Annotated in this window: 110 protein-coding genes, 1 tRNA gene and 2 pseudogenes (2 of these 113 running past the window's edge); 39 read left to right on the top strand and 74 right to left on the bottom strand. The window is 63.7% G+C overall.

Annotated features, from left to right (window positions below; all coding sequences use genetic code 11):
- The 3 genes in view from NP503_RS10830 to def are tightly spaced (at most 4 nt apart) and all read right to left on the bottom strand, a layout consistent with a single transcriptional unit that may run on beyond the window.
- A protein-coding gene (locus tag NP503_RS10830) for a GNAT family N-acetyltransferase (RefSeq protein WP_127271002.1) crosses the window boundary here: on the bottom strand, positions 1-385 show its 5' portion. 122 nt of this gene lie to the left of the window's left edge; 385 of the gene's 507 nt are visible here — the first part of the coding sequence; the start codon lies at positions 383-385; its stop codon lies beyond the left edge, outside the window.
- On the bottom strand, positions 382-1335 hold the full coding sequence (gene fmt, locus NP503_RS10825; protein WP_127271004.1) for a methionyl-tRNA formyltransferase: 954 nt from the start codon (positions 1333-1335) through the stop codon (positions 382-384). The genes NP503_RS10830 and fmt overlap by 4 nt, the downstream gene beginning before the upstream one ends.
- A gap of 4 nt (positions 1336-1339) precedes the next feature.
- Entirely contained in the window at positions 1340-1870 is a 531-nt protein-coding gene (gene def / locus NP503_RS10820) for a peptide deformylase (RefSeq protein ID WP_127269359.1), read from the bottom strand.
- Positions 1871-1973: 103 nt separating this feature from the next.
- Here def and NP503_RS10815 point away from each other — a divergent pair, with 103 nt between their 5' ends.
- Complete coding sequence (locus tag NP503_RS10815) at positions 1974-3245, top strand: DNA recombination protein RmuC (protein WP_127269360.1); 1272 nt, start codon at positions 1974-1976, stop codon at positions 3243-3245.
- Between the two features lie 20 nt (positions 3246-3265).
- On the opposite strand, the gene NP503_RS10810 is transcribed toward NP503_RS10815, so the two are convergent.
- From NP503_RS10810 to NP503_RS10800, 3 genes are all read right to left on the bottom strand, one after another.
- Positions 3266-3670, bottom strand: a complete 405-nt coding sequence (locus NP503_RS10810; RefSeq protein WP_127269361.1) for a GFA family protein — start codon at positions 3668-3670, stop codon at positions 3266-3268.
- Positions 3671-3731: 61 nt separating this feature from the next.
- The gene (locus NP503_RS10805; RefSeq protein WP_127269362.1) at positions 3732-4697 is read right to left on the bottom strand and encodes a cation diffusion facilitator family transporter; all 966 of its coding nucleotides are present in this window, start codon (positions 4695-4697) and stop codon (positions 3732-3734) included.
- 127 nt (positions 4698-4824) lie between these two features.
- Positions 4825-5634 carry a transglutaminase family protein gene (locus NP503_RS10800; protein WP_027040094.1) on the bottom strand — a complete coding sequence of 270 codons (810 nt, stop codon included), beginning with the start codon at positions 5632-5634 and terminating at the stop codon, positions 4825-4827.
- Positions 5635-5844: 210 nt separating this feature from the next.
- Between NP503_RS10800 and NP503_RS10795 the strand changes: the two genes are divergently transcribed.
- Positions 5845-5970, top strand: a complete 126-nt coding sequence (locus NP503_RS10795) for a hypothetical protein (protein WP_013528464.1) — start codon at positions 5845-5847, stop codon at positions 5968-5970.
- A gap of 206 nt (positions 5971-6176) precedes the next feature.
- Positions 6177-6491 carry a quaternary ammonium compound efflux SMR transporter SugE gene (gene sugE, locus NP503_RS10790; protein ID WP_013528463.1) on the top strand — a complete coding sequence of 105 codons (315 nt, stop codon included), beginning with the start codon at positions 6177-6179 and terminating at the stop codon, positions 6489-6491.
- A gap of 131 nt (positions 6492-6622) precedes the next feature.
- Here sugE and NP503_RS10785 read toward each other — a convergent pair whose 3' ends face one another.
- The gene (locus NP503_RS10785) at positions 6623-7051 is read right to left on the bottom strand and encodes a DUF6481 family protein (protein ID WP_023761392.1); all 429 of its coding nucleotides are present in this window, start codon (positions 7049-7051) and stop codon (positions 6623-6625) included.
- Between the two features lie 300 nt (positions 7052-7351).
- Here NP503_RS10785 and NP503_RS10780 point away from each other — a divergent pair, with 300 nt between their 5' ends.
- The 3 genes from NP503_RS10780 (at position 7352) to NP503_RS10770 (ending at position 10905) form a co-directional block, all read left to right on the top strand.
- Positions 7352-8413, top strand: coding sequence for an LLM class flavin-dependent oxidoreductase (locus NP503_RS10780; RefSeq protein WP_127267667.1), 1062 nt, complete (start codon positions 7352-7354; stop codon positions 8411-8413).
- 252 nt (positions 8414-8665) lie between these two features.
- Positions 8666-9835: an AI-2E family transporter gene (locus tag NP503_RS10775; protein ID WP_127267668.1), complete on the top strand. Its 1170-nt coding sequence runs from the start codon at positions 8666-8668 to the stop codon at positions 9833-9835.
- A gap of 68 nt (positions 9836-9903) precedes the next feature.
- Positions 9904-10905 carry an LLM class flavin-dependent oxidoreductase gene (locus NP503_RS10770; protein WP_127267669.1) on the top strand — a complete coding sequence of 334 codons (1002 nt, stop codon included), beginning with the start codon at positions 9904-9906 and terminating at the stop codon, positions 10903-10905.
- A 32-nt stretch (positions 10906-10937) separates the two neighbouring features.
- Here NP503_RS10770 and NP503_RS10765 read toward each other — a convergent pair whose 3' ends face one another.
- Positions 10938-11957 carry a LacI family DNA-binding transcriptional regulator gene (locus NP503_RS10765; protein WP_127267670.1) on the bottom strand — a complete coding sequence of 340 codons (1020 nt, stop codon included), beginning with the start codon at positions 11955-11957 and terminating at the stop codon, positions 10938-10940.
- Positions 11958-12177: 220 nt separating this feature from the next.
- Here NP503_RS10765 and NP503_RS10760 point away from each other — a divergent pair, with 220 nt between their 5' ends.
- From NP503_RS10760 to NP503_RS10750, 3 genes are read left to right on the top strand one after another with little or no spacing between them, the layout of a single operon-like run.
- The gene (locus NP503_RS10760; RefSeq protein ID WP_127267671.1) at positions 12178-13761 is read left to right on the top strand and encodes a sugar ABC transporter ATP-binding protein; all 1584 of its coding nucleotides are present in this window, start codon (positions 12178-12180) and stop codon (positions 13759-13761) included.
- Positions 13758-15074 carry an ABC transporter permease gene (locus tag NP503_RS10755; RefSeq protein WP_127267672.1) on the top strand — a complete coding sequence of 439 codons (1317 nt, stop codon included), beginning with the start codon at positions 13758-13760 and terminating at the stop codon, positions 15072-15074. Before NP503_RS10760 ends, NP503_RS10755 begins: the two co-directional genes overlap by 4 nt.
- Complete coding sequence (locus tag NP503_RS10750) at positions 15071-16039, top strand: substrate-binding domain-containing protein (RefSeq protein ID WP_127267673.1); 969 nt, start codon at positions 15071-15073, stop codon at positions 16037-16039. The genes NP503_RS10755 and NP503_RS10750 overlap by 4 nt, the downstream gene beginning before the upstream one ends.
- 40 nt (positions 16040-16079) lie before the next feature.
- Here the strand turns inward: NP503_RS10750 and NP503_RS10745 are convergent, their stop codons facing one another.
- Genes NP503_RS10745 through NP503_RS10720 form a run of 6 tightly spaced genes read right to left on the bottom strand, consistent with a single transcriptional unit; the run spans position 16080 to position 23222 of the window.
- Complete coding sequence (locus NP503_RS10745) at positions 16080-16541, bottom strand: MarR family winged helix-turn-helix transcriptional regulator (RefSeq protein WP_127271007.1); 462 nt, start codon at positions 16539-16541, stop codon at positions 16080-16082.
- Complete coding sequence (locus tag NP503_RS10740; RefSeq protein ID WP_127271009.1) at positions 16538-17122, bottom strand: amino acid synthesis family protein; 585 nt, start codon at positions 17120-17122, stop codon at positions 16538-16540. The genes NP503_RS10745 and NP503_RS10740 overlap by 4 nt, the downstream gene beginning before the upstream one ends.
- On the bottom strand, positions 17115-17999 hold the full coding sequence (locus tag NP503_RS10735; protein WP_127271011.1) for a UPF0280 family protein: 885 nt from the start codon (positions 17997-17999) through the stop codon (positions 17115-17117). Before NP503_RS10735 ends, NP503_RS10740 begins: the two co-directional genes overlap by 8 nt.
- The gene (locus NP503_RS10730) at positions 17999-19540 is read right to left on the bottom strand and encodes a 6-hydroxynicotinate reductase (RefSeq protein WP_127271013.1); all 1542 of its coding nucleotides are present in this window, start codon (positions 19538-19540) and stop codon (positions 17999-18001) included. The genes NP503_RS10735 and NP503_RS10730 overlap by 1 nt, the downstream gene beginning before the upstream one ends.
- Positions 19537-22371, bottom strand: coding sequence for a molybdopterin-dependent oxidoreductase (locus tag NP503_RS10725; protein ID WP_127267039.1), 2835 nt, complete (start codon positions 22369-22371; stop codon positions 19537-19539). Before NP503_RS10725 ends, NP503_RS10730 begins: the two co-directional genes overlap by 4 nt.
- On the bottom strand, positions 22368-23222 hold the full coding sequence (locus NP503_RS10720; RefSeq protein ID WP_127267040.1) for a xanthine dehydrogenase family protein subunit M: 855 nt from the start codon (positions 23220-23222) through the stop codon (positions 22368-22370). Before NP503_RS10720 ends, NP503_RS10725 begins: the two co-directional genes overlap by 4 nt.
- Before the next feature lie 244 nt (positions 23223-23466).
- Here NP503_RS10720 and pncA point away from each other — a divergent pair, with 244 nt between their 5' ends.
- Together pncA and NP503_RS10710 are read left to right on the top strand one after the other, a co-directional pair.
- Entirely contained in the window at positions 23467-24081 is a 615-nt protein-coding gene (gene pncA / locus NP503_RS10715) for a bifunctional nicotinamidase/pyrazinamidase (RefSeq protein ID WP_127267041.1), read from the top strand.
- 157 nt (positions 24082-24238) lie between these two features.
- Positions 24239-25684, top strand: a complete 1446-nt coding sequence (locus NP503_RS10710) for a sodium:proton antiporter (RefSeq protein WP_127267042.1) — start codon at positions 24239-24241, stop codon at positions 25682-25684.
- On the opposite strand, the gene NP503_RS10705 is transcribed toward NP503_RS10710, so the two are convergent.
- The 8 genes and pseudogenes from NP503_RS10705 to gcvA (NP503_RS10670) form a co-directional block, all read right to left on the bottom strand.
- The gene (locus NP503_RS10705) at positions 25685-26404 is read right to left on the bottom strand and encodes an ABC transporter ATP-binding protein (protein ID WP_127267043.1); all 720 of its coding nucleotides are present in this window, start codon (positions 26402-26404) and stop codon (positions 25685-25687) included. It abuts the gene before it with no gap.
- The gene (locus NP503_RS10700) at positions 26401-27129 is read right to left on the bottom strand and encodes an ABC transporter ATP-binding protein (protein ID WP_127267044.1); all 729 of its coding nucleotides are present in this window, start codon (positions 27127-27129) and stop codon (positions 26401-26403) included. The genes NP503_RS10705 and NP503_RS10700 overlap by 4 nt, the downstream gene beginning before the upstream one ends.
- A pseudogene (locus tag NP503_RS10695) lies at positions 27126-28090 on the bottom strand (branched-chain amino acid ABC transporter permease). The gene NP503_RS10700 and the pseudogene NP503_RS10695 overlap by 4 nt, the downstream one beginning before the upstream one ends.
- The gene (locus tag NP503_RS10690) at positions 28087-28968 is read right to left on the bottom strand and encodes a branched-chain amino acid ABC transporter permease (protein ID WP_127267045.1); all 882 of its coding nucleotides are present in this window, start codon (positions 28966-28968) and stop codon (positions 28087-28089) included. Before NP503_RS10690 ends, NP503_RS10695 begins: the two are co-directional and overlap by 4 nt.
- Before the next feature lie 38 nt (positions 28969-29006).
- The gene (locus tag NP503_RS10685) at positions 29007-30311 is read right to left on the bottom strand and encodes an ABC transporter substrate-binding protein (RefSeq protein WP_127267046.1); all 1305 of its coding nucleotides are present in this window, start codon (positions 30309-30311) and stop codon (positions 29007-29009) included.
- A 128-nt stretch (positions 30312-30439) separates the two neighbouring features.
- Complete coding sequence (locus NP503_RS10680; RefSeq protein ID WP_236383083.1) at positions 30440-31882, bottom strand: hypothetical protein; 1443 nt, start codon at positions 31880-31882, stop codon at positions 30440-30442.
- A 168-nt stretch (positions 31883-32050) separates the two neighbouring features.
- Positions 32051-33355, bottom strand: coding sequence for a nicotinate phosphoribosyltransferase (gene pncB, locus NP503_RS10675; protein WP_127267048.1), 1305 nt, complete (start codon positions 33353-33355; stop codon positions 32051-32053).
- Positions 33356-33491: 136 nt separating this feature from the next.
- Positions 33492-34466 carry a transcriptional regulator GcvA gene (gcvA, locus tag NP503_RS10670; protein ID WP_127272585.1) on the bottom strand — a complete coding sequence of 325 codons (975 nt, stop codon included), beginning with the start codon at positions 34464-34466 and terminating at the stop codon, positions 33492-33494.
- A gap of 207 nt (positions 34467-34673) precedes the next feature.
- On the opposite strand from gcvA (NP503_RS10670), the gene speB reads away from it, so the two are divergent.
- The 4 genes from speB (at position 34674) to NP503_RS10650 (ending at position 37934) form a co-directional block, all read left to right on the top strand.
- Positions 34674-35735 carry an agmatinase gene (gene speB / locus NP503_RS10665; RefSeq protein ID WP_127269240.1) on the top strand — a complete coding sequence of 354 codons (1062 nt, stop codon included), beginning with the start codon at positions 34674-34676 and terminating at the stop codon, positions 35733-35735.
- A gap of 85 nt (positions 35736-35820) precedes the next feature.
- Complete coding sequence (locus NP503_RS10660) at positions 35821-36627, top strand: transporter substrate-binding domain-containing protein (protein ID WP_127269241.1); 807 nt, start codon at positions 35821-35823, stop codon at positions 36625-36627.
- Positions 36628-36633: 6 nt separating this feature from the next.
- Positions 36634-37290 (top strand): amino acid ABC transporter permease, encoded by a 657-nt coding sequence (locus NP503_RS10655; RefSeq protein WP_127269242.1) that lies wholly within the window; start codon positions 36634-36636, stop codon positions 37288-37290.
- Entirely contained in the window at positions 37287-37934 is a 648-nt protein-coding gene (locus NP503_RS10650; protein WP_127269243.1) for an amino acid ABC transporter permease, read from the top strand. The genes NP503_RS10655 and NP503_RS10650 overlap by 4 nt, the downstream gene beginning before the upstream one ends.
- A gap of 22 nt (positions 37935-37956) precedes the next feature.
- On the opposite strand, the gene NP503_RS10645 is transcribed toward NP503_RS10650, so the two are convergent.
- From NP503_RS10645 to NP503_RS10635, 3 genes are all read right to left on the bottom strand, one after another.
- Positions 37957-38772 carry an oxidoreductase gene (locus NP503_RS10645; RefSeq protein WP_127269244.1) on the bottom strand — a complete coding sequence of 272 codons (816 nt, stop codon included), beginning with the start codon at positions 38770-38772 and terminating at the stop codon, positions 37957-37959.
- Positions 38773-38865: 93 nt separating this feature from the next.
- Positions 38866-40131, bottom strand: coding sequence for a beta-ketoacyl-ACP synthase II (gene fabF, locus NP503_RS10640; protein WP_127272586.1), 1266 nt, complete (start codon positions 40129-40131; stop codon positions 38866-38868).
- A gap of 44 nt (positions 40132-40175) precedes the next feature.
- Complete coding sequence (locus tag NP503_RS10635) at positions 40176-40754, bottom strand: TetR/AcrR family transcriptional regulator (RefSeq protein WP_127268435.1); 579 nt, start codon at positions 40752-40754, stop codon at positions 40176-40178.
- 79 nt (positions 40755-40833) lie between these two features.
- Here NP503_RS10635 and NP503_RS10630 point away from each other — a divergent pair, with 79 nt between their 5' ends.
- From NP503_RS10630 to NP503_RS10620, 3 genes are all read left to right on the top strand, one after another.
- Positions 40834-41193 carry a hypothetical protein gene (locus NP503_RS10630; protein WP_127268436.1) on the top strand — a complete coding sequence of 120 codons (360 nt, stop codon included), beginning with the start codon at positions 40834-40836 and terminating at the stop codon, positions 41191-41193.
- A gap of 88 nt (positions 41194-41281) precedes the next feature.
- A complete protein-coding gene (locus NP503_RS10625; RefSeq protein WP_127268437.1) occupies positions 41282-41740 on the top strand; it encodes a nuclear transport factor 2 family protein in 459 nt (152 codons plus the stop codon).
- A gap of 222 nt (positions 41741-41962) precedes the next feature.
- The gene (locus tag NP503_RS10620; RefSeq protein WP_127268438.1) at positions 41963-42250 is read left to right on the top strand and encodes a hypothetical protein; all 288 of its coding nucleotides are present in this window, start codon (positions 41963-41965) and stop codon (positions 42248-42250) included.
- A gap of 131 nt (positions 42251-42381) precedes the next feature.
- On the opposite strand, the gene NP503_RS10615 is transcribed toward NP503_RS10620, so the two are convergent.
- From NP503_RS10615 to gcvA (NP503_RS10570), 10 genes and pseudogenes are all read right to left on the bottom strand, one after another.
- Positions 42382-43785 carry an MATE family efflux transporter gene (locus NP503_RS10615; RefSeq protein ID WP_127268439.1) on the bottom strand — a complete coding sequence of 468 codons (1404 nt, stop codon included), beginning with the start codon at positions 43783-43785 and terminating at the stop codon, positions 42382-42384.
- Between the two features lie 167 nt (positions 43786-43952).
- Positions 43953-45539 carry an FGGY-family carbohydrate kinase gene (locus NP503_RS10610; protein WP_127268440.1) on the bottom strand — a complete coding sequence of 529 codons (1587 nt, stop codon included), beginning with the start codon at positions 45537-45539 and terminating at the stop codon, positions 43953-43955.
- Positions 45536-46219 (bottom strand): HAD family hydrolase, encoded by a 684-nt coding sequence (locus NP503_RS10605; RefSeq protein WP_127268441.1) that lies wholly within the window; start codon positions 46217-46219, stop codon positions 45536-45538. Before NP503_RS10605 ends, NP503_RS10610 begins: the two co-directional genes overlap by 4 nt.
- A 15-nt stretch (positions 46220-46234) precedes the next feature.
- Positions 46235-47713 carry a mannitol dehydrogenase family protein gene (locus tag NP503_RS10600; protein ID WP_127272483.1) on the bottom strand — a complete coding sequence of 493 codons (1479 nt, stop codon included), beginning with the start codon at positions 47711-47713 and terminating at the stop codon, positions 46235-46237.
- 146 nt (positions 47714-47859) lie between these two features.
- A complete protein-coding gene (locus NP503_RS10595) occupies positions 47860-48630 on the bottom strand; it encodes an L-iditol 2-dehydrogenase (RefSeq protein ID WP_127268861.1) in 771 nt (256 codons plus the stop codon).
- 2 nt (positions 48631-48632) lie between these two features.
- On the bottom strand, positions 48633-49631 hold the full coding sequence (locus NP503_RS10590) for an ABC transporter ATP-binding protein (RefSeq protein WP_127272484.1): 999 nt from the start codon (positions 49629-49631) through the stop codon (positions 48633-48635).
- 69 nt (positions 49632-49700) lie between these two features.
- Positions 49701-50525: pseudogene (locus NP503_RS10585) on the bottom strand (carbohydrate ABC transporter permease).
- An 11-nt stretch (positions 50526-50536) separates the two neighbouring features.
- Entirely contained in the window at positions 50537-51409 is an 873-nt protein-coding gene (locus tag NP503_RS10580; RefSeq protein ID WP_013528414.1) for a carbohydrate ABC transporter permease, read from the bottom strand.
- 123 nt (positions 51410-51532) lie between these two features.
- Complete coding sequence (locus NP503_RS10575) at positions 51533-52843, bottom strand: sugar ABC transporter substrate-binding protein (RefSeq protein WP_127268865.1); 1311 nt, start codon at positions 52841-52843, stop codon at positions 51533-51535.
- Positions 52844-53068: 225 nt separating this feature from the next.
- Positions 53069-53974: a transcriptional regulator GcvA gene (gcvA, locus tag NP503_RS10570; RefSeq protein WP_127272481.1), complete on the bottom strand. Its 906-nt coding sequence runs from the start codon at positions 53972-53974 to the stop codon at positions 53069-53071.
- A gap of 110 nt (positions 53975-54084) precedes the next feature.
- On the opposite strand from gcvA (NP503_RS10570), the gene NP503_RS10565 reads away from it, so the two are divergent.
- A complete protein-coding gene (locus NP503_RS10565; protein WP_127268414.1) occupies positions 54085-54270 on the top strand; it encodes a hypothetical protein in 186 nt (61 codons plus the stop codon).
- Between the two features lie 37 nt (positions 54271-54307).
- Here the strand turns inward: NP503_RS10565 and NP503_RS10560 are convergent, their stop codons facing one another.
- Entirely contained in the window at positions 54308-55267 is a 960-nt protein-coding gene (locus NP503_RS10560; RefSeq protein WP_127268413.1) for a sugar-binding transcriptional regulator, read from the bottom strand.
- A 246-nt stretch (positions 55268-55513) separates the two neighbouring features.
- On the opposite strand from NP503_RS10560, the gene NP503_RS10555 reads away from it, so the two are divergent.
- Complete coding sequence (locus tag NP503_RS10555; protein WP_127268412.1) at positions 55514-56146, top strand: HAD family phosphatase; 633 nt, start codon at positions 55514-55516, stop codon at positions 56144-56146.
- A 269-nt stretch (positions 56147-56415) separates the two neighbouring features.
- Here NP503_RS10555 and NP503_RS10550 read toward each other — a convergent pair whose 3' ends face one another.
- From NP503_RS10550 to ureC, 9 genes are all read right to left on the bottom strand, one after another.
- The gene (locus NP503_RS10550) at positions 56416-57183 is read right to left on the bottom strand and encodes a class II aldolase and adducin N-terminal domain-containing protein (RefSeq protein WP_127268410.1); all 768 of its coding nucleotides are present in this window, start codon (positions 57181-57183) and stop codon (positions 56416-56418) included.
- An 82-nt stretch (positions 57184-57265) separates the two neighbouring features.
- On the bottom strand, positions 57266-57910 hold the full coding sequence (ureG, locus tag NP503_RS10545) for an urease accessory protein UreG (RefSeq protein ID WP_127268409.1): 645 nt from the start codon (positions 57908-57910) through the stop codon (positions 57266-57268).
- The gene (locus NP503_RS10540) at positions 57907-58347 is read right to left on the bottom strand and encodes a DUF3995 domain-containing protein (protein WP_127268408.1); all 441 of its coding nucleotides are present in this window, start codon (positions 58345-58347) and stop codon (positions 57907-57909) included. The genes ureG and NP503_RS10540 overlap by 4 nt, the downstream gene beginning before the upstream one ends.
- Complete coding sequence (locus tag NP503_RS10535) at positions 58344-59015, bottom strand: urease accessory protein UreF (protein ID WP_164748834.1); 672 nt, start codon at positions 59013-59015, stop codon at positions 58344-58346. The genes NP503_RS10540 and NP503_RS10535 overlap by 4 nt, the downstream gene beginning before the upstream one ends.
- Positions 59008-59601, bottom strand: coding sequence for an urease accessory protein UreE (gene ureE / locus NP503_RS10530; protein ID WP_127268407.1), 594 nt, complete (start codon positions 59599-59601; stop codon positions 59008-59010). The genes NP503_RS10535 and ureE overlap by 8 nt, the downstream gene beginning before the upstream one ends.
- Positions 59598-60203, bottom strand: coding sequence for a glutathione S-transferase family protein (locus NP503_RS10525; protein ID WP_127268406.1), 606 nt, complete (start codon positions 60201-60203; stop codon positions 59598-59600). The genes ureE and NP503_RS10525 overlap by 4 nt, the downstream gene beginning before the upstream one ends.
- A 44-nt stretch (positions 60204-60247) precedes the next feature.
- The gene (locus tag NP503_RS10520) at positions 60248-60841 is read right to left on the bottom strand and encodes a hypothetical protein (RefSeq protein WP_127268405.1); all 594 of its coding nucleotides are present in this window, start codon (positions 60839-60841) and stop codon (positions 60248-60250) included.
- A 34-nt stretch (positions 60842-60875) separates the two neighbouring features.
- Positions 60876-61310: a hypothetical protein gene (locus tag NP503_RS10515; protein ID WP_127272482.1), complete on the bottom strand. Its 435-nt coding sequence runs from the start codon at positions 61308-61310 to the stop codon at positions 60876-60878.
- A gap of 32 nt (positions 61311-61342) precedes the next feature.
- Positions 61343-63055: an urease subunit alpha gene (gene ureC / locus NP503_RS10510; protein WP_127271601.1), complete on the bottom strand. Its 1713-nt coding sequence runs from the start codon at positions 63053-63055 to the stop codon at positions 61343-61345.
- A gap of 182 nt (positions 63056-63237) precedes the next feature.
- Between ureC and NP503_RS10505 the strand changes: the two genes are divergently transcribed.
- Together NP503_RS10505 and NP503_RS10500 are read left to right on the top strand one after the other, a co-directional pair.
- Positions 63238-63621 carry a hypothetical protein gene (locus tag NP503_RS10505; RefSeq protein WP_127269523.1) on the top strand — a complete coding sequence of 128 codons (384 nt, stop codon included), beginning with the start codon at positions 63238-63240 and terminating at the stop codon, positions 63619-63621.
- Positions 63622-63750: 129 nt separating this feature from the next.
- Positions 63751-64236: a hypothetical protein gene (locus tag NP503_RS10500; protein WP_127269524.1), complete on the top strand. Its 486-nt coding sequence runs from the start codon at positions 63751-63753 to the stop codon at positions 64234-64236.
- A 35-nt stretch (positions 64237-64271) separates the two neighbouring features.
- Here the strand turns inward: NP503_RS10500 and NP503_RS10495 are convergent, their stop codons facing one another.
- The 5 genes from NP503_RS10495 to NP503_RS10475 are packed head-to-tail and all read right to left on the bottom strand — an operon-like array spanning position 64272 to position 66641.
- A complete protein-coding gene (locus NP503_RS10495; RefSeq protein WP_127269525.1) occupies positions 64272-64577 on the bottom strand; it encodes an urease subunit beta in 306 nt (101 codons plus the stop codon).
- 8 nt (positions 64578-64585) lie between these two features.
- The gene (locus NP503_RS10490) at positions 64586-65173 is read right to left on the bottom strand and encodes a HupE/UreJ family protein (protein ID WP_127269526.1); all 588 of its coding nucleotides are present in this window, start codon (positions 65171-65173) and stop codon (positions 64586-64588) included.
- A 32-nt stretch (positions 65174-65205) separates the two neighbouring features.
- On the bottom strand, positions 65206-65460 hold the full coding sequence (locus tag NP503_RS10485; RefSeq protein WP_127269527.1) for a DUF1272 domain-containing protein: 255 nt from the start codon (positions 65458-65460) through the stop codon (positions 65206-65208).
- Positions 65461-65470: 10 nt separating this feature from the next.
- Complete coding sequence (locus tag NP503_RS10480; protein WP_127269528.1) at positions 65471-65773, bottom strand: urease subunit gamma; 303 nt, start codon at positions 65771-65773, stop codon at positions 65471-65473.
- Between the two features lie 28 nt (positions 65774-65801).
- Positions 65802-66641 carry an urease accessory protein UreD gene (locus NP503_RS10475; RefSeq protein ID WP_127269529.1) on the bottom strand — a complete coding sequence of 280 codons (840 nt, stop codon included), beginning with the start codon at positions 66639-66641 and terminating at the stop codon, positions 65802-65804.
- A 222-nt stretch (positions 66642-66863) separates the two neighbouring features.
- On the opposite strand from NP503_RS10475, the gene NP503_RS10470 reads away from it, so the two are divergent.
- The 3 genes from NP503_RS10470 (at position 66864) to NP503_RS10460 (ending at position 69197) form a co-directional block, all read left to right on the top strand.
- A complete protein-coding gene (locus tag NP503_RS10470; RefSeq protein WP_013528393.1) occupies positions 66864-67118 on the top strand; it encodes an acyl carrier protein in 255 nt (84 codons plus the stop codon).
- A gap of 5 nt (positions 67119-67123) precedes the next feature.
- The gene (locus tag NP503_RS10465) at positions 67124-68332 is read left to right on the top strand and encodes a beta-ketoacyl synthase (RefSeq protein WP_127273593.1); all 1209 of its coding nucleotides are present in this window, start codon (positions 67124-67126) and stop codon (positions 68330-68332) included.
- 160 nt (positions 68333-68492) lie between these two features.
- Positions 68493-69197, top strand: coding sequence for a glutathione S-transferase N-terminal domain-containing protein (locus tag NP503_RS10460; RefSeq protein ID WP_127267259.1), 705 nt, complete (start codon positions 68493-68495; stop codon positions 69195-69197).
- Between the two features lie 18 nt (positions 69198-69215).
- Here NP503_RS10460 and NP503_RS10455 read toward each other — a convergent pair whose 3' ends face one another.
- The 4 genes from NP503_RS10455 to NP503_RS10440 form a co-directional block, all read right to left on the bottom strand.
- Positions 69216-69563: a hypothetical protein gene (locus NP503_RS10455; protein WP_127267260.1), complete on the bottom strand. Its 348-nt coding sequence runs from the start codon at positions 69561-69563 to the stop codon at positions 69216-69218.
- Between the two features lie 85 nt (positions 69564-69648).
- The gene (locus tag NP503_RS10450) at positions 69649-70269 is read right to left on the bottom strand and encodes a nucleoside triphosphate hydrolase (RefSeq protein ID WP_127267261.1); all 621 of its coding nucleotides are present in this window, start codon (positions 70267-70269) and stop codon (positions 69649-69651) included.
- A gap of 353 nt (positions 70270-70622) precedes the next feature.
- Complete coding sequence (locus NP503_RS10445) at positions 70623-71723, bottom strand: hypothetical protein (protein ID WP_127267262.1); 1101 nt, start codon at positions 71721-71723, stop codon at positions 70623-70625.
- 306 nt (positions 71724-72029) lie between these two features.
- A complete protein-coding gene (locus NP503_RS10440; protein ID WP_236383084.1) occupies positions 72030-73772 on the bottom strand; it encodes a methyl-accepting chemotaxis protein in 1743 nt (580 codons plus the stop codon).
- A gap of 419 nt (positions 73773-74191) precedes the next feature.
- On the opposite strand from NP503_RS10440, the gene NP503_RS10435 reads away from it, so the two are divergent.
- The 5 genes from NP503_RS10435 to NP503_RS10415 all read left to right on the top strand — a co-directional run bounded on the left by NP503_RS10435 (position 74192) and on the right by NP503_RS10415 (position 78275).
- Entirely contained in the window at positions 74192-75073 is an 882-nt protein-coding gene (locus NP503_RS10435) for a D-alanyl-D-alanine carboxypeptidase family protein (RefSeq protein WP_236383085.1), read from the top strand.
- A gap of 384 nt (positions 75074-75457) precedes the next feature.
- Positions 75458-76384, top strand: coding sequence for a DUF1003 domain-containing protein (locus tag NP503_RS10430; RefSeq protein WP_127267264.1), 927 nt, complete (start codon positions 75458-75460; stop codon positions 76382-76384).
- Positions 76385-76515: 131 nt separating this feature from the next.
- Positions 76516-76592, top strand: a tRNA-Arg gene (locus tag NP503_RS10425).
- Positions 76593-76845: 253 nt separating this feature from the next.
- Positions 76846-77169: a hypothetical protein gene (locus NP503_RS10420; RefSeq protein ID WP_127267265.1), complete on the top strand. Its 324-nt coding sequence runs from the start codon at positions 76846-76848 to the stop codon at positions 77167-77169.
- Positions 77170-77216: 47 nt separating this feature from the next.
- Entirely contained in the window at positions 77217-78275 is a 1059-nt protein-coding gene (locus NP503_RS10415) for an ImmA/IrrE family metallo-endopeptidase (RefSeq protein ID WP_164749084.1), read from the top strand.
- On the opposite strand, the gene NP503_RS10410 is transcribed toward NP503_RS10415, so the two are convergent.
- From NP503_RS10410 to NP503_RS10400, 3 genes are all read right to left on the bottom strand, one after another.
- Positions 78272-79210 (bottom strand): hypothetical protein, encoded by a 939-nt coding sequence (locus NP503_RS10410; protein ID WP_127267267.1) that lies wholly within the window; start codon positions 79208-79210, stop codon positions 78272-78274. The two genes, NP503_RS10415 and NP503_RS10410, sit on opposite strands and share 4 nt — an antisense overlap.
- Positions 79191-80270: a thymidylate synthase gene (locus NP503_RS10405; RefSeq protein ID WP_127267268.1), complete on the bottom strand. Its 1080-nt coding sequence runs from the start codon at positions 80268-80270 to the stop codon at positions 79191-79193. The genes NP503_RS10410 and NP503_RS10405 overlap by 20 nt, the downstream gene beginning before the upstream one ends.
- Before the next feature lie 181 nt (positions 80271-80451).
- Positions 80452-81570 (bottom strand): LacI family DNA-binding transcriptional regulator, encoded by a 1119-nt coding sequence (locus NP503_RS10400; protein ID WP_206518854.1) that lies wholly within the window; start codon positions 81568-81570, stop codon positions 80452-80454.
- Between the two features lie 575 nt (positions 81571-82145).
- Here NP503_RS10400 and NP503_RS10395 point away from each other — a divergent pair.
- The 4 genes from NP503_RS10395 (at position 82146) to NP503_RS10380 (ending at position 86880) form a co-directional block, all read left to right on the top strand.
- Entirely contained in the window at positions 82146-83108 is a 963-nt protein-coding gene (locus NP503_RS10395) for a sugar-binding protein (protein ID WP_127269276.1), read from the top strand.
- Positions 83109-83363: 255 nt separating this feature from the next.
- The gene (locus tag NP503_RS10390) at positions 83364-84908 is read left to right on the top strand and encodes a sugar ABC transporter ATP-binding protein (protein WP_127269277.1); all 1545 of its coding nucleotides are present in this window, start codon (positions 83364-83366) and stop codon (positions 84906-84908) included.
- Between the two features lie 53 nt (positions 84909-84961).
- Positions 84962-85957: an ABC transporter permease gene (locus NP503_RS10385; protein WP_027040007.1), complete on the top strand. Its 996-nt coding sequence runs from the start codon at positions 84962-84964 to the stop codon at positions 85955-85957.
- Between the two features lie 23 nt (positions 85958-85980).
- Positions 85981-86880, top strand: a complete 900-nt coding sequence (locus NP503_RS10380) for an aldose 1-epimerase (RefSeq protein WP_127271236.1) — start codon at positions 85981-85983, stop codon at positions 86878-86880.
- Positions 86881-86919: 39 nt separating this feature from the next.
- On the opposite strand, the gene phnN is transcribed toward NP503_RS10380, so the two are convergent.
- The 9 genes from phnN to NP503_RS10335 form a co-directional block, all read right to left on the bottom strand.
- A complete protein-coding gene (gene phnN / locus NP503_RS10375; RefSeq protein WP_164748922.1) occupies positions 86920-87549 on the bottom strand; it encodes a phosphonate metabolism protein/1,5-bisphosphokinase (PRPP-forming) PhnN in 630 nt (209 codons plus the stop codon).
- Positions 87546-88685 carry an alpha-D-ribose 1-methylphosphonate 5-triphosphate diphosphatase gene (locus tag NP503_RS10370; RefSeq protein WP_127269078.1) on the bottom strand — a complete coding sequence of 380 codons (1140 nt, stop codon included), beginning with the start codon at positions 88683-88685 and terminating at the stop codon, positions 87546-87548. The genes phnN and NP503_RS10370 overlap by 4 nt, the downstream gene beginning before the upstream one ends.
- Positions 88686-88698: 13 nt before the next feature.
- Positions 88699-89406 carry a DUF1045 domain-containing protein gene (locus tag NP503_RS10365; protein WP_127269079.1) on the bottom strand — a complete coding sequence of 236 codons (708 nt, stop codon included), beginning with the start codon at positions 89404-89406 and terminating at the stop codon, positions 88699-88701.
- A 153-nt stretch (positions 89407-89559) separates the two neighbouring features.
- Entirely contained in the window at positions 89560-90372 is an 813-nt protein-coding gene (gene iolB / locus NP503_RS10360) for a 5-deoxy-glucuronate isomerase (RefSeq protein WP_127269080.1), read from the bottom strand.
- 322 nt (positions 90373-90694) lie between these two features.
- Positions 90695-90913 carry a DUF3329 domain-containing protein gene (locus tag NP503_RS10355; protein WP_127269081.1) on the bottom strand — a complete coding sequence of 73 codons (219 nt, stop codon included), beginning with the start codon at positions 90911-90913 and terminating at the stop codon, positions 90695-90697.
- Between the two features lie 58 nt (positions 90914-90971).
- Positions 90972-91889: a myo-inosose-2 dehydratase gene (iolE, locus tag NP503_RS10350; RefSeq protein ID WP_127269082.1), complete on the bottom strand. Its 918-nt coding sequence runs from the start codon at positions 91887-91889 to the stop codon at positions 90972-90974.
- Positions 91890-92112: 223 nt separating this feature from the next.
- Entirely contained in the window at positions 92113-93963 is a 1851-nt protein-coding gene (iolD, locus tag NP503_RS10345) for a 3D-(3,5/4)-trihydroxycyclohexane-1,2-dione acylhydrolase (decyclizing) (protein ID WP_127271234.1), read from the bottom strand.
- A 34-nt stretch (positions 93964-93997) separates the two neighbouring features.
- Positions 93998-95932 (bottom strand): 5-dehydro-2-deoxygluconokinase, encoded by a 1935-nt coding sequence (gene iolC / locus NP503_RS10340; protein WP_127271232.1) that lies wholly within the window; start codon positions 95930-95932, stop codon positions 93998-94000.
- Positions 95933-96073: 141 nt separating this feature from the next.
- A complete protein-coding gene (locus NP503_RS10335; RefSeq protein ID WP_164748924.1) occupies positions 96074-96919 on the bottom strand; it encodes a MurR/RpiR family transcriptional regulator in 846 nt (281 codons plus the stop codon).
- A 155-nt stretch (positions 96920-97074) separates the two neighbouring features.
- On the opposite strand from NP503_RS10335, the gene NP503_RS10330 reads away from it, so the two are divergent.
- Positions 97075-98184, top strand: coding sequence for a Gfo/Idh/MocA family protein (locus NP503_RS10330; RefSeq protein WP_127269053.1), 1110 nt, complete (start codon positions 97075-97077; stop codon positions 98182-98184).
- A 171-nt stretch (positions 98185-98355) separates the two neighbouring features.
- On the opposite strand, the gene NP503_RS10325 is transcribed toward NP503_RS10330, so the two are convergent.
- The gene (locus NP503_RS10325; protein WP_127269054.1) at positions 98356-99054 is read right to left on the bottom strand and encodes a YafY family protein; all 699 of its coding nucleotides are present in this window, start codon (positions 99052-99054) and stop codon (positions 98356-98358) included.
- Positions 99055-99182: 128 nt separating this feature from the next.
- Between NP503_RS10325 and NP503_RS10320 the strand changes: the two genes are divergently transcribed.
- Positions 99183-99818: a LysE family translocator gene (locus NP503_RS10320; protein WP_127269055.1), complete on the top strand. Its 636-nt coding sequence runs from the start codon at positions 99183-99185 to the stop codon at positions 99816-99818.
- 195 nt (positions 99819-100013) lie between these two features.
- On the opposite strand, the gene NP503_RS10315 is transcribed toward NP503_RS10320, so the two are convergent.
- From NP503_RS10315 to NP503_RS10285, 7 genes are all read right to left on the bottom strand, one after another.
- A complete protein-coding gene (locus NP503_RS10315) occupies positions 100014-101105 on the bottom strand; it encodes a 3-deoxy-7-phosphoheptulonate synthase (protein WP_127270608.1) in 1092 nt (363 codons plus the stop codon).
- 498 nt (positions 101106-101603) lie between these two features.
- On the bottom strand, positions 101604-102398 hold the full coding sequence (locus NP503_RS10310) for an SDR family oxidoreductase (RefSeq protein WP_127270616.1): 795 nt from the start codon (positions 102396-102398) through the stop codon (positions 101604-101606).
- 32 nt (positions 102399-102430) lie between these two features.
- On the bottom strand, positions 102431-103426 hold the full coding sequence (gene iolG / locus NP503_RS10305) for an inositol 2-dehydrogenase (RefSeq protein ID WP_027039991.1): 996 nt from the start codon (positions 103424-103426) through the stop codon (positions 102431-102433).
- Between the two features lie 111 nt (positions 103427-103537).
- Complete coding sequence (locus tag NP503_RS10300; RefSeq protein ID WP_023810655.1) at positions 103538-104305, bottom strand: ATP-binding cassette domain-containing protein; 768 nt, start codon at positions 104303-104305, stop codon at positions 103538-103540.
- Between the two features lie 2 nt (positions 104306-104307).
- Positions 104308-105384 carry an ABC transporter permease gene (locus NP503_RS10295; protein WP_027039989.1) on the bottom strand — a complete coding sequence of 359 codons (1077 nt, stop codon included), beginning with the start codon at positions 105382-105384 and terminating at the stop codon, positions 104308-104310.
- Between the two features lie 112 nt (positions 105385-105496).
- On the bottom strand, positions 105497-106438 hold the full coding sequence (locus NP503_RS10290) for a sugar ABC transporter substrate-binding protein (RefSeq protein WP_127270618.1): 942 nt from the start codon (positions 106436-106438) through the stop codon (positions 105497-105499).
- A 302-nt stretch (positions 106439-106740) separates the two neighbouring features.
- Entirely contained in the window at positions 106741-107772 is a 1032-nt protein-coding gene (locus tag NP503_RS10285; RefSeq protein WP_127270620.1) for a LacI family DNA-binding transcriptional regulator, read from the bottom strand.
- A 169-nt stretch (positions 107773-107941) separates the two neighbouring features.
- Here NP503_RS10285 and NP503_RS10280 point away from each other — a divergent pair, with 169 nt between their 5' ends.
- The 3 genes from NP503_RS10280 to NP503_RS10270 all read left to right on the top strand — a co-directional run.
- Positions 107942-109033, top strand: a complete 1092-nt coding sequence (locus NP503_RS10280) for a fatty acid desaturase family protein (RefSeq protein ID WP_127270622.1) — start codon at positions 107942-107944, stop codon at positions 109031-109033.
- A 97-nt stretch (positions 109034-109130) separates the two neighbouring features.
- Positions 109131-109445 (top strand): MocE family 2Fe-2S type ferredoxin, encoded by a 315-nt coding sequence (locus tag NP503_RS10275; protein WP_027161041.1) that lies wholly within the window; start codon positions 109131-109133, stop codon positions 109443-109445.
- A protein-coding gene (locus NP503_RS10270) for an NAD(P)/FAD-dependent oxidoreductase (RefSeq protein WP_164748902.1) crosses the window boundary here: on the top strand, positions 109442-110626 show its 5' portion. It continues 54 nt past the right edge of the window; 1185 of the gene's 1239 nt are visible here — the first part of the coding sequence; it begins with the start codon at positions 109442-109444; its stop codon lies off the right edge, out of view. The genes NP503_RS10275 and NP503_RS10270 overlap by 4 nt, the downstream gene beginning before the upstream one ends.

Raw genomic sequence — 110626 nt, 5'->3', positions numbered from 1 at the left:
TGTGGCTATATCCGAAACGCCCGTAATAGATGGGGTCGCCGAGCACCACGGCCAGCGTTTCGCCGGCATCCCTGAGGCGGATATGCGCCTCGCGGATCAGCGCGCCGCCGATGCCGCTGCCATGGAACGAGGGCTCCACCGCCAGCGGTGCCAGCGCCACGGCCGCGAAAGTCTTGCCGCCATTCTGGACGAACAGCCGCGAAAACAGGATGTGGCCGACCACCTGGCCGTCCTCTTCCGCCACCAGTTCGGCAACAGCGTCGCCGCCGGTCACCAGCGCGTCGACCAGACCGGCCTCCGCCTGCTGGCCGAAAGCGTGTTCCTCGACGAGGCGGATGGCCTCGCGATCCCGCGGCGTTGCCGCGCGTATCGACATCATGCTCATGAGAATTTCAGTCCTTTTTCGATCTTGGCCCCGCGCAGGAACTCCGACGCGGCAGCGGGCTTTCCGCCCGCGCGTTGAACTTCGACCAGCCTGATCGCGCCTGCCCCGCAGGCGACCGTCAGCCGGTCATCGAGAATTCCTCCCGACTCGCCCAACTCTTCCCAAAGCGACAGGCCTTGCGACAGCGTCGAGCGAAGCAGTTTCAGCCGCTCCTGGCGGCCGCCAATTCCTATCTCCGACCACGCGCCGGGAAAGGGTGACAGGCCGCGAATATGATTGTGGACCTCACTTGCTGAGCGAGTCCAGTCCACGCGAGTCTCGGATTTATCGATTTTCTTGGCGTAGGTCACCCCATCCACAGCTTGTGTGGTGAATGTCAGGGTATTCCTTTCCAGTCGCGCCAGCGCTTCCACCATCAAGGCAGCACCGACACTCATCAACCGATCATGCAGATCGCCGGCTGTCATATCGGGTTCGATGGCGCATTTTTCAACCAGCCCGACCGGGCCGGTGTCCAGCCCCTCTTCCATGCGCATCACCATCATGCCGCTTTCCAGGTCGCCGGCCATGATGGCGCGCTGGATCGGCGCGGCACCGCGCCAGCGCGGCAGAAGCGACGCATGGCCGTTGATGCAGCCGAGCCGGGTCGCCTCGAGAACCGCCTTCGGCAGCAGCAAGCCATAGGCGACGACCACGGCGACATCGGCCTGCAAGGCACGGAAAGCGGCCTGCTCGGCCTCGCCCTTGAGCGAAACCGGCGCCCGGACTTCAATGCCCAGCCGCTCCGCCTCGCGCTGCACCGGCGATGGCGTCAACTCCAGCCCGCGCCGCCCTGCGGCGCGCGGCGGCTGGGTATAGACGGCTGATATCTCATGGCCAGCCTCGGCGATCGCGCGCAAAGTCGGCACCGAAAACTCCGGCGTACCCATGAAGATGACGCGAAGGGGCATGGCCCTATCCCGCCAGCTTGCCCGGCGCCTTGTCCCTGGCAAGCTTCTTGAATTTCTTCACCACCATGTCGCGCTTCAGCTTCGAGATGTGGTCGATGAACAGGACGCCATTGAGGTGGTCGATCTCATGCTGCAGGCAGGTGGCCATCAGGCCCTCGGCCTCCATATCCTGCAATTTGCCGTCGCGGTCGACATATTTGACCCGCACGGAGGCCGGGCGTTCGACCTCGGCGTAATAATCCGGGATCGACAGGCAGCCTTCCTCATAGACCGAGCGCGCGTCGGCGCTCTCCAGGATTTCCGGGTTGATGAAGACATGCGGCGCCGGCGTCTCGTCTTCCTTGGCCAGATCGATCACCAGCAAGCGCAGCGGCTCGCCGATCTGGATTGCCGCCAATCCGATGCCCGGCGCGTCATACATGGTCGCCAGCATGTCGTCGGCTAATTTGCGCAAAGGTGCGTCGACACGCTCCACCGGCTTGGAAACCTGGCGCAGGATGGGGTCGGGAAGGATGATGAGCGGCTTGATCGACATGGCGTTCCACCTAAGACCTCCAGAGAAAAGCGTCAACCGGTAGGCTGGAGGCTCGTTCACGTTTTGATCTGTGCCGGCAGCGCGAATCGTTTATGCTGTCCACATGAATGATTTGAGCACCATCCTTTCCGAACCTGTCGCCCGGCTTGGCGCCACAACCGTCACGCTCGGCCATGCGCTGGCCTTCGGCGCTTTGCTGTTTCTGGCCCTGTTCGTGGCGCTGGTCATTGCGCTGTGGCGGTCGGCGAAGGCGCGCGCCGTCGCGGCTGCGGAAGCCGCCGATCATGCCCGCGATGCGGAAGTGCGGATGGCCGGCATTCTGCAAAGCCAGGCCGAAATGCAGGGTCGTATGGGCGCCATCGCCGAAGTGTTCGGCGCACGGCAGGCGGAGCTGACGCAGTCGATCGGCCAGCGCCTCGACGCCATGACCGGCCGGCTCGGCCAGACCATGACCGAGCAGACCAAATCCACGCATGAGAGCCTGGCCAAATTGCAGGAGCGGCTGGCCATCATCGATGTCGCGCAGGGCAACATCCAGTCGCTCGCCGGCCAGGTCGTGCAGCTGCAGGCGATCCTCTCCAATAAGCAGACGCGCGGTGCTTTCGGCCAGTCTCGCATGGAGGCGATCGTCGCCGACGGCCTGCCGCACGGCGCCTATGAATTCCAGGCGACGCTGTCGAACGGCAGCCGTCCTGACTGCCTGGTGAAGATGCCGAACGGCGCGCCGTCGCTGGCCATCGACGCCAAGTTTCCGCTCGAGGCCTGGAATGCCATCCGCGCCGCCGATGGCGCCGACCTGCAGAAGGCCGCCTCGCAGGCCTTCCGCCGCGACATCGAGATCCATGTCCGCGATATCTCGGAAAAATACCTGATCCAGGGCGAGACGCAGGACACCGCCTTCATGTTCGTGCCGTCGGAATCAGTGTTCGCCGAGATCCACGAGAATTTCGAGGCGATCGTCCACAAGGCGCACCGCGCCCGAATCGTCATCGTCTCGCCGTCATTGCTGATGCTGTCGATCCAGGTCATCCAGGCGATCCTCAAGGATGCCCGCATGCGCGAACAGGCGCACCTGATTCAGGGCGAAGTCATCCGGCTGATGGAGGATGTCGCGCGCGTCGACGAGCGGGTGCGCAAGCTGCAGGTGCATTTCGGTCAGTCGGCCAAGGACATCGACGACATCCTGGTTTCGACGTCGAAGGTCACCAAGCGCGGCCAGAAGATCGAGGCACTGGAATTCGGCGCGCAGCCCGACGGCGATGCCGCCGCGGACGCAGCGTCACGGGCTCCCGCCGCGAAGGTCGATACTGGCGCGCGCGTTGCCGATTCGAAAACCGGGCAGCTCAGGCTGAGGGTCGTTGAAGGCGACGATTGAGGCGCGGTGCCGGACCGGCGCTACTGCTCCTCCAACGTGGTCATGCCCTGAAATTCAGGCAGCCAGTGCAGCGCCGAGCGGTGCCATTTCTGCTGTGTTGGAATCAAATCCTGGCGCTGCCGCGCGGTCCCCACGCGAATCCCATAGACCTTGGGGCCATCGCCGACAGACGTGGCGTAAAGATGCGAGCCGCAGTCAGCGCAAAAGGCCTGGGTGCGCTTGGCGCCGCTCGCCACGATCTTGATGTAGATTTTCGGCGTGCCCTTGGTGATGCGGTAGTTGCTTTCCGGCGCCGGAACCGTCAGGCGAAAAGCCGTGCCGGTCAGTTGCTGGCAATCCGTGCAGTGGCAGATCGTGGTCTTTTCCGGGTCTACCTCCGCCTCATAGGTTATCGCGCCGCAGTGGCAGCCGCCGTCGATCTTCATCTTTGTTCCTCCTGAATCCCGGTAATCTAGCGGGTCAAGGCAGCCAGGCAATGGCGCGGCGCTAGTCCAGAGCCGGATCGGATGCGGTGTCGATCAGCTTGCGCCGCTTCTCCCAGGTGCCTGTCGTCTGTGGCTTGACGAACAGCCGCGTGATCTCCGGCATTTCCTTCTTCAGCTGCGCCTCCAGGCGCTCGACGCAAGCTTCGATCTCGGGCGCCGTCAAATGGTCCTCGAACTCGATGCTCAGGCCGGCGACGATCTCTGCCGGCCCCATATGGACGGTCAGGACGCCGTTCGCCCGCTGCACCGCCGGATCCTGCTGGGCGATCGCCAGCACCTTCATTTGCACTTCGGGCGATGCCGGCTCACCGATCAGCAGGCCCTTGCTTTCGCGGGCCAGGAAGATCGCTGTCGCCCCCAGGATCAGCCCAATGCCGATAGAGGCGGCGCCGTCGAGTTCCGGCATCTCCAGAACTTCCGCCGCCAGGATGCCGACGAACGCGACGATCAGGCCGAGAAGTGCTGCACTGTCCTCGAACAGTACGGTGTAGACGCTCGGATCCTTGCTCGACTGCACCGCCCGCAGCCAGCCCTGCTTGCCCTTCTGCTGGCGGAACTCCTTCAGCGCCACCCACCACGAACTGCCTTCGAACAGGAAGGAAAGGCCAAGCACGATGTAGGTCACCTCGGCGTTGGCGACCGGCTCCGGCGCCATCATATGGATCACGCCTTCGTAGAACGACACGCCGGCGCCCAGCGCGAAGACGAGGAGCGCGACGATGAAGCTCCAGAAGTAGAGTTCGCGGCCGTGACCGAGCGGATGAGTCCGGTCGGCCGGGCGGGCGGCGCGGTGCATGCCGTAGAGCAGCAGGCCGCCATTGCCGGTATCGACCAGCGAATGCACGCCCTCCGACAGCATCGCCGAACTGCCGGTGAAGGCGGCGGCGGCGAACTTGGTCAGCGCGATGGCGAAATTGCCGGCGAGCGCCGCGTAGATCACCTTTTTTGAGCCGCCGTGCCCGGCCATGGCATTTGTTCCCATTCAAGGCGCAGTCTAGCGGCCAGGCCGCTAAAGCTCCACAGGCATCACACCGCGCGAATGTCGGGTCGTCCAAGCCAGCGGTCATGAGAGATCGGCCTATGGAAAACGGCGACTACTCGACGATCTCGCTGGTCCACACCTTGAAGCCGGCAAGCGTTCCCGGGCCGAATATATGGGTCAGCGGCACGTCGGCGGCGTCGCGGCCGGAGGCGATCAGGATGCGGCCGATGCGCGGTGCATTGTTGCGCGGGTCGAAGACATGCCAGCGGCCGCCGAGATAGACTTCCATCCAGGCGCAGAAATCCATGCTCGCCCATGGTTTCGGCATACCGATGTCGCTGATGTAGCCGGTGCAGTAGCGCGTTGGGATGTTGAGCGCCCGGCAGAAGGTGACGGCGAGATGCGCGTAGTCTCGGCACACGCCGCTCTGTTCGCGATACGCTTCCGCGGCGGTGCGTGTCGGCCGAGCATTGCCGTAGTTGAAGACGATGTGGTTGTGGACGAAGTCGCAGACCGCCTGCACGCGCGGAATGCCCAGCGGCGTGTTGCCGAACAGCCGCCACGCTTCATCAGCCAGAAGGTCGCTTTCGCAAAAACGGCTGGGCAGCAGGAACAGCAGCGTGTCCGCCGGCAGGTCGCGAACCTCGTGCTGCCAGGCCATCAGATCGCCCATCTCGAAAGTGCCGGGATCGCGGATCACCGCGTCGGTGCCGAAGGTGAAACGCCCGGGCGGCGCGACGAACCGGTTGCACCAATTGCCGAAACTGTCGCGATAGCTTTCGATCGGCACCGGCGGGTTGGAAATCAGGAAATCCGGCCGCTCGAGATCGGAGGCACGCGAATAATGCACATTCAGCATCGCGATGAGCGGCGTTTCCTGCGGAAAGTCGAAGCTCATCTCGCAGCCGATGTGGATTCGCATTGTCGTCCTGACGGCCTGCCTGACGATCACCCGGCGAAGCTCGGGTCGATGCTGCAGTGCGAAAATGACCATCGCACGGACCGTCATGGTTTACGAGCAAATTAGAAACCGGTTGAAAGCGATCCGGCGACGCCGGCAACGGTCGCTAACCCCTTGCGGTCGGGCGGTTCTCTTGTTTCACTTGGCGTCCCACATCAGGAGGTACGAATCATGGCTAAAGGTGCGATGAAGGCAGGCAAGGAAGCCCGCAAGCCGAAGAAGGACGCCAAGAAGCCCGCTCCGGCTCCCGCGCTGAAGGCGCCGCCGGTCAAGGCGATGAAGCTCAAGGACAAGTAGGTCCGGCGATCCACTTCGCAATAAGGGTTACGGCCGGCGACACTGTTGCCGGCCGCTGTTGATCGAGCGCTCGAAATTCCTATATTGGCATGGCGGGGACGACCTCGCGCTTCCCCAAAATCCGGACGGGACGACCCGCCATTGTTTGACTGATCGTCGGACGCCGAAATCACCTTTCGGTCCGATGCTCTGATGGAGCGTTGTCGATGTCGTGGATTCTTCTCTTTTTCGCCGGCCTGTTCGAGATCGGCTGGGCAATCGGCCTCAAATACACAGATGGCTTCTCGAAACTGGTGCCGACCGTGCTGACCGTTGCCTCTATGGTCGTCAGCCTCACTCTGCTCGGCCTGGCGCTGAAGGCGCTGCCCGTTGGCACCGCCTATGCGGTGTGGACCGGCATCGGCACCGTCGGTACGGCACTGCTCGGCATCTGGCTGCTCGGCGAACCAGCCACCGCGATCAGGCTGGCCTGCATCGCGCTCATCGTCTGCGGCATCATGGGGCTGAAGTTCGCCGCCTGACGGTCTTTTGGTTTGCGCATGTCATCCTCCCAGAACCGGGACCAATATTTGGGCGACATGGGACAAACACCTTCAGGGCCGCTGTGAGGCGACCCTGATTGTCGAAGCTGGCTGCTTCGGTAATCCTGAGGCTAGCGGGCGGAGAAGCCCGGCGGCGTCCTGCCGGTGCGCTGCTTGCGTGCCGCATAACGCGCGTCACGCTTGGCCTTGCGTTCGGCTTCGTCGGCCAGAAAACGGGCGATGCGCTCGTTCTCTTCGGATTCCCGAATCTTGGCCTCAGCCTGTGCAGCTTCCTCGGCGGCGATACGTGCCGCTTCGGCTGCTGCCTCGCGCTCGGCCTTCTCGACCGCTTCGCGTGCCAGCTTCTCCTGCTTCAGCCGAGCCTTTTCAGCTTCGCGGATTTCGCGGGCCGCGAGGATCGCCTTGCGTTCAGCCTGCCGCGCCAGCACAGCGGGATCATCCGCCGCCGGCTTTGCCTTGAAGCGCTCGAGGAGCGCCTTCTTTGCCTCGTTTGCGGCATTGCGCCGCTCGAAAACGTCTTTTTCCCTGTAGATAGCCAAGTCCACTTCCCTGAAGTCAATTCGCGACGCTTACATACGCGCGAAAACCGAGAGTTCAAGCGCCAAAACGGCATGGCAGCCATGAAATTGTCGGCTGTTGCACTCGGGAGACGCCTTTGGAGCAATTTCAGGGAAGTGTGAAACGGTTTTCCCGGGAAAAGCGCGCAGCGCTTTCCCTTGGGAATTGCGACGAAGAGATTGAACCGAAAACGACATGCACTGTTCACCGTCGCGCCTCTGGCGGCGAGGTTGGCGGATGGCTACGTCTAGCGGCAAATTCCAACACCAGGATGACATTAGATGGAACTCGGTCTCTACACCTTCGCCGACGTCAGCCCGCAGCCGGGCCCCGGCGCCATCGGCCCGCATGAGCGGCTGCGCAACCTGATCGAGGAGGTCGAGCTGGCCGATCAGGTCGGCCTCGACGTCTTCGGCCTCGGCGAGCATCACCGGCCCGACTATGCCGCCTCCGCACCGGTCGTGGCCCTGGCCGCGGCCGCCGAGCGCTCGAAGCGCATCAAGCTGACCAGTGCCGTCACCGTTCTGTCTTCTGATGACCCGGTGCGCGTGTTCCAGCAGTTCGCAACGCTCGACCTTCTGTCGGGCGGCCGCGCCGAGATCATGGCCGGACGCGGCTCGTTCATCGAATCCTTCCCGCTGTTCGGTTACAACCTCGAGGACTATGACGAGCTGTTCGCCGAAAAGCTCGATCTGCTACTTGCCATCCGCAACGGCGTGAAGGTCACCTGGTCCGGCAATCTGCGCGCGCCGATCAACGATCGCGGCGTTTATCCCCGGCCCTTCCAGGACAGGCTACCGGTCTGGATCGCCATTGGCGGCACGCCGCAGTCTGCCGCCCGCGCGGGTGCGCTCGGCCTGCCGCTGGCGCTCGCCATCATCGGCGGCGAGCCGGCGCGCTTCGCGCCGCTGTTCGATCTCTATCGCGAAGCCGCCAAGCGCGCCGGCAGCGACCCGAGGGGCCTTGCCACCAGCATCAACGTGCACGGCTTCATCGCCGAGACGACCGAGCAGGCGGCCGACGATTTTTACGGCCCGCAGGCGGAGGTGATGAACCGCATCGGCCGCGAGCGCGGCTGGGGTCCGACATCCCAAGCGCATTTCGACCAGTCGCGCGGCCCGAACGGCGCGTTGTTCGTCGGCGGTCCCGAGCAAGTGGCTGAGAAGATCGTCGCCCAGCACAAGATCTTCGGCAATGACCGCTTCCTGCTGCAAATGGCGATCGGCACCATGCCGCATGCCAAGATCATGAAGGCGATCGAACTCTACGGCACCAGGGTGGCGCCGATCGTGCGCAAGGAAACAGCCAGGGCTGGCACAGCCGTCACCACGCCGGCAGCCTGACGGAAATGTCGGCTGCTGGCTGCTGCCTTTGAGAAGGCCGGATTTTTCGTCCTCGTCGCCACGACATTGGGAAGAAAGCCAAATCTCTCTTCCAACGCCGTGAGTGCAGGCCTGGATGCTGCGGCGCGCTCTGATTTCCGGACCCGTGCAAACGGGCCTCATTCCGGAAGCCGGCTCATGGAACCTGCGCCCATAACTCTGCGTTCATGCAAGCAATAGCCGATCGCCGAGGGCGCCGGCTCGAGGGTGAGCATGAAAACCGAACCCGCTGCCTTGGGCCGCGCCATCGCCGACGAGTCGGATTCGCGCGTTGCGGCCCGCGCCGACACGCATCTGATGCGCTCGCTGCTCGTCGGCATTTTCCTGTTCATGGCCATCTATGCGCTCTACTTCGCTCGCGCTTTCTTCATGCCGGTCATTCTGGCTTTCCTGCTGGCGCTGACGCTGACGCCGATCGTTAGGCTCCTGCGCAGGCACGGCATCTCCGAAGTGGTTTCGGCGACCCTTCTGGTGCTGTTGTCGATCTGCATCTTTGCCAGCGTAGGCTACCTGCTCAGCGGACCGATCATCGACCTCATCAACAACACCTCTTCGATAGGCCAGCAACTTGCCGAACGGCTGGCGCAATTGCGCCGCCCACTCGAGAAGATCATGCAGATTTCGCATCAGATCGAACAGCTGACCCAGACGTCGCAGGAGCCGGGCATCCAGAGGGTGGCGATGGCGCAGTCCGGCATCCTGTCGGCGGCCGCCAGCAACATCCTGTCGGCCGGAACAGGCCTGACTATCATTTTCGTGCTGTCGCTGTTCCTGCTCGCCTCCGGCACGATGTTCTATGAAAAGATCATCCAGTCCTTCGCCAGCCTCAGCGAAAAGAAACGGGCGCTGCGCGTCGTCTATGACGTCGAGCGCGAAATCTCGCACTATCTGCTCACCGTCACCATCATCAATGCCGGCCTCGGCACGGTCATCGCTCTTGGTCTGTGGGCGCTCGGCATGCCCAATCCGCTGGTCTGGGGAGCCGCCGCGGCGTTGCTCAACTTCTTGCCCTATGTCGGAGCGCTGATCACCATCGTGCTTGTCACGGTCATGGCGTTGATCAGCTTCGATACCATCTTCTACGCGCTTCTGGCGCCGGCCTTCGTGATCTTGTGCGACATCGTCGAAGGCCAGTTCGTGACGCCGATGGTGGTCGGCCGGCGTCTGGAGATCAACGCCGTGGCAATCTTGATCGCCATCGCCTTCTGGTCATGGTTGTGGGGCTTCGTCGGCGCCCTGATGGCGGTGCCGCTGCTGGTCGTCATCAAGGTATTCTGCGATCATTTCGACGGGCTCAGCCATGTCGGCAATTTTCTCGCCGCGCAGCACGCGGTTGTCGTCGAGGAGGACGACATCGCCGACCCCGAAGCTATCAAAGGCTGATCAATATTTTTGAATTTGCGGCGCCGCCGGATGCTTCCTACATGCGGTCCTGACACAGGATCCCATCCATGACCGCTCTTTCCGTTCTCGACCTGTCGCCGATCGTCGAAGGCAGCGATGCCTCGCAGTCGCTGGCCAACTCGCTCGATCTTGCCCGCCATGCCGAGCGCCTGGGCTACAAGCGTTTCTGGCTGGCCGAGCATCACAACATGCCGGGTATCGCCAGCGCGGCCACAGCCGTCGTCATTGCCCATGTCGCCGGCGGTACCAAGACCATTCGCGTCGGCGCCGGCGGCATCATGCTGCCCAACCATTCGCCGCTGGTGATTGCCGAGCAGTTCGGCACGCTGGCCGCCTTGCATCCGGGCCGCATCGATCTCGGCATCGGCCGGGCGCCCGGCACCGACATGGGCACCGCCCGTGCCTTGCGCCGCAATCTCGAGGCCGGGGTCGACAATTTCCCTCAGGATGTCGTCGAGCTGATGGGCTATTTCCAGCCGGCCGAGGAAGGCCAGCGAATTCGCGCCGTGCCCGGCGAAGGCCAGGACGTGCCGGTCTGGATCCTCGGCTCCAGCCTCTACGGCGCGCAGCTCGCCGCCATGCTCGGCCTGCCCTACGCCTTCGCTTCGCATTTCGCGCCGGCGGAGCTGGATCACGCGCTGGATGTCTACCGCTCGCGCTTCCAGCCGTCCGAGCAGCTCGACAAGCCGCATGTCATGCTTGGCCTCAATGTCTTCGCCGCGCCCACCGATGCGGAGGCCCGTTTGTTGTTCACCTCGCTGCAACAGGCTTTCGTCAATCTGCGCACCGGTCGGGCCGGCCGGCTGCCGCCACCTGTCGAGAACTATGACCGCGATCTCGATCCGATGGCAAAGACAATGCTCGGCCAGGCATTGTCCTGCGCCGTCGTCGGCTCCCCGGAAACGGTGCGGCAAGGCCTCGATGCCTTCGTGCGCCGCACCGGTGCCGACGAACTGATGGTCACTGCGCAGATGTTTGATCATGCGGCGCGGGTGCGGTCGTTCGAAATCCTGGCCGAGGCGCACAAATCCCTTTCGCAGGCGGCCTGACAGGCCCTGCTACGACTTACGCCGGGGGAAGGCTACGCGCTCACGCTCTGCGCAATCGCGCCGAGCGGACGGCATGAATTGCGGATCATCAGCCTGCCCTTGAGCAAAAGCTTGCGCGGCGGCGCGTCCCTGTTGCCGGCGAGACGATCGAGAAGCAGATTGGCCGCCTGTTCGCCGATCGCCTGCACGGGCTGGGCCACCGTGGTCAACTGCGGCTGGAACACGTCGGACCATGGAAAGTCGTCGAAGCAGGCGACCGAAATATCTTCCGGGCAGGACAGGCCGATGTCGCGGATCGCCTTCATGGTGCCGATCACCATCGGATTGTTGGCCGAGAAGATCGCGCTTGGCCGATCATGCGAGGAAAGCATCTGCATGGTTTCGTTATAGCCGTCGATCTCGTGGAAATTGCCGAAGCGGATCAACTCCTCGGCGATCGGCAGGCCGGCGGCGTGAAGCGCCTCGCGATATCCCGCCATGCGGTCATGCATCGGCGAGATGTCCGAGGTGCCGGTGATGTAACCGATGCGCCGGTGGCCGAGATTGATCAGATAGGTGATGGCGTCGAACACCGCGCGCTGGTTGTCCAGCACCACGGCATCGGTGTCGATGCCTTTGCAGATACGATCGAGCAGCACGACCGGCACGTTGGCGTCGTCGACGATCCGCTTGAGGATCGCGCCGTCGCCGACGCGCGCCACGATCAGCCCGTCGACCATGCGGTCGAGCAGCAACCTGATCTGGTCGTCCTGGGTGTTCAAATCCTCGTCCGTGCAGCACAGCATGACGGCATAGCCGGCCCGGTCGAAGGCCTGCTGGATGACCGAGACGACATCGGTGAAGAACGGGTTGGTGATGTGCGGCACGGTCAGTCCGATGGTGCGGGTCGTGCCCATCTTCAGGCTGCGGGCGATCGCGTTGCGCTTGTAGCCGATATCGCGGATTGCCTGCTCGATGCGCTGGCTAAGCTCCGGGCTGACCGTCGCCGTGCCATTGATCAGCGCCGAAACGGTGGCGACAGAAACACGCGCCGCTTCAGCCACATGAAGCATGGTGGGCGCGGTGGATTTGCGGTGTCTTTTTTGCCCTGACGCTGTCATTTTCGAAACGTTTCGCCACTCTTGCTGGCCAATACGTACGGAATCCTGTCCTTTTTAGCAAGAATCGAATTGCACCAAACGTCCGGCACCTTATATCGGCTTGACATGATCGAAACGTTTAGATTAGCGTTTGCGGGAAGTTGACGACGACGGAAGGGAGGCCGCCATTGTCATGCAAGAGAGCAATTGCCTGTCCCCGGAGCACGGTGCGGCCGATCGGTCGCACATCGTTCTGAGTGCCGAGCGCATTTCCAAGAGCTTCGGCGGCATCGCCGCGCTTGTCGATGTCGGCTTTGAGCTGCGTCGCGGCGAGGTTCATGCCTTGATGGGCGAGAACGGCGCCGGCAAGTCGACGCTGATGAAAATCCTCTCCGGCGTCTATACCGGTTATGACGGCACGGTGAGCGTCGATGGCCGCCCCACCAGCTTCGCCGGCGTGCGCGACGCCGAGGATGCCGGCATCGCCATCATTCATCAGGAGCTCAACCTGGTGCCCGAGCTCAGCGTCGCCGACAACATCTTCCTCGGCCGCGAGAAGCTGATCGCCGGGCTGATCGTCGACCGCAAGGCGAGCAGCCGCGCGGCAGGTGCTTTGTTGCAGCGGCTCGGCATCGAACTCGATCCGCAAGCCCGCGTCGGCGCCCTGCGTGTCGGCGAGCAGCAACTGGTCGAGATCGCCAAGGCTCTGTCGATGTCGGCACGCATCCTGATCATGGACGAGCCGACCTCGGCGCTTTCGCCGGCCGAATGCCAGCGGCTGTTCCGCATCATCCGCCAGCTTGCCGACAGCGGCGTCGCCATCGTCTACATCTCGCACCGCATCGACGAGGTCATGCATCTGGCCGGCCGCGTCACCGTGTTTCGCGACGGCCGCCATGTGCTGACCGAGCCGATGGCCAGGCTCGACGAAGATACGATCATTTCGGCGATGGTCGGCCGCAACCTGCTCGCTTCCTCCGAGGAAGAGCGCAACACCAGCGGCATGACCGTGCTTTCGGTCGAAAACCTGTCGCTGTCGAAGCCCGATGCGCATGGTTGGCGCACGGTGATCGACGGCGTCGGCTTCGATCTTGCCGCCGGAGAAATCCTCGGCATTGGCGGGCTGCTGGGTTCGGGCCGCACCGAGATCCTGGAAGCGATCTTCGGCTCGAGCAATGGCCGCACCGGCGGCGAAATCCGTATTGACGGCCATCCCGTGGACATCCGTTCGCCGCGCGATGCGAGGCGGCTGGGCATTGCGCTGGTGACCGAGGACCGCAAGACGCAAGGGCTGCATCTGCAGGCTTCGATCGCGGACAATGTCGCCCTGCCGCTGGTCGGCTCGCTGGCCCGCTTCGGCATCCGCTCGCTGGCCGGCGAGCAGGGGCTGGCGCGGCAGGCGGTCAAGGCCCTCGGCATCCGCTGCCGGGACATCGACCAGCCCGCCGGTACGCTGTCGGGCGGCAACCAGCAGAAGGTTGTCATCGGCAAATGGCTGGCGACGAAGCCGAGGGTGCTGTTGCTCGACGAGCCGACGCGCGGCATCGATGTCGGCGCCAAACGCGAGATCTACGACCTGATCTTCAAGCTGGCGCGCGACGGTCTCGCCATCGCCGTCATCAGCTCCGAACTGCCGGAGCTGCTGCACCTCTCCGACCGCATCCTGGTGATGGCCGATGGCCGCCAGACAGGCATTCTTTCCCGCGACGCGGCCAGTGAGGAGGCCATCATGCGCCTCGCCGCCCCGCGCCGGACCATATCGAGACCAGCCGCATGACCGTTTTGAAACTCCTGTCCCGGACCAAGCTCTATTGGGGCCTGATCGCCATCTTCCTGATCGGTGTCCTGGGCTCGCCGATGAGCTCGAAGGGCAACAACATCTTCCTCTCCTACGGCAATCTGCTCGATGTGCTGCGCCAGGTGTCGACCACCGGCCTGATCGCCACTGGCATGACGGCTGTCATCATCACCGGCGGCATCGATCTCTCCGTCGGCTCGCTAATGGCCATCTGCTCGGTGGTCTGCGCCATGCTGCTGACGGTTCCAGGCGTGACGCCGGGCGTCGTGCTGGGCGTGCCAACCGTCGCCCTGGTGGCGCTTTGCCTCGGTTTCGTCGTCACCCGTTTCATTTTCCAGAACCTGGCAAAATCCCGTGCCGGCGCCGACCTCCTCCGTGAGATCAAGCTGGACGGGATTCGCGGCCTGGTCACGCCCGCCGTCGTCGGCGTGGTCCTGTGCTGCCTGTCGCTGTGGTTTCTGCTGCCGCAGATCGAGCCGAAATTCGGTGTGCTCGGCGTGCTGCTGGTGGCGCCGTGCGTTGGTTTGCTGTTCGGCGCGCTCAACGGCTTCATCATCGTTGCCGGGCGCCTGCAGCCCTTCATCGTCACCCTGGCGATGATGGTGACGGCGCTCGGCATCGCACGGCTGACCGCCGGCCAGAACAATGCGGTGCTGCCGGTCTATACCGGCTCCAACGCGACCGCCGATTTCGAGATCCTGCGCTCGCTGGTGTTCGGCATCATCCCGATGCCGGGCCTGTTCTTCCTCAGCGCCATCCTGATCTATGGCGCGGTGCTGCGCTTCACGCCGTTCGGCCGCTATGTCTATGCCATCGGCGGCAACGAGGAGGCGGCGCGCCTCTCCGGCATCGCCGCCGGCCGCGTCAAGATCGCAACCTATGCCGTCTCGGGGCTGCTCGCCGGCATCGCCGCCGTGCTCTATGTCGCACAGTACCGGCAAGGCAAGCCGGATGCCGGCGCCGGGCTGGAGCTCGACGCCATCGCCGCCGTGGTCATCGGCGGCACCAGCCTGATGGGCGGGCGCGGCAGCCTCACCGGCACGTTCTGCGGCGTGCTGATCTTCGGTCTGCTCTCCAACATCCTGCAGCTCCACAACATCAATTCGAACCTTCAGCTGGTGCTGAAGGGGATGATCATCATCGGCACCGTGCTCGTGCAGGAGCGCAATGCCGGTGATCTCCTGGCCTATCTGCGCCTGCCCGGCGGGCAATCGGCGCACAAGGAAACGGCCGCGGCAAAGCGGCCGTCGCAAGAGACACCGTCTCTCAATCTCGGAGGAAACAAAAAATGAAACGACGTGACATGCTGAAGCTTGCTGCAGTGACCGCGGCACTGCTGACCACCACCGCGCTTCTGACCACCGGCAATGCCTTCGCCCAGGACAAGAAGTGGAAGATCGGCTTCTCGCAGGTGACGACCATCGAGCCCTGGCGCGCGCAGTTCAACAAGGACATTCTGGCCGAAGCCGCCAAGCATCCCGAGGTCGAACTGATCATCACCGACGGCGAGGACAAGACCGAAAAGCAGGTCGCCGATGTCGAGAACCTGATCCGCCAGGAAGTCGATGCGCTGTTGGTGTCACCGAAGGAATCGGCCGGCCTGACCGGCGTCGTGCAGCAGGCGATCGATGCCAAGATCCCGGTCTTCGTGCTCGACCGCAATGTCGAGACCAAGGACTACACGCAGTTCGTCGGTGGCGACAACGCGCTGATCGGCCGCGCGGCCGGCGAATATGCCGTCGAACTGCTTGGCGGCAAGGGCAAGGCTGCAGGCAACGTCGTCGAGATCTGGGGCGGCATGGGCACCCAGCCGGCGCATGACCGCCACGACGGCTTCCACGAATTCACCGACAAGGAGCCGGGCATCAAATATCTGCTCGACCAGCAATCGGGCGACTGGAAGCAGGATCAGGCCTACAATCTGATGGCCAACGCGCTGAAGAGCAACGAGAAGATCGATCTCGTTTACGGACACAACGATCCGATGGCCTACGGCGCCTATCTCGCCGCCAAGGATGTCGGCCGCGAGAAGGACATCAAGTTCATTGGTATCGACGGCCTGCCCAACGAAGGCGTGCAGATGGTCAACAAGGGCGAGCTGACGGCAACCTTCACCTATGTCACTCCCGGTGCCGAAGGCCTGCGCCAGGCGATCAAGTTCCTCAACGGCGAGAAGGTCGAAAAGACCATCACTCTGCCGACCGAGAAGATCACCAAGGAAAACGCCGCCCAGGTGCTGAAGGACAACGGCCTCTGAGCCAAGCTTCCTGCCGGGTGCCTTTTTGGCGCCCGGCGGTCTAAGCCAGCTTCACCAGCAGCTTCATGAAGGTGGCGATCTCCTTGGCGGAGAGCGGTGCCAGCGTCTCCTGGGTGATCTCGCGCGCCAGCGGGATCAGGCGGTCGATGGCATCACGGCCTGCCGCGGTCAGATTGACCAGCAGCCGTCTCTTGTCGACCTCGTGCCTGGAAAGCTCGACCAGGCCGCGCGCCTTCAGCCGGTCGATGACGCCCTTCACCGTCGCCGCATCCATCGCGATCAGCGTGCCGAGCTGGTTCTGCGAGGTCTCGCCGACGTCACGCAGCTTGGCCAACGCCGCGAATTGCGGCGGCGTCAGATCGCCGATATGCGCGGCAAATATCGCCACATGGCGCTGATGCGCCTTGCGCAGGATGAAGCCGACCTGCTCCTGCAGCAGGTAATCCTGGTCGTCCGGCGCCTCGACCTCGACCAGCTTGAGCAGATTGTCCTCGCCGCTCACCGCAAGCCATCCCAGGCTTTGATGTCATCGGCCGCGAGACCACCCATGCGATTGTGGATGCGCGGGCCACAGGTCATGGCGAGGCAGAACAGGATTTCGTCTGGGCGCGGACCATCGCTGATGCCGACTTCCATGGCGTCGAAATGGCTGCGCACATAGGCGGCGTTGATGTGGCCGAGCGGTACATCGAGCTTTGAACCGAACGCGCCGACCTTCTTGGCCGACGGCACGATCGCCTTGGCGTCGCCGAGCCGTTCGCGCATGGCGTAGCCGCCGGGCACATGCCACAGCGCACCGTGCTCCAACTCGCCCGCCGTGCCGACAATGGCGCCCTTGCCGTAGCCGTCGATCTGCTTGACGTCGCCGCCGAGCGCCGCGATCAGCCGGTCGGCGAGCAACAGGCCGAGCGGCTTCAGATCGTCCATGGCGCTCTGCAAGTCTTCGACATAGCGCCCGGCGAACGGGTTTTTCACCAGGGCCATCGCGGCGGCGCGGCGGCGCGGCACCTGGGCCACCGGCCCGCCCTCGTGAAAAATCTCTTCGGTCAGCACCGCGATTTTGCGGATCGAAAACTCAGGCATGGGCAACTTCCTCCCTCGAACTTTTGTTGGGCGCGGCAAGCGCAACCGAGCCACTGATGCGGGCCTCACCGCCAAGAAACAGCGCCGATCCGGCAATCAGGCCGCGCCGGCGAAAATCTTCGGCGACGGCAAGGCCATTGTCCAGCGCCCGCGCCACTTCGCCAAGGGCAAGCGTGCCGACACCATGTGTCACCAGGCGCGCGCCGAGATCGCTGTCGGGCGACAATTCATGTGCGGGAATGCGCTTGATGGCGGGATTGCCGGGCAGGTCCACCGCGTTGGCAATGAGGGTCGCCGCCGCATCTGCCTCGGCGCCGGTCCGCGCGAGCACGGTGACGGCGTCGGCAATGCCAAGCGAGAAGGAGCGGCCGCGCCAGCCGCTGGTGGCAACGCCGCGAACGCCATCTTCCGCGCGGATCGTGATCCGGTCGGCCATGCCGTTACCGGTGCCGGCGACCGCCAATCCCATCGACTGTCCCCTGCCGATATGGATTGCGCAGTCGCCACCATTGTTGACATAGGCGCGATCGAGCTTGCGGCCGGCAAGCAATGCGGCGAGCGTTTCGTCGGCTACCGATCCCGCGACGGCGGCCATCGGTGTTATGAAGCATTCCGCCAGGGGCATGACGGCTGCTTCCATGCGGCGCGCCGTCGGGCCGGCGAAGCTGCGCGGCGCCAGGAAAAACGCCGGTAGTCGCAATTCGGGGAGCTCCTCGACCAGCTCCATCAGGATCGTCTGGAACCGCGCTACCGCCTGTTCATAGGCTCGGCGGCATTCATCCGCCTCACCAAAAACCTCGACGATCAGGTCGATCGGCCCGTGGTTGAGATGGAGCCGCTTGCCGTCCTGCAGCCAGTTGGCTTGCGGGCCTTGCATCACCCGGCCCCGTTCGAGCCGGCACGGCGTAGCTGCGCGAGTGGCGGCCATGGATTGGTGGCTTCGGCGCCTGTGCCGCGGCGCGGATTGAGGTACTCACCGCCTTTTGCGACAATATCCTCGACGCTGCGGATCTCGGCCTCGTACCCGCCGAGCCTGACATAGTCGTCGCGGCGCAGCGTGAACTCGATAGGCGCCACCAGCGCCGGCGTCGGCACATAGCCGAAGGCACCCTCAGGCACTCTGGTGACATCGACCATCAGCGTGATGCCGCCGCCCGGCCAGACATAGACCGGCGCGCCGCCGACCGTGACATAGGTGGTCAGGCCCTGAACCGAGCGGGTGAGATTGACCGGGTTTTCGGTGACGCCGGCCCGCAGCGAGCCGCCGGCGCCGCCGATGAACAGCACTGTGCACAAAGCTGGCTCGCAATTGTCCTCGATCAGCCCGACCGACTTCTGCAGCCGTTCGGGGAAAGGTTTTTGCACCGGTTTCAGTTCGTCGTCGAGTTCGTAATAGGCGAACTGTTCGCCGGTGGTCGACACCATCAGCAGCGACAGCCCCGGCCGCGCGCCTTTCTTGGCGTTCCACTCTCCGAGGATCGACAGCGGGTCTGAAATGCTGGTGCCGCCCCAGCCCAGCCCGGGTTCGGACACCTTGAAATAGCGGCCCGGCGTCGAACGGCGGCCGATTATTTTTATCCCTGTATCCTGCCAGCCCAGCACCTTGCCGGCCTGATGCTCGGAAACGACGCCGGTGATGTGGTCGTCGACCACCACCACCTCGTCGACAAGGCCGCGCCATTGCGTGGCGAACATGCCGATGGTGGCCGAGCCGCAGCCGACGCGCATTCGGTGTTCCTGCTTGCCGTCGATGACAGGTGCTTTGCCGGCTTCGACTATGATGGTGGCGCCGCCGTCGATGGCCAGTTCCACCGGCTTGCGGTTGCACAGATTGAGCAGCGCGTCACAGGTGGCGCGTCCCTCGGCCTTGGAGCCGCCGGTCAGATGGTGCACACCGCCCAGCGACAGCATCTGCGAGCCATACTCGCCCGTCGTGACATGGCCGATCGCTTCGCCGGCTGCGCGGACTATTGCCGTCTCGGGACCGAGGTGACGGTCGGTATCGATCTTCACCTTGACGCCGCAATAGGAGAAGATGCCCTCGGTGACGACGGTGACGAGATCGACGCCTTCGACCTCCTGGCTGACGATGAAGGGGGCCGGCTTGTAGTCGGGATAGGTGGTGCCGGCGCCGATTGCGGTGACGAAGCGGCGGCCGGTGTTGACCAGTTCGCCGTCCCAGGCCTCGCCCACGGCGACGAACGGCACGATCGCCGCGCCGGTCTCGGCCGCATGATCGAGGATGGTCAGCGGGTCCGTCCGCACGATCCTGCCGCCGACATTGCCGTAGCGGTCGCATGCTCCGGTGCGCCCGTCAGCGATGTAGCACATCACCGGACAGGCATCGCAGCGGATCTTCTCCGCCACCAGCTTCTCGCCGGGATCATGGGTCTCGAAGCGTTCGGCAAGCTCGCTCATCGGCGTGCCTCCTTTTCGCGGATGCCATCTTTTTCGCGGATGCCAGCGCGGATACGCGTCGGCGTCGCCGGAATCTTGGTGACCAGCACGCCGGTGGCGTGGCGGATGGCATTGAGGATCGCCGGTGCCGTCGGGATCAGCACATGCTCGCCCAAACCCTTGGCGCCAAAGGGTCCTTCCGGATCCGGAACTTCAATCAGAATGGTCTCGATCGGCGGCACGTCGCCAATGGTCGGGATGAGATAATCGTGCAAATTCTCGGTGCGGCCGGGGATATACTCTTCCATCAGCGCCATGCCGATGCCTTGCGCAATGCCGCCTTCGATCTGGCCCTCGGCCAGCAGCGGGTTGATCGCCTTGCCGACATCATGCGCGGCGGTGATTTTCAGCAGCTTCACCGTGCCGAGCTTAAGGTCGACCTCCAATTCGGCGATCTGCGCGCCATAGCCGTAAACGGCGTAGGGTTTGCCCTGGCCCCTGGCGTCGAGGGGCAGCGTCGGCGGGTCGTAGGTCTCCTCGGCGCGAAAGACGAAGCCTTCGGTGTCTACATCCAATGTCGCGAGATCGACGCGGCGCGTGGCTTCACCTTCGCGGATGACGATCACGGGGCCGTCGAGCTGCAGGGCTGCGTTTTCGGAAACATTGGCGAAGCGCAGGATCGTTTCGCGCAAGGCGCGGCCGGCCTTTTCGGCCGCCTTGCCGGTTACAAAAGTCTGGCGCGAGGCCGAGGTCTTGCCGGCGTCGGGGGTGATGGCCGTATCGGCGCTCTTCAACTGGAATTTCTCAAGCGGCAGGCCGAGCGCGTCGGCGCATATCTGGGCGATGACCGTGTTGGATCCCTGGCCGATATCGACGGCGCCCTGGTGCAGGATGACCGTGCCGTCAGCCGCGATGCCGACCCGGATTGTCGACGGGTTGGGCAGCGAGGTGTTGCCGCAGCCATACCAGCAGGACGCGACGCCAACGCCGCGCTTTCTATCCCTGCTGGCACGGTTGAACGCATCCGCATCAGCCGTCGCGCGCACCCAATGCGGCTGCAGCGATTCGAGGCATTCGGCAATGCCGACGCCGGACTCCAGAAGCTGCCCGGTAACCGTTTCGGATCCGTTACGAAGGCAGTTCTTCAAGCGAAAATCGAGCCGGTCCATGCCGAGCTTGCCGGCTAGCTCGTCATACAGCGTCTCCTGCATGATCGTCGCTTGCGGCACGCCGAAGCCGCGGAATGCGCCGGAGATCGGCCCATGCGTGTGGATGGCGCGGCCTTCGGCGCGGTAATTCGGCGTCGCATAGGGTCCGGAGGCGTGCACCGGCACGCGGTTGGCCACGGTAGGGCCCCAGCTTGCATAGGCGCCGGTGTTGAAGTCACCTTCGAAGATCATGCCGGTGACAATGCCGTCGGCATCGGCGCCGATGGTCGCTCTCATCTCGGCCGGATGGCGCTTGGTGGTCGAAATCATCGATTCGGTGCGGGTGTAGGCAAGTGCCGCCGGCCGCCCCGTCTTCATCGCCACCAGGCCGATCAGCGGCTGCAGCGAAACGTCGAGCTTGGACCCGAAACCGCCGCCGGTCGCGGTCGGCACGATGCGCACCTTGTCGACGGCTAGGCCGAGCACCTTCGCCGTCTCGTCGCGGTCCATATAGGGCGCCTGGGTGCAGGCGACGACGACCAGCGTGTCGCCGTCCAGATAGGCATAGCCGGCTTCCGGTTCGATATAGGCGTGCTCGACATAGGAGGTGTCGATGGCGCCAGAGACGGTGAAAGCCGCGCCGGCAAGCGCTGCTTCCGGATCGCCGCGTTCGACGAAGCCGGAGGTCAGCAAGTTTGCCGCCCTGTTTTCATGAATGAGCTTGGCACCGCCGGCGCGCGCTTCGCAGGATTGGAGAACATGCGGCAATTCGGTCCAGCGGATCGGAAAATCCGAGAGGTCGAGATCGAGCATCGCCTCACGCTCGCCGGCAACCAGCGCCACCGCCTCACCGCGGAGGCGGGCAAACCCCTCAGCCAGCGCCGGCTGGTCGGCGAACGGGCCGATGACGCCGAAACAGTTTTTTCCCGGAATGTCGGCTGCTGTGAAGACACCGGCTATGCCGGGATGCGCCTTCGTCCAGCCGTCGAGGTCGCCGAAGGCGAAGCTGGCGTGATAATGCGGCGAGCGGACCACCAGCACGGCCAGCGCATCGGCGGGGAAGGAATCGCCGCCGAATTTCTCAGCCCCGGTGACCTTCGGCACGCCATCGAGCCGGACGGGCGAGGAGCCGATCGCATGGCCTGATCGAGGCAAGCGGAAATCGAGGCTTGCGCCCTGCAGGGACGCATCCATCACCGCCGCGATGATCTTCCGGTAGCCGGTGCAGCGGCAGAGAATACCGCCCAGCGCATCCTGCACCTCGGCCTCGGTCGGGCTTGGCTGTTTGTCCAGCAACGCCGTTGCCGCGACCAGCAGCGCCGGCGTGCAGATGCCGCACTGCGCCGCGCCATGGGCAAGGAACGAGGCCTGCAGCGCCGACAGCCGGCCATTGGCGAGGCCTTCGACGGATGTTACCGCCGTCCCGGCGGCGGAAGCCGCCGACATCAGGCAGGCGCAGACCGGATCGCCGTCGACCAGCACCGTACAGGCGCCGCAGTCGCCGGCGTCGCAGCCGATCTTGGTGCCGGTCAACAGCAATTCATCGCGCAACACCAGGGACAGGCGGCGCAGGGGCGGCACATTGACCGAGACGGCGGTGCCATTGACCTCGAAGGCGATATCGGCGCGCGCAGCGCCGAAGCCTGGCTGGGCACTGCCCGGATCGGGCAGGGCTTCACGCGCGTCAGGCCAATTTTGGCTCATGCCGCCACCTCTTCGCCAGTCGTACGCCCCATAGCCGCGAGCACCGTGCGGGCAACAATCTCGCGCACCGCATCGAGCCGGTATTCGGCGCTGCCGCGCACATCGGCGATCGGCGACAGTTCTGCCATCGGCGCGGCCAGGACCGCGTCGGCGAGTCCGCCGTCCACCGGCAGACCGTGCAGCGCGGCTTCGACGCCGGCCAGCCGCTTGGCCACCACCGAACAGGAGCCGGCGGCGACCGCCGCTTGCCGGACAAGGCCATCCTGGACGACCAGACGCGCCGCCACCATGGCGATGGAAATGACGAGATAACGGCGCGCGCCGAGCTTGACGAAAGCCGACGTGCCGCTGGGCTTCGGCACGCGGATGGCCGTGACCATCTCACCGGGCAGCAGAGCGGTTCGGCGGTTGCCGAGAATGAAGTCCTGCAACGGCAGATGCCGCGTCGCGGCCACCGAGCGCAGCTCGACCTCGGCATCGAGGATGAGCAGGGCCGGCACGCCGTCTGCGGCAGGCGATGCGTTGCAGAGATTGCCGGCGACCGAGGCGACGTTCTGGATCTGCACCGAGCCAACCTCACGCGCCGCCTGTTTCAGCGCATCGAAGGCCGGCGGCAAGGGATGGCGGACGATGTCGGTCCAGGTCGTGCGCGCGCCGATGACGAAATGGTCGTGCGTCTCGGCAATGCCGCGCAGCGCCGCCAGGCCGTTAATGTCGAGAACATTGTCGCGGAACGGTTTGCTGCCCTGTGCCGGATAGAAATCGGTGCCGCCGGCAAGGATGCGCCAGGCGCCCTCGCCAAGCAAAGCGAGCGCTTCGTCGACCGAGGTGGGTTTCGCGTAACGGATCACGCTTTGCCTTCCAGAAGGAACTTTCCGAATCCGGTATTTCCGGCGTTCGAGCCGAGAAACTCATTCGTATGCAAATGATATCAAGCCCGCTGGATTTGTCAAAGCCCGAGTTTGCGGCGGCCCGGCCGGCACGCATTTGTTATGTCGCGAGAGGTTGACGCCGCCGGCCATCTGGTCAAGTTTCTGCGTCCGGTCGCGTCAGCGGCATTTTCCACTGGAGCCTGCATACGGAAGAGGAAAGCCCATGGCCGACGAGGCGCTTGTTGTCATCGACCTGCAGAACGACTTTTGTCCCGGCGGCGCGCTGGCGGTTGCCGGCGGCGATGAGATCGTGCCACTGGTCAACGACCTGATCCGGCGAACCGACCATGTCGTGCTGACGCAGGACTGGCATCCCGCCGGTCATTCCAGCTTTGCCTCCAGCCATCCGGGCGCGCAGCCTTTCACGATGATCGAAATGCCCTATGGTCAGCAGACGCTGTGGCCGGACCACTGCATCCAGGGCAGCCTGGGCTCGGATTTCCATTCCGGCCTGGCCTGGACCAAGGCCGAGCTCGTCATTCGCAAGGGATTTCGGTCTGATATCGACAGCTATTCGGCCTTCTTCGAGAACGACCGCACGACGCAGACCGGCCTTGCCGGCTACCTCCGGGAGCGCGGCATCGACACGCTGACCCTGGTCGGGCTGGCGACCGATTTCTGCGTCGGCTTTTCGGCGCTGGACGCCGTCAGCCAGGGCTTCAAAACCACAGTGCGGCTCGATGCCTGCCGCGGCATCGATCTCAACGGTTCGCTCGATGCCATGCTGCAGCGCCTGCGCGACGCCGGCGTGACGCTCGAAGACCCTTTGTCGGATTGAACGGCCGTTGGGCAAGCACCCCCTCACCCGGATTGCCAGCCGAATTGCGAAGGGCAATTCGGGGCAATCCGACCTCTCCCCGAGGGGAGAGGAGAAGGCGAGCGTCGGCGCCGAGTCTCTTCTCCCCTCGGGGAGAAGGTGGCCGCGTAGCGGCCGGATGAGGGGGCCTTTTTCATATCCGATCTCCCTGTTGGCTGCATGCGCTGCGATAATTGCCGCCGTGCTGTTCCCGGCACAGGCTTTCGCGGCGGAGGAACACGGCCTGCCCGGCGCTTCGATGCCGCTGTGGTGGGCGCTGCCCTTTGCCGGGCTGCTGTTGTCGATCGCCACCGGTCCGCTGCTGTTTCCTCATGTTTGGGAACATCACTACGGCAAGATATCGGCCCTTTGGGCCGCACTGGTGATCGTGCCGCTGGCGGCTGCCTTCGGTGTTCCCACAGCGACCGAAGCGGTGCTGCATGCGTTGCTCACGGAATACATGTCGTTCATCATCCTGCTGTTTGCGCTGTTCACCATTTCGGGCGGCATTCTCCTTGCCGGCAACATTCACGGCACGCCGCTGGTGAATGCAGGCCTGCTGCTGGTCGGCGCGCTGCTGGCCTCGGTGATAGGCACGACCGGTGCCTCGATGATCCTGATCCGGCCGATCATCCGCGCCAACGATAACAGGCCGTTCAACGCCCATGTCGTCATCTTCTTCATCTTCCTGGTGTCCAACATCGGCGGCTCGCTGACGCCGCTTGGCGATCCGCCGCTGTTCGTCGGCTTCCTCAGAGGTGTCGACTTCTTCTGGACGACCGCCAATCTCTGGCGCGAGACCCTGTTCGTCGGCGGTGCCGTGCTGGCCGTCTTCCTGGGCATCGACATCATCCTGCATCGGCGCGAGGCTGGCGCGCCGAAGATCAAGGATCCGACGCCGGATACCAAGGTGCGTCTGCGCGGCCTGGCCAACCTTCCGCTGCTGGCGGGCGTGATCGGCGCCATCCTGGTGTCGGCGGCCTGGAAGCCCGGCGTCAGCTTCTCGGTGTTCGGCGTCAGTCTCGAACTGCAGAATCTGGTGCGCGACGCCATCATCCTGGCGCTCGCCCTGCTGTCGCTTCCGCTCTCCTACAAGAGCCACCGGGAGGCGAACGGCTTCAATTGGGGCCCGATAGCAGAGGTGGCAAAATTGTTTGCCGGCATCTTCATCTGCATCGTGCCGGTCATCGCCATCCTAAGGGCAAGCCATGACGGCGCGCTGGCACCGCTGGTGTCGCTTGTCAGTTCACCCTCGGGTACGCCCAACGATCTCGCCTATTTCTGGCTGACAGGGGCATTGTCGTCCTTCCTCGACAATGCGCCGACCTATCTGGTGTTCTTCGAGCTTGCCGGCGGCGACCCCCGGCACCTGATGACGGAGTTCGCTTCGACGCTTGCCGCGATCTCGGCCGGCGCGGTGTTCATGGGCGCCAACACCTATATCGGCAATGCGCCGAACTTCATGGTCTACGCCATCGCCCGCCATCGCGGCGTGAAGATGCCGGGCTTCTTCGGCTACATGCTGTGGTCTGGGCTGGTGCTGATCCCGACATTTTTGGTCGCGGGCTTTCTGTTCTTCGGCTGATCACCCGACGCCGACATAGCGGCGGACCGCCGACGGGTCGGCGCGCAACTCCTCGACGTCGACCGTCTCGCGGTTGCGGCCGTTTTCGATGAAGGCAACGTGGTCGGCGACCGAAAGCACCGCATCGACACGCTGCTCGACCAGGATGGTCGAGACGCCCATGTCGCGCAGCTTCGACACCGTCTCGCGGATCTTGGCGATCATCGACGGCATCAGCCCTTCGGTTGGCTCGTCGAGCAGCAGCACTTGCGGTTCGAGACAGAGCGCGCGCGCCATGGCCAGCATCTGCTGTTCGCCGCCGGACAATGTGCCGGAACGCTGCCGCAGCCGCTGGCGCAGCAGCGGGAACAGGTCGAGGACATTTTCCCGCACGGCCTTGCCCTTGCCGCGCGCCATCAGGCCGATCTCGATGTTTTCCGCCACCGTCATTTCGGCGAACAGCCGTCTTCCCTGCGGCACATAGGCGACGCCGGCCTTGGGCACTTCATGCGCCGGCAGACCAGTCAACTCTTGGCCATCGAGCCTGATCGAGCCGGCGCTTGAGGGAACCAGTCCCATGATGGCTTTCAGCGTCGTCGTCTTGCCGGCGCCATTGCGGCCGAACAGGCACAGCACCTCGCCCTTGTTCAGCACCAGGTCGAGGCCATAGAGCACCTGGACCTCGCCATAGTAGCAGTCCAGTCCAGAGATGGTCAGCGCCTCGGACTTTGCCTCGGTCATGGGGCGGTCCCCAGATAGGCTTCCTGCACCGCCGCGTTCTCGCGGATCGCTTCGGGGGTGCCTTCGGCCAGGATCTTGCCGGCATTGAAGACGGTGATGCGGTCGGCGAGTTGCATGACGACAGGCATGTTGTGCTCGATCAGAAGCACGGTGGCGTTCTTGGCGATCTCGCGCACCAGGGTGATGAAATTGTCGATCTCGCTGTCGGCCAGCCCTTGCGTCGGCTCGTCGAGGATCAGCAGGCGCGGCTTCAGTGCGAGGCCCATCGCCACTTCCAACAGGCGCTGATGGCCGTAGGACAATTGGCCCGCCGGCATGTGGGCACGATCGGCCAGGCCGGTGCGTTCCAGTGCGGTCATGACAGCGGCCTGTATCGCGCTCTTGGAATGACTGCCATGCCGCTGCGTCAGTTGCGCGGGCAGCGCGACGTTGGCGTAAACGGACAGGTTGGCATAGACGCTGGTGAGCTGGAAGGTGTAGGCGATGCCCCTGCGCACCCTGACATAGGCAGGCAGATTGGTGATGTCGGCGCCGTCGAAGACGATCATGCCGGCAGACAGCTGGATGCGGCCGCTGACCAGGCTGACGAAGGTGGTCTTCCCCGCCCCGTTGGGGCCGATCACGGCACGGATCTCGCCCGGCATCAGCGCGAAATCGACATTGTCGACGGCGCGCAGACCACCGAAATTGCGCGACAGGCCCTTGGTGGTCAAAAGCGGCATCATGGCAGCCACCCGAGCCAGCGCTGGCGGATGCTGCCCAGAATGCCTTTCGGGAAAAACAGCACCAGCAGGATCAGCGCGATGCCGACGATCAGCAGATAGGCGGAGGTGTAGCCGCTGGTGATATCAATGACATAGTACATGAACAGCGTGCCGATCAGCGGTCCGAGCGTCGTCGCGGCACCCCCCAGCAGCACCCACAGCAGCGGCAGGATCGAATACTGCACCGACGCGAAGCTCGATCCGACACATAGCCGAACAGCAGCGCATAGGCGGCCCCCGAGGCCGCGCAGATGATGCCGGAGATGACGACGGCGGCGAGCTTGTTCGAAAACGTATCGTAGCCGAGCATCTTCGTGCGCTCCTCATTCTCGCGGATGGCGACCAGCACGCGGCCATAGCGGGAGCGGACGATGGCCAATGTGACGAGCAGCACGATGGAAAACAGCGCCAGCGCTGTCATGTAGCGCACCGTCGGATTGGTGAGTTCGAGCGATGTAGCGCCAAAGCTGAGCACCCGCGCCGGCTGCGGCACGACCATGCCTTGGTCGCCGCCGGTCCAAGTCGCGAAGTAGAGGATGAGGAGGTAGAACACTTGAGCGAACATCATGGTGACGATCATGAAGGCGACGCCCGTGGTGCGCAACGCCAGCAGGCCGATCACGAGTGAAACAACAACACCACAGCCGAGGCCCGAGGCGAATGCCGCTGGTACGCTCCAGCCGAGCTGGATGACGGCAAGGCCGGCGCCATAGAGCCCGGCGGCGAAGAACATCGCATGGCCGAGGCTGAGCAGGCCGACATAGCCGAACAGCATGTTGTAGCCCATGGCAAAGACCGCCAGCACCATGATGCGGGCAAGCAGGCCGTGATAGTAGTCCGGCAGCAGGAAGCTCAGCACGAAGAGCAGGGCGATGACGCCGAGATGCAGGGCATAGGCTTTTGCCGGCGAAGCTTCGCTCATCGCGATGCCGTCCCGAACAGGCCTTGCGGGCGGAACACCAGCACCATGGCGACGAGCAGCGTGGCAATGATCTTGGCCAGCGTCGGCGAGAAGAACATCGAGATGATGCCGTCGGAGAGGCCGATCAGCACGGCGGCGACGACCGTGCCGCGCAGCGAGCCGAGGCCGCCGATGATGACGACGATGAAGGAGAGCAGCAGCGGATCCTGTCCCATCAGATAATGCGCCTGGCTGATCGGCACGATCAGCACCGCGGCAATGGCCGCCAGCATGGCACCGAGCGCGAAGACGCCGCCATAGACACGGCCGACAGGGATGCCGAAGGCCTGTGCGGTTTCGCTGTCATACTGCGTGGCGCGCATGACGAGGCCGATCCTGGTGCGCGTCAGCACCAGCCATGTCGCGGTGAGCAGCAGCGCGGAAGCGGCGATAACAGACAGTTTGTAGCCGGAATAGCCGAACCACGGCAAAAGGATGCGGTAGCTGAACGGCGGCTCGACCGGCCGAGCCTCCGGGCCATAGAAAGTCAGCGCCAGCTGCTGGATGATGTAGAGCATGCCGATGGTGGCGACGATGGTGGCTTCCGGATTGTAATTGAGCCGGCGCAGCACCAGCCGTTCGGCGACCAGCGCAATGGCGCCGACGATCAGCGGGGCAATCACCAGCGCCGCCAGGAAGCCGAGCGCAGGGTGACCGCCGATGGCCGTGGTGATCGCCCAGGCGAGCACCGCGCCCAGCATGAAGAACTCGCCATGCGCGACATTGACCACCCGCATGACGCCGAACACCAGCGACAGGCCGAGCGCCGTCAGGGCTAGCACTGACGAGGTGACGAGGCCTTCGAGAGCGGCGAGGAGGAGGTGGGGACCAAAGTGCATCGGTTACACGCTGGCAGGCGCTTGCTGGAATGCCAAACTCACAGCGCCTGCGTCGTATAATCTCCCTCGGCCTCGTAAAGCCCGTCCTCGATCTTGGTCTTGTGCACGACCTTGAGCTTGCCGCCCTCGACCTTGGAGATGTTCTGGATACCAAAGCACTGGTGGATCTTGCCGTTGAAGGTTTTTGGCCCCTGCGGATGCTGCGGGCCTTCGGCGAACTCGGTCAGTGCCTCGGTCGCCTCGACCAGCTTGGCGCGGTCTTCCGGACCCTTGTAGCCGGCGTCTTCCATTGCCTTCTTGACGACATAGAGCGTCTCCCAGCAGCCGAACATGTGGGCTGCGGTGGAGACATCCTTGGGATCGCCGACGGCAGCGCCATTGTCATCGATGCCGACAGCGGTGCGGTAGGCCTTCTGCGCTTCGGAATCGTTGGCCTGCGCATAACGCGGCGAGCCTTCCCAGAAATGGCTGCCGTCGAGGAATTCGAGGCCGGGGCTGTTGATGTCGGTGGCCTCGAGCGAATCGATGAAGCCGAACAGTTGCGGTCGGTTGGAGCCGTAGAATTCGCCGAGCTCCTTGACGAAAGTGAGCACGGCCGGGCCGACCATGACGTGGTAGATCACCTCGGTCTCGGCCGGGATCTGCGGGAAGTATTTGGTGAAGGACGATTCCGTCGGCGGGATGGCGATCTGCGCGATGACCTCGCCGCCTTGCGCCTTCAGTGCCGGCGGCAGGTAGTCGCGATGGTCGTAGCCGAAAGCGAAATCGGGGAAGATCTGCGTCACCTTCTTGCCGGCATTGGCCGCGATCCACGGCGCCATCGACTGGATCTGGCTCTTCACGTCGGTGATGCCGGGCTGGAAGACATAGCGGTTCAGCTTTGTCGAGGCGACGTGATGGCCTTCGCTGACGACGAAATAGGGCATCTTGTTTTCGCCGGCGGCGGGCGCAGAGCCAATGACGACATGCGAGAACAGCGTGCCGAAGACGATGTCGGTCTTGTGCTGGGTGGCGAACTTGCCGACCACCTCGGCGCCACGGCCGGGATCGGTGCCGTCATCCTCGATGATCACCTCGACCTGACGGCCGTTGATGCCGCCGGCGGCGTTGATCGCCTTGACCGCGGCAGCCGTGGTCTTCTCGTACCAGCGGCCATAGGCGGCGCCGATGCCGGTGCGGTGCGACTGGAAGCCGATCTTGATCGGCGCCGAACTCTGCGCCTGGGAATAGCGGACGTAGCCGGGGGCCAGGCCCAGGCCGGCGCCGGCGGCCAGACCCTTCAGCGCCGTGCGGCGGGTGAGCGTGGATCTGGAGAGATCGAAAAACCCATTCTTGTCAGTCACGGCAGTTCCCCTGTTTTTGAGTTTTGACTGGCTGTAACGAGGCAAAAAATCGCATGTGTACAAACTAAATCACCAAAGCCCCGACGTGGCAAGCGGGCTTTCCCCGAAGGCATGCTGGTCGCCTTTTCTCATCCGACAGTCGGCGTGGCAAGCAACCAGAGGCCGAAGACGGTGTAGGCGATCATCAGCAAGGTGAGCGGGAACTGGCTGAGTGCCGCGCGGGAGGGCTGTGGGTGCAGGCGCCAGGCGAAGCCGTGAGCGACGAGGACGGCGAGCACATGGCCCAGGATGATGGCGCCGGCCTGGATATTCCACAGCCACCACGCAGAGTCCGCCCCCGCAACGATGCCGGCCTCGATCTGCATGTCGGCGGTGCCGAACAGGTTCCAGCCCAGCGCGAACGGATCGGACAGTGCCGCAAGCGCATACTGGCCGTCGACGAGCAGCGCCGTCAGATAATGCGCAACGTGATAGGCAAGCGCAATTGGCACGATCGACCACACCAGCAGGCCTGCGGCCTGGCCGAGCGTGTGATCGCTGCCGGCAAGACGCTGGCCGAGCCGGACGGCAAGCAGGAACACCGCCGCCAGCAGCGCGAATGTCAGGATCAGCCCGCAAGTGCCGCTGCCGATCAGCGCGGTGCGGCCGGGAAATTCGAGCGGGTTGATGCCGAACAGGCCGAGCCAGAAGAAGGTCTTCGACAGGCCGTCGAAGGACACCGACGACAGGGCCAGCAGCAGGAAGGCGATGCCGCTGGCCGGCAGGGGCTGCGCCGTCAGCAGCTTGGCGCCGGGCCAGCACAGGCCAAGCCGGCCGTCTTGGTTGCGTTCGGCCACGGCGAAGCGCGCCACCATCGAGAAGAAAACCGTCAGGAATTCACCGCTGCGGCTCCAGCCGCGATAGCCGAACGCCAGCATGGCGAGGAAAGAGAACAGCCAGTAGAGGCCGGCGGCCAAGGCCAGCCGCCCCGGATCGTCGGGCGCCGGATCGATGAGTTCGAACCAGGCGAAGGCGAAGAACAGGATGACAGCCGGCCAGCAGCCGACCCATCCGGGCAGGCGCCATGCTCCGTGATCCCTGGTCCCGAACAGGCGCGAGGCGAGACGCCATGCTCCATACCAGGGGTTGAGCCATGACCAGAGGTCGCCGAAGACACCCTGCAGCAGCGTGACGCCGGCCCACAACAGTGTCCAGATCACCAGTGGCAGAGGATTGGAAAGTGGGTCGCGGCTGCCGAAAAAGCCGGCGGCGATAAGAATTGCAAAGCCGGCGAAGGATAGCAGGCTGATGGCGGCGCGGGTGGCGTCGCTGAGGGCAAACAACGGCAGGCGCCGGCGCCAGAAACGATCGAGAAAATCCGCTGGCAGCAGCGCCAGGACGAGGAAACTGACGGCAACGGCGAAGGCGCCGCCGATCAGATAGTAGCCGGTCGGCAGCAGCAGGACATGGCCACGGTCGGAGGCGTGGGCGAAGGCGGGGGTGGGGAGGAGGGCCAACGAAGCGGAGAAGCAAATGGGCGGAATTTGCGAAGGGAAGCACCCTACGGCGCCCCCCTCTGTCCTGCCGGACATCTCCCCCACAGGTGGGGAGATTGGCAGTTTCGCCGCCGGCTCTTCCCTGGCAATGTTGTTGATTGGCGAAAGCAGAGATGAGGGAGCAATCTCCCCCCTTGAGGGGGAGATGTCCGGCAGGACAGAGGGGGGCGCCAGGGAACTCGTACTATCCAGGAACCCCACCCCTCACACCTTGACCAATTGCTCCACGCGGTCCTTCTCGCCGAAAATTCTGAGATACCGCTCGATCTCTTTCACATCGCCGGTCGCCTTGGCCGGATTGTCGGAAAGCTTGACCGCTGGCCTGCCATTGGCCTCGGTGACCTTGCAGACCAGCGATATGGCGTCGAGGCTGTTGGTTTCCGTCGGCGCGCAGCCTTCGAAATCATTGGTCAGATTGGTGCCCCAGCCGAAGGACATGCGCACCTTGCCCTTGAAGTGGCGATAGGTCTCCTCGATCGTCTCGACTTCGAGCCCGTCGGAGAAGATCAACAGCTTCTGCTTGGGATCCTTGCCCTTGTCGCGCCACCAGGACAGGATCTTTTCGCCGCCTTCGATCGGCGGCGCGCTGTCCGGGCGAAAGCCCGTCCAGTCGGCCACCCAGTCCGGCGCATCGCGCAGGAACGATGCCGTGCCGAAGGCGTCGGGCAGCACGATCAAGAGATTGCCGCCATAGTAACGCTGCCAGTCCTGCAGCACCTTGTAGGGCGACTGCCTCAGCTCTTTTTCCGAGTCGGCGAGGGCGGCGAACACCATCGGCAGCTCATGTGCGTTGGTGCCGAGCGCTTCGAGGTCGTTGTCCATGGCCAGAAGCACGTTGGAGGTGCCGGTGAACGCTTCGCCGATGCCTTCCTTCAGCGCCTCGACGCACCAGCGCTGCCATAGGAAGGAATGGCGCCGGCGCGTGCCGAAGTCCGAGATGCGGATGCCGGGCAGCGCCTTCAGCCGCTCGGTCTTGGCCCACATCTTGGACTTGGCGCGGGCATAGAGCACGTCGAGCGCGAAAGGCCCGAACGCCCGCATCGCCGCGCGCGATCGAAGTTCATTGATGATGGCGAGCGCCGGGATTTCCCACAGTGTGGTGTACATCCACGGCCCGCTGAAGGTCAGCTCATACTGCCCGTCGCGCTTCGACAGCTCGTATTCGGGCAGCCGGAAGCCTTCCAGCCAGGCGAGGAATTCCGGTTCGAAGATCTGCTTGCGGCCGTAGAAATTGTTACCGCCGAGCCAGATCATCTCCTTCTTGGAGAAGCGCAAGGTGCGGGCATGGTCGAGCTGTTCGCGCAATTCGGCCTCGTCGATCTCGTCGGCAAGGCGCACCGAAGTCGTGCGGTTGATCAGCGAGAAGGTTGCGTCGACCTTGGGATACATGCCCCAGATCATCTGCAGCATCAAAAGCTTGTAGAAATCTGTGTCGAGCAGGCTGCGCACGATCGGGTCGAGCTTCCAGGTGTGGTTGTAGACGCGCCGCGCAATATCGGTCTTAGCCATGTCTCAACACCGCCTTCGCTGCCTGCCATCCACAATCGCGACAGGCCTCATAGCATCGAATCGGCCAGAACGCTGCCCGCTTTCAGGCTGGCCCGACAAAAAGAGCTGCCTGCATGCGGTGGCGCAGAGCTTGGCATCAACTTGCGGATTTTCCGCCCATCACCCTGAGCGCCGGACGCTTGCGGCGGCTGACGATGCGGCCGGCCACAGGGGCGTCGGCGCGCCCGTCATCCCCGGCCTTCTCGGCGAACAGCCAGTCGATGAACACCTGCACGATCGGTGTCGCCCGCATCTCGTTGCGGCAGACGACATAGAAATCGTCGACCGCCGGCACCGACAGGCTGAACGGCGCGACCAGCATGCCCCTGGCCAGCAGCGCGCTTGCCGTCACGGAGTCGCCCAGCGCCACGCCATGGCCATGCACCGCCGCCTCGGTCGCCATGCGCGCATCGCCGAGGTGATGGCGGCGACCCCGCTCCAGGTCCAGCGCATCGGCGGCCGCCAGCCAGGTGTGCCATTCGCGGCCGTCATCGCCATGCAGGAAGACATGGTCGGCGAGATCCCTGACGCTGCGGATCGGCCGGTTGTTGATCAGTGTCGGGCTGACCACGGGAAACAGTTCGAGGCCCGACCATTTGCGCATCCAGCAATCGGTCCAGCTGCCGTCGCCATAATGCACGCAGACATCGATGGTGGGTGCCCGCAAATCCTTGGGATCGTTGGAAGGGATAAGCGTCAGCCTTATGTCGGGATATTGCGCCATGAAACTGCCGAGCCGCGGTGTCATCCACAACAACAGAAGCGCCGGCACGCAGGAGACCGAAAGTGTGCCGCTGCTCGCCGGCCTTGTCATGCGCTGGGTGGCGGCGGCGATGCCGTCGAAGGCTGTCGACACCGCGGGCAGAAGCTCCGCGCCATGCGGTGTCAGTTTGACCCGCTGGCCGGCCCGCTCGAACAGCTTGACACTGAGCGACTGCTCGAGCGCCTTGATCTGATGGCTGACGGCGCCATGGGTGACATTCAGCTCAATGGCCGCCTTGGTCAGCGAGCCATGCCGGGCCGTTGCCTCGAAGGCGCGCAGCGGATTAAGCGGTGGCAGGCGCTTGGTCATGGGTATCAACTTTATTGTGAGATTTTCTCACAGAAAACACCCTAACAATATCAATTGATTTTTCAATGCCGCTGCCGGACACTGAACCTGGAACAGCATCAAGACGTGAAATCTGCAGGCAGCCAGCGGGACAGCGGCCCGGCCGGATGACGGTCGGTTCGCAGGCGTCATCCGCGGCGGCACTGCATCAGCCCAGGAGGAGCGGATATGGGATACGATCGCGGCAAGCTCGACGCGTTGCGTCGCAAATATGGTGAAAGCCATGGCGGCGAGATGTTCGACCCGAAATTCCGCAAGGTGGCCGACAAGATCTTCTCCAAAAGTGGCACGCGGCTGGCGCCCTATTCAGGCATCCCGACCTTCCTCGCCGCGCCCTACCGCGAAATATCGGCCGACAATCCGGATTTCGGTGATTTGCAGGTGGCGATGATCGGCGTGCCGATGGATCTCGGCGTCACCAACCGGCCAGGCTCGCGCTTCGGGCCGCGAGCGCTGCGTGCCATCGAGCGCATCGGCCCCTACAATCACGTGCTGGAATGCGCGCCCACACATGAGCTCCGGGTCGCCGACATCGGCGACACGCCGTTCCGCAGCCGCTACCGGCTTGAGACAAGCCATGAGGATATCGAGCGGCGCACCAACCAGATCGTCGATGCCGGCGTCATCCCGCTTTCGATCGGCGGCGACCATTCGATCAGCCACCCGATCCTGAAGGCCGTTGGCAAGAAAGCTCCGGTCGGGTTGATCCATATCGACGCCCACTGCGACACCAGTGGCCTGTTCGACATGACCAAGTTCCACCATGGCGGCCCGTTCCGCAACGCGGTGCTTGACGGCGTGCTCGACCCGACGCGCACGATCCAGATCGGCATCCGCGGCTCGGCCGAATATCTGTGGGAGTTCACCTACGAGTCCGGCATGACCGTGGTGCATGCCGAGGAGGTGACCGGTCTCGGCATTCCGGCCATCATCGAGAAGGCGCGCAGAATAGTCGGCGACGGCCCGACCTATGTGTCCTTCGATATCGACAGCGTCGACCCGGCCTTCGCGCCGGGCACCGGCACGCCGGAAGTTGGCGGGCTGACGACGCGCGAAGTGCTCGAACTGCTGCGCGGCCTCAAGGGTCTCAACATCGTCGGCGGCGACGTCGTCGAGGTGGCGCCGCAATATGACGCGACCACCAACACGGCGCACGCCGCCGCACAGGTGCTGTTCGAGATATTGAGCCTGATGGTGTTCAGCCCGGCTGTCACCGGCAAGGGATCCTGACCTCTACCAATCCGAACGAAGGCGGCCGCCGCGCTGGAGCCGGCGGCCGTATCCAACAAACAAGCGTCCAGACAGGGGAATAACAATGACAATCCGCAAGACATTTGCCTCCATCGCCGCCGTGCTGATGCTTGGCACCGCCGGTTTCGGCTTCGCCACACAAGCCGCAAGCGCCGATGCGCTGGCGGACATCACCAAGGCCGGCACCATCAATGTCGGCGTCTTCGCCGATTTCCCGCCCTTCTCCTCGGCCAGCGCCGACATGAGCCTCAAGGGCTATGACATGGATGTCGCGCAATACATTGCCGATACGCTCAAGGTGAAGCTCAACCCCATCGCCGTCACCGGCCAGAACCGCATCCCGTATCTGAACGACAAGCGCGTCGACATCCTGATGAGCGTCGGCTACTCGAAGGAACGCGAACAGGTCATCGACTTCGCCGCCGCGTACGCGCCCTACTACATCGCCGTGATCGGTCCGGCGGCTCTGACGGTCAAGGGCAAGGAAGACCTCGCCGACAAGTCGATCGCCGTCAATCGTGGCACGCTGGAAGATACCTCGCTCACCGAGGCAGCACCGGCGTCGGCCGACATCAAGCGCTTCGACAACTACAATTCGGTGATCCAGGCCTTCATCTCCGGCCAGACGCAGCTGATGGTCGTCGGCAACGATGTCGGCGCGCAGGTGCTGGCCAAGCAGGACGCACTGAAGCCGGAGCAGAAGTTCCAGCTTCTGACCTCGCCCTCGCATATCGGCCTCAACAAGAATGAGGACGGCCTGAAGAAGGCGGTCAACGATGCCATCGCCAAGATGCTGGCCGACGGCAAGCTGGATGAAAGCTCGAAAACCTGGCTGAAGACGCCGCTCAATCCCGAAAACCTCAAGGATTGAGTTTCCGTGGCCTTTGCCTGGCTCCCGGGTGCTCTGGGCGACATCGCGCACGGCGCGGCCACGACGATCCTGCTGATCGCCGTGACCACGCTGGCCGGAACGCTGCTCAGCATCCTGGGTGCCGCGGGGCGACGAAACGGCCCGGTTCTGCTCAAGCGGGCAATCGCCTGTTACGTCGAGGTGATGCGCAACACGCCGTTCCTGGTGCAGCTGTTCTTCATCTTTTTCGGGCTGCCCAGCCTCGGCATCCGGCTCGACCCGCTCCTGGCCGCCATGCTGGCGATGACGCTCAACATGGCGGCCTACACGATCGAGATCGTCGGCGCCGGGCTTGACGCCGTGCCCGGCGGACAGACAGAAGCAGCGCTCGCGCTTGGGCTGCGGCCCCGCCAGGTGTTCATCAAGATCGTGCTGCCGCAGGCGCTCAAGGTGATCTTTCCGGCGCTGACCAGCCAGATCGTCATCATGATGCTGGAGTCGGCCGTGGTGTCGCAGATCGCCGTGCGTGAACTGACCTACGAGGCCGACATGCTGCAGGCGCGCACCTTCCGCTCCTTCGAGACCTATTTCGTCGTGACGCTGGTCTATCTCGCTCTGTCGATGGCCTTGCGCCGGCTGCTGGTGTCAGGCGGGCGCCGTGCGCTCGGAGCCGGCGTATCATGATCGAGTTCACCTCCTGGGACATCGTGCGCAACCTGCTGCTCGCCGCCCGCTGGACGGTGCTGCTATCGCTGGCCGCCTTCATCGGCGGCGGCATCGTCGGCCTGGTCGTGCTATTCTTCAGGATCGCCAAAAACAAGTGGAGCAGGCGCATAGCCTCGGGCTACATCGCCCTGTTCCAGGGAACGCCGCTCTTGATGCAGCTGTTCCTGATGTTCTTCGGGCTGCCGATGCTCGGCCTGCGCATCGAACCGTGGACGGCGGCGGCGCTCGGCCTCACCTTCTTCGCCAGCGCCTATCTCGCCGAAATCTGGCGCTCCGGCGTCGCGGCGCTACCCCTGGGGCAATGGGACGCCGGCGCAAGCCTTGGCCTGCACTATCTGCAGGAGCTGAGGCTGATCATCCTGCCGCAGGCCTTTTCGATCACCCGCGCACCCACCGTCGGCTTCCTGGTTCAGCTGATCAAATCGACCGCGCTCACTTCGATCATCGGCTTCGAGGAGCTGGTGCGGACCTCCAACGCCATCAACAATGCGACCTTCGAACCGTTCAAGGTCTACGGGCTGGTGGCTCTGATCTTCTTCGTCATGTGCTTTCCGCTGACGCAATACGCCCGCAGGCTCGAGAAACAGGCGGCTGCTCGCTGACGCGCCAAGGCAGCGCTCGATTTCAGGCCGGCAGCCCAAGCTGCTTGCGCAGGCTCTTGTCGAATGCGGACGCGGGGACGAAACGACGCAGGAAACTGACCTGGCGCGCCATTTTTCCCGCCGCATAGCGTTTCTTCGGCGCAGGATCGGTCGCCGCGGCCAAAACGGTGCTGGCGACCACTTCGGGCGCATCGCCTTTTTCCATCGATTTCCGCACGGATACAGTCATCCCGGCACGCGCGGAGTCGTAGATTTCGAGCGACCGGTCGGGGGCGGCAAGATTGTCCTCGAATGCCGTGCGGGTATAGGCGGGCTCCACCAGCGAAACGCGGATGCCGAACGGGCGCAATTCGTGATCGAGCGACTCCGAATAACCCTCGATGGCATGTTTGGTCGCCGAGTAGAGTGCGAAATAGGGAGCGGGGATGAGCCCCTGCACCGAACTCAAATTCACGATTCTGCCCTTCCCTTGGCGCCGCATTGCCGGCAGCACCGCGTTGGTCACACGCAAGACGCCGAAGACGTTCACGTCGAACAGCACCTTAGCCTGGGCGGTCGAGGACTCCTCTGCGCCGCCAAACAGGCCCATGCCGGCATTGTTGACAAGCAGGTCGATGCGTCCGGCCTTGGCCAGAACGTCATCGACCATTGTCGCAACGGACGCGTCGTCGGTCACGTCGCAGGTCAGCATGGTAACGCCGGCGGATGGCCGGGAGGCCGCGCGACGGCTGGTTCCGAAGACGCGAAAGCCGGCGCCTAGCAAGGCATCGGCGGTAGCGCGCCCGATGCCGGAAGATGCCCCTGTGACCAGGGCGACGCCAGGGTTGGTCTTGTTCATGGAAATCATATCCTTCTTTGCGTTGGATCGGATTGGGAAAAGCATGAGAGGCCGGGGCAAAGGGCGTTGGTCATGACTGCGTCTGGCCACCGGTTAGTTCCAGCGTCTGAACAGGGCGCTGGCATTCACGCCGCCAAAGCCGAAGCCATTGGAGATCGCGTACTCCATCTCCATGGGCCGGGGCGCGTTTGCGACGAAGTCGATTCCGTCGCCGGCCGGATCGGCCTCGCCAAGGTTGAGGGTTGGCGGGGCGACCTGATCCCTGAGCGCCAGGATTGCGAAGATCGCACCAAGCCCGCCGGCCGCTCCGAGCAAATGTCCGGTCGCCGATTTCGTGGCGCTGACAGCTATCGCGAAATCGCGCCCGAACACGCTCTTGATCGCTTCGATCTCACCCAGGTCGCCGACTGACGTTGATGTCGCATGCGCATTGAGATGACGAACCTCGCGTGGCGAAATCCCTGCATGGGCAATCGCGATCTGCATGGCCCGGCGCGCGCCGTCGCCGTCCTCTGGTCCGGAGGTGACGTGGTGGGCATCGGCGGTTGTGCCGTAGCCGACGAGCTCAGCCAACGGCTTTGCGCCGCGCGCCAACGCGTGGTCCAATGCCTCGATGACCAGCACGCCGGCTCCTTCGCCCATGACGAAGCCGTCCCGCGATGTGTCGAAAGGGCGCGAGGCTTGAGCCGGCGCCCAATTGAAGCCGGTTGAAAGAGAGCGCGCCGCGACGAAACCGCCGAGACTGACGGTGTTGATGCACGCTTCCGTTCCGCCGCATACGGCGATGTCGGCTTCGTTGGCGCGGATCAGGCGGGCGGCGTCGCCGATCGCTTGGATGCCCGCCGCGCATGCCGTCACCGGTGCGCCGAGTGGACCTTTGAAACCATGACGGATCGAGATGTGGCCCGCCGCGAGGTTTACCAGGAAGGACGGCACCGTAAAGGGAGACAGGCGGCGGGCGCCACGCAGGTCCACCGTGCGCACCGCCTCGGTGATGGCGGGGAACCCGCCGACCCCTGAAGCGATGATCGTGGCCGTGCGCAGGCGATCGGTTTCCAGGGCAGGCTTCCATTGCGCCTGCGCCAGCGCCTCTTCCGCCGCGGCCAGCGCGAAGAGAATGAACCGGTCCACCTTGCGTTGATCCTTCGCCGACAGGACGGCATCGGCATCGAAACCAGCCTCCGGATCTTCGCCCAGGGAGGGAACCACGCCGCCAATCTTAGCCGGCAGATCTCCCACCACATCGTCAGGAAGCCTGCGAACGCCCGACCGGCCGGCAAGCAGGCGTGACCAGGACGCTTCGACATTGGCGGCAAGGGGCGTGACCGCTCCCATGCCCGTGACGACAATCCGTTGCATCTGCTCTCCTGTCCTTGGTGTGCCGGCGGCGCTGCTCGCGCCGTTCAAGCGGCGACTGCTTCGCGAACCTGATCGGCCGCCGCATCCAGAAAAGCCTGTGCAAGGTCGGGGTCGTTGACGACCCGCGAGAGCACGACCGCGCCGACCATCGTCGAGAGAACGGCCATTGCCTTGTTGCCGGTCTTTTCGCTGTCGCCCTCGCCAACCCAACCGCCGAGCATCTCAAGGTACGCCTTGATGCCGACTTCGAATGATGCCTTCACCTCGGCACCTTGCCTGGCCGCATCCGAGCCGAGCGCAACGACCGGGCAGCCGTCCATCTTTTCCCCGCGATGGTCCATGCTGAGGTAGAATGAGATCACCCCGTCGAGCGGGCTCCCAGGATGTGCGGCGGTCGCGGCCGACCATTTGTGGGTGGCGCTTTCCATCGCGCGCCTGGACGCCAGCGCCGCCAGATCGTCCTTCGACTCGAATTGCTTGTAAAAGGCGCCCTGGGTCAGCCCGGCACCCTTCATCAGATCCTTGAGGCCGATGCCGTCAAAGCCGCGCTCCCGAAAAAGCCGGCTTGCCACATTGATCACGGTCTCGCGGTTTTCCGCGGCCTGAGTGCGACTCACACGCATCGTCATCTCCTTTTTAGATTGCATTCGTAATCTATACCCTATATAGAGGGTGAACGCAATCTAAAAAAGGACAAATGAGATGATCCCCAAAACCCTGAGCGCCTCGCTGCTGGCAGCGCTGTTTCTTGCAACCCCGGCTCTTGCCGAGGAAGCCACCATCGGACGCCCGATCGAAGGCGGCAGCCTGCACCAGGGACACCTGGACATGGTGGCCTACTACGTTCCGCGCGGCGACCTGCTTGAGGTCACCGCCACTTTCGCACCGAAGGCCGGGGGTGATCCGCTGCGGGTTGTCATGGGCCTCGCCAACAGTGACGCTGTGTCGTTTTCCATACCGGGCTACCCGGGCTCGCTCTACGCGTTCTCAAGGTCCGGTAAGGAAGTGACGGTCTCGACCGAGACTGACACATCCCTGCGAGCCGACGCGACAATGCCCTGACCTGACGCGCAGGCCCGCGGCCGCGCGATGCTGGCCGGGGCTCTCGCGTCGGAACGGCGCGCCACCAATAAGTTCGGAGAGAGGTCACATGCTTTACAGCTATTTTGTCGAGAAATCGATCCGGCAGAGCTTCGACGACGTCAACAACCATCGCTGGGACGCGGCGGTGAAGGCCATCGCGCCGCATGTCCATCACCGGGTTGGTGGCGCCCACGCGCTTGGTGGGGAGCGCCACGACAAGCAAGCCCTGCGCCGCTGGTTCGAGCGCCTCGGCCGTGTTCTGCCCACTCTCCATCTCACGGTCAACCACGTCTGGGTGAAGGGTTGGCCGTGGCATACCACCGTGTTTGCCCAGTGGGATGGCACCGCAACCCTGCTCAACGGCGATACGTCCTACATCAACCGTGGTCTCCACGTGTTCACGCTGCGGTGGGGCACGGTTCATGCGCTCGAGGAGTTTTACGATTCACAGGCGGCGGCGCGCGGTCTCGCCGCTCAAGCCGCAGCCGGCCTCGAAGAGGCTGTCGCCGAACAGATAACAAGCTGAAGCGCGGTTCGAGGACGGCCGGGTTGCCCATGCGCCGACCGGCTCGGGTCCCGAGCCATCTCCGCTGCCGCGCTCCAACTTGTTGCAAGACGTTCAAATTTGAGCTTCCGCACTCATGCTTTGTCGAGAGTATCTCCCGTATTCACTTAAACGGTCTGCGCCGTAGTTTTTAGCCGTTCTGAATCGCCGTCGGCGACGATGACGACGAAATAGGAGAACGCAATGACTCGCAATCACGTTGAACGTCTTGGAGAGTTCCGGGAAATCCTGGTCGCAACCCGACGCGAAGGAGTCCGCAACGTGCACCATACCCGCGATGCAATGCGGGCAAGTGGCTTTCAGATAGGGGACAGCGATGGCTCCAGCTACGGAGCCGAGCTGAAGGCGCTCCAGGAAGAAATTGAGGCAGTCGATCGCGCCATCGAAGACGAGAAGCGGTTGGCCCAGGCCCTCGAGAGCGCAGCTCAATCCCGCCGGCCGAGCAAGCCGAGAATCGTGAAGGGAACATAGTTCCGCTCTCGGCCGAGACGTTCATTGCCTCGGTGCCAAGCGCCGGCTCACGGCACGAACGTTTCTGCAGGCGCCGCTTAATCAGCTACAATATTGGGACATAGCGGCCGCCAAACCGGCACTGTCCTGTTTCAATGCCCAAACTCCAGCGGCGGCGCCAACCGGTCGCGCCGCAGCCAGCGCGCCAGAAGCAGCGCGGCCACCACGGCCAGCCCCGTCGACAGGCCGATCCAGATGCCGACGCCATGCAGGCCGAAATGGAAGGCGAGCAGCACGCCGAGCGGCAGGCCGACGCCCCAATAGCCGATCGCGGCATAGATCATCGGCACCTTGGTGTCGTGCAGGCCGCGCAGCATGCCGGCGGCCACCGCCTGGGCGCCGTCGAAGACCTGGAACAGCGCCGCGAAGACGAGGAACGACACGGCAAGTTCGATCACCCTGGCATTGGCCGGATTGCCCAGATCGATGAAGGCGCTGATCAGCGGATGCGGCCACAGGATCATCACCAGCCCCATCAGCGCCATGAACGAGACACCGATGACGAAAGCGGTCCAGCCGGCGCGCGAAACGCCTTCCGGATTACCGGCGCCGTGCGCAAGGCCGACGCGCACCGTCACCGCCTGGTTGAGGCCGAGCGGCACCATGAAGGAGATCGAGGCGATCTGGATGGCGATCGCGTGCGCGGCCAGCGAATCCGCGTCGATCAGGCCCATCAGCAGGGCCGCCGCATTGAAGATCGTCACCTCGAAGGCGAGAATGCCGGCGATCGGCAGGCCGAGCCGCAGCAGACCCTTGAAGCGCGGCCAGTCGGACCGCCAGAAGCGCCCGAACAGACGGTAGCGGCGGAACTTCTTCTCCAGCATCACCACGGCAGCCATGCCGATGAACATCAGCGCTGAGGACAGCGAGGTGGCAAGGCCCGACCCGGCAATGCCCATTGCCGGCACGCCGAGATTGCCGAACATGAACACCCAGTTGAAGAAGACGTTGCAGGCGACGGCGACGAAGACGATGACCAGCGCCCAGCCCGGCCGTTCCAGCGCCGAGATGAACGAGCGCAGCACGATATAGCCGTAGAACGGCAGCACCGCCCATTCGAGCCAGCGCAGATAGATGCCGGCCTGACGGGCGAGCGCCGGGTCCTGGCCCATCGCCAGCAGAATGCCTTCGCCGTGCCAAAGCACGAGCCAGATCGGAATCGAGATCAGGATCGCCAGCCACAGGCCCTGGCGCACGGTGCGGCGCAGGTCGCGCACCGAATAGCGGCGGCGGCCGAGCTCGGTGGCGATCATCGGCGAGGTCGCCAGCATCAGGCCGAGGCCGAAGATCAGCGGCATGAAATAAAGGTTGGCGCCAAGCGCGCCGCTGGCCAGCGTATCCGGCCCCAGACGACCCATCATCATGACGTCGGTGGCCGTCATCGCGGTCTGGCCGAGATTGGTCAGCACCATCGGCCAGGCAAGCGCCAGCGTCGCCCTGATTTCCTGACGCCAAAGACTTTCCGGCGCGCGAGCGCCGGCTTCGATCGCAGACATTGTTCCGCTCTTTCCAGCTACGGCACGTCGGCCAGAGCCGGAAGCCGCATGTCAAACGGCAAAACCTTCGGTTTCGCGGCGTTTGCGTCAGCTTCTGGACGAAACGCGACATGAAGGCAAGAGAGGAGGGACAGGAACGGATTGAGCCAGCGACCGGCCCCGATGCTCTAGCGGATCGCGTCCAGCATCCGCCGCTGGCGGTGCATCTCGAGGAAAACCTTGTAGTCGCGCTCGAAACGCCCTGATGATTTCGGGTTCGACGGGCGCGTCCGGCCGCCTTGCTGCATGGCAAGACAGGCGGCGTTGAGGTCGGGAAACAGCCCGGCTGCGGTGGCGGCGATCATGCCGGTGCCGAGCAGCACCGCCTCGTCGGCCAGCGGCTCGATCACCGTGCAGCCGGTGGCGTCGGCATAGAGCTCCATCAGCAGCGGGTTCTTGGTGTGGCCGCCGGTGACGTGCAGCGTGTCGATCAGATAGCCATTTTCGTTCAGTGCCTCCAGCACGTGGCGCACGCCGAGCGCGATGCCGACGGCGGTGCGCCAGTAGAGCTTGCACAGGCTGTCGAAGGAGGAGTCCAGCGTCAGCCCGCTGACGACGCCGACCGCATGCGGATCGGCGAGCGGTGAGCGGTTGCCATGAAAGTCGGGCAGCACATGCAGCCTTGCGGCGAGGTTGTCGCCCTCGGTGGCGCGCAGCTCGGCGACACGCCCGGCGATCTTCGCATGCATGGCGGCATCCGGCTCGCCGCCGGCGCCGTGCCAGCGGATGATGTGGTCGAGCAGGGCGCCGGTCGCCGACTGGCCGCCTTCCGACAGCCACAGTCTCGGCAGCGCCGCGCCGTAGTATGGCCCCCAGACGCCGGCGAAAGGCTGCGGATCGGGCGACATCGCCATCACGCAGCTCGATGTGCCGGCGATCAGCGCCAAATGCCGGCCGATGTCCTGTTCGTCGCCGGCAAAGCCGCCGAGCACGCCAAGCGCGCCGGCATAGGCATCGATGACCCCGGCGCCGACCCGGCATTTCTCGCTCAGCCCAAGCTCGGCCGCCGCTTGCGCCGTCAATCGACCGATATCGGCGCCGACCGGGCTGGCTTTTTCCGGCAGGCTGCCGTGCTCGAAAAGATCGTCGAGGCCGACGAGTTCGAAGAAATCGCGCCGCCAGCCTGTCTCCTCATGCGCCAGATAGGTCCATTTGGCGGTCAGCGTGCATTGCGAGCGGGCCAGCGAGCCCGTCGCTTGCCAGGTCAGGAAATCGGTCAGGTCGAATAAATAGCCGGCTTCATTCCACGTCCGCGGCAAATTGCGCTTCAGCCACATCAGCTTCGGCGTCGCCATTTCCGGCGACATGACGCCGCCGATGTAATTCAGCACGGCGTGGCCGCTTGCCGTGCATTCGTCGGCCTCGGCGATGGCGCGGTGGTCGAGCCAGACGACGGTGTCCCAGCGCTTGTCGCCGGTGACCGAGACGCTGAGCTGGCCGCCTTGCCGGTCGCGCACCACCAGCGAACAGGTGGCATCGAAGGAGATGCCGACAATGTCCTCAGGCTCGACACCGGCTTTTTCGCGGGCAGCGCGCACGGCGGTGCAGACGGCCGACCAGATATCGCGCGAATCATGCTCGGCGTGATCGGGCTTCGGCTGGTTCATGGCGATCGGCCGCTCGGCGCGGCCGAGCAAGGTGCCTGTGGTGTCGAGAATGCCCGCGCGAGCGCTCCCGGTGCCGACATCGACCGCGCAAACGAACTGTTTCGTCAAGATGCTCTGTCTCTCGCTCCCAGGCCTGCAATCAGATCGGGCAATTGCAGCATGTCAGCGAATATAAAGTCCGGCTCACTCGACGCAAGCCGCGCTTTCAAGGTCGGGTTGCCGGCATGCGAGCCGCCGGTGAAGGCAAACACGCGCATCCCCGCCGCGCGCGCAGCAATGATGCCGGCCGGGCTGTCCTCGACGACGAGGCATTTGCGCGGATGAGCCCGCATGCTGGCGGCGGCATGCAGGAACAGATCCGGCGCCGGCTTTCCCTTGGCCACCATGGTGGCACTGAACAGGTGCGGCTCCATCAGCCCAAGCAATCCGGTGACGTCGAGCGCGTAGCGGATGCGGTCGAGCGTGCCCGAGGACGCGACACAGAACGGCAGCCCAAGCTTCGGCAGTATCTTCTTGACGCCGGCGATCGGCTTCAGCTCCTCGCGGAATTTGCGCATCAGTTCGACGCGCATCTCGGTCAGGTGCAGGTCTGTGATATCGAGCCCGAAGTCGCGGCCGAGGATCTCGCGCACGCTTTTCATGCTCCTGCCGAGGAAATGCTCGTAGGCGGCATCCTCACTGACGCTGCCGCCGGCGACTTTGACCATGCCGAGCAGCGCCGAGACGGAGAGCGCCTCGCTGTCGACCAGCACGCCATCGCAGTCGAAGATGACCAGTTCAGGCGTCATGGCCGAGAATGGCTCTCAGAGCTTGCCGGCGAGGTAGCGCGTCAGCGTCGCGCGCGCGCCATTCGCCCACAGCACGTTGAGCGCATGGGCGAAGGCCTCGACAAACGCCGTCGCGCGGCCGACATCGCCATAGATGTCCTCCATGGCAAGCCAGGCGGCGGGAGCATCCTTTGCCGCTTTTGCCGTTGCCTGCAGCCGGCCCCAGCTCGGATCGTTGGGCTCGATGACGGCGCCGCTATCCGTCGTGCCGAAGCAGTAGCGGCACCATAGCGCCGATTCCAGCGCCAGGCCCGCGACGCTCTTTCCGGCCTTCAGCCGGTCGGCGATGGTCGGGATGATGAATTTCGGCTGGCGGTTGGAGCCGTCGAGGCAGAGCCGGCGCACCGTGTCGCCGATCTTGGGATTGGAAAAGCGGCTCTCGATGAGCTGGTAATAATCTTCCAGGACCGTGTCCGGCACCGGCGGCACGGTCGGAATGATTTCCTCCCGTTCGAGCTTGGCCAGAAACCCGCTCACCAGCGGCTCCTGCATCGCCTCATGGACGAAATGGATGTCCATCAGGCCGGCCGGATAGGCAATCGTCGCGTGGCCGCCATTGAGGATGCGGATCTTCATCAATTCGTAGGGCGCAACGTCTTTGACGAACTGCACGCCGACCTTTTCCAGCGGCGGCCGGCCGCCGGTGAAATGGTCCTCCAGCACCCATTGCCGGAACGGCTCGCAGAACACCGGCCAGTTGTCCTCAAGGCCAAAGTCCTTGGCGAGGATGCCGCGTTCGCGGTCGGTGGTCGCCGGCGTGATGCGATCGACCATACCATTCGGGAAGGCGACATGCTCGCTGACCCAGTTCGCCAGATCCTCGTCGATCAAACGGGCCAGGCCGATGACGCCGTCCGAGGTGACATGGCCGTTGTGGGGAATGTTGTCGCACGACATGACCGTGAACGGCACGGTGCCTTCATCGCGCCGCCGCACCAGCCCGGCAAGGATGATGCCGAACACCGTCTTCGGTGTCGCGCCGGGCTGCGCATCGGCGAGGATGTCGGGGTGGGTCGGGTTGAACACGCCGGATGCCGGATCGATGAAATAACCGCCCTCGGTGATGGTCAGCGAAACGATCTTGATCGCCGGGTCGGCCAGCCGTTCGATGATGCCGGCCGCATCGCCGGGCATCAGGAAGTCGATCATGGCGCCGGTGACCCGGGCGCTCATATGGCCGCTGTCCTGCTCGACCACCGTGGTCAGCCAGTCCTGCTCTTCCAGTTTGCCGCGGCCGATCTTTTCACCGTCGAACACGCCGGCGCCGATCAGTGCCCAGTCATGGCCGACGCCCGAATTGAACAGATCGTCGAGATAGACGGCCTGATGCGAGCGATGGAAATTGCCGACTCCGAAATGCACGATGCCGGCCTTCAATGTCGCGCGGTCATACTTCGGGCCGGCGACCTCAGCGGGCAGTTTGGAGAGGTTTGAGGACGAGAGTTTCACGGTCATCTGTTTTACCCTTTGGCCGAATCTAGGCCTTCGTTACGCTCCTCTCCCGGTTGGGGAGAGGATAAGGGGTGGCACTGGCTACGCGCCCGCTGATGTCGGCCTCTGCTCCCCGCGGAGGGACGAGGAGCAGAGGCCGTCCCCCGCCCTCAACTCATCCACTGGCCGCCATCGACATTGTAGGTCTGGGCGACGATGTATTCGGCGTCGCTGCTGGCGAGAAAAACCGCCATGCCGGTGAGGTCCTGCGCCGTGCCCATGCGGCCATACGGCACTGCCTCGCCGACCAGCTTCTTCTTCTCGCCCTTCGGCCGGTTCTCATATTTGGCGAACAGCGAATCGACGTGATCCCAGTGCTCGCCGTCGACGACGCCAGGGGCAATCGCGTTGACGTTGATGCGGTGCTTGATCAGGTCGAGCCCCGCTGACTGTGTCAGCGAAATGACGGCGGCTTTGGTGGCGCAATAGACGCCGACCAGCGCCTCGCCGCGTCGTCCGGCCTGGCTCGCCATGTTGATGATCCTGCCGCCCCGGCCAGCGGCGATCATCGAGCGGGCGGCTGCCTGCAGCATGAACAGCGTGCCGGCGACATTGACGGAAAACAATTTATCGTAGCTTGCCTTGGTGATCTCGACGATCGGTGCCAGATCGAAAAGAGCGGCGTTGTTGATCAGGATATCGAGGCCACCGGTCTTCGTCTCGACGGCTTTCACCGCCGCCTCGATGGAGGCGAGGTCGGTGACGTCGAGCTTGACCGCATAGGCCTTGCCGCCGATCTCGGCGGCCGTCTTCTCCGCCGCCTCGAGATTGATGTCGGCTATGGCGACGGTGGCGCCTTCGCCGGCATAGGCTTCGGCGAAGGCTCTGCCGATGCCGCGGGCCGAACCTGTGATCAGCGCGGATTTGCCGGCCAGCCGCATGTTCAGATTGCCTTCCCGTCGGCGCCGAAGCGATGCAGCTTGGCCTTGTCGGGCGTCAGATAGATGGTGTCGCCATGATGGACGCCGAGTTCGCCGTCGGCGCGCACCGTCAGCGGGCCGACGCCATCGGCCTGGACATGCAGGAAGGTGTCGGAGCCGAGATGCTCGGCGACGCCGACGACCGCCTTCCATTCGCCCGCTGTGGTCGAGATCTCCAGGTGTTCGGGACGGATGCCGATGGTCTTGGCGCCGTTTTTGGCAGCCGGCGTGCCTTCGATCAGGTTCATCTTCGGCGAGCCGATGAAGCCGGCGACGAACAGGTTCTTCGGCGTCTTGTAGAGCTCCATCGGCGAGCCGACCTGCTCGATGTTGCCGGCGTTCAGCACGACGATCTTGTCGGCCATGGTCATGGCTTCGACCTGGTCGTGGGTGACGTAGATCATGGTCGTCTTGAGCTGATGGTGCAGCTCGCTGATCTCCAGCCGCATGGTGCCGCGCAGTGCCGCATCGAGATTGGACAGCGGTTCGTCGAACAGGAAGGCGGTCGGCTGACGCACGATGGCGCGGCCGATGGCGACGCGCTGGCGCTGGCCGCCGGAAAGCTGGCCGGGCCTGCGTTCGAGATAGTTGGTCAGGTTGAGCACGCGCGCGGCGTCTCCCACCTTCTTGTCGATGGTCGCCTTGTCCTCGCCGGCCATCTTCAGCGGGAAACCGATGTTCTTGGCCACCGTCATGTGCGGATAGAGCGCATAGGACTGGAACACCATGGCGAGCTTGCGCTTGGCCGGTGCCTCGCCGGTGACGTCGCGGCCGTCGATGTTGATGGAGCCGCCGCTGGTGTCCTCGAGCCCGGCGATCAGCCGCAGCAGCGTTGACTTGCCGCAACCCGACGGGCCGACGAAGACGACGAACTCGCCATTCTCGATCACCAGGTCGAGACCGGGGATGATGGACGTCGCTCCGAAGGATTTGGAGACGTTCTTGAGCGTGATGTTTCCCATGATTTCCTCCCCGAGGGGTTATTTCTGCCGATTGCTTCGGGCAATTCCGTTACTTCACCGCGCCATCAATTATTTGACCGCACCAAATGTCAGGCCGCGCACCAGCTGCTTCTGGCTGAACCAGCCCATGATCAGGATCGGCGCGATGGCCAGTGTCGAGGCGGCCGAGAGCTTGGCCCAGAACAGGCCTTGCGGGCTGGAGAACGAGCTGATGAAGGCGGTCAGCGGTGCTGCTTCCGTCGTCGTCAGCCGGATCGTCCAGAACGCCTCGTTCCAGGCTAGGATGATGTTGAGCAGCATCGTCGAGGCGATGCCCGGCACCGCCATCGGCGTCAGCACATAGACGATCTCGTTCCACAGCGACGCGCCGTCCATGCGTGCCGCTTCCAGGATCTCGCCCGGTATTTCGCGGAAGTAGGTCTAGAGCATCCACACCACGATCGGCAGATTGATCAGCATCAGCATGATCATCAGGCCGATCCGGCTGTCGAGCAGTCCTGTGTCGCGGAAGATCAGGTAGATCGGGAACAGCACCGCGACCGCGGGCATCATCTTGGTGGACAGCATCCACATCAAGATGTCCTTGGTCCGCTTGGTCGGCGAGAAGGCCATCGACCATGCCGCCGGTATGGCGACGAGCAGGGCCAGGATGGTCGAGCCGACCGAGAGCAGCACCGAGTTGAAAAAGAATTTGAAGTAGCCGCTCTGCGCCTGAACCTCGGCATAGCTCTCGAACGTTCCCGACGGGATGATGCTGAAGCCCTGGATGGCTTCCTGCTCCGACTTGAACGAGGTGATGATCGTGTAGAGGATCGGGAAGAAGATCAGCAGGGCGACGATCCAGGCGGCAACTGTCGCAATCGTCTTGTGCTGGGTGGTGACTGAGCGTGCCATCGTAGCCTCCCTTACTTGTCCAGGTTCTTGCCGACGGCGCGCATGGCGAAGAAGGCAACGATGTTGGCGAGAATGACGGCGATCACACCGCCGGCGGATGCCTGGCCGATTTTGAACTCCAGCAACGCCTTCTGGTAGACGAGGAAGGGCAGGTTGGTGGAGGCGTATCCCGGGCCGCCATTGGTGGTGACGAGGATCTCGGCATAGACGGAGAGAAGGAAGATCGTCTGGATCAGGATGACGACCGTGATGGCGCGCGACATGTGCGGCAGCGTCAGATAGATGAAGCGGCTGATGAAGCCGGCGCCGTCCATCTCGGCGGCTTCCTTCTGCTCGCCGTCGAGCGACTGCAGCGCGGTCAAGAGAATGAGCGTGGCGAAAGGCAGCCATTGCCAGGCGACGATGATGATGATCGCCAGCATCGGATGCTGCCCGAACCAGTCGATCGGCTGGGCCCCGAAGAAGCGCGCTATGTCGGCGAACACCCCATATTGCGGGTGCATGATCATGTTCTTCCACACCAATGCGGCCACCGGCGGCATGACGAAGAACGGCGAAATGACCAGGATGCGCACGATGCCCTGGCCCCACATCGGCTGATCGATCAGCAGCGCCAGAAGGATACCGCCGATCACCGTGATCAGGAGCACGCTGACCACCAATGTGAGCGTGTTGAGGATCGACTGCAGGAAGGCCGGGTTGGAATAGAACAACGCGTAATTCGAGAAGCCGACAAAGCCGTCGCGGATCGGATTGAGCGGATTGTATTGCTGGAAAGAGAACCAGATGGTGATGACCAGCGGCACAATCATCCAGACGAACAGCAGCACCACGGATGGCGCCATCATGAAACGGGCAAGCGAACGGGTCTGCTGAGTAGCCATGACGTCACCCTTCACTGGTCAGACTGAATTTTCAAAAGGCGTTAAAGGCGGCCGCCCGAACTGGGAATTCGGGCGGCCGTTGCCGGTCAAGGAGGCGACCGGCAGTCGGCACCGGGAGGAGCCTTACTTGATGTATCCGCCTTCGGTCATTGCCGCGGTGGCAGCGTCCTGGGCCTGCTTCAGCGCATCGTCGACACTCGACTGGCCGGCAAGAGCCGCCGAGAAGAGCTGGCCGACCGTGGTGCCAAGTCCCTGGAACTCGGGGATGGCGACGAACTGGACGCCGACATAGGGCACCGGCTTGACGGTCGGATGCGTCGGGTCGGCGGCGTTGATGGAGTCCAGCGTCATCTTGGCGAACGGAGCCGCCTTCTGGTACTCGGCATTGGCATAGAGTGAGGAGCGCGTGCCCGGAGGAACGTTGGCCCAGCCTTCCTTCGAAGCGACCAGTTCGGCATAGTGCTTGCTGGTCGCCCAGGAGACGAACTTCTGGGCGGCATCGGCTTTCTGCGTCCCGGCGGGGATCGCCAGCGACCATGCCCACAGCCAATTGCCGCGCTTGCCCAGGCCATTGTCGGGTGCCAGCGCATATCCAACCTTGTCTGCGACCTGCGATGCCTTGGGATCGGAGACGAAGGACGCAGCGACGGTGGCGTCGATCCACATGCCGCATTTGCCCTGCTGGAACAGCGCCAGGTTTTCGTTGAAGCCGTTGGAGGACGCACCCTCGGGGCCGTCGGCCTTCATCAGGTCGACATAGAACTGCAGCGTGTTCTTCCATTCCGGCTGATCGAACTGTGGCTTCCAGTTCTCGTCGAACCAGCGCGCGCCGAAGGAGTTCGACATGGCGGTCAGGAAGGCCATGTTCTCGCCCCAGCCGGCCTTGCCGCGCAGGCAGACACCGTTCACGCCATTGGCGCGGTCGGTCATCTTGTCGGCGGCCTGCCTGATGAAGTCCCAGGTCGGCGCGTCGGGCATCTTCAGCCCGGCCTTCTCCATCAGGTCCTTGCGGTACATGACGAAGGAGCTTTCGCCGTAGAAGGGCGCGGCATAGAGCTTGCCGTCGACCGAAAGGCCGCCTGCGATGGCGGGGATGATGTCCTTGGCATCGTAGTCGTCGCCGAGCTTGTCGAGCGGCAGCAGCCAGCTCTGCTTGGCCCAGATCGGAACCTCGTAGGTACCGATGGTCATCACGTCGTACTGGCCGCCCTTGGTGGCGATGTCGGTGGTGACGCGCTCGCGCAGCACGTTTTCTTCGAGCGTGACCCAGTTGAGCTGGATGTCGGGGTTCGCCTTGGTGAAGTCCTCGGTCAGCTTTTGCATGCGGACCATATCGCCATTGTTGACGGTGGCGATGGTGATGGATTCGGCATGTGCGGCGAACGCAAGCGTGCTGGCCGACAACAAGCCCAGGGTGAGCGTGCGAAGTTTCATCAAATTCCTCCCTTGAACCAAGATGAGCATTTGCCTTGGCTTTGGGCAATTACTCACTTGGCGTGAATTATGTCAAGTCGGATTCGATGCTGCAGCGCAGCACCCGGGCGACACCGCAGGCCGGGACGAGCGGAAATTGCCAGGGCGAGAATCATCCCGGCCGGATACAGTGAGGCAGCAGCGGATAGATCTGCGAGAACCAGGCGCAGCCCGAAAGCTTGCCGGTCAGCCGGCGATCTCGGCCAGCAGCCAGTCGCGGAAGGCACGGATCTTCGGCACGTTGCGGCGCGCTTCGGGGTAGACCAGCCAATAGGCATGGCCGTCGTCGCCAACCAGATCGAAAGGCTGGATCAGGCGCCCGTCGGCAAGTTCCGCCTTGAACAGCGCCCTGGTCAGGACCGCGACGCCATGACCGGCGATCGCCGCATTGGCCTCATAGGCCTGCGCGCCCATGCTGCTGCCGGGCCGCTTGGCAAGATCGTGCGAATGCACGCCGGCAGCCTCGAACCATTGCGTCCACCAGATGTCGCCGGGATCGAGGATCGGCAGCCGCAACAGGTCCGCCGGTTCCCTGACGCCGCCGATGGTCGCCGCGAGTTTCGGGCTCAGCATCGGCGTGAAGTCGGCATCGAGCAGCTTGTGCGCCTCCAGGCCCGGCCATTTGCCGCCGCCCGAGCGGATGGCGATATCGGTATCCTCGCGGGCAAAGTCGGTCAGGCGGCTCGACGTTTCGAGCCGCACCGCCAGCGCTGGATGGGCGATCTGGAACGACCCCAGCCGGTGCGCGAGCCAGTTCGAGGCGAATGTCAGCACCGTCGTGACGCACAGCAAGCCGTCGGCCCCGCCACGCGCCGCGGCATAGGCCTGACCGAGAATGGCAAAGGCCTCGCTGACCGCCGGCGCGAGGCGCTGTCCAGCCTCGGTGAGTGCGATCTGGCGTGGTCGTCGCAGGAACAGCGGCGCGCCGACCCGTTCCTCCAGCACCTTGATCTGATAGCTGACCGCCGCTTGCGTCATGGCAAGTTCACTGGCGGCCTTGGTGAAGGAAAGATGCCGCGCCACCGCTTCGAACACCCGGATCGCCTGCAGCGGCGGAAGCTGTGCAACCTGCCGAGAGCTGAGGTCCGGCATAAAGCCTCCTTATGGGTCCTTATCGACGTTCGATTGGCAAAGACTGCCGTCAAGACCGACATTCCTAGTCAACCCGTCATTCGGGTTCAGGATAGCGAAGGTTGACGATCATGACCATGGCGCAGCAAAAATGCACTCCCGCACCGGATCACCGCTGGTTTTCGTGGCTGACGGATGGATTCGGCTGGTTCGCGGCCAAAAGACGAGCACATCTCGACATCAGGGACCTGTCGCCGCATCTGCAGCGCGATCTCGGTTTTCTCGATGGCAATGACCCTTTCGGGCGGCACAGCTAGCGCGGTTGGTTTTATCGCAAATCAGTTGTGGTTCCGGTCAGATGTTGGCCAGCAGGGCGGCGGCGGTCCGTTCATCGGTGATGAGGCCGTTGATCAGCCGCCGGTTCGCGGCCGCCAGGATGCCTGGCAGCTTTCGTTCGCCCATGGCCAGTGCGATGACCAGTGATTTCTCGCGTGACGGAAGCGACGCCGACGACACCCGGTCGTTGGTGATGCCCTCGATCATGCGGCCCTCCCTATCGAACACCCAGCCGACGATCTCGGCGATGCCGCCGGCCTTCTGCAGCGCCTTCAATTCGCTCTCCGAAATGAAGCCGTCTTCGTAGAGCGGCGCCTTGGGGCCGAGATCGCCGATGCCGATGAAGGTGACGTCGGCCTCGGCGGCAAGCGCAAGCGTCGGCTGGATCATCGGCTGGTTGAGCAGCATCTCGCGCTCCTCCGGCGACGAGGCGATGACCGGCAGCGGCATCGGGAAGGAGCGCGCCTTGACCCTGTCGGCCATGGTGAAGATGACGTTGTAGAAGGCTGCCGAGCCGTCCGGCGAGATGTTGCCGGTCAACGACACCACCTTGTGCTGCGGGCATTCCATCGGCGGCAACTGCTCGATCGCCGCCTTCAGCGTGCGCCCGGTGCCGATCGCCATGACGATCGGGGTCGGTGACCGCAGCCGCCGCTCGATCTCGGCGGCAGCCGCTTCGGCGATGCCGATCGTGGTCGAGGACGAATTGGGGTCGCTCGGCACCACCTCGACCAGATCGAGCGCAAAGCGCGATCTCAGCCGTGCCGCCAGATCGAGGCAGTTGGCGATCGGATGGTCGACGCGAACCTTGATCAAGCCCTCCGACACCGCCAGCGATACCAGCCGCTGCGCCGTTTGCCGCGAAATGCCGAGCGTCGAAGCGATCTGGTCCTGTGTGTTGCCGGCAACATAATAAAGCCAGCCGGCGCGCGCCGCATCGTCCAGCCTGTTGCTGCCACCATCCTGCCGGCTATTCAAAGTCCTGCCTCCCGAGACCGCCGGTCATGAGAGCGGCCCATGCCCACTTTCGCAGGGAACGGCCTGCTGCGCAATTGTCAATCTCGGGAGCAATTGCTTGCTGTCGATCGGCGTAGGCACGGCCCAGTTTTTTGCCTGTGTCGCCAAAGAGACTTGGCCGCGGTCCCGGCAGGCGGCAGGTTCTTGTGCTCCGAAGGTTTATCTCCCGGCTCAAACCCTTTAAGGGATGGCAAAAAGGAGCCTCACATGATGCCGAAAGCGGTTTTCTGGGACATGGACGGCACGCTGGTCGACAGCGAACCGCTGCACGAAGCAGCCCTGATGGCGGCGATGCGCAATGTCGGCCTTGTCCCGCCGGACGATCTGCATGAGCGCGTGCTCGGTGTCGCCGCCTGGCCGGTCTACGAGATGATGCGCGACGAGTTCGGCCTGGACCTGCCTTTCGACGACTGGATCGTGCGCAAATACGAGCATTATCTGCCGTTGGTCGAGGGGCTGAAGCCGCGCCCGGGCGCGATCGAGATATTCAACGAGCTGCGTGCAAGAGGCATCCAGCAGGCCGTGGTCTCGAATTCGGACCGGATGATCGTCGACGCCAATCTGAGCATGGTCGGCCTGATCTACCCCGGCATGAAGACGATCAGCCGCAACGATGTGCGCGAAGGCAAGCCGCATGCCGAGCCGTTCCTGCGCGCCGCCTATCTGGCCGATGTCGACCCTACGCACGCCGTGGCGATCGACGACAGCTGGCCGGGCGCCATGGCGGGACTGGCGGCGGGCATGAAAACGATCTTCTGGCCGGAAAAGCCGATGGAAGGCCCGCCCGGCGCCGTCGTCATCAACAGCGCCGAGGAATTGCGGACTGAACTGGGGCTTTAAGCTTGGGGAAAGTGGGTGGCTCTTCCTGCGACGTCGATGATTGGCGAAACCGGCGAATAAGAGCGTCCTTCTCCCCGTCACTATACGGGGAGAAGTGCCCGGCAGGGCGATGAGGGGCGGCGCCGCGATTGACAATGAAGGCGCTTTCCATGGCGTATTGAGATCACGGTCAGGCCGAGTTTTGGTTCGTCCCACACTTTCGGGGCTTGCGCCGCCCCTCATCCGCCTGCCGGCACCTTCTCCCCGTATAGTGACGGGGAGAAGGGTCCTCAATTCCGGTAAACCGGTTCCTGCTCGTCGAGGATCGCCTTCAACTCGCTGAGATGGCGTTCGGCCTGGCCGGGATAGTCGTCCATCTCGCTCGCGGCCTTTTCTGCGATCGCGTCGGAAAGCGTGCGCAGCGGGCGGCCGGTCCACAGCGCCTTGATGTAGGTCTCGGCGGCGCGTTCGAAATAGAACATGCGGTTGAAGGCATCGGCGACCGTGTCGCCGATGACCAGCACGCCGTGATTGCCCATCACCATCACCTTGACCTTGGGATCGACGAGAAGCTGCGAGCAGCGCTCGCCCTCCTCCTCGAAGGCCAGCCCGCCATAATGCGCGTCCACGACATGGCGATTGAAGAACATCGCTGAATTCTGGTCGATCGGCGGCAGTGTCGAGTCAGCGAGCGATGCCAGCACCGTGGCGTGGATCGAATGGACATGCATGACACAGCGCGCGTGGCGCACATTGCGATGGATGGCGCCATGCAGTCCCCACGCCGTTGGGTCGGGCGCATCGGGGCCGGAGAGCGTTTCTGGATCGTTGGCATCGATCATCAGAAGGTCGCTCGCCTTGATGCGCGAGAAATGCACCTGGTTGGGGTTCATCAGGAACTGTGTCCCGCCATCATTGACGGCCAGCGAGAAGTGATTGGCCACCGCCTCATGCATGTTGAGCCGTGCCGTCCAGCGGAAGGCGCAGGCAAGATCGACGCGCTCCTCATAGTAGGGCAGGTTGGTCAGCGTTTCCTTTTGCAGACGGGCAAGGCTCATCCTAAAATCCTCCGGTTTCGGCAAGAATGCCGTGGCCAGCCCATGTCCGCAACCGGTTTTGGTTGGTGCAGGGATAGCTGTCTCACGCTGCCGTGCTGGCAGCGGCACCGCTGGCCCGCAGGCCGCCATGCTCGATGATGAAATCGATCACCTCCTGCAGCCCCTTGCCGCGCGACAGGTCGGTGAAGCCGAACGGCCGTTTTCCGCGCATGCGGCCGGCGTCGCTCTCCATGACATCGAGATTGACGTTTACGTAAGGAGCAAGATCGCTCTTGTTGATCACCAGGAAATCGGAGCGGGTGATCGCCGGCCCGCCCTTGCGCGGAATCTCCTCGCCCTGGCAAACCGAGATGACATAGAGCGTCAGGTCGGCGAGGTCAGGCGAGAAGGTCGCGGCAAGATTGTCGCCGCCGGATTCGATGAAGACGATGTCGAGATCCGGGAATTTCCTGTTCATTTCGGCGATTGCCTGCAGATTGATCGACGCATCCTCGCGGATGGCGGTGTGCGGGCAGCCGCCGGTCTCGACACCCATGATGCGGTCCTCGGGCAGTGCCTGCAGCCGCGCCAGCATCATGGCGTCTTCCTTGGTGTAGATGTCGTTGGTGACGACGGCGATGGAAAACTCGTCGCGCAACGCCTTGCACAGTTTTTCGGTCAGCGTCGTCTTGCCCGAACCGACCGGGCCGCCAATGCCGATGCGCAGCGGGCCATTTGTCTGTGTCATGTCGGAAACTCCGTGATGGCGAGGATGGCAAAGCCGAGCCCGATCAACAGGCAGAGCGGCGAATAATAGCGGACATCGAGCCGCGCGAAAGGTTGTTCCGGCGCCAGCCGCCGCCACCATGGCGTGAAGCCGGCTATGCCGCGACCCAGGAACACTAGGCCGATGAGCAGCGAAGTGGCGGCGAGGCCCTGCTTTGGGAAGGGTGAAGCAAAGACGCCTTCGAGCGCCAGCGGCCATAGTGTCGCCAGGCACAGGCACGCGGCAACGGCGAAACTGGCGAACGGCGACGGCATCTCATCGACACCGCGAAAACCGACCACGGCGCGAGCGCACGAGGCCGCATCCCGGCCCGGCCAGATGCCGCCAAGACCCCAATAGACATGCAGCGCGGTGATCAGCAGCAGAACAAGGGAGAGCGCGAAGGCGAGAAAAGTCATGAGCGGAACAGCCGCGAATACTGGGTTTCGTGCTTCATCGCCATGACATCGGAGACGAAGGCGCAGCCACCGAGATCGTCCAGTGTCGAGCGCGCGGCGCGGGCTGCGGTCGTCAGCGCCAGCGGCTCGAAGCCGGCTAACAACGTGGTCGCGCCGCTCTGGCCGACGATGCCAAGCCGGATCGCCGCCTGGGCGAGGTTGGAGAAGAAGGTTTGCAGGAAGGCTGACAGCGCATCCTGAAGCGCAATTGAATTGCCGCCGGCAACAGCGCCGACGGCGACGCAATAGGCGCATTCAGCCGGCAGCCGTTTCAGCACCGGATTTGGCCAGGCTGCCGCCGCTTTGAGGAAGGCCGCACCCTGCAGCATGGTTTCGGTATGGCGTTCGCGCGAGCCGGCCAGCGCCTCGGCGAGTGCCGCCACTTCATCGAGATCACCGGCGTGGCGTGCGCGGCGCCAACTCTCGGCGAACAGCACGGCGTCGTTCCAGCCCGAACCGATCTCGACAAGCGTTTCCAGCCAGCCGGCCAGGCTCCCGGCATCGGCAACCAGCCCGTCATGCACCGCGCGCTCGAGACCATGGCTGTAGGAAAAGCCGCCGACCGGAAAGGCAGGCGACAGCCACGCCATCAGCCGCAGCAGGGCGATGTTCGAAGGCTGGTCAGCCATGATCGTGGTGATGGCCGGCGTGACTGTGCGAATGGGTATGCGCTTCGTCATGAGAATGGCTGTGCGCTTCGGCGTGGCTGTGGGCATGCGCATGGCCGTGATCGTGGCTTTGCCCGCCATGCCCGGAATAGGCGCCGCGCACCGGCTTGAACGGTTCGGAAACGTCGGCCACCGTGGCGCCGAGCCCCTCCAGCATCGCCTTGATAACATGGTCCCGCAGGATGAGGATGCGACCGGCCTCGATGCTTGCTGCGAGATGGCGGTTGCCGATGTGCCAGGCGAGCTCGGCCAGATGCACGCCGTCGCGGGCGCGGATGTCATAGACCTCTTCCGGCGCCGCGATGATCTCGACATGGCCGCCATCCTCCAGCACCAGCCGGTCGCCATCGTTCAAGGCGACGGGTTCGGGCAGGTCGACCAGCACCTTGCTGCCGTCGGCAAGCTCGATGGCGCGGCGGCGCAAATGCCGCTCGTCATGGGCGAGAATGGCCCGGCCGGACGGTAGCGTGGTTCCGGCGTTGCCGGCGGACAGTACGGAGACGGCCCGCGGGAATTTGGTGAAGTCGGTGTTGAGGTTGAGCTTCATTTCATGGATCCCCCATTTGCTTGCGCCCGTGCACGGGCGGGCCGTGCCAGCACGCGGTCGAAATAGGCGTTGACGCGCTCGGAGTCGATCGGGAATCGGCCGGCGCGAGCCCAGCCGCCCATGTCGCCGAGCAGCACATCGACAGCGGAAAACCGATCGCCGAGCGCAAACGGTTTGTCGCCCAGCCGCCGCTCCAGCGCCTTCAGTTCCGAGGCAAAATCGTAAGCCGCCGCAGGACCGACATCGACGCGCACATCCCTAGGCAGCAGGAAGCGATGGCGCAATTTGTTCCACAGCGGCGCTTCCAACTCGCTCTGGGCAAAATGCATCCAGGAATCCATCTCGGCACGGCCCGCGACGCCCGGGTTGGCGCCCATGTCCTTGTCGGCATGCTTGTCGGCTAGATAAACGCAGATCGCCGCCGAATCCGTCACCGTCAGCTCGCCGTCGATGAGGATCGGCACCTTGCCCGATGGGTTGAGCGCATAGGCTTCCGGTGAGCGCAGATGAACCTCGACCAATTCATAAGGCTGCCCGAGCTCCTCGAGCATCCAGAGAACGCGGCTGACCCGGGATCCGCGCGATCCAACGGCCTTGTACATGTCGAACCCTGCCTTTCTCCAACAAGCTAGACCATCGCGTTCGTTCAGACGATGGTGTCGAAGAGCCGCAGGATGAACGATATCTGGTAGATAAGCGCCGCCGTGACGAAGGCGATGTGGAAGCGGCGGTCGCGCACCAGGATCGCGATGATGCAGAGCGCGACGAAGACCGGCGTGCGGAACAGATACTCGCTGCCGAAGCGGGCGAAATGCTCCGGCCCCTTCAGCAGCGTGTCGACCACGTCGAGCAGGTAGGTCGCAGCCAGCAGGCCGAAGAACCACGCACGGCGCGAATAGAAGAAATCCTCGTAGCTGGTGTAGTCCAGCATCGAATCGGGAAACAAAAGCGCACACAGCAGGAACAGCGTGATCGCGTAGAAGATGATGAACAGGTACTTGCCGAAGGTCCAGGTTTCGATGGCGTAGAGGCCGAACTCCCACCACCAGAAATGCACCAGCATCAGGAGCACCGAGACGACCCAGGCCAGATGCACGGGATAGAGCTTGTACTGGCCGGGATGCTGGACGATGCGCGCCACCCCCGACAGCAGGCGGGCGACGCCAAGCCCGATCACCATGCCCATGACGATGCGGATGTGCGGGAAGATGTCGTGGGCGGAAGCGATTTCGGTGGCCATTCGTGTGTCTTACCAGCTGCTTCGACAATTTCGGCTAATCATACCAAAGCCACAGCTTTCGGTAGCCGGCCGGAACTTCAATCTGCTCGGCGGGCAGGTGATCGACATCTCCTTCCCAGGTTTCGTCCGGCTCGAAGCCTGATGGCAGCCAGCCAATCACATGTTCTTCGCTGGCGCGCGTTGTAATGACGACTTTGTCAGAGAATGGCCATTCTCCATCATCGCACTGCACGATCGCTATCCGGACATCGTGAACTTCGGGCTTTTTCCGTATCGACTGAAATGTAGCCAGAACCGTATCATTGTTCGGTGCCTCCGGGCTGTTGCACAGCAATCCGGCTTCGCCTTGAGCCCCATCGAAATATTCTTCCAATGTAACAAGCGGCATGGAGAGTGGGGCAATGCCGCCGTTGTATTTTTGCAGCGCGCCCATCCTCGAAATTAAGGCAAGTTTCTTTTGCTCGTCCATGATGGGTCCGATACGTCGTGGGCGCAGCAATCCTAAAACAGAAAATACCTCTGCGCCATCGGCAGCACGGTAGCCGGCTCGCAGGTGAGCAATTCCCCGTCGGCACGCACCTCGTAGGTTTCCGGATCGACCTCGACATGCGGCGTGGCGTCGTTGAGCACCATCGAATGCTTGCCGATGCCGCCGCGGGTGTTCTCGACGGCGACGAACTGCTTGTCGACACCGAGCCTGCCGTGCAGGCCTGATTCGAGCGCGGCTTTTGAAACGAAGGTCACCGACGAGTTGGTCCTGGCCTTGCCATAGGCGCCGAACATCGGCCGGTAGTGCATCGGCTGCGGCGTCGGGATCGAGGCGTTGGGGTCGCCCATGGGCGCTGCGGCGATCATGCCGCCGATCAGCACCATGTCCGGCTTGACGCCGAAGAAGGCCGGGTTCCACAGCACCAGGTCGGCGCGCTTGCCGACCGCGATCGAGCCGATGTCTTTCGACAGCCCATGCGCGATGGCCGGGTTGATCGTGTATTTGGCGATGTAGCGGCGGACGCGGAAATTGTCGTTGTTGCCGGTCTCCTGCGGCAGCGAGCCGCGCTGGCGCTTCATCTTGTCGGCGGTCTGCCAGGTGCGGATCGCGACTTCGCCGACACGGCCCATGGCCTGCGAATCCGACGAGATGATCGAGAAGGCGCCGATGTCGTGCAAAATGTCTTCCGCCGCGATGGTCTCCTTGCGGATGCGGCTTTCGGCAAAGGCGATGTCCTCAGGGATCGACGGCGACAAATGATGGCAGACCATCAGCATGTCGAGATGCTCGGCCAGCGTGTTGACCGTGTAGGGCCGCGTCGGGTTGGTCGAGGACGGGATGACGTTGGGCAGGCCGCAGACCTTGATGATGTCAGGTGCGTGGCCGCCGCCGGCACCCTCGGTGTGGAAGGCATGAATGGTGCGGCCTTTGATGGCGGCGACCGTGTTCTCGACAAAGCCGGATTCGTTCAGCGTATCGGTATGGATCATCACCTGCACGTCGTAGTCGTCGGCGACCGACAGGCAGCAATCAATGGCCGCCGGCGTCGTGCCCCAGTCTTCGTGCAGCTTCAGCGAGCAGGCGCCGCCCAGCACCATTTCCTCAAGCGCGGCGGGCAGGGAGGCATTGCCCTTGCCCGACAGGCCGATGTTCATCGGGAAGGCATCGAAGGACTGGATCATGCGGGCCATGTGCCATGGCCCCGGCGTACAGGTGGTGGCCAGCGTGCCGTGCGCCGGACCGGTGCCGCCGCCGAGCATGGTGGTGATGCCTGACATCAGCGCTTCCTCGATCTGCTGCGGGCAGATGAAGTGGATATGCGCGTCGAAGCCGCCTGCGGTCAGGATCTTGCCCTCGCCGGCGATGATCTCGGTGCCGGGACCAATGATGATGGTGACGCCATCCTGCGTGTCCGGATTGCCGGCCTTGCCGATGGCCGCGATGCGGCCGTCGCGAAGCCCGATATCGGCCTTGAAGATGCCTGCGCTGGCATCGATCACCAGTGCGTTGGTGATCACCGTGTCGACGGCGCCCTGGGCTCTGGAAACCTGGCTCTGGCCCATGCCGTCGCGGATCACCTTGCCGCCGCCGAATTTCACCTCTTCGCCATGGATGGTGAGATCCTTCTCGACCTCGATGAACAGTTCGGTGTCGGCAAGGCGCACTTTGTCGCCGACCGTCGGGCCATACATCTGCGCGTAGGCGGCGCGGGTAATTCTGGCCATCAGCGATTGCTCCCGAAATGCGGTTTGCCGAAATGCGGTTGGATTGAAGCGCGGCTGCACATTGCTGCCATCCTATGGTCACGCAATGACCCGCTGGGCGACACCTTCTGATCCCATTTGGCGGTTGAGGTTAGGGGGTCACCCCAGACCGACCGTTTGCCAATCGATGGAAAGGAAAATCCATGCGCAAAACGATAATTCTTGCCGCAGCTGCCAGCCTGATGCTGGCTGGCGCCGCCAGTGCCCAGCAGCAACCCGCGCCACAGCCCACTCCGGCGCCGGCAACGCCTGCTCCAGCCACGCCCCAGGCTCAGCCGGCGGTGCCGACGATCCAGAGCGTCAACATCGTCGACATCACGGAGCTGCCAAAGGACACCCAGACGCAGGTCAACCAGGTGATCGCCCAGCGCGGCGATGACGGCTTGAAGAAACTGCGCAGCTCGATCGACGCCACGCCCAAGGTGAAGTCGGCGCTGGAGGCCAAGGGAATGACCTCGGCGCAGGTGGTCGCGGCCAGTATGGAACCCAATGGCGCACTGACCCTGATCACCAAGAAGGCGAGCTGACGCCACGGCACGGCGGGCCGGCATCCGGCCGGCCGGCCGCATCGGGAAAGGAACCTTCGCCGGGCGGGATTCGTTTTGTTCTTTTCGCGCTAACCCGCGCCCCGAAACGATTTCTCTCAGGAGCGAGCGATGGCGATCACTTTCTCGACCAGAATGCAGGCAGTCGCCGCCATGGCGTTCCTGGCGGCTGCCGGTCCGGCTACCGGATTGAAGGCGCAAGGGCTGGAAAGCACGGAGACCGTCAACCGCATCGTCGGCTCGCAGGTCAAGCAGGAAGAGACCAAGGCCACCACTGAGGCCGCAAACGTCAACACGGCGATCGACCGCACGCGTGAAAACATCGGTACGGTACGCAAGACGTCCAAGCTCGACAAGGTCGACATCGTGTTCCTCACCGACGCCGCGCGCAGCGAAGGCGGCCCGCCGCCGGAGATCGAAAGCAAGGTCAAGCAGCATCAGGACGACATCACCGAGCTGCGCAAGGAGATCGAAGCCAACGCGCTGCTGTTCAACGCCATCGAATCGCAGCGCGTGCAGGCGCAGGATGTCCTTGCCGTCGAATTCGACGATCCCGGAAAGATCGTCATCTACGCCGCGGCCAAGCCATCGAACTGAGCTGAGCGCGCCGAAAGATCTCACAGCTTGAGATCTCACAGCTTGCCCATCACCTTCTGCTGAAATCCGTAGACCTCGCGCTTGCCGCCGAGCGGCACCAGCGTGACATCGCGCTCCTGGCCCGGCTCGAAACGCATGGCCGTGCCCGCGGCAATGTCGAGGCGCATGCCCCTGGCGCGCTCGCGGTCGAATTTCAGCCCCTCATTGGTCTCGAAGAAATGGTAGTGGCTGCCGACCTGGACCGGCCGGTCGCCGCTGTTGGCGACTTTCAGGGTGACGGTCGGCAGGCCCTTGTTGAGCTCGATGTCGCCGCCCACCGTGATGATTTCACCGGGGATCATGGTCGCCCTCACACGATGCCGAAGGCGAGACCGATGCCGATCGCCGCACAGGCGGCACCGGCAGCACGGGCCACTCCACGGAACCGGATGCCGAGACTGAGACCGGCAGCGATGCCGGCGGCATGCAGCAACAGCGTGGCGATGGCAAAGCCGGCCATGTATTCAAGCCCGCCGGCATTCTCCGGCACCTCGGTGCCATGCGCGTGGCCGTGGAAAAGTGCGAACAGGCCGATGATGGCGACCCCGGCCGAGACCGGCAGATCGATCGCCAGCGCCACCAGCAGCCCGAGCGTCACGACCGATGCCAGTATGCCCGGTTCGACGAAGGGCAGCGGCATGTGCAGCATACCCAGCGCGCCGCCGACCAGCATGACGCAGACAAAGGCCGCCGGCCAGGCAAGAACCGCCTTGCCGCCCTTGAGCGCCGCCCACAGCCCGACTGCGGCCATCACCGTCATATGATCGAGCCCGGAAAGCGGGTGCATGAAGCCGGCCGTGAAGGAGGAGGCCGTGCCGATGCCGACATGAGCATAGGCCGGCATGGCAGCGGCCAGCAGCAGGATCGCCGACAGGCAGAGGCGTTTGGCGGGGATCATCTGTTTGCCTTTCGTTTTGCTCGGTCTGGTGTTTACGCCGCCTTGCTGGGACCGCAGCCTTCAGCCTTGAGAACGCGTCTGCTCGACGCCGGATATTTCTTCAGCATCGCTGGCGGGCGGATCGGCCGCGCCGAAAAACCACCGCCGCAATTGGGGCAGATGCCGCCCAACACCTGTTCCACGCATCCGGCGCAAAAGGTGCACTCGAAGGTGCAGATCAGCGCATCCGTCGCCTCCGGCGGCAGGTCCTTGTCGCAGCATTCGCAGTTGGGACGCAGCTCCAGCATCCTGTCCTCCTCAACGGATCGGTTCGTGCACGGTCACCAGCTTGGTGCCGTCGGGAAAAGTCGCCTCGACCTGCACGTCATGGATCATCTCGGCGATGCCTTCCATGACTTGCGCGCGGCTGACGATATGAGCGCCGGCTTCCATTAGTTCGGCGACCGGACGGCCGTCGCGGGCGCCTTCGACGACGAAGTCGGTGATCAGCGCGATCGCTTCCGGATGGTTGAGCTTGACGCCGCGTTCGAGCCGCTTGCGCGCCACGATCGCCGCCATGGCGATCAGCAGCTTGTCCTTTTCCCTCGGCGTCAGGTTCATGCGTTTCCCTGGATTGGTAGAGACAGGCCTATAGTGACCATAATTTGGGCAACCCCGCCCTTCCGTTGAGCAATTCGACGAGTGGAACCAGCCGCTGGCGCAGCCGGTAGCCGTCCCCGGCGTAGAGCCTCGCAAGAAGCTTGCCAGATTTCTTCACGCTCCAGGCACTGGCGCTGCCGTGTTCGCCGACGATCTCCAGAACCCGGTCGAGCAGGGCCTCGGCGCGTGGCGACACCAGAAGCAGCGTCGCCACCGCGATCGCGCCGCCGGCAACCGCCGGGCGGTCGAGCGTGGCGGCGATATCGGGTCCGATGCGGAAATCCTCGGCATGAATGAGGGCGCCATCCTGGCGCACACGCCAGCGGTCATGGAAGTTGCCCTGCGTGGCGCGTTCGCCCATCGCCAGGCGGCCGAAGACGGCGGCTTCCAGCACCAGCGCCTCGGCGCCGACGGCAAGCTCGACGTCGAGCGTGCGGGCAAAGGCCGCCCGGTCGAAGACGATGGTTTCCTGCGGCAGCCAGGCGATCCGGCCATTTTCGCCGACCGACAAATTGACCCGCACTTCGGCACGGTCGGACGCGGCCCGGTAGATTTTCTCGCAGGCCTGCGTGGTGATCGATGCCGAAGCGGCCGCGCCGACATCCACCTCCCAGGCGATACGGTCGCCGCCGGTCATCCCGCCGGCGGTGTTGATCAGCACCGCCTCAAACGGATCGGCCGAGACGGCCGGCATCCTTATCTTGGCGGCGCCGTCCTGATAGAGGCGCCGCAGGCGCGTGCGGCCCTCACTGAGCGCGCAGGAAAGCCGCGCGACGCCCGCAACGCGCTGCGTCGAAATCCCGTCATGTTCGCCGCTAGGTTCGCCCATATCCATGCCTGCACGTTAAGCACTCCGTCGGCTTTGTCGATATGGAGTTCGATATAGCTTGTTGCTTGACAACGTTTCGGTTTCTATAGAGGGAACCACCTTGGTACGGTCATGCTGCGCTTGGCGGAGGCATTAAACGACGACGACGGCTTGATACCAGGAGAAAAAGGGGCGCTGCTCAGTTGGCGTCGGGAAACGTCGAGATAGTGGGGAAGGAACCGAATGGCCGACCAGCTGGCAACGGATATCATCGCGAAGATCAAGGCTCATGCCGAGCCGGGCGGCGAAGAAATCACCACCACCACCGAATTGACCTCGCTTGGCATCCATTCGCTCGAGCTGACGGAGATTATCTTCGATCTTGAGGAAGAGTATGGCATCGAGATCGAGATGAACACGGTCGACGCCTGGAGCAATCTGAAGAACGTCGGCGACATGGTCGAAGCTGTGCGCGCGCTGATCGCGAAAAAAGCCTGAACTGAATGCGGCAGCGCGTTGTCATCACCGGCATGGGCGGCATTTGCGGGCTCGGCACCAGCGCGCCCGCGATCTGGAACGAGATGCGCGCCGGCCGCTCGGCCATCGGCCAGATCACAAGTCCCCAACTGCATGATTTGAAGGTCAAGGTCGGCTGCGAAATCAAGGCGCTTCCCGATCACGGAATCGACCGCAAGCAGACCGTGTCGATGGACCGCTTCAGCCTGCTGGCGACCATCGCAGCCAGAGAAGCCATGCAGGAGGCCGGCCTGGTTTCGAATGAAGCCACCACCTATCGGATGGGCACCGTCGTCGGTGTCGGCGTCTGCGGCTGGGAGGCGATCGAAGAGAGCTATCGCGCCATCCTGGTCGAGGGCAAGAACCGCGCCGGTATCTTCACCGTGCCAAAGGTTATGCCAAGCGCGGCCTCCGGCCATGTCAGCATGAGTCTGGGCCTGCGCGGCCCGGTCTTCGGCGTCACCTCGGCCTGCTCCTCCTCCAACCACGCCATCGCCTCGGCCGTCGACCAGATCAGGCTTGGCCGCGCCGATGTGATGGTCGCCGGCGGCACCGATGCGCCGCTGGTCTGGGGCATCCTGAAGGGCTGGGAAGCATTGCGCGTGCTGGCGCCCGATACCTGCCGGCCATTCTCGGCGGATCGCCAGGGCCTGTCGCTCGGCGAGGGCGCCGGCATGGCGGTCCTGGAAACCTACGAGCATGCCATGGCGCGCGGCGCCACCATCCTTGCCGAGGTCGCCGGCGCCGGCCTCTCCGCCGATGCCTCCGACATTGTCGCGCCGACCGTCGAAGGGCCGACAGCGGCCATGCGCGCCTGCCTGGCCGATGCCGGCTTCAATCCCGAGGATGTCGACTACCTCAACGCCCATGGCACCGGCACCAAGGCCAACGACCAGATCGAGACGGCAGCGATCAAGCGCGTCTTCGGCGACCATGCCTACAAGCTTTCGGTGTCGTCGACCAAGTCGATGCACGCCCATTGCCTCGGCGCATCGGGGGCGCTGGAGATGATCGCCTGCGTGATGGCGATCCGCGAAGGCATGGTGCCGCCGACGGCCAATTTTCGCGAGGCCGATCCCGATTGCGACCTCGACGTCACGCCGAACGTGCCTCGCGAGCGCAAGGTGCGCGCCGCGATCAGCAACGGCTTCGCGTTCGGCGGCACCAATGCCGTGCTGGCCTTCAAGGCCGTCTGATCTAAGGGGCGCGCGATCTGCCTCAGGCAGACCATTCCGTTGATTGTTCGTGCACGACGAAACCTTCACCGCCATATTGATCGTGCCGTGCGCCGCGTCTAATCCTTGGCCGACCCGCCAAGACCGCGCCGCTCGGCGCGAACCCCATTCAGGAGTTTCCATGGCAGACCTGTCCGCCTTTCCGATCGCAACGCGTTGGCCGGCCAAGCATCCGGACCAGCTCCAGCTCTATTCGGCGACAACGCCGAACGGCGTGAAGATATCGATCGCCCTGGAGGAGCTCGGCCTGCCCTATGAGCCGCATCTGGTCAACATCGGCAAGAACGAAAGCTGGACACCGGAATTCCTGTCGCTCAATCCCAACGGCAAGATACCGGCGATCATCGATCCGAACGGTCCGGACGGCAAGCCGATCGGCCTGTTCGAATCCGGCGCCATCCTGCTCTACCTCGCTGAAAAAACCGGCCTGCTCATGCCCATCGATGCCGCGCGCCGCTACGAGACCATCCAGTGGGTGTTCTTCCAGATGGCTTCGGTGGGGCCGATGTTCGGCCAGGTCGGCTTCTTCCACAAATTCGCCGGCCGCGAGATCGCCGACAAACGCCCTCTGGAGCGCTATCGCGACGAGTCAAAGCGACTGCTCGGTGTGCTCGACGGCAGGCTGAAGGGGCGCAAGTGGATCATGGGCAATGACTACACCATCGCCGACATCTCGCTGCTCGGCTGGGTGCGCAACCTGATCGGCTTGTACGAAGCCCGCGAACTCGTCGGCTTCGACGATTTCGCCAATGTCTCGACATGGCTGGAGCGCGGCCTGGCGCGGCCGGCGGTGCAGAAAGGCCTGACCATCCCGGCCAAGGGATAGCCAGCCTTCGAAGCGCGGCTATTTGGCCTTCGCTTTGGCCTTCGAACCGCCTTTGCCCATGACGGAAGCGGCGAGCGACGCAGCACCTCGGGCGGCGACCATGACCGCGCCGGCAGCGACGTTGGCCGTCGCCTTGGCCGTGCGCATCGCACTGCCGCTCAGGGAGTCGCTGGAACTCGCGGGCTTCTTCGGCTTTGCGGCTTTCGGCGCGGCTTTCGCTGCGGTCGGCACCACTTTCTTCGGCGCTGCCTTGCCGAAGGCCGGCTTGGCGTCCTTCGAACGGGCTGTCATCGCCGGGCCGGCGCCGGCCTTGGATTGGGTCGCCTTGCCCTTGGCGGGCGCGGGCTTTCTTGCCTTGGTTGCCATTGGACCGAATCCCTCTTTTGGCACAATTGCCGTGTCGGGATAACGCCCTGAAAGTCTTAAGGTTCCCCTTGCGCAATCCGTCGAATCAAGCGGAAAGGCCGATCACCAGATCGGCAGCCCGGCGCCGCGCGAGCACGCGTTCGATGTTGGGCAGGTCGTTGGACGCGATCCAGGCGCGCGCATCTTCATCGGAGCGGCCATGTCCGTGCCAGCGCTCCATCAGGCGGCGCTCGAGCTCGTTGCGCGGCACGTCGACGAAGATCGAGAAATCGAACAGCGGCGCCAGCCGCGACCACGGCTCTTCGTCGAGCAGCAGATAGTTGCCCTCGACCAGGATGAACTTGGTTTGCGTGGCGACGATCGAAGCAGCGGCGCGTGACAGTTCCATGCTGCGGTCGAAGACCGGGATGGCGATGTCGGGTTCGCCGGCACGGATACGCTTCAGCAGGGCCTCAAACCCGGCAAAGTCGAAGGTTTCCGGCGCGCCCTTGCGCGCGCGCAGGCCGCGCCGCTCGAGCACTGCGTCGTCATAGTGGAAGCCGTCCATCGGCACGACCTCAGCCGCCCCTTCGGGCAGCAGTTCATGCAGCCTTGCCGACAGCGTCGACTTGCCGGAGCCTGGTGGACCGGCAATGGCGACGATGAAGCGCTTTGCCTTGCCGGCGCGTTTGAAGATGGTGGCGGCGAGATGGGCGATTTCGGACATGAGAGCCTCGCTTGCCTGGATGATCGGCACGATAATTTCCGCTGTATCTTGTCGGCAGTTGGCGGAAATTTCAAATCGGGATTTGAGCTATTGGAGGCGGTCTTTTGCCAAAGTTGGCGCCGCCCCTCATCGCCCTGCCGGGCACTTCTCCCCGTATAGTGACGGGGAGAAGGGGCCAGCCGCAATCTCGGCGCCTACTCTGTAACGCTGGTAGTTGGCGAAATCGGTGATGAGAGCACCCCTCTCCCCGTCACTATACGGGGAGAGGATGCCGGCAGGCAGGTGAGGGGCGGCGCCAACTTTGGCAATTGATGGGAACCCCTGAACGAACAGAAGTAAACTGTGCTGTTCGTTCAGGCAGCCACAGGCTGCCCAATACGCAGGAAATCGCTGTCGAAGGGAACCTCCCGCGCCGCGCCACCGGCCGTCAGCCGCATGCGGCCATCCGCCGTCGTGAGCTCCTGCGGTGGCTCGCCGCCAGATAGCGGCATGGCGCCGATGACATGGCGAAAGGAAACGCTTTGGCTTTCGTCCAGCGCAAAGGCGGTCGCTACCCCTTCGCGCCTCAGCCAGTTGTCGCCGATCGAGGCGGCATGGCCGACGGCGGCGCGGCCATCCTCGATGCCGAGCACGCCAAGGTGGCGGCCGCTCCAGGGCGCGTAGTCGCGCCCGCCATTGCTGAGCCACAGCATGGTGATCGGTAGCTCGGCAGGGTTCTTCAGCACCAGCACCAGATCGTCCTCGGCCTGGCGCGCCAGCGCGGTCCAGCCCGGTCCGCCATGATCTGTCTCGACCAGCGTGAGGAAATCCTCGCGCAGGTCGCCCATGCGGTATTCCGTCAGGTCGAGCGTACCGCCGCCTGCGGCGGGAAAACGGCCGAGATCGGCGGATCGTGCCGGATAGGCCAGCAGGAAGCGGCCGCGTGCGGGATCCGGCTCCAGCGGGTCGTCCAGCGTCGCGGCAAACCGCTTCGGCGAAAAGGCCAGCCTGCCGCCGCCCGTCATTGTCGTCATCGGGTGATGCGCGACCGAAATCGCACCATGGCCGCCGGAAAACACATGTTCCTGGTAGAGGAAGGGATGGCCGTCGCGCAGCGTCAGGATCTTGTCGATCGAAGCGCCCATCACCTTGTGCCGCAGGCGATAGACCGCGCGCCAGCCATCGTCTGTCGCGGCACTTTCGACGACATCCCAGGCGCTGTTGGCCGGCCAGCCATGCAGCGGCGCTTCCTCGACATCGCTGCGCGAAAACGGCGCGCAGAGGAAATCGCCGGACAGCCGAACGGTGCCTTCCGGCAAATTGTCCGGCAGTGTCTCGTTCGCATCGACCCAGGGTGCGCGGTGCAGCGGCTTCAGCTGCCGCCCGCCACCCTCGACGACCATGTCGGCGATGTGGCCGACCGTGAGGTCGAGCGAAACCGAAATGCCCCGGGCCTTGATGGTGTGGATGGTCATTGCGCTCTCACCGATTCTGCAGGCGCAAACTGGCCTGTTCGGCGGCACCTGCGCAAGCACTGCGACAGGCATTTTGCATCAGCGCCCTTTCACCCTCCCCCTTGTGGGGAGGGTCGGCGAGCGGCCGGAGCGAAGCGGAGATCGTTCGACGGGGTGGGGGTCTGGCGCCGGCGTCACCCCCACCCCGATCCGCTGGGCGGATCGACCCTCCCCACAAGGGGGAGGGTGGGCGCCTCTACTGCCGCTTGTATTCCCGCACCGGCGACTTGGTGTCGTCGGTGTAGGTGACCTGCACCGACATCGATTTCACGCTGTCGGCGACCTTGAATAGGGCTGGTAGTCGTAGGGGATGGCGTAAGGGTCCTTCTTGTCGCAGGGCGGCATCTTGATCTCCTTGTCGAGCGCCGCGCCGTTCAGGCTGTAATGCACCTGCTTGATGGCGCAGCGGTAGGACAGCATCTGGGTGAAGTAGACCAGCCCATGATTGCCGCTGGCATCGAAAGCGATCCACGAGGTCCAGAACTGGTCGAGGATCTGCTTGTTGCCTTGCTGGAGCGCGGTCTCCGGGTCGAAGCGGATGTCGAACGGGCCGGTCTCGCGGCCCCTGATGTCGAGATATTTGATGGCGATGATCCCCGCCACGGTGCTGTCGGGCATCTCGAAGCTCGGATTGGCCATCGGCTTGCCGGTCGTCTGGTCGTTCATGGCCAGGAAACCGGTGTCGGTGAACGGGCCGCTGTCGCCCATGCGCCAGGAGATGGCGGTCGCCGGCTCCGGCAGCGAGATGGTCATCGACCAGCCCTGGTTGGAGCGCATCGGCGTCAGCGAAGGCACGAAGCGGGCGGGATCGAGCACGTCGCCGAGTGCCGCCAGCCGGTTGCGGCTGCGGTCCAGCCAGTCGGCCAACTGCGTCTGGTCGACGACATATTTGAGCAGCCCGCCATCCTTTTCGTAGGACACGAACCTGGTCAGCGCCTTGGCCTCGTTGCGCTTGTCGGCCAGCGTCTGGGCGCCGAGCCGGTCTTCGGAAAACTCCTGCGCCAGCAGGAAATAGGCCGGCGCGAAATCTGGATTGGCTGATATGAAGGCGTTGAGCTTGTCGAGCCGCTGGGCGTCGTCGAACTGCTGGATATGCACAAGCTTGATCGACAGCGCCTTGCCCTTGTCGGCAAGCGCGCCGAACACTTCGCGCGCGCCGGCCTTACCGTCCTGCACCCGAAGCAGCGTGGCAAAGCGCGTGTAGGGGTCGATGGCGTCGACATCGAAACCGGCGAAGGCGAGGTAGGAGCGCCGCGCGTTGAGCATGTCGCCGGACAGCTCGTAGACGCGGGCATTGTGGTAGAATTCGTCCGGCCGCTTCGGCTCGGCAATCGCCCCGCCTTGCGCGGCCAAGGCGGCAAAGCCCTTGGCGATGGTGTCGATCGAGGCGGCGATCTGCTGCGTCGTTTCTTGCAGCTTCTCGGTCTGGGCCTGCTGCTGCGCCTGGCCGGCGGCCAGCGTCTCGGTCTGCTTCTTCACCTCGTCGGTGGTCTTCTGCACCTCCGCCGTCTGCTGCGTCTGCTGCTGCTGGGCGTTAGCGATCTCGTCGGCCTTCTTCGCCACCGTGTCGGTCGTCTGCTTGACCGCCTCGACCGTATTTTGCATCTGCGTGACGGTCTGCTCGATCCTGGCCACTTTTTCGGACACGATGCCCATCGACTGCTGCAGCCCGGCAATGGCCGGCACCAGGCTGGCGATCACCCCGTTCTGGGCGTTGGTCTGCTGCTGCAGGCCGTAGACGCCACTGGCGACGGCCGCCGCCGTGGTGGCGAAGATCAAGGCCGGCAGCGCTCTGGCCGCCAGCACCAGCCTGAGCACGATGGCAATGGCGATGATGATTGCGGCCACCGCGGCGGTCAGCGCGATATAGGCGGCGAACGGCGCCAGCGGATTGAGGATGTCTGATACGGCACCCCCGATAAAGGCGACACTGCCGGCCCATTTGCCGGTGCGGCTGAGCGATGCCCTGATAAGCGAGGGCGCTGCGCCCCCGGCCCCGATATTCGTCATGCCAAGCCCCCAAGCCCTGAGATACCACGCCCCTTCCCACGGGAAACGCGGCCCTGGCAAGGAAAGACACGGGAAAACCGGCGTTTTCGGGGCAGATGCTCGGCGGGGCCGATAGCCGACGCCGGCGCTGCCCCTCATCCGCCTGCCGGCACCCCGTGAACGGGGAGAAGGGAGATGCCGCGGCGTTGGCGTTCACTCTGCGACGCCGGCGGTTGGCGAACCCGTCGAGGAGAGCGTCCTTCTCCCCGTTCACGGGGAGAAGATGGCGGCAGCCAGATGAGGGGCGGCGCCAAGCTCTGAAAATATGCGCAAACCTGGGCAAATGCCTTGCTGCCGCCATTAACCAAATGGACGCATCACATGCGTTACGTTAGCTTCGCCGCATCTCAGCAACAGCCGACCCCAGAACAGACTTGCCCTTGTACAACCCCCTTCCGCTCATCCAGAGATTTTTTGCGGCACTCGCCCTGCTGGTGCTGCTTGCCGGCTGCGCCACGACGCCGCCCGACAGCGTGCTGGCCGTGCCGGCGCCGGCGCAGAAATATGCGGCCATCGTCGTCGACGCCAGGACCGGCAAGCAGCTGTTCGAGGTCAGCTCGACGGCGCAGCGCTACCCGGCCTCGCTGACCAAGATGATGACGCTCTATCTGCTGTTCGAGGCGCTGGACTCCGGCCGCGTCAGCAAGCAGACGCAGATCCCGGTTTCGGACCATGCCGCCTCGCAGCCGCCGACCAAGCTGCGCTTCCGGCGCGGCGAGAGCATCGACGTCGATTCCGCGATCCGCGCCATCGTCGTCAAATCCGCCAACGACGTGGCCGTGGCGGTCGGCGAATATCTCGGCGGCAGTGAAGCTCAGTTCGCCGCCATGATGACATCCAGGGCGCGCCAGCTCGGCATGACCAGCACCATTTTCCGCAACGCGTCCGGTCTGCCCGACGGTGGCCAGATGACGACGGCGCGCGACATGGCGGTGCTCGGCATGGCGCTGCATCGGCGCTTTCCCCAGCAGTTCCACTATTTCTCCGAAAGCGATTTCATGTTCCGCGGCCGGCTGGTGCGCGGCCACAACGACATGCTCGGCCGCGTGCGCGGCGTCGACGGCATCAAGACCGGCTACATCAGGGCGTCGGGCTTCAACATCGTCACCTCCTACAACGCCGACGGCCGCAATCTGATCGTCGTGGTGATGGGCGCCGACTCAGCCCGCCAGCGCAACGACCACGTCGAAGCGCTGATCCAACGGAGCCTGTCGCCGACGACGGACGGCGCCAAGACCAGGCTGATGTTCGCCGAGCAATAGTGGCCGCGGCGCGGTTCGCGTCTGGGTGCTCGGCTGCCGCCCACCACTTCGTCATCCACGGGCGAAGCAAGGAGCATAGCGACGCGGCGCAGACCCGAGGATCCATGCCGGGACTCCAAACGCGTCACCAGGGTGCAGAACCTTGCGCACGCTGGCAGGACAGAGGGGGGTGATTGGCGCCAACATCGGGCAAGTTCTGCACCGCAAGCGACACTCGCAGGTCGCGGCATGGATCCTCGCGTCTGCGCGTCCGCTTCGCTCCCGCTCCGCCCGTGGATGACGAAGTCGGGAAGCGATCAAAAACACTTGTAGTCCCACGAAATCCGTCGCGATGCTGGCGATGTTGCGGCATACGTCGCCCAGCACCATCAGGAGCCCGCACCCATGAGCACCGTCCCCAAAACGCCCGAGCAACCGGAAGACAACCAGCACGACAGCGGCGGCGAATATTTCGAGGCGCCGACCCTCAGTGAGCTGGAGGCCGATCCGGTATCGGACGAGCACTTCGAGACGCCCGAAGTGCCGGACTCCGAACCTGCGGGTCCCGGCGCCCACCGTGGCAAGCCGAAGAAAAAACCGTCGGCGATCTCGGGCCGCAAATTCCGCAAGCGCGACCTGGTGCGCATCGACACGCTGCGCCCGAGCCTCGCCGACCGCATCCGGTCGGACCATCCCGACCTGCCGGCCGGCGCCCGCATCAGCCGCGCCGAGCTCGGCCGCTACCGCATGCGCTACATGGAGGAGCTGCTGCAGCAGGAGCACGGCGAATTCTCCGAGCTCGACCGCCAGGTGGTCGAATCGATCGCCAGGCAGGACACGATTTCCGAAAACTCGGAAGAAGAATTCGAGGAGCACCGCACCTTTGCCGACCGCGTCTCCGACAACATGGCGGCCTTCGGCGGCAGCTGGTGGTTCCTGATCTCGTTCGGCAGCGTGCTTCTGGTGTGGATCGGCATCAACCTGCTCGAAGGCATGAGCGCCGCCTTCGATCCCTATCCCTTCATCCTGCTCAACCTGCTGCTCTCCTGCATCGCCGCCATCCAGGCGCCGATCATCATGATGAGCCAGCGGCGGCAGGAGTCCAAGGACCGCCTGCGCTCCTTCAACGACTACCGCGTCAACCTCAAGGCCGAGCTCGAAGTGCGCCATCTGCACGAAAAACTCGACTACCTCATCTCGCGCCAATGGACGCGGCTCGCCGAAATGCAGCAGATGCAGCTGGATGCGATGCACGAACTGGCGGGTGCGAAGAAGCCGAAGCGGGCGGTGCGCGGGCGGCGGACGGTGAAGGCGGGGGCGGCAACCTCATAGGCCGCAGCCTGCACGCACCGGGCCATGTCGCTGCGCCAATCTCCAATTGCCCGTTGAAGCCCGCGCCTGCTTCCGCTAAGAAGCCGTGACTTGCCGGTTCACCGGCTGGTTCGTTTTCCGGATTCCGGAAAGCACCCGTAGCTCAGCTGGATAGAGCGCTGCCCTCCGAAGGCAGAGGTCACAGGTTCGAATCCTGTCGGGTGCGCCAGAATGCAAAGGGGTCCGTTCTGGACACTGCGTTTGGCGGTGGCTGCTTTGCGCCGCATATCAGCAAGGATAAGCACAATCGCTCAGCTACATGACGACACCGGCATTGATTATGGTGTCGTAGCCGGATAGCGCTGACATTAGTTGTCTAGACGAACGATTCGACTTGTCTTTTTCCTCGGGCTGTCTCTCACTACTCGCAGCGCGAAGTAGTCACAGGCGTGGTCTCGGGTCTGCTCGCGGGACGATTTGCCTTGGAACTTCACTATCTCACACCGAAAATCCGAAGGGCAACTATCGACGGAAAGGCGGCAACGAAAATGCTCGGTGAGGACCTGGCACGGTCATACCACAGTCTTATCGCAGACATGCGGGGCGCCATTTATCTCCACGAAGTGCCGGATGAACCAAAGGTTAACTGGGCTGAAGGCAAGATCGGGTTAAGCTATCCATTGGGAGATTCCGCTGTAGTGGAGGTGGAGCCCATCGGAGCCGGTGTGATCGACACGACCAACTGGGGCGATGTTCACCGCGTTAAGCTCTTGCGGATTCTCAACAACGGAAAGCTGCTAGCATGATTGACCCTAACTGGTCTTCACCGCCGGGCGACACGATAGTGCGGCTCATGGACACCAAGGAAATCGACGGCGCAGAACTCGCTGACGCATTGGGAATATCCACAGACGATTTCGACGCTTTGATTAGGGGCCACCGTCGGTTGACAGAAAGTGACGCCGGTGTTCTGGCCGACAATCTAGGGTCTACGACGCGGTTCTGGCTGGCCCGCGATAAATCCTACGTTTTGGATATGGCCCGTTTGGACGAGAGTTCACAAGACTCAGAGGCGTCATGGGTCGCATCGATGCCGGCAGCATCGATGCGCAAATTCGGTTGGGTCCCCAAAGGCAGCAAGTCTAAGAACAAACTCAAGGACGAGATTCTCGCATTTTTTGGCTGCTTGACTCTGCAGGAATGGGGACAGCGCTACTCATCGGGCGTGGGCGCTGTCGCTTTCCGAACCTCACTATCCCTCGCGTCCGACGGCATGGCCACACTGGTCTGGCTGCGCGCCGGCGAATTGGCCATCGCCGACCGTGACCTGCCCGAGTTTGACCTCTCGGCATTTAGGAACATGCTTCCAGGACTAAAGAAGCTTTCAGCTTTCAAACGGCCATCCGCGTTTGTTCCGCGCCTCGTAGCCGCTTGCAGATCTGTCGGTGTGGCAGTAGCAACCGCCCGGACTCCGGACGGTTGCCGCGCAAGTGGCGCGTCCTGGTTCGATACCAACGGCAATCCGGTCATCCTGCTTAGCTTCCGCCATATGGCGGAAGACCATTTTTGGTTCACGTTCTTTCATGAGGCTGCGCACATCGTACTGCATGGGCAAGACCATATCGACGGCGAAGGCGCTGTATTCATGGGAACGGACACGGAGACTCAAGAACGAGAGGCCAACGAGTTTGCGCAAGAATTGCTCTTTCCTGCCAATTTTCGGGAAGAACTCGACAACCGTGGCGTGGGGCCGAAGGCTATCATGGCCATCGCCCGAGCGGTGGATGTCACACCAGGTATCATCGTAGGTCAGTTGCAGCGGGCCGACGTGGTGGATCACAGCAAGCTGAACTTCCTCAAGCGCCGCTACCGTTGGGGTGAAGACCCAAACATACCTGACCTGATCGACTAACCTCTGAAATAAGTGTAGATCGTCGGGCTCTTCTGCCAATTGCAGAGACTGTCTTCAAGCACTTGCTTACCCACGTTGAGGTAGTCGTCGAGCGTATCAACCGCCCTCTCGATCTCCTTGGGCTTACCTTCTGCATTGGTCGCTCCCAAGACTAGCAGCTTAGCCCCGAACAACGGGCCGGTGGCGCCCGTTAGGTACACACTGTCGGCGTCAATCGGCGCTAGGTCTAGCTTGCCCAACATGGTCAGGAAGTCGAACTTGCCCAAGCGACCAAAACCGTAGACATCCTTCATCGATCGGTAGAGCTTCTTGAAAACTGCCGTAGGCTCCTGGCCAACCTCTTTATGTATCAGCCGCACCTTGGAATTCATACCACCCGAGGCCGTCAACCATTCGTGGAAAGTACTGAACACCTTGCCAATATTGCCAATCTTCTTGCTTTGGTACTGACGGTGGTTCGAAAATCGTCCGGATATAGATTTGGACTTCAGGTCATCCTCATGCGTGGTTAACATCGCCTCAAAATCGGCCCTGTTGACGCCATAGCGCTCCAAAGTCCACACCGGCCCCTCTCCGAACGAGCCCATGACGTTCGCGGCCAGCTTCCAGGCATCTTCGGCGTGTTTGCCAAAATGAGTGCCCAGAAAAGCTATCCATACCGCTTCGTCGCGGCGGCCCTTGGTATCAAGATAAAACGCACCTTTCAGAGGATCGAAAAGAGGGGAGTACGGATTGATACGATCAGCCGAGATGGCTGGGCGATGGCGGAAATTCCGCACATACTCGATCCGTCGGATGCTCGACACCATCTGCTCAACCAGTGTCTGTCTGGCCGCGGGATCCGCGATACCGGGAAGTGGACCGAATTCGTCTTCGTATGCCGCAAGGCCTTTCAGCAATTGGAATTGGCGGTCCCTATGGATTCCGTTGGGCATCTACTTCTTCCGGTTCGAACAGTTCTCGGATGACCGGATCCGCCACTTTCTTCTTAGCGATCCGATCGAGCACATAGAGTTTGAACCCGTCATGGTTCAGCCGGTTGAGCAACTCGGCGGCACGCTTCGTATCCCGTAATGTGCCAAGAGCAAAGACGCGCAGCAGTATAATCAGGTCCCGCCAATAGGGGTCGAGATCCGCCACGGGTTCGAAATTCGGGTTGCCGGCACGGATTTCACGTTCCGCTTCCAGCACTTGCCATACGGCCGGCCACGGATCGCCCAACGGCATCGGCGGCATGGGGACGATGTCGTGCAGCCCCTCGTCCACGTACTTCTGGGCGTTTGTACGCGGCTTTTGCCTTTCCGTGTCGTCGTAGAGATGTAGGCTGGCCACCGAGTGATGATAGGTTCCTGGTTCGACCCCTAACTCACGCGCGGCGATCTCCTGCAGCATGGTAAACGAGAAGACGTCATGCGGCAGCCCGAGGAAAACGTCGTTGGACCGCATGTGCACGTGTAGGTGAAGCCGTTTCTTCCTGATGACGAAATGCAGCGTGCAGGTGCAAGGAATGTCCTTGCTTTTTTTGCCGTCTGCACCGTTTCGAGCACCGTCGGCGTTCGCGTAGATTTGGATGATCGCGTTACGCGAACCGGGCTCGGCGCGCAGAGTGTCGATCACGCGCTGCCATTCGTCCTTGGGCTCGGCGTCGCCGTGCAGGCGAGCGCGCCCGAAGATACGGCGGCCATAAGCGCCGTTGAGCGTCTCGCCGTCGTCGGAAAACTCGTCATATCCTTCGATGTAGTAATTGATTTGGTCTAATGCGTCGCTGCCTGACAGGTACCAGAGCAGTTCGCCAAGCGGACTGAAAACTCTAGCGCGCGCCTCGGATCTTCCCAGTCGCGCACGCGGATTAGTAAGTTCGAGAAGCGCACCGAACAACTCGGTGCTTGTACCTTTGCGTGATCTCACGCGGTTGTTCCGCTTGTTACCGGACAACAGCCGCGTGAAAACCTTTCGCATTAAATCGTCGAGATTGTCGGCAGAGTGATGAAACACGCACGGTCCTTGCTGCCGAGTCTGCTGTTGAACCTGACTATCAAGCAAGATCGATTCGCGATTATATCTCAGCAGGAAGAGTATCCGGCTGCAATTGAATATTCCACCACCGCCTTTTATTCGGCTGCAGAATTCGCAACGTCCAGTTCGGCGCTCCCTTTGCTGCCCAGCCGCGCCGCCGTCAGCCCGCCACCCCCCTCACACTCTCCCGCTCCACCAGCGGGCACTCCAGCTTCGTAATCGGATACCGCCCCCGTCCAGGCGCCGCCGGCGCTTCCAGCTGTTCGATCGCCCATTGGCCCATCGCCATATGCGGCAGGATCGAGGTCGTCAGCGGCGGGAAGAGGTGGCGGGCGATTTCCTCGTCGTCGTAGCCGACCACGGAGATGTCCTGCGGAATGTGCAGGCCGGCTTCCTTCAGCGCTTCGTAGCAGCCGATCGCGGTGCGGTCGTTCTGGCAGAAGATGGCGGTGGGCTTATCCCTGAGCGCCAGCAGCTTGACGGTGGCGGCGTAGCCGGCGCTGGCCGACCAGTCGCCTTCGACCACCAGCTCGGGGTCGAACGGGATGTCGGCGGTGGCGAGCGCGCGGCGGTAGCCTTTCAGGCGGTCCTGGGCGGCCTGCATCCAGGGCTCGCCGGTGATGGTGGCGATGCGGCGGTGGCCGTGGCTGATCAGATGGCGGGTCGAGCTCTGGCCGCCGGCGATCTCGCTCGGCACCACAGCAGGGAAGGCATAGTCCGCCGTATAGCAGTTGAGCAGGATCACCGGGATGTCGAGACCGTAGAGGTAGTCGGGCGCTGTGATCTCGCGGGTGAAGATGGTCATGTAGATCAGCGCCGAAATGCCCCGCTTGGTCAGCGCTGAAATGGCGCGCGGCTCCATGACGGAATCGCCCAGCGTCTGCGCCACCAGAAGCACGTTGCCGGCATTCCACGAGGCCTGGCGCGCGCCCTCGATGGCGACCACGGCTTCCGGGCTGGTGGCGAGCTGGTCGACGGCGAAGCCGATCACCCCGTCCAGCCCTTCGAAGGCGGGCCCCCCGAAGGCAGGCAACGTCGGGTGGAGGGCTGAGAAGGCGGGCGCGGCGTAGCCGAGCGTGCGCGCGGTTTCGATCACCCGTTCGCGGGTCTGCTGCGACAGCTTGATCCCTGGCGAATTGTTGAGCACGAAGGAAACGGTCGCCTGCGAGCAGCCGGCCGCCCTGGCGATATCGATCATGGTGACGCGGCCCTTGGCGCCCTTGGCCGGCGCTTTGCGCCGCCTCGCCGTGTCGCTGGCCCGATCCGTCGTCTCGCTCATGGCAAATCCCAGTCTGGCAGGCCGGTCAGGCCGGCAAGATGGCGTGACGCCGTCGATTTATAGCGGTAACCCCAAGGTCGTTTATAACTATTAGTATACCAGAGGTCCATCCGCCATGAATCCCCATACAAGCCAAAACCTAAAGGGCGGAAGGCTTGGGTGGCGGGCCGGCGGTGACCACGGCTCGGCGGCGGGCGCACCGCGAAACCCCGGCATTGGCGTGGAACTAATACTGTTTACTAATACAAAAATGCCCTGTACCGTCAATCCGTCGCGTCCGGTCGGTGACGTTCGGGGCGGCGGGAGAGTACGAAAAATGGCCCGGTGGCGAGCGGACCTACCTCCGCAACCCTTGTCTCGGATATGTGATATGTCAGACAAATCGGACTATTTACGAACGAAGGATGAGTCTCTAAGGTCCATGATCGTGGCTGGAACGACGCCATTCTTTCGGTGCCGGGAACCCCTTTGAGGAGGAGGGCGTCCACGCTGCAAACGGCAAATCAGGTCAGTGCCAAAATCAGGTTAATGCAAGATCGGCCGGTCCAACGACTGAGCCAAACGGGAGGTTGAACATGAAATCCTTGATACGAACTGCATCCGTAGCCGCGACCGCGCTGCTGCTTGGCCTGTCGGCCACGGCCATCGCGCGCGCCCAAGACAAGCCGACGCTGGCCTTCGTCGTCAACGGCGCTTCCGATTTCTGGAAGGCCGCCGAAGCCGGCGTCAAGAAGGCGCAGGGCGAACTGCCTGACTACAATCTTGAGCTCAAATATCCCGAGCAGTCCTCGGTCGCCATCCAGCAGCGGCTGATGGACGATCTGGTGACCGCCGGCGTCAAGGGCATCATGGTCTCGGCCGTCGATCCCAAGACCTCGACCGATGGGTTGAACAAGATCGCCTCGGAAACGGCGCTGTTCACCACCGACTCTGACGCACCGCAGACCAAGCGCGTCGCCTATATCGGCTCGTCCAATGTCGATGCCGGCAAGCAGGCGGCCGAAATCGCCAAGAAGGCGATGCCCAATGGCGGCAAGTGCCTCGGCTTCGTCGGCCTGCTCGGCGCCGACAACGCCAAGGAGCGCATCCAGGGCATGAAGGACGGCCTGGCCGGCACCAAGATCGAGCTGATCGACGTGCGCGGCGACGACATCGACCAGGCGCGCGCCAAGAAGAATGTCGAGGACGCGCTGGTCGCCAGCCCCGACGTCACCTGCATGGTCGGCTTCTATTCCTACAACACGCCGCGCATCTATGAAGCGCTGCGCGACGCCGGCAAGCTCGGCTCGATCACCGTCGTCGGCTTCGATGACGATCCGATCACGCTGGGCGGCGTCAAGGAAGGCACCATTGCCGCCACCGTCGTGCAGCAGCCCTTCGAATGGGCCTATCAGGGCATGAAGCTGATGGCTGCCTATCTCAAGGGCGACAAGTCGGGCATCCCGGAAGGCAACCTCATCATCATCCCGACCAAGATCATCGGCAAGGATGACGTCGACGCCTACGCCGCCAATCTGAAGGCGATGTCTGGAAACTGATCGTCGTTAGCGCTGCCCCTCATCCGCCTGCCGGCACCTTCTCCCCGTATAGTGACGGGGAGAAGGGAAGCGCTCCAACGCTGGCAATCCCCCTCTCCCCGTCTCTATACGGGGGTCCGAAGGACGGGCGAGACAAGTGGCTCGCCCCGGAAGGGGTAGGGTGAGGGGCAGCGCGACGCCTCGCTTTTTATTGACGGGTTCGATCAGGCCCGTCAGTCTGCGAGGAGGCCGTTCCGCCAATCGCTGTCAGGCATGATGAACTATTCCGACACATCCATTGCTGCATCCGTGACCGCCCCGTTCCTCAGCCTCGAGAACGTGCGCAAGACCTATCCGGGCGTCGTCGCGCTGGACGGCTTCTCCATGGAGGTCAGGCCGGGCGAGGTCATCGGCCTCGTCGGCGAAAACGGCGCCGGCAAATCGACCTTGATGAAGATCCTCGGCGGCGTCACCACGCCCGACAGCGGCACGATCACGGTCGACGGCACCGCGCATGACAGGCTCTCCGTCGAAGCCAGCCTGGGTTCGGGCATCGCCTTCGTCCACCAGGAACTCAACCTGTTCGAAAATCTCGATGTCGCGGCCAACATCTTCTTCGGCCGCGAGCCGTTGCGCGCCGGGCCGCTGAAGCTCGTCGACCGCGCCAGGCTGCGCACCATGGTGGCGCCGCTTTTGAAGCGCGTCGGCGCCAATTTTTCCGCCGACACCCAAGTTGCGACCCTGTCGCTGGCCCAGCAGCAGATGGTCGAGATCGCCAAGGCGCTGTCGATCGAGGCGCGGCTGGTCATCCTCGACGAGCCGACATCGAGCCTGCCGCTCGCCGAAACCGACAAATTGCTCGACGTCATCAAGGCGCTGAAGGCCGACGGCATCAGCGTCATCTTCATTTCGCACCGCCTGCACGAGGTCGAGCGCGTCGCCGACCGCGTCGTCGTGCTGCGCGACGGCATGCTTGCCGGTACGCTGGGCAAGCACGACATCGGCCACGACCAGATGGTCAAGCTGATGATCGGCCGCATGCTGAAGGAGCGCGAAAAAGCCTCCGAAGCTGCGCGTGCGCCCGGCGCCGTAGCGCTTGCGGCCAAGGCCATCCGCACACCGGCCTATCCCGGCCGGCCGGTCGACCTCGACGTCAGGCGCGGCGAAATCCTCGGTCTTGCCGGCCTTGTCGGTTCCGGCCGCACCGAACTGGCGCGGGTGTTCTTCGGCATCGACTCGAAGCTTGGCGGCGCGCTCGAGCTCGACGGCAAGCCGCTCGCGCTGGCGTCCGCGGCCGACGCTGTCGCGCATGGCATCTTCCTGGTGCCGGAAGACCGCAAGCTCACCGGCATCCTGCTCGACCTGTCGATCGCCCAGAATATTTCGCTGCCCAATCTGCCGGCGCATGCGCGCCGCTCGCTGGTGTCCTCAAGCGCCGAGACCGCCACCGCCGAGAAGCAGAAGAAAGATCTCGGCATCAAGGCACCGTCGGTGCAGACGCGCACCGGCACGCTGTCGGGCGGCAACCAGCAGAAGGTCGTGCTCGGCAAATGGCTGGCCATGAACCCGAAAGTGATGATCCTCGACGAGCCGACGCGCGGCATCGACATCGGCGCCAAGGCGGAAATCTATGGCCTGATGCGCGCATTGGCCGATGCCGGCGTCGCCGTGCTGATGATCTCCTCGGACATGGAAGAGGTGATCGGCGTGTCCGACCGCATCGCCGTCATGCATGAGGGCCAGATCTCGGGTATTCTCGACAAGGACCGGTTCAGCCAGGAAAACGTGCTGCTCCTGGCGGTGGGCAAGCAGCCGAAATAGTTCTTGCCACGGGCCGCGCAAACGCGATCCGCTCAGGCATTGGGGAGAAGACGATGAGCAAGAAAGATCTCGGCCTGCTGATCCTGATCTTGGTGGTCGGGGCGATCGTGGCGATCATCAATCCGCGCTTCCTGTTGCCGATCAACCTCGCCAACACCTCGAACCTGATCGGCCTGTTCGGCATCCTGTCGATCGGCCAGGCCTTCGTCATCATCACCGGCGGCATCGAATTGTCGGTCGGCTCGGTGGTAGCGCTGCTTGGCACGCTGTTCATCGACTTCATCGCCGTGCGTGGCATGGAATGGCCGCTGGCCTTCGTGCTCATCCTGGTGCTTGGCGCCATCATTGGCCTGGCGCATGGCTGGCTGATCACAAGGCTCAAGCTGCAGCCCTTCGTCGTCACGCTGTGCGGCCTGTTGATCTACCGCGGCGTTGCCCGCTTCTACACCGCCGACGGCACCGCGGGTTTTGCCTTCGGCCAGAATTTTCCCGACCTCGAATTCCTCACCGCCGGGCGCTCCTATGGCGTTCCCAACAGCTTCATCGCGCTGATCGTCATCTCGATCGTCATGTGGGTGGTGCTGCACCGCTCGGTGTTCGGCCGCTATCTCTACGCCATCGGCAAGAACGAGGAGGCGGCGAAATATTCCGGCATCCGCACCGGCCGCGTCGTCATCGCCGCCTACGTCATTTGCGGCGTGCTGACGGCGCTGTCGGCGATCTATTTCGCCATGTACACGCGCTCGATCTCTCCGGCCAGCCACGGCCAGTTCTACGAACTCTACGCCATCGCCGCCGCCGTGCTCGGCGGCTTCTCGCTGCGCGGCGGTGAAGGCTCGCTGATCGGCGTCATCCTCGGCACGGTGCTGCTGCAGGAACTGCAGAACCTAGTCAACCTGCTCGGCATCCCGTCCTCGCTCAACTTCGCGGTGATGGGCGGCGTCATCCTCATCGGCGTGCTGGTCGACCAGCAATGGGGCGTGTTCCGGGAACGGCGGCTGATGGTCGACGCCACCCGAAAAAGCGCCGCCGGCGCGGCCGCGGAATAGCGCCTCGCGGCGAATGGCGGGCGATGGCTGCAATTCCTGAACCGTTGACGCTCAGGGCCGGCGCGCTCGAAGCCGAACTGGTGCCGCAAATCGGCGGCAGCCTCAGCGCGCTGCGCTGGCGCGGCATCGATCTCATGCGCAGGCTCTCGGACCATGATCGCGAAGCGGGCAACGTGCTTGGCGTGGCCATGTTCCCGATGATACCCTACGCCAACCGCATCGCCGGAAATACCTTCGAGTTTCGAGCGAAGCGCTGGCGGGTCCAGCCCAACAATCCGCCCGAAGCCATCAACGTGCATGGCAGCGGCTGGAAACACCCCTGGACTGTCACTGCAGCGGGCGACGCCCAGGCAACGCTGTCGCTGGATATCGCAGCCAGCCTCGAACCCTACTCCTATCACGCGACGCAGGCTTTCGTGCTGTCCGAAGAAGGCCTCGACGTGACCATGACACTGACCAACACGGGGCCGGTTTCCATGCCGTTTGGTTTCGGCCTGCATCCTTGGTTCGACCGCGACCCGGACGTCACGCTGCAATTCAAGGCCGCGCGGTTCTATCTGGAGGAACCGCAAGGCATCGCCGGCGATCCGATAGCGCTTGCGCCCGAACTCGACTTCGCCGAGAGCCGGCCTTTACCCGCCGGCTGGCGCAACAATGATTATGGCGGCTGGACGGGTGAGGCGACGCTTCGCTTTCCGGCGCGCGGCGCGGGTTTGCGCATCAAGGCCGATCCGATCTTCAAGCACCTGATGCTGTACGCCGATCCGGCCAAGCCTTACTTTTGCGTCGAACCGCAGACCATGGCATCCGGTGCTTTCAACCGGGGCGGATGGAGCGATCCGGACGAGGGCGCCATCGTGCTCGCCCCAGGTGAAAGTTCGGCCGGCACGGTGTCGCTGATGCCCTTTGCGCTTGGGGCTTAAAGCGCCCATCGCGTGAACGAGGCGTCAGGAGCCGACGATCTAGATCAGGCCCGACATGTCGGAAAAAGCCATCGCCTTGCGCAGCACCTCGGCGAAGCGTTCGCCGGCCGCTTCGCGCGGGCCGCTGTTGTCGATCGAGGTGACGCCGGACCCGGACAGAGTGACATTGGCGCTGCGTGCCAGCCGCGCCAGCACTTCGCCGCGTGACTCGCGGCCGCGCATCGCCAGACGCTCGGCCAGCACTTCAGGCGAGGCGGTGATCTCGACGATGGCCAGATTGGCATAGCGTTCGCGCAAGGAGGGGATGATCGCGCGCGACACATTGGCGACAGCGACACGGCCATTGGCGACGGACCAGTCGACATCGGCGGGGATGCCGTAGCGCAAGCCGTGCGCTTCCCAGGAGATGGCGAAGGCGCCATCGGCTTCGGCCTCGACGAAGGCGGCATCGGCCAGCGTGTCGTGGTCCTCGCTGGCGACATCGCTCGGCCTGGTGATGACGCGGCGGACGAACTCCAGCCGCGTTTCGTCGGCAAAGCGGGCGCGGGCGTAGCCGATCACTGTGTCCTTGCCGGCGCCGCTTGGGCCGACGACGGCGACGAAAACGCCATCGCGGATCGGAAACGTCTCGGCCGACAATTCCCGCTCGATCGACGCCGACACCATCATGCGACCCGGCTTCCCTGCCGCCAGACGGTGCGCACCACCGGGACATGGTCGTCGACGCGCACGCGCACCAGATCGGCGCGGCGGCCCTGTTCGATGACGCCGCGATCGGTCAGGCCAACCGCATCGGCCGGGTTCTTCGAGACCATGGCGACGGCCTGCGGCAGGGAAATGCCTTCGACGACATCGCCGAGGAAGAACGCCGACTGGATCAGGCTGAAGGGAATATAGTCGGATGACAAGATGTCGAGCAGGCCGTCGCTGGCCAGCGTGCGGGCCGAGACATTGCCCGAATGCGAGGCGCCGCGCATAACGTTGGGCGCGCCCATCAGCACGCCCATCCCGGCCTCTTTCGAGGCCCTGGCGGCCTCTTCCGTGGTCGGGAATTCGGCGACGCGCACGCCCTGCTCGATCGCCTCGTCGACATGGCCTGATGTGGCGTCGTCGTGGCTGGCCAGCACGATGCCGCGCTCCTGGCAGGCGGCTGATATCACCGCCCGGTTCGGCGCCGAATTGCGCGCCGATTCGGCCATCCGCTTTTCGCAGAACAGCTTGAAGTCGCGATCGGTCAGCTTCAGCTTGCGCTGGTAATAGTAGGCATAGGTCTCGAGATCGACGAACTGGCGCTGGCCTGGCGCATGGTCCATCAGCGACGCCAGCTTGACCCGCTCGTCGCCGTCGAAATTGGCGAAAGCCCTGAGGCAGTCCGGTGCCGAAACCTCGCAGCGCAGATGGATGAAATGGTCGGCGCGCAGACGGTCCTGCTTCACACTGTCCTCGATCGCGTCGGCCAGCTTGCGGATGTCGGCCGATGTCAGGTCGGCGTCTTCGTCCATGCCGACGCGCAAGGCGTCGAGCACGGTGGTGATGCCGGCGGTCGCCACCTGCGCGTCATGGGCGAGCACGGCGGCGATCGGATTCCAGCGCACCTTGGGCCGCGGCGCGTAGTGGCCTTCGAGATGGTCGGTGTGCAATTCGACCAGCCCGGGAATGATATAGTCGCCGCCCATATCCTCGCCGATGCGGCTGATGCCGGATTCGATGCCGGCGATAAAGCCGTCGCGCAGCACCAGCGAACCCTCGACGATCTCGTCGGCAAGCACGATGCGGGCATTGTGGAGAACAGTCTCGGCGGTCATTTCAGGCAGTCCTTCAGGCGGTTTTTCTGGCCGGGCGGCGCCCGAGCGCGTGATGCGAGAGCACCATGAACGGTGCACCCGGTTCGGTTTCGACAAACAAGGTCAGCGCATCCACCAGCACCTTCTGTTGCAGCACTTCCGCGAACAGGCTGTCGATCGCTGCGCGCAAACGAGGGCTTTCCTGTGACCCCGCCCGGCCCGACAGCGTCATGTGGAAGCGAAAGGTTTCGAAGACATAGGGGTAACCCCATTGGCAGAGATTGCGGAACTCGGCCGGCTTCAGCGAATCCGGGCTGCGCCGCTCGATTTCCGCTTCGCTCAGTGGTGCGCGAAACCGGTCGAAATCGCGCACCACGTCATCGGCGAACCGGTTGAGCGCAGGCACTGGCCCTTCCGGCACCAGTGCGAAGAAGCCGTCGATCTGGCTGACCACGAGACGCGGGATGGTCACCACCGGCGTCGCCTCGGCGAATTGGTCGAGTGCGGCGCGCAGCGAGGCTTCCGTCTCGTCGGCAGCCAGGCGGAAGGGGGCTTTCAGCGTTGCGTGAAAGCCATAGCGGCGCGCCGAAGCGGTGTGGAAAGCGACTTCCGCCGCCGACAGGTCGGCCACCGCTTCGACCGGCCTCGTCGCGGCGCCGAACGCGTCGCGGCCCAGCCAGTCGGCGGCGATCCGCGCCAGAGGCTCGTCCTGCCGGGGGGTGAAATAGAGGGCGTAGCGCATGGAAAGTCCTTGTCAGCTTCGCTGCCATAGGTGATTTCCATGACGAATTGACGAAGCCTTGCTGGCTTTCAGGTAACAAAACGCTGCGGCGGGGTCATTAGCCGACGATTTTTTCGTGCTGGACCAGGGAGCGAGTGCTCACGCAGCGACCGATCAGGCCTTCATCAACCACTCGTGCTCGGGCGCGTTGTGGAATTTCCACGTCCGCTTCGGTCCGGCCATGACGTTGAGATAATAGAGGTCGTAGCCGTGGCAGGCGGCGCAGGGGTGATAGCCCCCGGGCACCAGCACGACATCGCCATCCTCGATCGCCATCGCTTCGTCGAGCGCGCGATGGCCATTCTCGTCGGCATCGGTGTAGACGCGCTGGAAGGCAAAGCCCTGCGGCGGGTTGAGACGGTGATAGTAGGTTTCCTCAAGATAGGATTCAGCGGGCAGATTGTCCCGGTCGTGCTTGTGCGGCGGATAGCTCGACGTGTGGCCGCCGGGCGTGATCACCTCGACCACCAGCAGCGAATCGGCCGGCTTGCCCTCCGGCAATATGTTGGTGACATAGCGTGTGTTGGTGCCCTTGCCGCGCACCTCCTGGCCGAGATCGTCCGGTCCGATGACGCGAACCGGCAGACCGCCGCCAAGGCCCGGCGCCGAGCAGACCGCGAGTTCCAGTCCGGTGTCCGCCGTCACCGACCAATCCGATCCCTCAGGCACATACACCGACCACGGCTTGCCCTCGAAGGGCGACATGCGCTCGCCGAGCAGGCCGAGATCCTTGCCGCCGGCTGAAGCCTTGCCCTTGCCGGTAACGAACACCAGGCAGACTTCGCGATCCTCCGTCTTGCCGGAGACGCTCTCGCCCGGCTTCAGCCGATGCAGGTCGAAACCGACATAGGTCCAGCCGGCGCTTTTCGGCGTCACATGGGCGACGCGGCCATGGCCTTTGTCGGCTTTGACGAGCAGCTTCGACATTTTTGTCTCCTATTCCGTTGGCTTGAAGGACTCCGTGAAGCCAAGCCGCCTGTTTGAAAGGGCCATCGCAAATCTTCGGCCGGCGCCCTTCCAACTTCGTCATCCTAGGGCGAAGCAGGAGCGAAGCTCCGTCGCGGAGACCCTAGGATCCATGCCGTTGCCTCGGCCGAAGGGCGCAGCGGAGCGGATTCTGCACCGTCACACCAGCTTCAAAGTCATGGCATGGATCCTAGGGTCTGCGCCGCGTCGCTTCGCTCCTTGCTCCGCCCCAGGATGACGAAACGAGAAGCACTGCAAGATAGTCGCCAACGCATGCGATCAGTTACTCCTTCGGCTCGGGCTCGACCGAAGGCTTCGCCTCGTCAGCAGGCTTGTAGAGATAAAAAAACTGCCAGACGGCGTAGCCGGCGAAGCCGAGCGCGATCATGCCCCAGAACGGCGTGCTGGTGGCGAACTCGATGATCGACCAGATGACGCAGACCGCGACGATGGCGACACGCCGCCACAAAGGTCGGAAGAAGGGGTGTTCGGAATCTTTCATAGGGCCAATCTACAGCAATCGGTCTCGCCGGGAACCCGTCGCACCAGCCATTGGGAAACTAGACATTTGGAAAGCCTTGCGTCTCGACCGTATAGCCGGCGGCGGTCATGACGCGCATCAATTCCTTGTAGCCAACCTGTGCCATCCTGAGTGGCGGGTTCTTCTTCGGGTCCTGCTCGGCCTCGACCACGAACCAGCCCTCATAGCCATGGTCGGCGAAGCGCTGCACGATGGCGCCGAAATCGAGCGAGCCGTCGCCCGGCACGGTGAAGGCGCCCAGCGCCACCGCGTCGAGGAAGGATTGTTTGGTGCGATCGAGCTTTTCGATCACGCCCATGCGAACGTCCTTCACATGCACATGGCTGATGCGGGTATGATGGTTGTCGATGGCACGCAGCACGTCTCCGCCGGCGAATGCCAGATGTCCGGCATCGAGCAGCAGCGGAATGCCGGCTCCGGAATAGCGCATGAAGGCATCGAGTTCCGGCTCGGTCTCGACCACCGCCGCCATGTGGTGATGATAGGACAGCGGCATACCCTGTTCGGCGCACCATTCGCCAAACGCGGTCAGGCGTTTCGCGTAAGCCTTCATCTCGTCATCCGACAGCTTCGGCTTGGTCGCCAGCGGCTTCGAGCGGTCGCCCTGGATCGAGCGGCCGACTTCGCCATAAACGATGCAAGGCGCATTCACCGCCTTGAACAGGTCGATCATCGGCTGGATGCGATCCTTGTTGTCGGCCATCTCCCCATCGACCAGCGTGCCGGAGAACCAGCCACCGCATAGCGTGACGTCGGACGCCTTCAGGATCGGCAGCATGATTTCGGGATCATTGGGAAAACGCCGGCCCATCTCCATGCCGGTGAAGCCGGCCGAGCGCGACTGGCGCAGGCATTCTTCCAGCGACACGTCATCGCTGAGTTCCGCAAGATCGTCGTTCCACCACGCAATGGGGGACATGCCCAGTTTGGCTTTCAAGTCGTCACTCCGGTTTAGAACAGTTATCCTTTGGTTGCCGCCGCCCCTCATCCGCCTGCCGGCACCTTCTCCCCGTATAGGGACGGGGACAAGGGGTCTAGCCGCGACCTCGGCGTCTTTCTTGCGACGGCGGTGATTGGCGAAACCGGTGGTGACAGCGTCCCTCTCCCCGTCCCTATACGGGGAGAGGATGCCGGCAGGCAGGTGAGGGGCAGCGCCGACCTCAATCACCCACACTCTGCATCTTCCGCTTTTCGTCATACGCCTTGCGCGCCGCGTTGACCTGCGGCCGTACAGACACTTCCGGCACCGCCACGTCCCACCAATGGCCGCCGGCATCCGTGGAAACCAGCGGGTCGGTGTCGATGACGAGCACCGTTGTGCGCGTATTCTTCCTGGCTTGTGCCAGCGCGTTTTCCAGCCCGGCGATCGACGGCACTTTCTCGGCGATCGCCCCCATGCTCGCCGCATGCGCGGCAAAGTCGATGTCGGGCAGAACCTCGTGGCGCGAGTCCTTCAGCAGATTGTTGAAGTTGGCGCCGCCGGTCGCCATCTGCAGCCGGTTGATGCAGCCATAGCCTCTGTTGTCGAGCAGCACGATAGTGAGCTTGAGGCCGAGCATCACCGAGGTGGCGATTTCGGAGTTCATCATCAGGTAGGAGCCGTCGCCGATCATGACGACGATCCCCTCGCCGGGCTTCGCCATCTTGGCTCCGAGCCCGCCGGCAATCTCGTAGCCCATGGTCGAGAAGCCATATTCGCCATGATACGATCCGGGCGCGCCCGCCTGCCAAAGTTTGTGCAATTCGCCCGGCAACCCGCCGGAGGCATTCAGCAGCGTCACACCGGAGCCCATGGCGCGCTGCACGGCGCCGATCACCTGCGCGTCGGACGGGTAGGCGGCATTGGTCGACGCCGTCACCTTGGCCGCCTCGGCCTGCCAGGCCTTCTTGCCGGAGGACGCATTGTCGGTCCAGCTTGCCGGCGCCTTCCAGCCCTTCAGCGCAGCACTGAGTTCGGCCAGGCCCTCGGCCGCATCGGCGACCAGTGGCAGGGCGCGGTGCTTGCCGGCGTCGAAGGGCTGCACGTTGAGCCCGATGATGGTCTTGCCCGAATTCTTGAACAGCGCCCACGAACCGGTGGTGAAGTCCTGCAGACGCGTGCCGATGGCCAGCACGACATCGGCTTCCTCAGCCAACCGGTTGGCGGCAGAAGTTCCGGTGACGCCGACCGCCGCCATGTTGAGCGGATGGTCGTCCGGCAACGAGGATTTGCCGCCTTGCGTCTCGCAGACCGGGATGCCGGCGCTCTCGGCGAATTTCGCCAGTTCGTCCGACGCCTGCGAATAGAGGACGCCGCCGCCGGCGATCACCAGCGGCTTTTTTGCGCCCTTCAGCGCCGCTACCGCGGCGGCAAGCTCATGGCGATCCGGGCGCGGCCGGCGCTGGTGCCAGACCCTCTCGGCAAAGAAACTCTCGGGGTAGTCGTAGGCCTCGGCCTGCACGTCCTGGCACAGAGACAGCGTCACCGGGCCGCATTCGGCCGGATCGGTCAGCACGGCCATGGCGCGGCTGAGCGCAGGAATGATCTGCTCCGGCCGGGTGATGCGGTCGAAATAGCGTGAAACCGGACGGAAGCAGTCATTGACCGTAGCCGTGCCGTCGGAGAAATCCTCGGCCTGCTGCAGCACCGGATCTGGGATGCGGTTGGCGAAGACGTCGCCCGGCAAAAACAGGACGGGCAACCTGTTTACATGGGCGAGCGCCGCCGCCGTCACCATGTTGAGCGCGCCGGGGCCGATCGAAGAGGTCGCGGCCATGAAGCGGCGGCGGAAATTGGCCTTGGCGTAGGCGATCGCCGCATGCGCCATCGCCTGTTCATTGTGGGCGCGGAAGGTCGGCAGCTCGTCGCGCAGCTGATAAAGCGCCTCGCCGATGCCGGCGACATTGCCGTGGCCGAAGATCGCCCAGACGCCGCCGAAGATCGGGACTTTGCTCCCGTCGATCTCGGTCATCTGGCGTGACAGGAAGCGGGTCAGCGCCTGCGCCATTGTCAGGCGGATTGTCTTGCTCATGGTGTTTTCCTCCGCAGTCCTATTCCGCGCCTTCTTATGCCGCCTTGCGGCCGCGCTCGGCAAGCCACGCATCCGTCAACTGTTCGAAGCGCTGCGCCATGTCGGCGATCGCCTCGTTATCCGACATCTTGCCGGCCAGCCATTGTTCGGCCGCATGGACGAAGATGGTGCGGCCGACGGCAAAGCCCTTGACGATGGGCGCCTTGGCGGTGGCGGCGAACGCCGCTTCCAGCTCGTCCTGCGGCGCTTCCAGGCCCAGCAGCACGACGCCGCGGCACCACGGGTCGTGCTTCAGGATGACGGCCTCGATCTTCGCCCAGGCGCCGCTCGACGCCTGCGGCTCGAGCTTCCACCAGTCCGGCTTGATGCCGAGCGCATAGAGTTCCTCCAACGCGCGCGGGATCGTCGTGTCGTCGAGCTTGCCATGTTTGCCGGCAATGATCTCGATGAGAAGTTCCCTGCCGACCTTCCGCGCGCCTTCGAACAGGGCGCGCAACTTCTGCTGCTGTTCTTCCTTCAGCGCCGCCGGATCGTCGGGGTGATAGAAACACAGGCATTTGATGCAATGGTCGACCGGCCATTCGACAAGCTGCGAGCCGATGTCCTGCGAGAATTCGAAGCGCAGCGGCCGCGAACCCGGCAACTCTACCGGCCGCCCGAGCCAGGCGAAGGAATGCCTGGCGAATTCGAACATTGCCTTGCGGCCGTGTTTCTCGTCGATCAGCATGCCGTAGCCGTCGCGGCCGGCGGCGACCTTCGCAGCCGCCTTGACTGCCAGCACCTTGAATTCTTCGATCCGTGCCGGATCGGCGCCGGCCTTCGCCGCCACATCCTCGAGCTGCACGCGGTGGTCGCACGCGAGCGCCATCAGCGAGGGAATGTCGCGCCGGCGCGTCGTTGCCCAATGGATGTGGTTGATCGCCTCGTCCTTGCGCAACGCCAGATGCTCGCTGCCGTGTTTGAGGAAGAACCGCAGTTCTTCGAAGGTCGGATATTCCGGCGCGCAGAGCAGACGCGACACGGCGAAGGCGCCGCAGGCATTGGCCCAGGTCGCCGCTGTCGCATGATCTTCGCCACCCAGCCAGCCGCGCAGGAAACCGGACATGAAGGCATCGCCGGCGCCCAGCACATTGTAGATCTCGATCGGAAATCCCTTGCCGACGACACCGTCCTCGAGATCGTCGCTGATCGGTCCGTCATAGACGATGCAGCCCATGGCGCCGCGCTTCAGGACGATGGTGGCGGACGACAGCGAGCGGATCGTCTTCAAGGCGCTCAGGCAATCGTCGGCGCCCGACGCGATCATGATCTCCTCCTCGGTGCCGACGATGAGGTCGCAATCGGGCAGCACCGTCTTCAACTGCGCCGAGACCCGGTCCGATTTCACATAGCGCTCGAACCCTTCGGCATGGCCGGCAAGGCCCCACAGGTTCGGCCGGTAGTCGATGTCGAACACCACCTTGCCGCCCTTGGCCTTCATGATGCGGATCGCCTTGCGCTGCGCGGCATCGCTGTTGGGCCTGGAAAAATGCGTGCCGGTGACGACGATCGAGCGCGCCGAGGCGATGAAGGCCTCGTCGATGTCTTCCGGCGCCAGCGCCATGTCGGCGCAGTCCGAGCGATAGAAGATCATCGGCGAAACGCCTTCGTCCTCGACCGACAGCAGCACCAAGGCGGTAAGCCGCTCCTTGTCGGTCTTAAGGCCGTCGACATTGACGCCTTCACGCGTCAGCTGCTCGCGGATGAAGCGGCCCATCTGCTCGTCGCCGACGCGGGTGAGCAGTGCCGAGCGCAGGCCGAGCCTGGCCGTGCCGACCGAGATGTTGGCCGGGCAGCCGCCGACCGACTTGGCGAAGGAGGTGATGTCCTCCAGCCGCGAGCCGATCTGCTGCCCATAAAGGTCCACGGAAGCGCGACCGATAGTGATAACGTCGAGCGGCGCGTATTCAGCGTCCACGGCTTCGCTCATTGGAACCTCCCGTCGGCCTTGTTGTGTTGGGGTACACGCGCGAGCGGCAGCGTGGCGCCGGGAATATGAAATAATAATTCCAATCCATAGTCAATATGGAATGAGTGTTCCTTCCGTGAAAAGTGTCTTTTCGGCGATGGATCAGGCCTTGCGCTTGCGGCCCGTGTCGCGTCGCTTCTCGCCGACGCCGACGGTCAGCGCCATGGCCAGCGCCATTGTCGCCGACAGCGAGCGGAAGCCGGCGAAATCGGCCTCTGCAACCTCGAACCAGACCTTGGCGAACTGGGCGAGCGGCGAAAACGAGCTGTCGGTGATGGCGACGATCGGCACGCCCTGTTCCGAAATGCTGCGCGCTTCCTCGATCGTGGCCGGTGCGTAGGGCGAGAAGGAAATGGCGATGACGGCATCCGCCGGCGTGGCGAAGCCGATCATCTCGGCATTCAGCCCGGCCGCCGATTCGATCAGCTGGTTGCGGATCTTCAGCTTGCCCAGCGCATAGGCGATGTAGGACGCCACCGGATACGAGCGGCGCTTGGCCAGCACGTAGATGGTCTCGGCCTTCGCCAGCAGGGAAATGGCGTCTTCCAGATGCGCGTCGTCCAGCGTGCGCGAAATGTCGTTGAGCGAGGTGCTGGCGGCGGCGACGAAGCCGTCGAAGATCGACCGATGGCCGGCGCCGCCCTCTGCCTTGGCGCGCAGCGCCTGCAGCCTTTCGTCATAGGATGAGTTGCGCTCGCGCAGCCGTTCGCGAAACACCTGCTGCAGGCTGGTGAAACCATCGAAGCCAAGCTGCTGGGCAAATCGGATCAGGGTCGAAGGCTGCACGCCGGCCGAAGCGGCGATGCTGGCGGCGGTGCCGAAAGCGATATCGTCGGGATTGTCGAGCGCATGGGCAGCGATCTGGGCGATGCGCTTCGGCAGGCTTTCGCGCCGCTCCAGGATGGTGGTGCGCAGCGTCTCGAAATCGCGAGGTACCCGTTCGTCCATCGTCGCTCTGTCCAGGCTCATACGTGAAGCGTCCTCTGTGCATCATCATAGCGAGCCTGCGCAAGAACACCATAAAAAATGAGGCAGACATTCCATTCCAAGAGAAAATGGACTAATTCATCCACGCAGCGCTTCAAGCAGTGGAGAAACGGAAAATGGTCGGCGTCGGTCTCATCGGTACGGGTTTCATGGGCAAGTGTCATGCCATCGCATGGAGTGCCGTCAGCGCCGTCTTTCCCGACGTTGCCAAGCCACGGCTGGTCCATCTCGGCGAGGTCAATGAAGAGCTTGCCCGGCGCAAGGCGGGCGAGTTCGGGTTCGCCAAGGCGTCGGGCGACTGGCGTGCCGTCGTCAACGATCCCGAAGTCGATATCGTCTCGCTGACCACGCCCAACCAGTTCCATCCGGAAATGGCCATCGCCATCCTCGAAGCCGGCAAGCATCTGTGGTGCGAAAAGCCGATGGCGCCGAGCTTTGCCGAGGCCGAGGCGATGGCAGCGGCGGCGAGAAAGTCCGGCAAGATCGCGGCGCTCGGCTACAACTACATCCAGAGCCCGGCCATCCGCCACATCGGCGCTTTGCTGGAAGAGAAGATCATCGGCGAGGTCAACCATCTGCGCATCGAGATGGACGAGGACTTTATGGCCGACCCAGAGGCGTTGTTCTTCTGGAAGCACGAAGCCGCGTCAGGCTATGGCGCGCTCGACGATTTCGCCGTGCATCCGCTGTCGCTGGTCTCAGCCCTGTTCGGCCGCGTCGCCAGTGTCATCTGCGACATGGCCAAACCCTATGCCGATCGCAAGCTGGCCAGCGGCGGCCGCCGCGCTGTGGAGACCTACGACATAGCCAGCGTGCTGATGCATCTGGAAAGCGGCATTGCCGGCACGCTGCTGGTCAACCGCTCGGCCTGGGGCCGCAAGGGCCGCATCGCCGTCCAGATCTTCGGCTCGAAAGGGTCGATCCTGTTCGACCAGGAACGATCGAACGAATTCCAGCTCTATCTCACATCAGATCGGCCGACCGAGCAGGGCTACCGCACCATCCTGGTGGCGCCGCACCACAAGCCCTATGACCTCTTCGTGCCGGCGCCAGGCCATGGCCTCGGCTTCAACGACCTCAAGATCATCGAGTGCCACGAACTGCTGACGCGGCTTGAAGGCAGGCCGGCACGGCTCATCGAATTCGCCGAAGGGCTGGAGATCGAGCGCACGGTGCACGCGATGGCGCGCTCCTTCGAGGAAAAGCGCTGGGTGGACGTGCGGTGAGGCGGCGGCTCACCTTCTCCCCTTGCGGGAGAAGGTGGCCTCGCGAAGCGAGGTCGGATGAGGGGTGCTCCAGGGAACACCAACGTCTCACTCCGCTGGAACACCCCTCATCCGTCTCGGCGCTGCGCACCGATCCACCTTCTCCCACAAGGGGGAGAAGGGAGAATCGCGTCAGCCGCCAACCGCCGCATTGATCTCCCATCCATTCACCCAGACCTGCCGCAAGCGGTCGCCTTCGCCCTTGAACCGCAACCCCGTCGCCTGGCAATCCTCGATCCGGTCGCTGCGGAAATTGCGGATCGCCTGGCGCAGCTCGCACCAGGCGACGATGTTGGCGGTTTCGGCGTAGTAGATGAGCGCGATCGGGCGGACGAGGCGCTCGGAGGCCCGGCCCATCTCGTCGCGATATGAGAGATCGAGCTTCTCCTCGTCGCGGATGGCGCGTCGCACCAGCGCCAAGTCGATCGCGCCGGTCGAGGGCGCGGCGAATCCCCACGCATGCAGCGCATTGGCGTCGAAGGCCTGGCGCAAGGGTGGTGGCACCGCCCCGGCGATCTTGGCGCTGACGCGCTTGGCCGCCTGCTTGAGCTCGCTGTCTCCGGTGCGCTCCAGCAGCGCCAGCGACAGGACGATCGCCTCCATCTCCTCGATCGAGAACATCAGCGGCGGCAGGTCGAAGCCGGGGCGCAGGATATAGCCGATGCCGCGGCCCCCTTCGATCGGAACGCGCATCGCCTGCAGCGCTGCGATGTCGCGATAGATCGAGCGTACCGTCACTTCCAGCCGCTCGGCAATCGTCGCCGCCGTCACCGGCTGCCGCGCCAGCCGCACGATCTGGATGATCTCGAACAGGCGTGACGCCTTGCGCATTTTTTCCCCGGGTTGCGAGCCCAATTGACACAGCATTGTCAGTTGGGCTGACCTATAGGAGCGCCTATCGACTTGAAAATCAACAGGTTCCGCTGCGGTTTGGCGGAGCGAGGCGGCAGGCAACTGACATGGGCTATGCGGAAAATCTCTGGCTTTTCTTTATCCTGCTGTTCGGCATCATCGCCGTTCCGGGCATGGACATGCTCTTCGTGCTTGCCAATGCACTGACCGGCGGGCGCGACAGGGGTCTCGCCGCGACCGGCGGCATCATGGTCGGCGGCATGGTGCACACGCTGAACGGCGCCATCGGCGTCGGCCTGCTGATGCATTTCGTGCCGATCCTGTTCAAGCCGCTTCTGCTTGCCGGCGCCGCCTACATGGCCTTTATCGGCATCACGCTGATGCGCAGTTCCATCACTGTCGGTCAGGAAGGGCCTGCCGGCAGCCGGTCCGCATGGAAGGCCTTTCGCCAGGGTTTTGTGACCTGCCTGATCAACCCGAAGGCATACCTGTTCGTGCTTGCCGTCTACCCGCAGTTCCTGAAACCGGACTACGGTCCGATCTGGATGCAGGCGACGGTCATGGGGCTGCTGACCGTGGCCACCCAGGCTGCGATCTATGGCGGACTGGCGATCACGGCTGGCCGCAGCCGCAACCTTCTGATCGCCAATCCGCGGGCGACCATTTTTGCCGGCCGGGCGGCCGGACTGCTGCTCTTTGCCGTGTCGGTGTTCACGGCATGGGAAGGATTAAGGGCGGCGTAGGATTTCTTGCGAAGAAGACCCCCACCTCTAACCCCTCCCCCACAAGGGGGAGGGAGACTCCCGCCGGCGCTGACAATGGCAAACTGCCGAGGCTTTCAGACGTCAAGGTTCGAGTAGGAGTGCGGCAGCGTTCCCTCCCCCTTGTGGGGAGGGTTAGGGTGGGGGTCGTGCCGGGCAAAGGCCGGCAATAGTGGCTCAAGCGGCTCCCTGCCGGTTGTCGATCATGGCGCGGCGTGCCGAGCGGCGCCACTCGACGGCGCCGGCAAGGCCGTGCAGCACCGTCTCGGTGGTCGCCCAGTCGATGCAGCCATCGGTGATGCTCTGGCCATAGAGCAGCGGCTTGCCCGGCACCACGTCCTGCCGGCCGGCGACGAGATTGCTCTCGATCATCAGGCCGATGATGCGCTCGTCGCCTGCCGCGACCTGGCCGGCGACATCTGCCGCGACCTTGGGCTGGTTCTCGGGCTTCTTGGCCGAGTTGGCGTGGCTGACATCGATCATCAGCCTGGGCGCAACGCCGATGCGGGCGAGTTCCACAGCGGCGGCTTCGACGCTCGCCACGTCATAGTTGGGCTGAACGCCGCCGCGCAGGATGACGTGGCAGTCCTCGTTGCCCGTGGTCGTGGCGATGCCGCTGCGGCCGCCCTTGGTCACCGCCATGAAATGATGCGGCTGGGCAGCCGATTTCACCGCCTCGGCGGCGATGCGCAGATTGCCGTCGGTGCCGTTCTTGAAGCCGACCGGGCAGGAAAGGCCCGAGGCGAGTTCGCGGTGGATCTGGCTCTCGGTCGTGCGCGCGCCGATCGCGCCCCAGGCGACCAGGTCGGCAATGTATTGCGGCGTGGTCATGTCGAGGAATTCGGTCGCCGCCGGCAGGCCGAGATTGTTGACGGCCGACAGCACGTTGCGCGCCATCCGCAGCCCCTTGTCGATGTTGAAGCTGCCGTCGAGGTCGGGATCGTTGATCAGGCCTTTCCAGCCGACCGTCGTGCGCGGTTTCTCGAAATAGACCCGCATCACGATCTCCAGCCGGTCCGACAGGCTCTCGCGCAGCGCCGCCAGACGGCTGGCATAGTCGACGGCCGCGACCGGATCGTGGATCGAACACGGGCCGACAATGACGAGCAGCCGGTCGTCGGTGCCGTTCAGGATGGCATGGGTTGCGTTGCGCGATGCGCTGACGGTGCGCGTCGCCGTCAAAGTGCGCGGGATCTCCCGCATCACCTCGTCCGGCGTACTCAGTTCTCGGATTTCCTTGACTCGGAGGTCGTCTGTGGTGGTCAACACGGCTTTCTGCTCCTGTCGAGAGCATGATGCCGAAAAGTGTGAAGCGGTTTTCGGACGACATCATGCTCCTCTTTGATTTAGAGGGAACCTGCCGGCTGAAACAAAAAAGCCGCCAGGTATGGCGGCTGTTCGGATCTTGTTGCTGCAATCTTCAGATCGAGCGCAATCCTCCCGCCGCCAGCGAGCTCCTAAAGTACCAATATGTGGCGGTCAGGTTGATCATGAGGTTCATATAGTCGATGCGGAGGCGCTTGTCACGTGCCGTAGATGAGTTGGCGAAATCGCTGGCGAGAGCGCTCCTCTCCCCGTCACTATACGGGGAGAGGATGCCGGCAGGCAGGTGAGGGGCGGCGCTTGCGTCAACGGATAGGACAGGGCCAAAAAGCCCCGACTTCAATCGACCCTCTAACTATCAAAGTCGGCGCTGCCCTCATTGCCCTGCCGGGCATTTCTCCCCGTATAGTGACGGGGAGAAACGGGCCGGCCGCGACGCTGACCCTATTCCGGAGACGACCCCGCAATGCTCTGGTCATAGTCGACCAGCGATCCGGTCATGACGCCGGACTGCGGGCTGACCATGTAGCTGATCAGCCGCGCCAACTGGTCCGGCTTCACCAATTGCCCCATCGGCTGCGCGGCTTCGGCCTTTGCCAGCCAGTCGTCCGGCGCATCGTGCCACTTCTTCTGCACGATGTCCTCGCCCTCCGTGTCCATCCAGCCGGGCAGCACCGCATTGCAGCGGATGCGGTTGTAGCGATAGGCATTGGCGACGTTCTTGGTCAGCGTCATCAGCGCGCCCTTGCTGGTTGAATAGGGCGTCAGGAACGACTGGCCGGTATGCGCCGACATCGACAGCACGTTGACGATCGAGCCGGGTGCCTTCTTTTCCAGGAGATGCGCCACCACGCCTTGCATCAGGAAGAACGGGCCGCGCACATTGGTATCGAAAATCGTATCGAACAGCTCTTCGGAGGTTTCGACCAGAGAACCGCGCGCCGAAGTGGCGGCGGCGTTGACCAGCGCGTTGACGGTGCCGAAATGCGAGATCGCGGTGGCGACCGCGCGCTTGCAGTCCGCCACTTTTGACACGTCGGCGCTGATGAAGATCGCGTCGACGCCCGCCTTCTTGAAATGGGCGACGGCCTTGTCGCCCTTCTCCTGCGATCGGCCGATGAGCGCCAGTGCCCGGCAACCTTCGTCGGCCAGCGCTTCGGCAACGGCAAAGCCGATGCCTTGCGCGCCGCCGGTGACGATGGCGCGCGTCTTCGAATTGCGATCGGCGGATGTGCTCATCGCTCTGCTCCCTGTACCCTAGTTTCCGGTTCTTACTTGTCGAGACGGACGGTCTTGCCGGTCGTTGCTGATTTCAGCGCCGCGTCGGCCAGCTTCAGCGCCACCAGCCCATCCGCACCGCTCGGCGACGCTTTCTTGCCCGAGGTCGCGGCCGTGATGAACGCGGCGATCTCAATAGCGTAGGCGTCGAGATAGCGGGTCATGAAGAAGTCGTGCAGCGGCGGGCGGGTATAGCCCTTCTCGTTGGCCAGTTCGATCGACACCGGGCGCTGGTTCTCGGCGGCAACCATGCCTTTCGAGCCATGCACCTCGATGCGCTGGTCGTAGCCATAGGTGGCGCGGCGCGAATTGGAGATGACCGCCTGCTTGCCGGAAGCGGTTTCCAGGATGACGCTGACGCTATCGAAATCGCCGGCGGCACCGATCTTCTTGTCGACCAGCACCGAGGCATGGGCGCTGACCGCCACGACCTCTTCGCCGAGCAGGAAGCGCGCCATGTCGAAATCATGGATGGTCATGTCGCGAAAAATGCCGCCCGAGCGCTTGATGTAGTCGATCGGCGGCGCGCCGGGATCGCGCGAGGTGATGGTGACCATCTCGACGGTGCCGATGGCGCCGTCGTCGATTGCCTTGCGCACGGCGGCGAAGTGCGGATCGAAGCGGCGGTTGAAGCCGACCATCAGCGTCGCCTTGGTCTTCTCGACCACGGCCAGGCACTTCTCGACGCGCTTGACGTTGAGGTCGATCGGCTTCTCGCAGAAGATCGCCTTGCCGGCCTTGGCGAAGCGCTCGATCAGATCGGCATGGGTGTCGGTCGGCGTGCAGATGACGACGGCGTCGATATCACCGGCTTTCTCGATATCCTCGATGCTGCGCACCTCGGCGCCATAGGCGCTCGCCAGCTCTTTGGCGGCCTTCTCGAACGCATCGGCGACGGCAACCAGTTTGGCCTGCGGATTGGAGCCGACGGCGCGGGCATGGACCTTGCCGATGCGGCCGGCACCGAGGAGAGCGAAGCGAACGGTCATGATATTTCCTCTGGGGGATGGGTTAGAGAGAGTTGTGTCCGCACCTTCCTTTTGGGGGAAGGTGGCAAGTCTATTTTTCGAGCGCGCCAGAAAACAGGATGACCATCCTGTTTAGGCCGCGAGTTCCGCCTCCCCGGTCTTGGCGCCGGTGATGTAGGAGACGATATCGTTTCCGTCGGTGTTCTCCTTGCGCAGATTGGCGACGATGCGGCCGCGCCGGAACACGACGATACGGTCGCAGAGATCGAACACCTGGCGCATATTGTGGCTGATCAGGATCAGCGGCTCGCCATTGTCCTTGAGCGTACGGACGATGTTTTCGACCTGCGCGGTCTCCTGCACGCCAAGGGCAGCCGTTGGCTCGTCCATGATGATCAGCTTGGAGGCGAAGGTCGCGGTGCGGGCGATCGCCACGCACTGGCGCTGGCCGCCTGACATGTGGCGGATGGTGTTGGACAGATTGGGGATCTTCACCGCCGTGCGGACGAGCGCCGCCTCGGTCGCCTTGCGCATGTATTTGCGGTCGAGGATCGAGAACGGGCCGAGGTTGAACAAAACCTTCTCGCGGCCGAGGAACAGGTTCGAAGGCACGTCGAGATCGTCGGCCAGCGCCAGGTTCTGGAACACGGTCTCGATGCCCGCCGTGCGAGCCTCGATCGGCCCGGCAAAATTCACTTCCTTGCCGTCGAACCAGATCTGGCCGCTGGTGCGCTGCTCGACACCGGTGATCTGGCGCACGAAGGTCGACTTGCCGGCGCCGTTGTCGCCCATGATGGCGACATGCTCGCCCTTGCGCAGTTCGAAATTCGCCCCTTCCAGCGCGTGCACGCCGCCATAGCGCTTGGTCAGGTTTTCAGTCTTCAGGACGATGTCTGACATGGTCATGCCCTCATTGCCCGCAGGCGTTGGCGCCACTGGTCGAGAACCACCGCACCGACGATGATCACACCCTTGACCATCTCCTGGTAGTAGGCGTCGAGGCGCAGGAAGGTGAAGCCGGAGATGATGACGCCGAAGATCAGCGAGCCGATCACCGTGCCGATGATCGAGCCGCGGCCGCCCGACAGGGAGACGCCGCCGATGACCGCCATGGCGATGGCGTCGAGTTCGTACATCACGCCCATGCCGGACTGCGCGGTCAGGTTCTTGGAGCTCAGCACCACGGCGGCGAGCGCGGCGAGAATGCCGGCGATGACGTAGACCAGGATCTTGTGGTTGGCGATCTTGATGCCGGACATGCGCGCGGCATCCTCGTTGGAGCCGATCGCGTAACAGTGCTTGCCGTACCTGGTGTAGGTCATGATCAGCTGGAACAGGATGGCCAGCGACAGGAAGATGACGACGGGCATCAGGCCTTTGCCGATGCCGGCGAAACTCTCGGTGGGAAACGAGATCGGCTGGCCCTTGGACCACCATTTGGCGATGCCGCGCGCGGTCACCATCATGCCGAGCGTGGCGATGAACGGCGGAATGCGCGTGTAGGCGATCAGCGCGCCATTGACGAGGCCGGCAAACAGGCCGCAGGCGATCGCCACCAGCAGCGGCACGATGACAGGCAGGTCCGTCCAGCCCTGCGCCAGGAACATCGCCTTGGGATTGGGGTTGCCGTTGACCGTCGCCACCTGAGCGAAGCTCATGGCGATCATGGCGGTCGCGCCGACGATCGAGCCTGAGGACAGGTCGATGCCGCCGGTGATGATGACCTGCGTCACGCCGATGGCGATGATGCCGACGATCGACACCTGCAGGATGATGATCTGCAGGCGCGCTTCGTTGAAGATGCCGCCGACGTCGCTGCGTGTGTTGAACAGGAAGCTGTCGCCGAGAAAAATGCGGCCGATCAGTTCGAAGATGACGACGAGAATGACCAGTGCCAGGAAAACATTGAACTCGGCCGGCCATGTGCGCTTCCTCGCATCATAACCGACGCCGCCGACGCCATGAGATGTCTGTGCCACGTATTCTGTCCTCCATCAGCCGCGGTCGCCCTCGCGCCTGCGGCGCTGAGGGAGAGAGGGGAGCGGCGCTGTCTTGATCGAGAGCGCCGCTCCGTATCGAACCGTTGGCGGCTCAGTTCTTCTTCAGGAACTTGTCGATGTTGGCGGGCGTCACCAGCTGGAAGGGCACGTAGACCTTGTGCTCGACCTTCTCGCCCTTGGCGAGCTTGAGCGCCGCATCGAGAGCGCCGGCGCCCTGGCCGGCCGCGTCCTGGAACACGGTTACGTCGAGGTCGCCCGCCTGCATGGCCGCCAGCGCGTCCTGGGTGGCGTCGACGCCGCCGACGACAACCGCCTTCATGTCGATGTTGCCGGCCTTCATCGCCTGGATGGCGCCGATGGCGCTTTCGTCATTGTTGGCGATGACGCCGTCGAACGGCTTGCCGGTCGACAGCCAGTTGGTCATCAGGTTCTGCGCCTCGTCGCGGTTCCAGTTCGACGTCTGCTTGTCGATGATCTTGATGAAGCTGCAATCCGGCGTCGCGATCACATCGTCGATGTCCTTGGTGCGCTGCACGGCGGCCTGGTTGGAAAGCTCGCCCATGATCACATAGACATTGGCTTCCTTCTTGCCGGCTTCCTTGAACAGGCGGCAGACTTCCTTGGTCTCGAGCGTGCCGGAATCGGCTTCGTTCGAGGCGACGAAGGCCTGGTTGTCGGGCAGCGTGTCGACATTGACCGGCTCGCGGTTGACATAGACCAGCGGGATCTTGGCTGCGGCGGCGGCGTCCGACATCGCCTGCGTGGCCGAAGTGTCGACCGGGTTGACGATGATGGCATCGACGCCCGAGGCGGCGAAGTTCTTGATCTGGTCGAGCTGCTTGGCAACGTCGTTCTGTGCGTCCTCGACCTGCAGCTCGACGCCGCTCATGCCCTTGGCCTGCTCGATCATGCCGTTGCGCAGCACGGTCAGGAAGTTGTCGTCGAACTTGGCCATCGACACGCCAACCTTGGCGGCCATGGCGGATGAGCTCATCAGCGCCGCGAAGGCGACGCCCAAAATCAATTTCTTCATTGTGTTTCTCCTCCACATATTGGTGCCCGGTTTCACCGATTTATCCGGAATCCCCGATCTCCCCGGGGAATCTCTCCCTGATGTCTTTTCTGTTCCGGGTGACGCCTGCCTCCTGGCTGGAACGTCAAGCCCTCTGTTTGAAACAGATATTCCGGAACGAAAGAACCAAAATACACAGATGATGAAATATTTATTCCATTTCACATCGGGGCGTCAAGGGCGATTCCGCGGCCTGCGGGCCGATTTACGCATCGCTCTGATGGATTCTATCATTTGCCTCGGCGGGCTTGCGCGGCGGCGGGCTAGATGTTTTCCGGCAGGTAGATGTCGAAGGGCAGGAAGGTCTGGCCCGGAGCGTTGGCGGCGCCGGTTTCGATGGCATGCGCCATCAGGTCGACGAGCTCACGGCACAAAGCGGCGAGCGGGGTCGAGATCACCATGGTGAGGATGTTGTCGGCGAGTGCCGCGCGCGATTCGGCGTTGATCTCGTTGCAGACCACCACCGGCATGGTCGCGGGCTTCGCTGCCCGCAGCGCCGAGACCGCGCCTTCCATGCCGCCGCCGGCGACGTAGCAGCCGGCAAGATCCGGATAACGCGCCAGAAGATCGATCATCGCGTCATGGGTCACCTGGTTGGCTTCCAGATTGACCAGCGTTTCAAGCACGCTGAACTCCGGCGCATGCTCCCGGAAGAAGGAGCGAAAGCCGATCTCGCGCAGCTCATGGCCATGGAAGCGGTGGCTGCCGACGAAGAGGGCGACCTTGCCGGGCCGCTTGGCTGCTTTGGAGATCATCCATGCGGCGGTGCGCCCGACCTTGCGGTTGTCGAGGCCGATATAGCCCTCCCGGATGCCGGCGGCAAAGTCGGACAGCACCGAAAAGACCGGCTGCCCTCTCGCCTTCAAGGTTTCCACGACCGCTGTCAGGGTCGGATGGTCCGGACCGACAACGGCGATGGCCCTCGATTTCGCCGCCAGCCTGCGCATCTGCGAGGCGATCTCGTCGGGAGCCAGGGAACTGGCGAAATCGATGGTCGCAACGCCGCGGAAGCGCTGCGATCGCGAGATGGCCAGTTCGAGTTCCCGCGCGAAGTCGCCGTAGAAGGCATCATTGCCCCGCAGCAGCAGGAAGCCCAGCCGGTACTCCGGCAATTCCTGGCGCATGCGCTGCTTGATAAGGCCGGCGGCGTGGTAGCCGATATCGGTAGCGGTCTCGTAGACGCGGCGCGCTGTCTCTTCGCGCACCGGCAGCCGGTTGTTCAGCACACGGTCGACGGTGGCGACACTGACGCCCGAGATGCGCGCCAGATCTGATATTGTCGGCCGCTTCACCATGCTTGCCTCGTCGGGTTTGCTTGAGCCTTCGTACATCATCCTGATGGGAAATGATAGAAACTATCTTTGTGATGTTGAGTCCATCATCGGTCGGCGTTACTTTGACGCTCGAAACCAAAGGATTTCAGGACATTCGCTCTGGCGGATGCCTTTGCCGAGGGAGGCAATCATGTCCACTGCGCCGTCCCGGCGTGACTACAGCCTGATCGGCCGCGACGCCAAGCTCGCCGTCGAGACCGGCCTATCGGCGGCCGAGTGGTATCACACCGACGTGCCGCGCAAGCAGATGAAGGAGCTGATGCAGCGCTCCGACGGGCCCGCGATCCGCGATACGGCAATCTGGTTCGCCGCGCTGATCGTCAGCGGCGCCGGCGGTGCCTGGTTCTGGGGCAGTTGGTGGTGCGTGCCGTTCTTCTTCGTCTATGGCGTGCTCTACGGCTCCTCGACGGATTCACGCTGGCACGAATGCGGTCATGGCACCGCCTTCCGGACGCAGTGGATGAACGATGCGGTCTATCAGATCGCCTGCTTCATGATCATGCGCAATCCGGTGACCTGGCGCTGGAGCCACACCCGCCACCACACCGACACCGTCATCGTCGGCCGCGACCCGGAAATCTCGGTCATGCGGCCGCCTGATTTGGTTCGCGCCATGCTGGGCTTCGCTGGCGTGCTCGACGCCTGGCATGCGATGTCAGACATGCTGCGCAACGCCGCCGGCACCGTCAGCGCCGCCGAAAAGACCTTCATTCCCGAACAGGAACAGCCCAAAGCGATCCGCGTCGCCCGCATCTGGACGGCGATCTATGCCGCCACCGTAGGGCTGGCGCTCTATACCGGTTCGTTCCTGCCGCTGATGCTGGTCGGCCTGCCCAGGCTCTACGGCGCCTGGCATCACGTCATGGTCGGGTTGCTGCAGCATGGCGGCCTGGCCGACAATGTCACCGACCACAGGCTGAACAGCCGCACCGTCTACATGAACCCGATCAGCCGCTTCATCTACTGGAACATGAACTACCATGTCGAGCATCACATGTTCCCGATGGTGCCGTACCATGCGCTGCCGAGGCTGCACGAACTGATCAAGCACGATCTGCCGGAGCCGACACCGTCGATCCTGGCCGGCTATCGCGAGATGATCCCGGTCTTCCTGCGCCAGCTGCGCAACGAGGACTATTTCCTCAAGCGCGAGCTGCCGCCGACCGCACGGCCATATCGCGAAGAATTCCACAACGACACTATCGCCGCCGCGGCGGAATGATCGTGCTTCTATCCGATCTAGACTGTTTGTTTTAACGCAATTCCGGGCGGAAAACCGCTGCGCAATTTTCCTGGATTTGCTTTTGGGGAGGACTTGAATGAGCGACTGGGTCGAGGCCTGCGCCACCGGCGACATAGACGAGGAGGATGTGATGCGCTTCGACCATGGCGGCCGCACCTTCGCCATCTATCGCAGCCCCGACGACGAGTTCTTCGCCACCGACGGCCTGTGCACGCATGAAAAGGTGCACCTGGCCGACGGGCTGGTGATGGATGACATCATCGAATGCCCCAAGCACAATGGCCGCTTCAACTACAAGACGGGTGACGCCCGCGGCGCGCCGGTCTGCGTCAACCTGAAGACCTATCCGGTCAAGGTCGACGCCGGCAAAGTCCTGATTCAGATCGGATGACCGACATGGCGGGGGGAATGGTCATCATCGGCGCCGGCGAATGCGGTGGGCGCGCGGCACTGGCGCTGCGCGACCTCGATTATCAGGGGCCGGTGACGCTGGTCGGCGACGAGCCGCATCTGCCCTATGAGCGCCCGCCTCTGTCCAAGGAGGCGATGGCCAGCGATGCGCCCGAGATCAAGGCGATCGCCAGCGACGCAATTCTGGCCGAGAAATCGATCCGGCATGTCCATTCCGTCCAGGCCGTGACGATCGATCGCGCGGCGCATGCGGTGCGTCTGTCGGACGGATCGGTCCTGCCTTACGACAAGCTCCTGCTGGCAACGGGTTCGACGCCGCGCAAGCTGCCGATGCCCGGCCTTGGCGCGCACTGCGTCTATCTCAGGACCTTCGCCGACGCGCTCGCGATTCGCGCGCACCTCACCCCCGGCAACCGGATCGCCATCATCGGCGGCGGTTTCATCGGTCTCGAACTCGCGGCCGCGGCCCGCAAGCTCGGCGCTGATGTCACCGTCATCGAGGCGCAGCCGCGCATCCTGATGCGCGGCGTGCCGGCGGAGATCGCCGAAATCATCCATGATACGCATGTCGCCGAGGGCGTCGATATCCTGTGCGGGGATGGCATCGCATCCATCGCCGACGACGGCAGACAGGTGCGCACCACACTTGCCGGCGGCCGGGAAATCGTCGCCGACCTCGCGATCATCGGCATCGGCGCCGTGCCGGTGACCGGGCTTGCGGCCGAAGCGGGGCTTACGATCGACAATGGCATTGCAGTCGATGCCGAACTGCGCAGCAGCGATCCCGACATCTTTGCCGCCGGCGATTGCTGCTCGTTTCCGCTCGCCGTCTATGGCGGCCGTCGGGTGCGGCTGGAAGCTTGGCGCAACGCCCAGGAACAGGGCGCGCTGGCGGCCAGGAACATGCTCGGTGCCGGCGAGGCGCATGCGGCGGTGCCGTGGTTCTGGTCGGATCAATATGGTCTGTCCCTGCAGATCGCCGGGCTGTCCGACGAAGGCAGCAGCACCGTGCGCCGCGACCTCGGCGATGGCGCCTTCATTCTCTTCCATTTGGCGCAAGACGGCAGGCTGGTGGCGGCCAGCGGCATCGGCCCCGGCAACGCGGTCGCCCGCGATATCAGGCTGGCCGACATGCTGATCGGCAAGCACGCGAAACCGGCG

Source organism: Mesorhizobium sp. SEMIA396 (assembly GCF_024518615.1).
Taxonomy (GTDB): Bacteria; Pseudomonadota; Alphaproteobacteria; order Rhizobiales; family Rhizobiaceae; genus Mesorhizobium.
The sequence above is the reverse complement of the archived record's forward strand: the minus strand, read 5'-3'. Positions and strand labels throughout refer to the sequence as shown.

What these genes read in the sequence shown, in the direction of transcription:
- fmt (WP_127271004.1), bottom strand. Translation starts at nt 1,335, where the DNA reads ATGCCCCTTCGCGTCATCTTCATGGGTACGCCGGAGTTTTCGGTGCCG.
- def (WP_127269359.1), bottom strand. Translation starts at nt 1,870, where the DNA reads ATGTCGATCAAGCCGCTCATCATCCTTCCCGACCCCATCCTGCGCCAG.
- NP503_RS10815 (WP_127269360.1), top strand. Translation starts at nt 1,974, where the DNA reads ATGAATGATTTGAGCACCATCCTTTCCGAACCTGTCGCCCGGCTTGGC.
- NP503_RS10810 (WP_127269361.1), bottom strand. Translation starts at nt 3,670, where the DNA reads ATGAAGATCGACGGCGGCTGCCACTGCGGCGCGATAACCTATGAGGCG.
- NP503_RS10805 (WP_127269362.1), bottom strand. Translation starts at nt 4,697, where the DNA reads ATGGCCGGGCACGGCGGCTCAAAAAAGGTGATCTACGCGGCGCTCGCC.
- NP503_RS10800 (WP_027040094.1), bottom strand. Translation starts at nt 5,634, where the DNA reads ATGCGAATCCACATCGGCTGCGAGATGAGCTTCGACTTTCCGCAGGAA.
- NP503_RS10795 (WP_013528464.1), top strand. Translation starts at nt 5,845, where the DNA reads ATGGCTAAAGGTGCGATGAAGGCAGGCAAGGAAGCCCGCAAGCCGAAG.
- sugE (WP_013528463.1), top strand. Translation starts at nt 6,177, where the DNA reads ATGTCGTGGATTCTTCTCTTTTTCGCCGGCCTGTTCGAGATCGGCTGG.
- NP503_RS10780 (WP_127267667.1), top strand. Translation starts at nt 7,352, where the DNA reads ATGGAACTCGGTCTCTACACCTTCGCCGACGTCAGCCCGCAGCCGGGC.
- NP503_RS10775 (WP_127267668.1), top strand. Translation starts at nt 8,666, where the DNA reads ATGAAAACCGAACCCGCTGCCTTGGGCCGCGCCATCGCCGACGAGTCG.
- NP503_RS10770 (WP_127267669.1), top strand. Translation starts at nt 9,904, where the DNA reads ATGACCGCTCTTTCCGTTCTCGACCTGTCGCCGATCGTCGAAGGCAGC.
- NP503_RS10765 (WP_127267670.1), bottom strand. Translation starts at nt 11,957, where the DNA reads ATGCTTCATGTGGCTGAAGCGGCGCGTGTTTCTGTCGCCACCGTTTCG.
- NP503_RS10760 (WP_127267671.1), top strand. Translation starts at nt 12,178, where the DNA reads ATGCAAGAGAGCAATTGCCTGTCCCCGGAGCACGGTGCGGCCGATCGG.
- NP503_RS10755 (WP_127267672.1), top strand. Translation starts at nt 13,758, where the DNA reads ATGACCGTTTTGAAACTCCTGTCCCGGACCAAGCTCTATTGGGGCCTG.
- NP503_RS10750 (WP_127267673.1), top strand. Translation starts at nt 15,071, where the DNA reads ATGAAACGACGTGACATGCTGAAGCTTGCTGCAGTGACCGCGGCACTG.
- NP503_RS10740 (WP_127271009.1), bottom strand. Translation starts at nt 17,122, where the DNA reads ATGCCTGAGTTTTCGATCCGCAAAATCGCGGTGCTGACCGAAGAGATT.
- NP503_RS10735 (WP_127271011.1), bottom strand. Translation starts at nt 17,999, where the DNA reads ATGCAAGGCCCGCAAGCCAACTGGCTGCAGGACGGCAAGCGGCTCCAT.
- NP503_RS10730 (WP_127271013.1), bottom strand. Translation starts at nt 19,540, where the DNA reads ATGAGCGAGCTTGCCGAACGCTTCGAGACCCATGATCCCGGCGAGAAG.
- NP503_RS10725 (WP_127267039.1), bottom strand. Translation starts at nt 22,371, where the DNA reads ATGAGCCAAAATTGGCCTGACGCGCGTGAAGCCCTGCCCGATCCGGGC.
- pncA (WP_127267041.1), top strand. Translation starts at nt 23,467, where the DNA reads ATGGCCGACGAGGCGCTTGTTGTCATCGACCTGCAGAACGACTTTTGT.
- NP503_RS10710 (WP_127267042.1), top strand. Translation starts at nt 24,239, where the DNA reads ATGAGGGGGCCTTTTTCATATCCGATCTCCCTGTTGGCTGCATGCGCT.
- NP503_RS10705 (WP_127267043.1), bottom strand. Translation starts at nt 26,404, where the DNA reads ATGACCGAGGCAAAGTCCGAGGCGCTGACCATCTCTGGACTGGACTGC.
- NP503_RS10700 (WP_127267044.1), bottom strand. Translation starts at nt 27,129, where the DNA reads ATGATGCCGCTTTTGACCACCAAGGGCCTGTCGCGCAATTTCGGTGGT.
- NP503_RS10690 (WP_127267045.1), bottom strand. Translation starts at nt 28,968, where the DNA reads ATGCACTTTGGTCCCCACCTCCTCCTCGCCGCTCTCGAAGGCCTCGTC.
- NP503_RS10680 (WP_236383083.1), bottom strand. Translation starts at nt 31,882, where the DNA reads ATGTCCGGCAGGACAGAGGGGGGCGCCGTAGGGTGCTTCCCTTCGCAA.
- pncB (WP_127267048.1), bottom strand. Translation starts at nt 33,355, where the DNA reads ATGGCTAAGACCGATATTGCGCGGCGCGTCTACAACCACACCTGGAAG.
- gcvA (WP_127272585.1), bottom strand. Translation starts at nt 34,466, where the DNA reads ATGACCAAGCGCCTGCCACCGCTTAATCCGCTGCGCGCCTTCGAGGCA.
- speB (WP_127269240.1), top strand. Translation starts at nt 34,674, where the DNA reads ATGGGATACGATCGCGGCAAGCTCGACGCGTTGCGTCGCAAATATGGT.
- NP503_RS10660 (WP_127269241.1), top strand. Translation starts at nt 35,821, where the DNA reads ATGACAATCCGCAAGACATTTGCCTCCATCGCCGCCGTGCTGATGCTT.
- NP503_RS10650 (WP_127269243.1), top strand. Translation starts at nt 37,287, where the DNA reads ATGATCGAGTTCACCTCCTGGGACATCGTGCGCAACCTGCTGCTCGCC.
- NP503_RS10645 (WP_127269244.1), bottom strand. Translation starts at nt 38,772, where the DNA reads ATGAACAAGACCAACCCTGGCGTCGCCCTGGTCACAGGGGCATCTTCC.
- fabF (WP_127272586.1), bottom strand. Translation starts at nt 40,131, where the DNA reads ATGCAACGGATTGTCGTCACGGGCATGGGAGCGGTCACGCCCCTTGCC.
- NP503_RS10635 (WP_127268435.1), bottom strand. Translation starts at nt 40,754, where the DNA reads ATGCGTGTGAGTCGCACTCAGGCCGCGGAAAACCGCGAGACCGTGATC.
- NP503_RS10630 (WP_127268436.1), top strand. Translation starts at nt 40,834, where the DNA reads ATGATCCCCAAAACCCTGAGCGCCTCGCTGCTGGCAGCGCTGTTTCTT.
- NP503_RS10625 (WP_127268437.1), top strand. Translation starts at nt 41,282, where the DNA reads ATGCTTTACAGCTATTTTGTCGAGAAATCGATCCGGCAGAGCTTCGAC.
- NP503_RS10620 (WP_127268438.1), top strand. Translation starts at nt 41,963, where the DNA reads ATGACTCGCAATCACGTTGAACGTCTTGGAGAGTTCCGGGAAATCCTG.
- NP503_RS10615 (WP_127268439.1), bottom strand. Translation starts at nt 43,785, where the DNA reads ATGTCTGCGATCGAAGCCGGCGCTCGCGCGCCGGAAAGTCTTTGGCGT.
- NP503_RS10605 (WP_127268441.1), bottom strand. Translation starts at nt 46,219, where the DNA reads ATGACGCCTGAACTGGTCATCTTCGACTGCGATGGCGTGCTGGTCGAC.
- NP503_RS10600 (WP_127272483.1), bottom strand. Translation starts at nt 47,713, where the DNA reads ATGACCGTGAAACTCTCGTCCTCAAACCTCTCCAAACTGCCCGCTGAG.
- NP503_RS10595 (WP_127268861.1), bottom strand. Translation starts at nt 48,630, where the DNA reads ATGCGGCTGGCCGGCAAATCCGCGCTGATCACAGGTTCGGCCCGCGGC.
- NP503_RS10590 (WP_127272484.1), bottom strand. Translation starts at nt 49,631, where the DNA reads ATGGGAAACATCACGCTCAAGAACGTCTCCAAATCCTTCGGAGCGACG.
- NP503_RS10580 (WP_013528414.1), bottom strand. Translation starts at nt 51,409, where the DNA reads ATGGCTACTCAGCAGACCCGTTCGCTTGCCCGTTTCATGATGGCGCCA.
- NP503_RS10575 (WP_127268865.1), bottom strand. Translation starts at nt 52,843, where the DNA reads ATGAAACTTCGCACGCTCACCCTGGGCTTGTTGTCGGCCAGCACGCTT.
- gcvA (WP_127272481.1), bottom strand. Translation starts at nt 53,974, where the DNA reads ATGCCGGACCTCAGCTCTCGGCAGGTTGCACAGCTTCCGCCGCTGCAG.
- NP503_RS10565 (WP_127268414.1), top strand. Translation starts at nt 54,085, where the DNA reads ATGACCATGGCGCAGCAAAAATGCACTCCCGCACCGGATCACCGCTGG.
- NP503_RS10555 (WP_127268412.1), top strand. Translation starts at nt 55,514, where the DNA reads ATGATGCCGAAAGCGGTTTTCTGGGACATGGACGGCACGCTGGTCGAC.
- NP503_RS10550 (WP_127268410.1), bottom strand. Translation starts at nt 57,183, where the DNA reads ATGAGCCTTGCCCGTCTGCAAAAGGAAACGCTGACCAACCTGCCCTAC.
- ureG (WP_127268409.1), bottom strand. Translation starts at nt 57,910, where the DNA reads ATGACACAGACAAATGGCCCGCTGCGCATCGGCATTGGCGGCCCGGTC.
- NP503_RS10540 (WP_127268408.1), bottom strand. Translation starts at nt 58,347, where the DNA reads ATGACTTTTCTCGCCTTCGCGCTCTCCCTTGTTCTGCTGCTGATCACC.
- NP503_RS10535 (WP_164748834.1), bottom strand. Translation starts at nt 59,015, where the DNA reads ATGGCTGACCAGCCTTCGAACATCGCCCTGCTGCGGCTGATGGCGTGG.
- ureE (WP_127268407.1), bottom strand. Translation starts at nt 59,601, where the DNA reads ATGAAGCTCAACCTCAACACCGACTTCACCAAATTCCCGCGGGCCGTC.
- NP503_RS10525 (WP_127268406.1), bottom strand. Translation starts at nt 60,203, where the DNA reads ATGTACAAGGCCGTTGGATCGCGCGGATCCCGGGTCAGCCGCGTTCTC.
- NP503_RS10520 (WP_127268405.1), bottom strand. Translation starts at nt 60,841, where the DNA reads ATGGCCACCGAAATCGCTTCCGCCCACGACATCTTCCCGCACATCCGC.
- NP503_RS10515 (WP_127272482.1), bottom strand. Translation starts at nt 61,310, where the DNA reads ATGGACGAGCAAAAGAAACTTGCCTTAATTTCGAGGATGGGCGCGCTG.
- ureC (WP_127271601.1), bottom strand. Translation starts at nt 63,055, where the DNA reads ATGGCCAGAATTACCCGCGCCGCCTACGCGCAGATGTATGGCCCGACG.
- NP503_RS10505 (WP_127269523.1), top strand. Translation starts at nt 63,238, where the DNA reads ATGCGCAAAACGATAATTCTTGCCGCAGCTGCCAGCCTGATGCTGGCT.
- NP503_RS10500 (WP_127269524.1), top strand. Translation starts at nt 63,751, where the DNA reads ATGGCGATCACTTTCTCGACCAGAATGCAGGCAGTCGCCGCCATGGCG.
- NP503_RS10495 (WP_127269525.1), bottom strand. Translation starts at nt 64,577, where the DNA reads ATGATCCCCGGTGAAATCATCACGGTGGGCGGCGACATCGAGCTCAAC.
- NP503_RS10490 (WP_127269526.1), bottom strand. Translation starts at nt 65,173, where the DNA reads ATGATCCCCGCCAAACGCCTCTGCCTGTCGGCGATCCTGCTGCTGGCC.
- NP503_RS10485 (WP_127269527.1), bottom strand. Translation starts at nt 65,460, where the DNA reads ATGCTGGAGCTGCGTCCCAACTGCGAATGCTGCGACAAGGACCTGCCG.
- NP503_RS10480 (WP_127269528.1), bottom strand. Translation starts at nt 65,773, where the DNA reads ATGAACCTGACGCCGAGGGAAAAGGACAAGCTGCTGATCGCCATGGCG.
- NP503_RS10475 (WP_127269529.1), bottom strand. Translation starts at nt 66,641, where the DNA reads ATGGGCGAACCTAGCGGCGAACATGACGGGATTTCGACGCAGCGCGTT.
- NP503_RS10470 (WP_013528393.1), top strand. Translation starts at nt 66,864, where the DNA reads ATGGCCGACCAGCTGGCAACGGATATCATCGCGAAGATCAAGGCTCAT.
- NP503_RS10465 (WP_127273593.1), top strand. Translation starts at nt 67,124, where the DNA reads ATGCGGCAGCGCGTTGTCATCACCGGCATGGGCGGCATTTGCGGGCTC.
- NP503_RS10460 (WP_127267259.1), top strand. Translation starts at nt 68,493, where the DNA reads ATGGCAGACCTGTCCGCCTTTCCGATCGCAACGCGTTGGCCGGCCAAG.
- NP503_RS10455 (WP_127267260.1), bottom strand. Translation starts at nt 69,563, where the DNA reads ATGGCAACCAAGGCAAGAAAGCCCGCGCCCGCCAAGGGCAAGGCGACC.
- NP503_RS10450 (WP_127267261.1), bottom strand. Translation starts at nt 70,269, where the DNA reads ATGTCCGAAATCGCCCATCTCGCCGCCACCATCTTCAAACGCGCCGGC.
- NP503_RS10445 (WP_127267262.1), bottom strand. Translation starts at nt 71,723, where the DNA reads ATGACCATCCACACCATCAAGGCCCGGGGCATTTCGGTTTCGCTCGAC.
- NP503_RS10440 (WP_236383084.1), bottom strand. Translation starts at nt 73,772, where the DNA reads ATGACGAATATCGGGGCCGGGGGCGCAGCGCCCTCGCTTATCAGGGCA.
- NP503_RS10430 (WP_127267264.1), top strand. Translation starts at nt 75,458, where the DNA reads ATGAGCACCGTCCCCAAAACGCCCGAGCAACCGGAAGACAACCAGCAC.
- NP503_RS10415 (WP_164749084.1), top strand. Translation starts at nt 77,217, where the DNA reads ATGGACACCAAGGAAATCGACGGCGCAGAACTCGCTGACGCATTGGGA.
- NP503_RS10410 (WP_127267267.1), bottom strand. Translation starts at nt 79,210, where the DNA reads ATGCCCAACGGAATCCATAGGGACCGCCAATTCCAATTGCTGAAAGGC.
- NP503_RS10400 (WP_206518854.1), bottom strand. Translation starts at nt 81,570, where the DNA reads ATGAGCGAGACGACGGATCGGGCCAGCGACACGGCGAGGCGGCGCAAA.
- NP503_RS10395 (WP_127269276.1), top strand. Translation starts at nt 82,146, where the DNA reads ATGAAATCCTTGATACGAACTGCATCCGTAGCCGCGACCGCGCTGCTG.
- NP503_RS10390 (WP_127269277.1), top strand. Translation starts at nt 83,364, where the DNA reads ATGAACTATTCCGACACATCCATTGCTGCATCCGTGACCGCCCCGTTC.
- NP503_RS10385 (WP_027040007.1), top strand. Translation starts at nt 84,962, where the DNA reads ATGAGCAAGAAAGATCTCGGCCTGCTGATCCTGATCTTGGTGGTCGGG.
- NP503_RS10380 (WP_127271236.1), top strand. Translation starts at nt 85,981, where the DNA reads ATGGCTGCAATTCCTGAACCGTTGACGCTCAGGGCCGGCGCGCTCGAA.
- phnN (WP_164748922.1), bottom strand. Translation starts at nt 87,549, where the DNA reads ATGATGGTGTCGGCGTCGATCGAGCGGGAATTGTCGGCCGAGACGTTT.
- NP503_RS10370 (WP_127269078.1), bottom strand. Translation starts at nt 88,685, where the DNA reads ATGACCGCCGAGACTGTTCTCCACAATGCCCGCATCGTGCTTGCCGAC.
- NP503_RS10365 (WP_127269079.1), bottom strand. Translation starts at nt 89,406, where the DNA reads ATGCGCTACGCCCTCTATTTCACCCCCCGGCAGGACGAGCCTCTGGCG.
- iolB (WP_127269080.1), bottom strand. Translation starts at nt 90,372, where the DNA reads ATGTCGAAGCTGCTCGTCAAAGCCGACAAAGGCCATGGCCGCGTCGCC.
- NP503_RS10355 (WP_127269081.1), bottom strand. Translation starts at nt 90,913, where the DNA reads ATGAAAGATTCCGAACACCCCTTCTTCCGACCTTTGTGGCGGCGTGTC.
- iolD (WP_127271234.1), bottom strand. Translation starts at nt 93,963, where the DNA reads ATGAGCAAGACAATCCGCCTGACAATGGCGCAGGCGCTGACCCGCTTC.
- iolC (WP_127271232.1), bottom strand. Translation starts at nt 95,932, where the DNA reads ATGAGCGAAGCCGTGGACGCTGAATACGCGCCGCTCGACGTTATCACT.
- NP503_RS10335 (WP_164748924.1), bottom strand. Translation starts at nt 96,919, where the DNA reads ATGGACGAACGGGTACCTCGCGATTTCGAGACGCTGCGCACCACCATC.
- NP503_RS10330 (WP_127269053.1), top strand. Translation starts at nt 97,075, where the DNA reads ATGGTCGGCGTCGGTCTCATCGGTACGGGTTTCATGGGCAAGTGTCAT.
- NP503_RS10325 (WP_127269054.1), bottom strand. Translation starts at nt 99,054, where the DNA reads ATGCGCAAGGCGTCACGCCTGTTCGAGATCATCCAGATCGTGCGGCTG.
- NP503_RS10320 (WP_127269055.1), top strand. Translation starts at nt 99,183, where the DNA reads ATGGGCTATGCGGAAAATCTCTGGCTTTTCTTTATCCTGCTGTTCGGC.
- NP503_RS10310 (WP_127270616.1), bottom strand. Translation starts at nt 102,398, where the DNA reads ATGAGCACATCCGCCGATCGCAATTCGAAGACGCGCGCCATCGTCACC.
- iolG (WP_027039991.1), bottom strand. Translation starts at nt 103,426, where the DNA reads ATGACCGTTCGCTTCGCTCTCCTCGGTGCCGGCCGCATCGGCAAGGTC.
- NP503_RS10300 (WP_023810655.1), bottom strand. Translation starts at nt 104,305, where the DNA reads ATGTCAGACATCGTCCTGAAGACTGAAAACCTGACCAAGCGCTATGGC.
- NP503_RS10290 (WP_127270618.1), bottom strand. Translation starts at nt 106,438, where the DNA reads ATGAAGAAATTGATTTTGGGCGTCGCCTTCGCGGCGCTGATGAGCTCA.
- NP503_RS10285 (WP_127270620.1), bottom strand. Translation starts at nt 107,772, where the DNA reads ATGGTGAAGCGGCCGACAATATCAGATCTGGCGCGCATCTCGGGCGTC.
- NP503_RS10280 (WP_127270622.1), top strand. Translation starts at nt 107,942, where the DNA reads ATGTCCACTGCGCCGTCCCGGCGTGACTACAGCCTGATCGGCCGCGAC.
- NP503_RS10275 (WP_027161041.1), top strand. Translation starts at nt 109,131, where the DNA reads ATGAGCGACTGGGTCGAGGCCTGCGCCACCGGCGACATAGACGAGGAG.